General features: G+C 74.5%; 75 protein-coding genes. 48 read left to right on the top strand and 27 right to left on the bottom strand.

The window, feature by feature from the left end; all coding sequences use genetic code 11:
- Positions 1–1,688: 1,688 nt before the first annotated feature.
- The 3 genes from IE170_RS21395 to IE170_RS21385 all read right to left on the bottom strand — a co-directional run bounded on the left by IE170_RS21395 (position 1,689) and on the right by IE170_RS21385 (position 5,924).
- Positions 1,689–2,879: a GDSL-type esterase/lipase family protein gene (locus tag IE170_RS21395; RefSeq protein WP_268255661.1), complete on the bottom strand. Its 1,191-nt coding sequence runs from the start codon at positions 2,877–2,879 to the stop codon at positions 1,689–1,691.
- Positions 2,880–3,271: 392 nt separating this feature from the next.
- Positions 3,272–4,891: a malate synthase A gene (gene aceB / locus IE170_RS21390; RefSeq protein ID WP_189811041.1), complete on the bottom strand. Its 1,620-nt coding sequence runs from the start codon at positions 4,889–4,891 to the stop codon at positions 3,272–3,274.
- A 322-nt stretch (positions 4,892–5,213) separates the two neighbouring features.
- Positions 5,214–5,924 carry a nucleotidyltransferase family protein gene (locus IE170_RS21385; protein WP_189811040.1) on the bottom strand — a complete coding sequence of 237 codons (711 nt, stop codon included), beginning with the start codon at positions 5,922–5,924 and terminating at the stop codon, positions 5,214–5,216.
- A gap of 192 nt (positions 5,925–6,116) precedes the next feature.
- Here IE170_RS21385 and yczR point away from each other — a divergent pair, with 192 nt between their 5' ends.
- Together yczR and IE170_RS33220 are read left to right on the top strand one after the other, a co-directional pair.
- On the top strand, positions 6,117–7,607 hold the full coding sequence (yczR, locus tag IE170_RS21380; RefSeq protein ID WP_189811039.1) for a MocR-like transcription factor YczR: 1,491 nt from the start codon (positions 6,117–6,119) through the stop codon (positions 7,605–7,607).
- Positions 7,608–7,739: 132 nt separating this feature from the next.
- Positions 7,740–7,868 carry a hypothetical protein gene (locus IE170_RS33220; protein WP_263407040.1) on the top strand — a complete coding sequence of 43 codons (129 nt, stop codon included), beginning with the start codon at positions 7,740–7,742 and terminating at the stop codon, positions 7,866–7,868.
- Here the strand turns inward: IE170_RS33220 and IE170_RS21375 are convergent.
- Positions 7,865–8,494 carry a response regulator gene (locus tag IE170_RS21375; protein ID WP_189811038.1) on the bottom strand — a complete coding sequence of 210 codons (630 nt, stop codon included), beginning with the start codon at positions 8,492–8,494 and terminating at the stop codon, positions 7,865–7,867. The two genes, IE170_RS33220 and IE170_RS21375, sit on opposite strands and share 4 nt — an antisense overlap.
- Positions 8,491–9,771 carry a sensor histidine kinase gene (locus IE170_RS21370; protein WP_189811037.1) on the bottom strand — a complete coding sequence of 427 codons (1,281 nt, stop codon included), beginning with the start codon at positions 9,769–9,771 and terminating at the stop codon, positions 8,491–8,493. Before IE170_RS21370 ends, IE170_RS21375 begins: the two co-directional genes overlap by 4 nt.
- 133 nt (positions 9,772–9,904) lie before the next feature.
- On the opposite strand from IE170_RS21370, the gene IE170_RS21365 reads away from it, so the two are divergent.
- Both IE170_RS21365 and IE170_RS21360 read left to right on the top strand, forming a co-directional pair.
- The gene (locus IE170_RS21365) at positions 9,905–11,011 is read left to right on the top strand and encodes an ABC transporter permease (protein WP_189811036.1); all 1,107 of its coding nucleotides are present in this window, start codon (positions 9,905–9,907) and stop codon (positions 11,009–11,011) included.
- Complete coding sequence (locus IE170_RS21360; protein ID WP_189811035.1) at positions 11,008–11,691, top strand: ABC transporter ATP-binding protein; 684 nt, start codon at positions 11,008–11,010, stop codon at positions 11,689–11,691. Before IE170_RS21365 ends, IE170_RS21360 begins: the two co-directional genes overlap by 4 nt.
- Before the next feature lie 56 nt (positions 11,692–11,747).
- On the opposite strand, the gene IE170_RS21355 is transcribed toward IE170_RS21360, so the two are convergent.
- Complete coding sequence (locus IE170_RS21355) at positions 11,748–12,551, bottom strand: IclR family transcriptional regulator (protein ID WP_189811034.1); 804 nt, start codon at positions 12,549–12,551, stop codon at positions 11,748–11,750.
- Positions 12,552–12,937: 386 nt separating this feature from the next.
- Between IE170_RS21355 and allB the strand changes: the two genes are divergently transcribed.
- Positions 12,938–14,221: an allantoinase AllB gene (gene allB, locus IE170_RS21350; protein WP_229885026.1), complete on the top strand. Its 1,284-nt coding sequence runs from the start codon at positions 12,938–12,940 to the stop codon at positions 14,219–14,221.
- Positions 14,222–14,223: 2 nt separating this feature from the next.
- On the top strand, positions 14,224–15,342 hold the full coding sequence (gene alc, locus IE170_RS21345) for an allantoicase (protein WP_189811032.1): 1,119 nt from the start codon (positions 14,224–14,226) through the stop codon (positions 15,340–15,342).
- A gap of 90 nt (positions 15,343–15,432) precedes the next feature.
- Here the strand turns inward: alc and IE170_RS21340 are convergent, their stop codons facing one another.
- Positions 15,433–16,173, bottom strand: coding sequence for an SDR family oxidoreductase (locus IE170_RS21340; RefSeq protein WP_229885019.1), 741 nt, complete (start codon positions 16,171–16,173; stop codon positions 15,433–15,435).
- Between the two features lie 171 nt (positions 16,174–16,344).
- Here IE170_RS21340 and IE170_RS21335 point away from each other — a divergent pair, with 171 nt between their 5' ends.
- The gene (locus tag IE170_RS21335) at positions 16,345–16,962 is read left to right on the top strand and encodes a dihydrofolate reductase family protein (RefSeq protein WP_189811031.1); all 618 of its coding nucleotides are present in this window, start codon (positions 16,345–16,347) and stop codon (positions 16,960–16,962) included.
- Positions 16,963–17,049: 87 nt separating this feature from the next.
- Positions 17,050–18,237 (top strand): cytochrome P450 family protein, encoded by a 1,188-nt coding sequence (locus IE170_RS21330; RefSeq protein WP_189811030.1) that lies wholly within the window; start codon positions 17,050–17,052, stop codon positions 18,235–18,237.
- 84 nt (positions 18,238–18,321) lie between these two features.
- On the opposite strand, the gene IE170_RS21325 is transcribed toward IE170_RS21330, so the two are convergent.
- On the bottom strand, positions 18,322–19,326 hold the full coding sequence (locus tag IE170_RS21325) for a Gfo/Idh/MocA family protein (RefSeq protein WP_189811029.1): 1,005 nt from the start codon (positions 19,324–19,326) through the stop codon (positions 18,322–18,324).
- A 197-nt stretch (positions 19,327–19,523) separates the two neighbouring features.
- On the opposite strand from IE170_RS21325, the gene IE170_RS21320 reads away from it, so the two are divergent.
- From IE170_RS21320 to IE170_RS21285, 8 genes are all read left to right on the top strand, one after another.
- Positions 19,524–20,534, top strand: coding sequence for a sugar ABC transporter substrate-binding protein (locus IE170_RS21320; protein WP_189811028.1), 1,011 nt, complete (start codon positions 19,524–19,526; stop codon positions 20,532–20,534).
- Complete coding sequence (locus IE170_RS21315; RefSeq protein ID WP_189811027.1) at positions 20,531–21,586, top strand: ABC transporter permease; 1,056 nt, start codon at positions 20,531–20,533, stop codon at positions 21,584–21,586. The genes IE170_RS21320 and IE170_RS21315 overlap by 4 nt, the downstream gene beginning before the upstream one ends.
- Positions 21,556–22,434 carry an ATP-binding cassette domain-containing protein gene (locus IE170_RS21310; protein ID WP_223857114.1) on the top strand — a complete coding sequence of 293 codons (879 nt, stop codon included), beginning with the start codon at positions 21,556–21,558 and terminating at the stop codon, positions 22,432–22,434. The genes IE170_RS21315 and IE170_RS21310 overlap by 31 nt, the downstream gene beginning before the upstream one ends.
- A complete protein-coding gene (locus tag IE170_RS21305; protein WP_189811026.1) occupies positions 22,431–23,594 on the top strand; it encodes an ROK family glucokinase in 1,164 nt (387 codons plus the stop codon). Before IE170_RS21310 ends, IE170_RS21305 begins: the two co-directional genes overlap by 4 nt.
- Entirely contained in the window at positions 23,591–24,178 is a 588-nt protein-coding gene (locus tag IE170_RS21300; RefSeq protein WP_189811025.1) for a hypothetical protein, read from the top strand. The genes IE170_RS21305 and IE170_RS21300 overlap by 4 nt, the downstream gene beginning before the upstream one ends.
- Before the next feature lie 39 nt (positions 24,179–24,217).
- Positions 24,218–24,850, top strand: a complete 633-nt coding sequence (locus IE170_RS21295) for an MBL fold metallo-hydrolase (protein WP_189811024.1) — start codon at positions 24,218–24,220, stop codon at positions 24,848–24,850.
- Between the two features lie 41 nt (positions 24,851–24,891).
- Positions 24,892–25,677, top strand: coding sequence for an exodeoxyribonuclease III (locus tag IE170_RS21290; RefSeq protein WP_189811023.1), 786 nt, complete (start codon positions 24,892–24,894; stop codon positions 25,675–25,677).
- Between the two features lie 74 nt (positions 25,678–25,751).
- The gene (locus tag IE170_RS21285; protein WP_189811022.1) at positions 25,752–26,204 is read left to right on the top strand and encodes a DUF6278 family protein; all 453 of its coding nucleotides are present in this window, start codon (positions 25,752–25,754) and stop codon (positions 26,202–26,204) included.
- A 56-nt stretch (positions 26,205–26,260) separates the two neighbouring features.
- Here the strand turns inward: IE170_RS21285 and IE170_RS21280 are convergent, their stop codons facing one another.
- Together IE170_RS21280 and IE170_RS21275 are read right to left on the bottom strand one after the other, a co-directional pair.
- Complete coding sequence (locus IE170_RS21280) at positions 26,261–27,868, bottom strand: CocE/NonD family hydrolase (protein WP_189811056.1); 1,608 nt, start codon at positions 27,866–27,868, stop codon at positions 26,261–26,263.
- A 164-nt stretch (positions 27,869–28,032) separates the two neighbouring features.
- Positions 28,033–29,244: a L,D-transpeptidase gene (locus IE170_RS21275; protein ID WP_373299029.1), complete on the bottom strand. Its 1,212-nt coding sequence runs from the start codon at positions 29,242–29,244 to the stop codon at positions 28,033–28,035.
- Positions 29,245–29,485: 241 nt separating this feature from the next.
- Here IE170_RS21275 and IE170_RS21270 point away from each other — a divergent pair, with 241 nt between their 5' ends.
- From IE170_RS21270 to IE170_RS21245, 6 genes are all read left to right on the top strand, one after another.
- Complete coding sequence (locus IE170_RS21270) at positions 29,486–30,649, top strand: lipid II:glycine glycyltransferase FemX (protein ID WP_189811021.1); 1,164 nt, start codon at positions 29,486–29,488, stop codon at positions 30,647–30,649.
- The gene (murJ, locus tag IE170_RS21265) at positions 30,646–32,325 is read left to right on the top strand and encodes a murein biosynthesis integral membrane protein MurJ (RefSeq protein ID WP_189811020.1); all 1,680 of its coding nucleotides are present in this window, start codon (positions 30,646–30,648) and stop codon (positions 32,323–32,325) included. Before IE170_RS21270 ends, murJ begins: the two co-directional genes overlap by 4 nt.
- Positions 32,326–32,359: 34 nt before the next feature.
- Positions 32,360–33,043, top strand: coding sequence for a response regulator (locus IE170_RS21260; RefSeq protein WP_189811019.1), 684 nt, complete (start codon positions 32,360–32,362; stop codon positions 33,041–33,043).
- 9 nt (positions 33,044–33,052) lie between these two features.
- Positions 33,053–34,588 carry an ATP-binding protein gene (locus IE170_RS21255; RefSeq protein ID WP_189811018.1) on the top strand — a complete coding sequence of 512 codons (1,536 nt, stop codon included), beginning with the start codon at positions 33,053–33,055 and terminating at the stop codon, positions 34,586–34,588.
- The gene (locus IE170_RS21250) at positions 34,585–35,100 is read left to right on the top strand and encodes a hypothetical protein (RefSeq protein ID WP_189811017.1); all 516 of its coding nucleotides are present in this window, start codon (positions 34,585–34,587) and stop codon (positions 35,098–35,100) included. Before IE170_RS21255 ends, IE170_RS21250 begins: the two co-directional genes overlap by 4 nt.
- A 99-nt stretch (positions 35,101–35,199) precedes the next feature.
- Positions 35,200–36,492 carry a cytochrome P450 gene (locus tag IE170_RS21245; protein ID WP_189811016.1) on the top strand — a complete coding sequence of 431 codons (1,293 nt, stop codon included), beginning with the start codon at positions 35,200–35,202 and terminating at the stop codon, positions 36,490–36,492.
- Here the strand turns inward: IE170_RS21245 and IE170_RS21240 are convergent.
- Positions 36,443–37,177, bottom strand: coding sequence for a hypothetical protein (locus IE170_RS21240; protein WP_189811015.1), 735 nt, complete (start codon positions 37,175–37,177; stop codon positions 36,443–36,445). The two genes, IE170_RS21245 and IE170_RS21240, sit on opposite strands and share 50 nt — an antisense overlap.
- Before the next feature lie 164 nt (positions 37,178–37,341).
- Between IE170_RS21240 and ggt the strand changes: the two genes are divergently transcribed.
- The gene (gene ggt, locus IE170_RS21235; RefSeq protein ID WP_189811054.1) at positions 37,342–39,150 is read left to right on the top strand and encodes a gamma-glutamyltransferase; all 1,809 of its coding nucleotides are present in this window, start codon (positions 37,342–37,344) and stop codon (positions 39,148–39,150) included.
- Positions 39,151–39,180: 30 nt separating this feature from the next.
- Here the strand turns inward: ggt and map are convergent, their stop codons facing one another.
- Positions 39,181–39,948, bottom strand: a complete 768-nt coding sequence (gene map, locus IE170_RS21230) for a type I methionyl aminopeptidase (protein WP_189811014.1) — start codon at positions 39,946–39,948, stop codon at positions 39,181–39,183.
- A gap of 65 nt (positions 39,949–40,013) precedes the next feature.
- On the opposite strand from map, the gene IE170_RS21225 reads away from it, so the two are divergent.
- The 8 genes from IE170_RS21225 to IE170_RS21190 all read left to right on the top strand — a co-directional run bounded on the left by IE170_RS21225 (position 40,014) and on the right by IE170_RS21190 (position 47,802).
- Positions 40,014–40,265 carry a helix-turn-helix domain-containing protein gene (locus IE170_RS21225; protein WP_114054902.1) on the top strand — a complete coding sequence of 84 codons (252 nt, stop codon included), beginning with the start codon at positions 40,014–40,016 and terminating at the stop codon, positions 40,263–40,265.
- 76 nt (positions 40,266–40,341) lie between these two features.
- Positions 40,342–40,533, top strand: coding sequence for a hypothetical protein (locus tag IE170_RS21220; RefSeq protein ID WP_189811013.1), 192 nt, complete (start codon positions 40,342–40,344; stop codon positions 40,531–40,533).
- A 9-nt stretch (positions 40,534–40,542) separates the two neighbouring features.
- On the top strand, positions 40,543–40,923 hold the full coding sequence (locus tag IE170_RS21215; RefSeq protein ID WP_189811012.1) for a PPOX class F420-dependent oxidoreductase: 381 nt from the start codon (positions 40,543–40,545) through the stop codon (positions 40,921–40,923).
- Between the two features lie 99 nt (positions 40,924–41,022).
- Positions 41,023–43,056: a hypothetical protein gene (locus IE170_RS21210; protein WP_189811011.1), complete on the top strand. Its 2,034-nt coding sequence runs from the start codon at positions 41,023–41,025 to the stop codon at positions 43,054–43,056.
- A 167-nt stretch (positions 43,057–43,223) separates the two neighbouring features.
- Complete coding sequence (locus IE170_RS21205; protein ID WP_189811010.1) at positions 43,224–44,066, top strand: nitrilase-related carbon-nitrogen hydrolase; 843 nt, start codon at positions 43,224–43,226, stop codon at positions 44,064–44,066.
- 38 nt (positions 44,067–44,104) lie between these two features.
- On the top strand, positions 44,105–45,358 hold the full coding sequence (locus IE170_RS21200; RefSeq protein ID WP_189811053.1) for an aspartate aminotransferase family protein: 1,254 nt from the start codon (positions 44,105–44,107) through the stop codon (positions 45,356–45,358).
- 14 nt (positions 45,359–45,372) lie between these two features.
- Positions 45,373–46,773, top strand: a complete 1,401-nt coding sequence (gene hydA, locus IE170_RS21195) for a dihydropyrimidinase (protein WP_189811009.1) — start codon at positions 45,373–45,375, stop codon at positions 46,771–46,773.
- Between the two features lie 12 nt (positions 46,774–46,785).
- Positions 46,786–47,802 carry a TIGR03842 family LLM class F420-dependent oxidoreductase gene (locus tag IE170_RS21190; RefSeq protein WP_189811008.1) on the top strand — a complete coding sequence of 339 codons (1,017 nt, stop codon included), beginning with the start codon at positions 46,786–46,788 and terminating at the stop codon, positions 47,800–47,802.
- Positions 47,803–47,900: 98 nt separating this feature from the next.
- On the opposite strand, the gene IE170_RS21185 is transcribed toward IE170_RS21190, so the two are convergent.
- Together IE170_RS21185 and IE170_RS21180 are read right to left on the bottom strand one after the other, a co-directional pair.
- Positions 47,901–48,563, bottom strand: coding sequence for a MarR family winged helix-turn-helix transcriptional regulator (locus tag IE170_RS21185; protein ID WP_189811007.1), 663 nt, complete (start codon positions 48,561–48,563; stop codon positions 47,901–47,903).
- A 129-nt stretch (positions 48,564–48,692) separates the two neighbouring features.
- Positions 48,693–49,640: a methionyl-tRNA formyltransferase gene (locus tag IE170_RS21180; protein ID WP_189811006.1), complete on the bottom strand. Its 948-nt coding sequence runs from the start codon at positions 49,638–49,640 to the stop codon at positions 48,693–48,695.
- A 252-nt stretch (positions 49,641–49,892) separates the two neighbouring features.
- On the opposite strand from IE170_RS21180, the gene IE170_RS21175 reads away from it, so the two are divergent.
- The 5 genes from IE170_RS21175 to IE170_RS21155 all read left to right on the top strand — a co-directional run bounded on the left by IE170_RS21175 (position 49,893) and on the right by IE170_RS21155 (position 68,113).
- Positions 49,893–51,248, top strand: a complete 1,356-nt coding sequence (locus IE170_RS21175; RefSeq protein ID WP_189811005.1) for a lysine N(6)-hydroxylase/L-ornithine N(5)-oxygenase family protein — start codon at positions 49,893–49,895, stop codon at positions 51,246–51,248.
- Between the two features lie 130 nt (positions 51,249–51,378).
- Entirely contained in the window at positions 51,379–52,428 is a 1,050-nt protein-coding gene (locus tag IE170_RS21170) for an iron-siderophore ABC transporter substrate-binding protein (protein WP_229885017.1), read from the top strand.
- A 114-nt stretch (positions 52,429–52,542) separates the two neighbouring features.
- Positions 52,543–66,798, top strand: coding sequence for a non-ribosomal peptide synthetase (locus IE170_RS21165; protein ID WP_189811004.1), 14,256 nt, complete (start codon positions 52,543–52,545; stop codon positions 66,796–66,798).
- Positions 66,795–67,004, top strand: coding sequence for an MbtH family protein (locus tag IE170_RS21160; RefSeq protein ID WP_125543485.1), 210 nt, complete (start codon positions 66,795–66,797; stop codon positions 67,002–67,004). The genes IE170_RS21165 and IE170_RS21160 overlap by 4 nt, the downstream gene beginning before the upstream one ends.
- Before the next feature lie 185 nt (positions 67,005–67,189).
- Positions 67,190–68,113: a hypothetical protein gene (locus tag IE170_RS21155; RefSeq protein WP_189811003.1), complete on the top strand. Its 924-nt coding sequence runs from the start codon at positions 67,190–67,192 to the stop codon at positions 68,111–68,113.
- Positions 68,114–68,185: 72 nt separating this feature from the next.
- Here the strand turns inward: IE170_RS21155 and IE170_RS21150 are convergent, their stop codons facing one another.
- Both IE170_RS21150 and IE170_RS21145 read right to left on the bottom strand, forming a co-directional pair.
- Positions 68,186–70,165: an ABC transporter ATP-binding protein gene (locus IE170_RS21150; protein WP_223857070.1), complete on the bottom strand. Its 1,980-nt coding sequence runs from the start codon at positions 70,163–70,165 to the stop codon at positions 68,186–68,188.
- On the bottom strand, positions 70,162–71,868 hold the full coding sequence (locus tag IE170_RS21145) for an ABC transporter transmembrane domain-containing protein (RefSeq protein ID WP_189811001.1): 1,707 nt from the start codon (positions 71,866–71,868) through the stop codon (positions 70,162–70,164). The genes IE170_RS21150 and IE170_RS21145 overlap by 4 nt, the downstream gene beginning before the upstream one ends.
- Positions 71,869–72,117: 249 nt before the next feature.
- Between IE170_RS21145 and IE170_RS21140 the strand changes: the two genes are divergently transcribed.
- The 5 genes from IE170_RS21140 (at position 72,118) to IE170_RS21120 (ending at position 77,678) form a co-directional block, all read left to right on the top strand.
- Positions 72,118–73,191, top strand: coding sequence for a FecCD family ABC transporter permease (locus IE170_RS21140; RefSeq protein WP_189811000.1), 1,074 nt, complete (start codon positions 72,118–72,120; stop codon positions 73,189–73,191).
- Positions 73,192–73,371: 180 nt separating this feature from the next.
- Complete coding sequence (locus tag IE170_RS21135) at positions 73,372–74,496, top strand: FecCD family ABC transporter permease (protein ID WP_189810999.1); 1,125 nt, start codon at positions 73,372–73,374, stop codon at positions 74,494–74,496.
- On the top strand, positions 74,493–75,380 hold the full coding sequence (locus IE170_RS21130; protein WP_189810998.1) for an ABC transporter ATP-binding protein: 888 nt from the start codon (positions 74,493–74,495) through the stop codon (positions 75,378–75,380). The genes IE170_RS21135 and IE170_RS21130 overlap by 4 nt, the downstream gene beginning before the upstream one ends.
- Positions 75,381–75,396: 16 nt before the next feature.
- On the top strand, positions 75,397–76,980 hold the full coding sequence (locus IE170_RS21125; protein WP_189811051.1) for an amidohydrolase: 1,584 nt from the start codon (positions 75,397–75,399) through the stop codon (positions 76,978–76,980).
- Between the two features lie 179 nt (positions 76,981–77,159).
- Positions 77,160–77,678: a GNAT family N-acetyltransferase gene (locus IE170_RS21120; protein ID WP_373299028.1), complete on the top strand. Its 519-nt coding sequence runs from the start codon at positions 77,160–77,162 to the stop codon at positions 77,676–77,678.
- 26 nt (positions 77,679–77,704) lie between these two features.
- Here the strand turns inward: IE170_RS21120 and IE170_RS21115 are convergent, their stop codons facing one another.
- From IE170_RS21115 to argC, 4 genes are read right to left on the bottom strand one after another with little or no spacing between them, the layout of a single operon-like run.
- Positions 77,705–78,901, bottom strand: a complete 1,197-nt coding sequence (locus IE170_RS21115; RefSeq protein ID WP_189810997.1) for an acetylornithine transaminase — start codon at positions 78,899–78,901, stop codon at positions 77,705–77,707.
- A complete protein-coding gene (gene argB, locus IE170_RS21110; protein ID WP_189810996.1) occupies positions 78,898–79,818 on the bottom strand; it encodes an acetylglutamate kinase in 921 nt (306 codons plus the stop codon). Before argB ends, IE170_RS21115 begins: the two co-directional genes overlap by 4 nt.
- A gap of 17 nt (positions 79,819–79,835) precedes the next feature.
- Positions 79,836–80,987 (bottom strand): bifunctional glutamate N-acetyltransferase/amino-acid acetyltransferase ArgJ, encoded by a 1,152-nt coding sequence (gene argJ / locus IE170_RS21105; protein ID WP_189810995.1) that lies wholly within the window; start codon positions 80,985–80,987, stop codon positions 79,836–79,838.
- Entirely contained in the window at positions 80,984–82,021 is a 1,038-nt protein-coding gene (argC, locus tag IE170_RS21100) for an N-acetyl-gamma-glutamyl-phosphate reductase (protein ID WP_189810994.1), read from the bottom strand. The genes argJ and argC overlap by 4 nt, the downstream gene beginning before the upstream one ends.
- Positions 82,022–82,533: 512 nt before the next feature.
- On the opposite strand from argC, the gene IE170_RS21095 reads away from it, so the two are divergent.
- Genes IE170_RS21095 through IE170_RS21085 form a run of 3 tightly spaced genes read left to right on the top strand, consistent with a single transcriptional unit; the run spans position 82,534 to position 86,382 of the window.
- Positions 82,534–82,971, top strand: a complete 438-nt coding sequence (locus IE170_RS21095) for a hypothetical protein (RefSeq protein WP_189810993.1) — start codon at positions 82,534–82,536, stop codon at positions 82,969–82,971.
- Between the two features lie 45 nt (positions 82,972–83,016).
- On the top strand, positions 83,017–85,356 hold the full coding sequence (locus tag IE170_RS21090; protein WP_189810992.1) for a DUF6571 family protein: 2,340 nt from the start codon (positions 83,017–83,019) through the stop codon (positions 85,354–85,356).
- Positions 85,357–85,395: 39 nt separating this feature from the next.
- Positions 85,396–86,382 carry a serine/threonine-protein kinase gene (locus tag IE170_RS21085; protein ID WP_189810991.1) on the top strand — a complete coding sequence of 329 codons (987 nt, stop codon included), beginning with the start codon at positions 85,396–85,398 and terminating at the stop codon, positions 86,380–86,382.
- Between the two features lie 10 nt (positions 86,383–86,392).
- On the opposite strand, the gene IE170_RS21080 is transcribed toward IE170_RS21085, so the two are convergent.
- On the bottom strand, positions 86,393–86,833 hold the full coding sequence (locus IE170_RS21080; RefSeq protein WP_189810990.1) for a hypothetical protein: 441 nt from the start codon (positions 86,831–86,833) through the stop codon (positions 86,393–86,395).
- A 128-nt stretch (positions 86,834–86,961) separates the two neighbouring features.
- Between IE170_RS21080 and IE170_RS21075 the strand changes: the two genes are divergently transcribed.
- The 4 genes from IE170_RS21075 to IE170_RS21060 all read left to right on the top strand — a co-directional run bounded on the left by IE170_RS21075 (position 86,962) and on the right by IE170_RS21060 (position 90,527).
- On the top strand, positions 86,962–87,786 hold the full coding sequence (locus IE170_RS21075) for an inositol monophosphatase family protein (protein ID WP_189810989.1): 825 nt from the start codon (positions 86,962–86,964) through the stop codon (positions 87,784–87,786).
- A gap of 70 nt (positions 87,787–87,856) precedes the next feature.
- On the top strand, positions 87,857–89,275 hold the full coding sequence (locus tag IE170_RS21070; RefSeq protein WP_189811049.1) for a phytoene desaturase family protein: 1,419 nt from the start codon (positions 87,857–87,859) through the stop codon (positions 89,273–89,275).
- Entirely contained in the window at positions 89,276–89,800 is a 525-nt protein-coding gene (locus IE170_RS21065; protein ID WP_189810988.1) for an O-acetyl-ADP-ribose deacetylase, read from the top strand.
- 106 nt (positions 89,801–89,906) lie between these two features.
- Positions 89,907–90,527, top strand: a complete 621-nt coding sequence (locus IE170_RS21060) for a TOPRIM nucleotidyl transferase/hydrolase domain-containing protein (RefSeq protein WP_189810987.1) — start codon at positions 89,907–89,909, stop codon at positions 90,525–90,527.
- 43 nt (positions 90,528–90,570) lie between these two features.
- Here the strand turns inward: IE170_RS21060 and IE170_RS21055 are convergent, their stop codons facing one another.
- The 6 genes from IE170_RS21055 to IE170_RS21030 all read right to left on the bottom strand — a co-directional run bounded on the left by IE170_RS21055 (position 90,571) and on the right by IE170_RS21030 (position 97,153).
- Positions 90,571–91,338 carry a class I SAM-dependent methyltransferase gene (locus tag IE170_RS21055; RefSeq protein ID WP_189810986.1) on the bottom strand — a complete coding sequence of 256 codons (768 nt, stop codon included), beginning with the start codon at positions 91,336–91,338 and terminating at the stop codon, positions 90,571–90,573.
- A gap of 8 nt (positions 91,339–91,346) precedes the next feature.
- A complete protein-coding gene (locus IE170_RS21050) occupies positions 91,347–92,570 on the bottom strand; it encodes an aminotransferase class V-fold PLP-dependent enzyme (RefSeq protein WP_189810985.1) in 1,224 nt (407 codons plus the stop codon).
- Positions 92,570–93,889 carry a pyridoxal-phosphate dependent enzyme gene (locus IE170_RS21045; RefSeq protein WP_189810984.1) on the bottom strand — a complete coding sequence of 440 codons (1,320 nt, stop codon included), beginning with the start codon at positions 93,887–93,889 and terminating at the stop codon, positions 92,570–92,572. The genes IE170_RS21050 and IE170_RS21045 overlap by 1 nt, the downstream gene beginning before the upstream one ends.
- A 5-nt stretch (positions 93,890–93,894) precedes the next feature.
- Entirely contained in the window at positions 93,895–95,358 is a 1,464-nt protein-coding gene (locus tag IE170_RS21040) for a type III PLP-dependent enzyme domain-containing protein (protein ID WP_189810983.1), read from the bottom strand.
- A gap of 674 nt (positions 95,359–96,032) precedes the next feature.
- Positions 96,033–96,620, bottom strand: a complete 588-nt coding sequence (locus tag IE170_RS21035) for a GNAT family N-acetyltransferase (RefSeq protein WP_189810982.1) — start codon at positions 96,618–96,620, stop codon at positions 96,033–96,035.
- A 173-nt stretch (positions 96,621–96,793) separates the two neighbouring features.
- Positions 96,794–97,153, bottom strand: a complete 360-nt coding sequence (locus IE170_RS21030) for an ArsR/SmtB family transcription factor (RefSeq protein ID WP_189810981.1) — start codon at positions 97,151–97,153, stop codon at positions 96,794–96,796.
- Positions 97,154–97,274: the final 121 nt, after the last annotated feature.

Below are 97,274 nucleotides of genomic sequence, written 5' to 3'. Positions count from 1 at the left end.
ATGCCAACAAGCTGCCGGGAAGCCCCCAGGGGAATGGCCTGGAGGTAGCGTGCGGCATGAGGGGGCATCAGAGAGCTTTCTCTCCCGCCCCAGGGGCCCCTCTCGTCCCACCGGCATCAGCCGACCCGTCGGCGGGGAGCCGGGGGCTCTTCCCTGCACGAAACGACGCCCAGAGCATCATCCGGAGACAGAAGCGCCCCAGATCGCTACACAGCCTGGCATTCTCCAGCGTCCGGCGGCCGTCAGGGGCCGGGCGGCGCGACAGATCGCTACACGGGCGCCGACGGCTCGGCGACTGACCGCCGCATGGATGGCAGGGGGTAGGCGGGCAGGGCGGAAGAAGTCGTCCTGCCGCCAGACGCCGGTATATGAGGAGCATGGAGCGGGCAGGGGCGCTACGCACCCCACGACGGCCCTCTGCCGCCGAGAAAGCTCAGCGCGCACCGAGTCGGACCGCTTCGCGGCCCAAGACGGCGGCCGGCCGCCGAACAGGGCAGGGGCGTGTGCCGTGGCCGGGGGCGCTTCGCGGCCCAAGGCGGGCGGCCGGCCGCCGAGGGACAGAGGTCCGCAGGGATTTGGGGCGCTCTGCTGCCCCGGACCGCAGAAGGCGGCCGGCGGCCGGGCGCCGGGCGCCGGCAAGGCAGGGGGGGCGGTGTTGAGAGCCGGGGCGCTTCGCGGCCCGGGGCGGGGAGCAGCCGCGAAAACGGCCCGCCAGCCGCCGAAGGACCGAGGCGCGCAGCGACTTGGGGCGCTCCGCCGCCCCGGACGACGGGGCGGCCGCCGTCAGAAGCCGAGCCGGCCACCGTCTGAGGCGCTGCGCCGCCCCAGACGGCGGCCGGTCGCCGAACAGGCAGGGATCTGTGGCGACCTGGGCGCTTCTCGGCCCCAGACGGCCGATGGCCGCTGAGCCAAGGGCGCCCACGTAGCGATCGGTCGCGCTCCTGTCGCCGGATGATGCTCTGGTCATCGTTTCCCGACGTCACAGCCCTGAGGAGCTTCCGCCGACGGGTCGGCTGATGCCGGTGGGGCTGGATGCGGCGGCCAGGGCGGGAGAGGAAGCTCTCTGATGGCCCTGAATGGTCCAAGTACCTCCAGGCCGTTCCCCTGGGGGCGTCCCGGCAGAAAAAATGCCTCCGGGGCGGGTCGGTCGGTCAAGGGTGGCCCGCAAGGGCCATCGCGCAGCGACGCGACCGAAAGGGAGCGCCCTTGAGGGACCGGCCCGCCCCGGACACCATCAACTGCCCGGGACACCCCCAGTCGCACCTCCGACCCCGACCGGTCGGCTCCGCCGACCCGTGCCCCCCTGCCGCCGACGATCCCGACCGGTCGGGTCCCGCCGACCTGCGTCTCGCCGTGGCGCTTGCGGCGCCGACCGGTCGGCTCCGCCGACCCGTGCCCCCTGCCGCCGACGATCCCGACCGGTCGGCTCCGCCGACCCGTGCCCCCTGCCGCCGACGATCCCGACCGGTCGGCTCCCGCCGACCTGCGTCTCGCCGTGGCGCTTGCGGCGCCGATCGGTCGGCTCCGCCGACCCGTGCCCCCCTGCCGCCGACGACCCCGACCGGTCGGCTCCCGCCGACCTGCGTCCCGCCGTCGCGCTTCCGACCCCGACCGGTCGGCTCCCGCCACCCCCGACCCCGACCGGTTCGGCTCCCGCCACCCCCGACCCCGCCGCGCCCCGCCGCCCGCTACGGAGTCGGCGTGAGGTACATGCCCGTCTGGTCCGAGCCTGCCGTGTTCTTGCACGTGTCCTTTGAGTCCGCCGGGCGGGATGCGGCCAGGGAGAGGCAGCGGCCGAGGGCGAGTTGGCCGAAGTAGTTGGGGTGCATGGACTCCTGGACCAGGCCCTGTGTCTCGCTGCTGTCGATCCAGCGTGCCCACTCGCTCGTCTTCGCCGACGCCGGTGCGGTGGAGGTGACGTGCTTGCTGGCCTTCGCGCACACCTCGCGGCCCTGGAGCATGTCGCGGAGGTCCAGGAACTGGACGTTCTTCTGCGTCGCCACCGCCTTCAGGCGGTTCGCGATCTGCGGGACCAGCGAGTCCCGCGCCCAGTCGGAGTCGCGGTTCCAGAAGGGGCAGCCGCCGGTGTTCAGCCGGCTCCAGTCGCTCTGCGTGTAGCGGTTCTCCGCCCCGCGCGGGATCGGCGACGGGTAGGACTGGAGGACGATGCGGTACGAGGTGTCGGTGTAGCCGGCGCCGCGCATGACGGCGCGGATCTCGTCGACCGCCTTGCCGACGTTCGCCATGACCCCGTCGATCTTCTGGTCGACGCCGTACTGCTGGTCGTCGTGGCAGTAGGAGTTCCAGATGACGAAGTCGTACGCGCACTCCTGGATGATGTCGGCGAAGCCGAGGTCGTTGCCGCCGACGGACAGGGCGATGACCTTGACGTCGTGGCTCGCCGCGACGGCCGCCAGCTGGTCGGCCTGCGGCGCCTCGCCCTTGTAGGGGACGCCGCCGCTCGCCGCGCGGAAGACGTTGGCGGTGGTCGCCCCCGAGCAGGCCAGGTTGATGGCGACGTCGGCGACGGGGCCGGCGCTGCGGCCCTCCGCGGAGTCGGAGCGGTGGCAGCCGCCCGCGGTGGCGCCGTACACCTTCGCGGGGTCGTATACGGAACCGGACACCCAAGCGCGGTCGGTGCCGTTGCGGCTGCCGGTGTTGGTGAGGCTGTTGCCCTTCCAGCGCCCGGCCTCGCCGGAGATGTAGCTGTCGCCCATGGTCACGACGGCGGTGGGGCCGCCCTGCGGGGCGGCGGCCGCGGTGCCGGCGGTGCCGCCGGCCAGGGCGCCTGCGGCGAGCGGCAGGGCCATCCCGGCGACGGCCAGCCGTCGCATCCGGCGGCGGGGCTCGGTGGTGCCGGCGTTGCGGAATCCGATCACGGCGGAACTCCTGCGGTAGGCCATGCCGGGGAGCCGGAGCGAACTCCGGGGCATGGCTGGGGACGTGGGGGAAACCGCCGGCCGGTGGCAGTCGGAAAGGTGACACGGGCCGTGTTGTTACCGCTAGGTAGCCGCAGATTACGATGCCGTAACGACCGACCGGTCGTTCGGTTGTGAGGATTCCGTTTCCATGGCGCGCGTGCTCGGGCGCACTTCGCCGTCGGCCCCGCCGAGTCGTGGGACGCGGTGCGCGGGGAGCGCCCGCCGCCGCTGCGCGTGGTTCCGGCGCGTGTGCGGGCACGGAAAACGCCCCGCCCCCGGGCTCCTTGCGGGCCGGGGGCGGGGCGTCACGGGTGCGGTCGGGCAGCGGGTGCGGGCGGCGCCCGCCCGGGTCAGCCGACCAGGCGGTCGTACGCCGGAAGCGTGAGGAAGTCGGCGTAGTCCGCGTCCAGGGAGACCTGGAGGAACAGGTCGTACGCCTCCTGCCAGCGGCCGGCGGCGAACGCCTCCTCGCCGATCTCCTCGCGGATGGCGGCCAGTTCGCCGTCCGCGACGCGGCGGGCCAGCTCGGCGGTGGCGCGCTCGCCGTTCTCGAAGACGACGCCCGCGTTGATCCACTGCCAGACCTGCGAGCGGGAGATCTCCGCGGTCGCCGCGTCCTCCATCAGGCCGAAGATGCCGACCGCGCCGAGGCCGCGGAGCCAGGCCTCGATGTAGCGGATGCCGACCTGGACGGCGTTGCGCAGGCCCTCGTAGGTGGGCTTGGCGTCCAGCGAGTCGATCGCGATGAGCTCGCCGGGGGCCACCGACACGTCCTCGCGGAGGCGGTCCTTCTGGTTCGGCTTGTCGCCGAGGACCGCGTCGAACGACGCCATGGCGATCGGAACCAGGTCGGGGTGGGCGACCCAGGAGCCGTCGAAGCCGTCGTGCGCCTCGCGGTCCTTGTCGGCCTTGACCTTCTCGAACGCGATCCGGTTCGCGTCGGCGTCCTTGCGGGAGGGGATGAACGCCGCCATGCCGCCGATGGCGTGCGCGCCGCGCTTGTGGCAGGTGCGCACCAGGAGTTCGGTGTACGCACGCATGAACGGGGCGGTCATCGTGACCGCGTTGCGGTCGGGCAGGACGAACTTCTCCCCGCCGTCGCGGAAGTTCTTCACGATGGAGAACAGGTAGTCCCAGCGGCCCGCGTTCAGGCCGGCCGCGTGGTCGCGCAGCTCGTAGAGGATCTCCTCCATCTCGTACGCGGCCGTGATGGTCTCGATGAGGACCGTGGCGCGGACGGTGCCCTGCGGGATGCCGACGTAGTCCTGGGCGAAGACGAAGATGTCGTTCCAGAGGCGCGCCTCCAGGTGGGACTCCGTCTTCGGCAGGTAGAAGTAGGGTCCCTTGCCGAGGTCGATCAGGCGCTGCGCGTTGTGGAAGAAGTACAGGCCGAAGTCCACCAGTGCGCCGGGGACGGCCCGTCCGTCGACGGTGAGGTGGCGCTCCTCCAGGTGCCAGCCGCGGGGCCGCATGACGACGGTCGCGAGCTGCTCGGCCGGCTTCAGCGCGTACGACTTGCCCGTGCGCGGGTCGGTGAAGTCGATGCGGCGCTCGTAGGCGTCGATGAGGTTGAGCTGGCCGAGGACCACGTTCTCCCAGGTCGGCGCCGAGGCGTCCTCGAAGTCGGCGAGCCAGACCCTGGCGCCGGAGTTCAGCGCGTTGACGGTCATCTTGCGGTCGGTGGGGCCGGTGATCTCCACACGGCGGTCGTTCAGGGCGGCCGGGGCCGGTGCGACCTGCCACTCGCCCTCGCGGACCTGTGCGGTGTCCGGGAGGAAGTCGAGGTGGGAGGTGCGGGCGATCTCGGCGCGACGCGCTGCGCGGCGGGCGAGGAGCTCGTCGCGGCGGGGGGTGAACCGCCGGTGGAGCTCGGCCACGAAGGTGAGGGCTGCCTCGGTCAGGACCTCGTCCTGGCGGGGCAGCGGCTCGGCGTCGACAAGGGCCGGCGACGACGGCGCTGGTGCGGACATGTCTGTCACTCCTTCAGCGGCGGTGCCTTGCGGCCGCGGGGGGAATGCTCGCGTGGGGCGGCACGCAGTGCCGCCGGGGGTGGAGAGTTCCTGAATACGGTCGCCGGCGCCGTCTGGGGGTTCAGGGCGCTTCTGACCAGTGGATAGTAATTTCCTTATGGTGGAAGTTCAATGGTTTGTTGATGTCGAGATTCTCCGAGTCGACAGACCGTCCCGGCCAGTGGCCCTCAGTGCCATGCCGGTCACGCACCGCTCGGACCCGCGCGCCGGGCGCGCGCACCGGCGCGCGCACCGCCCCGGTCCTGCCCGGCGCCGCCGCCCCTCACGCGAGGCGCGCCAGGTCGGCTGGCGTGTCGATGTCGTACGCCTCCGCGACGTCCCCGCACTCCACCAGCACCAGCTCGGCGGCGTGCCGCGCCAGGTGCACCCGCGCCCCCCGGTCGCCCTCCGCCGTCGCCGCCACGTCGGCCCACCGGTCCGCGCCGAACAGCACCGGGTGCCCCCGCTCACCGCCGTACGCGGCCGCCACGAGGCTGGCCGGCGACCGGTACGCCCGCCGCACCCGGGCCACCGCCTCCGCCCCGATGCCCGGCTGGTCGACCAGCGACACCAGGGCCGCGCCGGCCCCCGCACCGGCGAGCGAGGCCAGGCCCGCCCGCAGCGAGGAACCCATGCCCTCGGCCCAGTCCGGGTTCTCGACGACGACGCAGCCGGAGAGGTCGGCCCGCTCGCGGACCTCGGCCGCCGACGCGCCGAGCACCACGTGCACCGGGCCGCAGCCCGCCTCGCGCAGCACCCGCACGGCGTTCTCGACGAGCGGCCGCCCCCGGAAGGGCAGCAGCGCCTTGGGGCGGCCGCCGAGCCGCCGCCCGCCGCCGGCGGCGAGCAGCAGCCCCGCGACCGGGGCGGCGGAGGAGTCGGCCCCGGCGGCGGGGTGGACGGCGGGGCCGGTGGCCGGTGCGGGTGCGGCCCCGCGGGCGGACCGGTCGGGCGGGACGGCGGCCGCCGGCGGGCGGCTCGTGCTGGCTGGCATGGCAGCGATTGTCACCCCGCCGCCGGCGTCCGCGCCCTCCCCGTCCGGCATACGGCGCGCCCCGCGCGCTGTCCGCCCCGCCGCCCACCGCCCGCCCCCGCCGCGGCCCTCCTTGCCAACCGCCGCCCCGTCCGGCGACTCTGGACCTTGATCGGCCCGACGGCGGGGCCGCCGGGGGAGGCAGGGGACGGCATGGCGGACGGGCGAGTGGTCCGGACGGCGGACAGGACGATCGGCAGCCGCCGCCTCGCGGCCCTCCTGCCCGCGGACGTCCGCGCCCGCCCCCGCTACCGTGCGCTGGCCGAGGCGGTGCGCAGCCTGGTCCTCGACGGCCGGATCCCCCTCCACGTCCGGCTGCCCGCGGAACGGGAGCTCGCCGAGGCCCTCGGTGCCAGCCGGGCCACCGTCACCGCCGCCTACGACCTGCTGCGCGGCAGCGGCTACGCCCGCAGCCGGCGCGGCTCCGGCACCTGGACCGAGCTGCCCGAGGGCCACGGGCCGGTCGGCGGGGGCCACCTCGCCGCGGCCGCCGCCGGCCGCGACGGCGCGGGAGGGCCGCCCGTCGACCTGGCCGTCGCCGCCATGGGTGCCCCCGCGGGCCTCCTCGCCGACGCCCTCGCGCGCGCCGCGCAGCGGCTCCCCGAGTTCGCGGCCCACCCCGGCTACCACCCCTTCGGCCTGCCCGAGCTGAGGGCCGCGGTCGCCGCCCGCTTCACCCGCCGCGGCCTCCCGACCCGCCCGGGGCAGATCCTCGTCACCTCCGGGGCCCAGCAGGCCCTCAGCCTGGTCACCGCCCTGCTCTGCCGGCCCGGCGACCGGGTCCTCGCCGAGAACCCGACCTACCCGAACGCCCTCGACGCCCTGCGGCAGGCCGGACTGCGCACCGGCCCGGTGCCCGTCTCCGACGACGGCTGGGACCTGGAGGCCGCCGAGTCGGCCCTGCGCGGGACCGCGCCGCGGCTGGCCTACTCGATCCCGGACTTCCACAACCCGACCGGTGCCCTGATGCCGCCCGAGCAGCGGCTGCGGCTGATCGCGGCGACCCGCGCCGCCGGGGCCTGGCTCGTCGTCGACGAGACCGTCGCCGACATCGCCCTCGACGTGCCCGCCCCCGCCCCGACGGCCTCGCTCGCCGTGCGCGGCGCCGCGGACCACGTCGTCACGATCGGCTCGCTCAGCAAGACGCACTGGGGCGGCATACGCGTCGGCTGGGTGCGGGCCGCGGAGAAGGTCGTCAACGAGCTGGCCACGGTGCGGGTCGCCGCGGACATGACCGGCTCCGTCCTCGACCAGCTGGTCGCCCTGGCCTTCCTGGACGGCGTCGGCGACGCCCTGACGGAGCGCCTCGCGCAGCTGCGCTCACGCCGCGCCGCCCTCGTACGCTGCCTGGAGCGGCACGCCCCGCAGTGGTCCTGGCGGATGCCGCCGGGCGGGCTCTCGCTCTGGATCGACCTCGGCGAACCGGTCGCGTCCGCACTCGCCGAGCGGGCCGCCGGGGCGGGGGTGTACGTCAGCCGCGGCGCCCGCTTCGGCGTCGACCCGGGGACCTTCGCACACCGGGTCCGGATTCCGTACACGCTGCCCGAGGACCGGCTGGAGGAGGGGGTCCGCCGCCTCGCGGCGGCGTTCCACGACGGCGTCCCGCTCACCCCGTCGGTCGAGCGTCCCCACTGGGTGGCCTGACCGGCGGCCCGGCGGGTGTCAAGCCCCGGGCTCCCGCGGCATGACGCCGCCCCCGCGGACGGGGTCCCCTGGAGGCACGCCCCTCGCCGCCCGGCGGGGACGCCCCGCCACCGGACCGCCCGAGGAGCCCCCGTGTACCGTCCGCGCCTCCGCACCGCCCTGTCGGCCGCCGCGACCGTCCTGGCCGCCGCCGTCGCCTCGCTGTCGACCGCCCTCTTCGTCGACGTCCCCGCCCTCGCCGCCGCGGCCCCGGTCGGCTAGGGCGTGCGGATCAGGCGGCGGGCTGCCGCCGTTGCCACCGCGGCCGTGCGGGAGTCGACGCCGAGCTTGGCGTACACGTGCACCAGGTGGGACTTGACCGTGGCCTGGCTCAGGAACAGCCGCTTCGAGATCTGCTGGTTCGACAGGCCGTCGGCGACCAGCTGGAGCACCTCCAGCTCGCGCTTCGTCAGCGCCTCCGCGGGCGTCCGCATGCGGTCCATCAGCCGCAGCGCGACCGCCGGGGCGAGGGCCGACTGGCCTGCCGCGGCCGTGCGCACCGCCGCCGCGAGCTCCTCCGGCGGGGCGTCCTTCAGCAGGTAGCCGGAGGCGCCCGCCTCGACCGCCGCGAGGATGTCCGCGTCCGTGTCGTACGTGGTCAGCACCAGCACCCGCGGCGCGCCCGCCCGGGCCGTGATCGCGGCCGTCGCCGCCGAGCCGTGCATGCCCGTCCCGAACTGGAGGTCCATCAGGACGACGTCCACCGGTTCCGACGCCGCCAGCTCCACGGCCCGCTCGGCCGTCGCCGCCTCCGCGACCACCGTGAAGTCCGGTTCGGTGTCCAGTACGGCGCGCAGCCCGGCCCGCACCACCGGGTGGTCGTCGGCCAGCAGCAGCCGGATCGTCATCGGGGGACCTCCCTGTCCGTGTGGCCGGTACGCACTCCGCCGGCCGGCGGCTCCGCCTCCGCGGGCAGCGGCAGCGTGACCGCGACGGCGGTGCCCTGCCCGGGCGCCGACTCCACGGTGAACAGCCCGCCGAGCGACTCGGCGCGCGCCCGCATTGCGGGCAGGCCGAAGCCGCCGTCGCCGCGCGGGGCGCCGGCCGGGTCGAAGCCGGCCCCGTCGTCGACGACGTCCAGCGTCACGGAGGCGTCCATGAAGGTCAGCGTGATCTCGGCGCGGCCGGCCCCGGCGTGCCGGACGACGTTCGCCAGCGCCGACTGCGCGATCCGCAGCAGTGCGACCTCGTACGGGGTGGGCAGCGCCCGCGGGGTACCGCTGAGCGAGAAGCGGGCCTGCGGGGCCGCAGCGCACAGCCGCTCCAGCGCGGCGGCCAGAGAGCCGCGCTCCAGGTCCGGCGGGGTCAGGGCCCGTACGAACCGGCGGGCCTCGGCGAGGTTCTCCTGGGCGGCGGCCCGGGCCCGGCCGATGTGCTCCAGCGCGGGCGCCAGCGCCGGGCTGCCGCCGGGCAGCGCCCGCTCCGCGGCGCGCAGCAGCAGCTGGATGGACGAAAGGCCCTGGGCGAGGGTGTCGTGGATCTCGCGGGCGAGCCGCTCCCGCTCGGCGGTGGTGCCGGCGGCCCGCTCGGCCGCCGCGAGCTCGGCCCGGGTCGCGATGAGCTCCTCGATCAGCCGGCGGCGGCGTTCGCTCTCCCGGTAGAGGGCCTGGTAGCCCAGGACGGTCGCGGCCGCCACGGCGGCGCCCAGCAGCGGACCGAGGAAGGCGCCGGGCCGGAGCGTGCCGCTGTGCGCGGCGAAGGAGCCGATGGCCGCACAGGCCGTCAGCGCGACCGCCGCGACGGCCCAGCGCAGCCGCAGCAGGTGCAGTTCGAGGAAGTACAGCGGGAACGCGATCCACAGCGCGTCGGGCGAGAGCACCAGCAGCACGGCCCACACCGCGCCCAGTGCGCCGAGCCAGACGGCGCCGGCGCGCGCCGAGGCGTGGACCGCGGGGGCCCGGACCCCGGCGCCGTAGACGGCGGCGAGGAGGGCACAGGCGGCGGCGGTCCACGCGGCGTGCGGCGCGGCTTCGGCGTAGGCGCGTCCGGCGGCGAGGACGAGCAGCCCGGCCAGCAGCCCGTGCAGGCACAGCCTCAGCAGCCGGGCGACGGGTGTCAGCGGGCGCCCGGCGAGTGGCGCCGGGGGAGCGGGGGCCGGGGGCGGTGCGGGGCGGGGAGCAGGCATGGCCCGTCCAGCGTATGCGCGGCCGGGCCCGGACCCTTCAACCGAAAGTTTGATGTCGGGGTGCGACCTTCGATACGGGGATCGCTCCCCGGGCACGATGCCCCGCCCCACCGGGGGCGGCGAGGGTGGGGGCATGTTCGTCGCTTGGAGAGATCTGCGGTTCGCCAAGGGCCGCTTCGCGCTCATGGGGTCGGTCGTCGTGCTGGTCACGCTGCTGGTCGGCCTGCTGTCGGGGCTGACGGCCGGCCTGGCCCGGGAGAACGTCTCGGCGGTCACCGGGCTTCCCGCCTCGCACGTGGCCTTCGCCGCCCCGCCGGGGCAGCAGGAGGTGTCGTTCACCCGGTCGCGGGTCACCGAGGAGGCTTGGCGGGTGTGGCGGGACGCGCCCGGGGTGCGGTCCGCCGACCCGCTCGGCATCCGCACCGCCGACGCCGCGGCGGGGGAGCGCACCGCGGCGGTGTCCGTGTTCGGCGTGGAGCCGGGCGGCCCGCTCGCCCCTGCCGCCGGGGGCGGCCCCGGCCCGGGGCGGGTGGTCCTCACCGAGCGGGCAGCGGAGGAGCTGGGCGGGCTCACCGCCGGCTCCCGGCTGGCGATCGGCCCGCTGGAGCTGACCGTCGCCGCCGTCGCCGGCACCGCCGCGTACAGCCACACGCCCGTCGTGTGGGCGGACCTGGACGACTGGCAGCGCCTCGGCTCCCCGGGCAGCGGCTCCGACGCCGCTTCCGGTGCGACGGCCGCCACCGTCATCGCCGTCGACGCCACCGACGGCGCCGACCTCGCCGCCGCCGACCGGGCCGCCGGCACCGAGACGCAGACGGTCGCGGACGCCCTCGGCGCCATCGGCTCCTACCGGTCCGAGAACGGCTCGCTCCAGCTCATGCGCGGCTTCCTCTTCGCCATCTCCGCCCTCGTCACCGGTGCCTTCTTCACGGTGTGGACCATCCAGCGCAGCGGCGACGTCGCCGTCCTGAAGGCGCTCGGCGCCTCCACCCCCTACCTGCTGCGCGACGCCCTCGGGCAGGCCGTGGTGATGCTCGCGCTCGGCACCGGCCTCGGCACCGCCCTGGCCGCCGGCCTCGGCGCGCTGATCAGCGGGGGCGACGTCCCGTTCGTCCTCGACGCCGGCACCGTGCTGGTCCCGGCCGCCGTCATGATCGTGCTCGGTGCGCTCGGCGCCGCGCTGTCCATCCGGCGGATCACCGCCGTCGACCCCCTGACCGCCCTCGGGAGCGCCCGATGACCCTGCTGGTGCACGACGCCACGCTCACCTACCCGGACGGCGAGGGCCGGCTCACCGCCCTGGACGCCGTCGCCCTGGAGGTCCCCGCGGGCACCCTCACCGCCGTCGTCGGGCCCTCCGGCTCCGGGAAGTCCAGCCTGCTGGCGGTCGCCGCCACCCTGGTGACCCCGGACTGCGGGCGGGTCGTGGTCGCCGGGCGGGACACCGCGCGGCTCACCCCGGCCGAGAAGTCGGCGCTGCGCCGCGAGGAGATCGGCATCGTCTTCCAGCAGCCCAACCTGCTGCCGTCGCTGACCGCCGCCGAGCAGCTGCTGGCCATGGCGCACCTCTCCGGGCGCCCGCCGCGGGCGCTGCGCCGCCGGGCCCTGGAGCTGCTGGACGCGGTCGGCCTCGCCGACAAGGCCGACAAGCGCCCCCACGAGCTCTCCGGCGGGCAGCGCCAGCGCGTGAACATCGCCCGCGCGCTGATGAACGAGCCGTCGGTGCTCCTGGTCGACGAGCCCACCAGCGCCCTCGACCACGAGCGCGGCGCGGCCGTCCTCGACCTGCTCGCCGCCCTCACCCGGGAGCGGTCCACGGCCACGGTGCTGGTCACGCACGACCGCACCCACCTGGAGCGCGCGGACCGCACGGCCGTGATGGCGGACGGCAGGCTCACGGAGCCCCTGCCGGCCGCGTGACGAACTCCGGCGCAGGCCCGTGCGGGGAAATCCCCCTGCACGGGCCTCGGCGCGCGCTAGGCGGGGCTCTGGCTCTGCAGGGCCACCGACAGCTCGGCGGCCACGTTCTGCAGGATCGGCACGATGGACGGGGTCAGGTCCTCGGTCACCCGGCCCGCCGGACCCGAGATGGAGATCGCGGCGGCGGTCGGCGAGTTCGGCACCGACACGGCCAGGCAGCGGACCCCTATCTCCTGCTCGTTGTCGTCGACCGCGTAGCCCAGCTTGCGCACCTGCTCCAGGGCGTCCAGGAAGCCGTCGGGCGTGGTGATCGTCTTCTCGGTGGCCGCGGGCATCCCCGTCCGGGCGAGCAGCGCGCGGACCTCGTCCGCCGGGGTGTGGGCCAGCAGGGCCTTGCCGACGCCCGTGGAGTGCGGCAGCACGCGGCGGCCCACCTCGGTGAACATGCGCATGGAGTGCTTGGACGGCACCTGCGCCACGTACACGATCTCGTCGCCGTCGAGCAGCGCCATGTTGGCGGTCTCGCCGGTCTCCTCGACCAGCCGGGCCAGGTACGGGCGGGCCCAGGTGCCCAGCAGGCGAGACGCGGACTCGCCGAGGCGGATCAGGCGGGGCCCGAGGGAGTACCGTCGGTTGGGCTGCTGGCGTACGTAGCCGCAGGCGACGAGGGTGCGCATCAGGCGGTGGATCGTCGGCAGCGGCAGACCGCTGGCGGTGGAGAGCTCGCTCAGGCCGACCTCGCCCCCGGCATCGGCCATGCGCTCGAGCAGGTCGAAGGCGCGCTCGAGGGACTGGACGCCACCGCCGCCGGCGGTGGGCTTGGCGGAAGCGTCGGTGGTGCTGGCGCTGGACGTCGGCACGGCGCGGTCCTTTCGGTGCTGGCAGGCAAGGAAGCAGCCTACCGGTCGGTCGGCGCCGGCCCCAGGGGCGGGTGGGCGCCGTCCTCGCCGGTCAGAGCGGGTTTGTCCGGGTGGCGGAGGTGCTCGGGAAGTTACCCGTCCGCTCCCGGCGGCGATAGCTACATTCTGGATAGCGAAATCCTAATTCCATCTTGTGGAAACATCCAATTGCGGTACCGGTGTGTCGGTGCAGTGCCACGGCGCTCTTGACTGGGCCCCGGATCGGCGTGAAGACTCCGTCAACAGAACGTTGAATTTCACTCTGTGGAAGTAGATGGGGAGGTTCCGGCGTGTCCGACGACGTGGAACTGGTACTGCGCTCGACCCGCGTCATCACGCCCGAAGGGATGCGCGCCGCCTCGGTGGCCGTCGCCGCCGGGAAGATCGCCGCCGTGCTGCCCCACGAGGCGCCCGTGCCCGCCGGCGCCCGCCTGGAGGACTTCGGTGACGACGTCCTCCTCCCCGGCCTGGTGGACACCCACGTCCACGTCAACGACCCCGGCCGCACCGAGTGGGAGGGCTTCTGGACCGCCACCCGCGCCGCCGCGGCCGGAGGCATCACGACGATCCTCGACATGCCGCTGAACTCGCTCCCCCCGACCACCACCACCGCGAACCTCGCGGTCAAGCAGGACGTGGCCCGCGCCAAGGCGCACGTCGACGTCGGCTTCTGGGGCGGCGCCCTGCCCGACAACACCAAGGACCTCCGCCCCCTGCACGACGCCGGCGTCTTCGGCTTCAAGTGCTTCCTGTCGCCCTCCGGCGTCGACGAGTTCCCGCAGCTCGACCAGGAGCAGCTCGCCGTGGCCCTCGCCGAGATCAGCGGCTTCGGCGGCCTGATGATCGTGCACGCCGAGGACCCGCACCACCTGGACTCCGCGCCCGTCGTCCCCGGCCCCAGGTACGCCGACTTCCTCGCCTCCCGGCCGCGCGCCGCCGAGGACACCGCGATCGAGAACCTGATCGCACAGGCCCGCCGCCTCGACGCCCGCGTCCACGTCCTGCACCTCTCCTCCGCCGACGCGCTGCCCGCGATCGCCGCCGCCCGCGCCGAGGGCGTGCGCATCACCGTCGAGTCCTGCCCGCACTACCTCACCCTGACGGCCGAGGAGGTCCCGGACGGCGCCAGCGAGTTCAAGTGCTGCCCGCCCATCCGCGAGGCCGCCAACCAGGACCTGCTGTGGGACGCGCTCGCCGACGGCACCATCGACTGCATCGTCTCGGACCACTCGCCGTCCACCGCCGACCTCAAGACGGCCGACTTCTCCACCGCCTGGGGCGGCATCTCCTCCCTCCAGCTCGGCCTCCCGGCCGTCTGGACCGAGGCCCGCCGCCGCGGCCGCACCCTGGAGGACGTCGCCCGCTGGATGTCCACCGCCCCCGCCCGCCTCGCGGGCCTCGGCCAAAAGGGCGCCATCGAGGCCGGCCGGGACGCCGACTTCGCCGTCCTGGCCCCCGACGAGACCTTCACCGTGGACCCGGCCGAGCTCCACCACCGCAACCAGGTCACGGCGTACGCGGGCAGGACCCTGTACGGCGTCGTGCGGTCCACCTGGCTGCGCGGTGTGCGGATCGCCGACCACGGCACCCCCACCGAGCCCACCGGCCGACTCCTCGAAAGGCAGAACTGACAGTGGCGATCCCTTCCTTCACCGGCAACGCGAACCCGTACGGGGGAGGCGACCCGTACGCCGACTACCGCACGGCCGAGTTCCCGTTCACCCAGTACGCGAACCTCGCCGACCGGCAGCTCGGCGCCGGTGTGATCGCCGCGAACGACGAGTTCTTCGCCCAGCGGGAGAACCTCCTCGTCCCCGAGCCCGCCGAGTTCGACCCCGAGCACTTCGGGCACAAGGGCAAGGTCATGGACGGCTGGGAGACCCGCCGCCGCCGCGGCACCTCCGCCGAGCACCCCTGGCCCACCGCCGACGACCACGACTGGGCGCTCGTACGCCTGGGCGCGCCCGGCGTGATCCGCGGCATCGTCGTCGACACCGCGCACTTCCGCGGCAACATGCCGCAGGCCGTCTCCGTCGAGGGCACCAACTGGACGGGCGCGCAGGCCCCGACCCCGGAGGAGCTCCTCGCCGACGGCGTCAAGTGGACCACCCTCGTGCCCCGCACCCCGGTCGGGGGGCACGCCGCCAACGGCTTCGAGGTCGACGCCGAGCAGCGCTTCACCCACCTGCGCGTCAACCAGCACCCGGACGGCGGCATCGCCCGCCTGCGCGTCTACGGCGAGGTGCTGCCCGACCCGGCGTGGCTGGCGGCCCTCGGCTCCTTCGACGTCGTCGCCCTGGAGAACGGCGGCGCCGTCCAGGACGCCTCCAACCGCTTCTACTCCCCGCCGACCAACACCATCAACCCGGGCCGCTCCCGCAAGATGGACGACGGCTGGGAGACCGCCCGCCGCCGCGACCGGGGCAACGACTGGATCCGCTACCGGCTCGCCGCCGAGTCCGAGATCCGTGCCGTCGAGATCGACACCGCCTACCTCAAGGGCAACTCGGCCGGCTGGGCCTCGCTGTCGGTGTGCACCGGCGAGGACGGCGAGTGGACGGAGTTCCTGCCGCGGACCCGCCTGCAGCCCGACACGAACCACCGCTTCGTGCTGGACGCCCCGGCGGTCGGCACCCACGTCCGGATCGACATCTTCCCCGACGGCGGCTTCTCCCGCCTGCGCCTGTACGGCTCCCTGACGGAGGCGGGCACGGCCGCGCTCACCGCCCGCCACCAGGAACTGGGCGGCTGACGGCCCGTACGGCCCGTACGTCCCGGCCGCCGCGGGGGCCGGCACCCCCGCGGCGGCCGCGCCGCTCACGGCTGCACGGCGTCGCCGCCGTCAGACGGTGTACCCGCCGTCCACCGAGAACTCCGCTCCCGTCACGTAGCCGGCCTCCGGGCCCGCCAGGAACGACACCACGGCCGCCACCTCGTGCGGCGCGCCGAACCGGCCGAGGGCCGTCACCGCGCTCTGCGGGGCGGCGTACGGCCCGTCGGCCGGGTTCATGTCCGTGTCCACGGGGCCGGGGTGGACCAGGTTCGCGGTGATGCCCCGCCCGCCGAGCTCGCGGGCCAGGCCCTTCGTCAGGCCGGTCAGCGCCGCCTTGCTCATCGCGTACAGGGTGCCGCCCGGGGCGGCCACCCGCTGCGCCATGCAGCTGCCGACGGTGATGATGCGGCCCCCGGCCCGCATGCGGCCGGCCGCCGCCTGCGCCGTGACGAACGCGCCGCGCACGTTCACGGCGAGCACGCGGTCCACGTCGGCCGCGGCCAGGTCCTCCAGCGGGCCCAGCACGCCGATCCCGGCGTTGTTGACCAGGACGTCGATACGGCCCAGTCCGTCCACGACCGCCGCCACCGCCCCGGCCGCCTGCTCCGCGTCCCCCGCGTCGGCCCGTACCGCCAGGGCGCGCCGGCCCATGGCCTCGATCTTGGCCGCGAGGTCGGCGGCCGCGTCCGCCGACGCCCCGCTCACGTAGGTGAGGGCCACGTCCGCGCCGTCCTCCGCCAGGCGCAGCGCGGTCGCCGCCCCGATGCCCCGGCTGCCGCCCGTCACGAGGGCCACTGCGTTCGCGTTCACGGTGTTCCTTCCTCCCGCTGACTCGTTGACGCTTCAATGGAACGCCGCGGGGTGGGCGGGCGTCTGGCGGGAATCCGACCTGGCGTCCGTGCGTGCCGCGACGGCCGCGCCCGGGGCGGGCGGGGACCCTGGTGCGGTGCAGGCGACACCGACCCGAAGGAGCGCCCGGCCATGGCCAAGCTGACCCTGACCACCTTCCTCACCCTCGACGGCGTGATGCAGGCCCCGGGCGGGCCCGCCGAAGACCCCAGCGGCGGCTTCGAGTACGGCGGCTGGCTGGTGCCCTTCGCCGACGACGGCATGGCGCAGTTCATGACCGAGGTGTTCGACCGGGTCGGGGCGTTCCTCCTCGGCCGGCGGACCTACGACATCTTCGCCGGGTACTGGCCGCAGGTCACCGACCCGGCGGACCCCATCGCCGGCCGGCTGAACGGCCTGCCCAAGTACGTGGCCTCGACGACCCTGGCCGACCCGCAGTGGGCGGGGACCACCGTCATCGACGGCGAGCACCTGCAGAGCGAGATCGTCCGCGTCAAGGACGCCCTCCCGGCCGACCGCGAACTCCAGGTGCACGGCAGCGGCATGCTCGCCCAGTGGCTGCTGGCCCGCGACCTCGTCGACGAGATGAACCTGCTCGTCTTCCCCGTCTACCTGGGGGCCGGCCGCCGGCTGTTCCCCCGCGGCGGCCTGCCGACCGCCTGCGAGCTCACCGACTCCCGCACCACCGCCGCGGGCACCGCCATCCACACCTACCGCCGCACCGGACGCGCCTCCTTCGGCACCTTCTGACCCGCCACCGCCGCGGCGCCGCAGCGCCCGCACAGTGGCCGGAAACGGGCGGGCCCGCGGATCAACCCCCGCCGTACGCTGGGCCGCATGCCCCAACCGGACATCAGCGGAAACGCCCCGGACTTCCAGGCCGACCCCTACTCCTTCTACGCGGCGCTGCGGGCGCGGGGCCCGGTCCACCGCATCGCCGCCTCCTCCGACGCGTACGAACCGGCCTGGATCGTCGTCGGGCACGAGGAGGCCCGGCAGGCCCTCACCCACCCCGGCCTCGCCAAGGACTGGCGCGAGCGCCTGCCGGACGTCCCGCACACCGCCGCCAACCTCAACATGCTGGAGTCCGACCCGCCGCAGCACACCCGGCTGCGCCGCCTTGTCGCCCGCGAGTTCACCGCCCGCCGCGTCGAGGCGCTCCGCCCCCGCGTCCGTGAGATCACCGACGGGCTGCTCGACGCGATGGCGGCCCGCCCGCAGCGCAGCGCCGACCTCGTGCAGGCGCTCGCCTACCCGCTGCCGATGACCGTCATCTGCGAGCTGCTCGGCGTGCCCGGCCTCGACCGGGAGCGGTTCGGCCACTGGTCCAAGGCCGTCGTCTCCCCGCCCTCCGGCGCCCCCGACACCGCCGCCCACCGGCAGCTCGGCCTCTACCTCGGCGAGCTCGTCGAGGCCAAGGCCAAGGAGCCGGGCGAGGACCTGCTCTCCGCGCTCATCCGGACCCGCGACGAGGACGGCGACTCCCTCTCCCCGGACGAGCTGATCGGCATGGCCTTCCTGCTGCTGGTCGCCGGCCACGAGACCACCGTCAACCTCATCTGCAACGGCGTCCGGGCCCTGCTCGCCCACCCCGCCCAGCTCGCCGCGCTCCGCGCCGACCCGGACGGGCTCCTCGACGGCGCCGTCGAGGAGATGCTCCGCCACGAGGGCCCCGTACAGAACGCCACCTACCGGCACGCCCGCGAGGACGTGGAGATCGGCGCCACCCTCATCCCCGCCGGCTCCACCGTCGTCGTCTCGCTCGCCGCCGCCGACCGCGACCCGGCCCGCTACGCCGACCCCGACACCTTCGACATCCGGCGCGCACCGCAGGGCCACCTGGCCTTCGGCCACGGACTGCACTTCTGTCTCGGCGCCCCGCTCGCCCGGCTGGAGGGCCGCACCGCCCTCCGCGGCCTGCTGGAGCGCTTCCCGGACCTGGCCGAGGACACCGGTGCCGGGCCGCCCGACTGGGTCCGGGGCAGCCTCATGCGGGGAGTGACCCGGCTCCCGGTGCGCTGGTAGCCGCGGACCGTGCCCCGCCACCCGCGGCAGCCCCCGCCCCCACAGCCCGAGCCGGCGGCCGTTCAGCCCGCGCCCGGCCGCGGCTCACAGGCCGGGCAGCTCCGCCAGGTCCACCGGGCGCCGCTCCCGCCGCGACAGCTCGCACGCCTCGGCGACACGGAGCGCGGCCAGCGCCTCCCGCCCGTCGCAGGGGTTGGGCCCCTCGCCGCGCACGAGCCGGACGAACGCGGCCAGCTCCGCCTCGTACGCGGGGGCGAACCGCTCCAGGAAGCCCGTCCACGGCTTCGCCGCCGGCGGCGGGCCGTGCGGCTCCGTCGACGCGATCGGAGTGCGGTCGTCCAGCCCGGACGAGACCTGGTCGAGCTCCCCGGCCAGTTCCATCCGGACGTCGTACCCGGCCCCGTTGCAGCGGGTCCCCGTACAGGTCACGAGCGTGGAGTCGTCCAGGACGAGCAGCGCTGCGGCCGTGTCCACGTCACCCGTCTCGCGGAACACCGGCGGGCCCGCGTCCGAGCCCGCCGCGTACACGTGCGCCACCTCGCGGCCGGTCACCCAGCGCACCATGTCGAAGTCGTGCACGAGGCAGTCCCGGAACAGCCCGCCCGACGTCGCCAGGTACGGCGCGGCCGGCGGCTGCGGATCGGCCGTCATCGTCCGTACGGTGTGCAGCCGGCCCAGCGCGCCCGAGCGGACCAGCTCCCGCGCGGTGCGGTACCCGGCATCGAAGCGGCGCATGAACCCCAGCTGGAGCACCCCGCCCGCGGCCTCCACCTCCCGCAGCACCGACAGCGTCCGGGCCAGGTCCGAGGCCAGCGGCTTCTCGCAGAACACCGGCAGCCCGCCCCGCACGGCCCGCACCACCAGCTCCGCGTGTGCGTCGGTGGCGCAGGAGACGACCACCGCGTCCACGCCCCAGGTGAACACCTGGTCCACGGAGGGGGCGGCCGTCGCACCCAGCCGCTCGGCGAGCCGCGCGGCCCGCCCGGGATCGGCGTCGGCCAGCAGCAGCGAGCCGGCGTCCGGGTGGCGGGCCAGAGCCGCGGCGTGGAAGGACCCGATGCGGCCCGTTCCGATCAGCCCGATGCGCATGCACTCAACCTGGACCGCGGCGGCGGTGCTGTCAATCCGCCTGCGGGCACCCGGGCCTGCCCGGATCGCCGAGACGCCCCCGATGGCCGCACATGGTGCACTGTGGCGGATACTGGGCGGCTGGAACCGGAATGACCGCTTTGACATCAGCGGACCGCGGAAGACGAAGACACCGCACGAGGGAAGGGCACGGCAACGTGGCAAGGGTCGGGACAGGGGTACGCGTCGTCGGCGCCGTGCTCGCGGCGGTACTGGGGGCCTCCCTCGCGGGCTGCAGCAGCACGGGCGGCAAGCGCGCCGAGGATCGCGCCAAGGCCGCGGCGGCGGGCCGGCCCGCCGTTTCCACCCCGCGCTGGACCTTCGCGATGGTCACGCACGCGGGAGACGGCGACACCTTCTGGGACATCGTCCAGAAGGGCGCCAAGGAGGCCGCGGCGAAGGACAACATCAACTTCGTCTACTCGCACGACGACCAGGCGCAGCAGCAGGCCCAGTTCGTGCAGAACGCCATCGACCAGAAGGCCGACGGCATCATCGTCAGCCTCGCCAAGCCGGAGGCCCTGAGGGACGTCGTCGCCAAGGCCGTCAAGGCCGGCATCCCGGTCGTCACCGTCAACTCCGGATCCGCCCAGTCGGCCGAGTACGGCGCGCTCACCCACATCGGCCAGGACGAGCAGGTCGCCGGCGAGGCCGTCGGGGCGGAGCTGACCCGCCGCGGCCGCACGAAGGCGGTCTGCGTCCTGCACGAGCAGGGCAACGTCGGGCACGAGCAGCGCTGCGCCGGGGCGAAGAAGACCTTCGGCGGCACCATGGAGAACCTGTACGTCGAGGGCACCAACATGCCGTCCGTCCAGGCGGCCGTCCAGGCCAAGCTGCAGGCCGACCCGTCGGTCGACGCGGTCCTCACCCTCGGCGCGCCGTTCGCGGCGACCGCCGTGAAGGCGAAGGACGCGGCGGGCAGCAAGGCCGAGGTCGACACCTTCGACCTCAACGCCGCCGTCGCCCGAGACCTCAAGTCCGGCGTCCTCGGCTTCGCCGTCGACCAGCAGCCCTACCTCCAGGGCTACCAGGCCGTCGACCTGCTGTGGCTCTACCGCTACAACGCCGACGTGCTCGGCGGCGGCCGCCCGGTCCTGACCGGCCCGCAGATCGTCACCGCCGCCGAGGCCGCCGCGCTGGAGGAGTACATCAAGCGGGGCACCCGGTGACCGCCTCCGCCCCGGCGCCCGCGCCCGCCGCGCCCGCCGCCGACGAGCGGCTCGCGCCCGTCCCGCTGCTGCGCCGCCTGCTCGGCCGCCCCGAGCTGGGCGCCGTGGTCGGCGCCGCCGCCGTCTTCCTCTTCTTCTCCTTCGCCGCCGACAGCTTCCTGCGGGCGTCCAGCCTGAGCACCGTCCTGTACTCGGCCTCCACTCTCGGCATCATGGCCGTCCCGGTGGCCCTGCTGATGATCGGCGGCGAGTTCGACCTCTCCGCCGGCGTCATGGTCACCACCTCGGCACTGGTCAGCTCGATGTTCAGCTATCAGATGACCGCCAACGTGTGGGTGGGCGTCCTCGTCTCGCTGCTGGTCACCCTCGCGCTCGGCTTCTTCAACGGCTACATGCTGACCCGCACGAAGCTGCCGAGCTTCATCATCACCCTCGGCACGTTCCTGATGCTGACCGGCCTGAACCTCGGCTTCACCAAGCTGATCACCGGCACCGTCTCCACCAAGAGCATCGCCGACATGGAGGGCTTCCCCTCCGCCCGGGCCCTCTTCGCCTCCCAGTGGACCCTCGGCCCCGTCACCCTCAAGGTCACCGTCCTGTGGTGGGCCGCGCTCGTCGCCCTCGCGACCTGGATCCTGCTGCGCACCCGCGCCGGGAACTGGATCTTCGCGGTGGGCGGCGGAGCCGACGCCGCCCGCGCCGTCGGCGTCCCCGTCGTCCGGACCCGCATCGGCCTCTACATGGGCGTCGCCCTCTGCGCCTGGATCTCCGGGCAGCACATCCTCTTCTCGTACGACGTGGTCCAGTCCGGCGAGGGCGTCGGCAACGAGTTCCTGTACATCATCGCGGCCGTCATCGGCGGCTGCCTGATGACCGGCGGCTACGGCTCCGCCATCGGCGCGGCCGTGGGCGCGTTCATCTTCGGCATGACCAGCAACGGCATCGTGTACGCCCAGTGGAACCCCGACTGGTTCAAGTTCTTCCTGGGCGCGATGCTCCTGCTGGCCACGCTGCTCAACGCATGGGTCCGCAAGCGGGCGGAGGCGAAGTGACACCCCTCGTGAAGCTGACCGGCGTCAGCAAGTCCTACGGCAGCATCCGCGCCCTGCGGGACGTCTCCCTGGAGGTCTCCGCCGGCGAGATCACCTGCGTCCTCGGCGACAACGGCGCCGGCAAGTCCACCCTGATCAAGATCATCTCAGGTCTGCACCGGCACGACTCCGGCACCTTCGAGATCGACGGCGAGGAGACCGAGCTCGCCAACCCGCGCGCCGCCCTCGACCGCGGCATCGCCACGGTCTACCAGGACCTGGCCGTCGTCCCCCTCATGCCCGTCTGGCGGAACTTCTTCCTCGGCTCCGAGCCCACCCGGGGCCGCGGCCCGCTGCGCCGCCTCGACGTCGACCTCATGCGCCGCACGACCCGGTCCGAACTGCTGCGCATGGGCATCGACCTGCGCGACGTCGACCAGCCGATCGGCACCCTGTCCGGCGGCGAGCGGCAGTGCGTCGCCATCGCCCGCGCCGTCCACTTCGGCGCCAAGGTCCTCGTCCTGGACGAGCCGACCGCCGCGCTCGGCGTGAAGCAGTCCGGCGTCGTCCTCAAGTACGTCGCCGCCGCCCGGGACGCCGGACTCGGCGTGGTCCTCATCACCCACAACCCGCACCACGCCCACCTCGTCGGCGACCGCTTCGTCCTGCTCAAGCGCGGTGCGATGGCCGGCAGCCACACCCGCGACTCGATCACCCTCGACGAGCTCACCCGGCAGATGGCCGGCGGCTCCGAGCTGGACGAGCTGAGCCACGAACTGGCCCGGGTGGCACAATCGGGACCGCAGCCCCCCGAGCCCGCCGGCCCCGCGGGCACCACCGCACCCCCGAGGGACGACACGACTCGATGAGCACGTACCGGGACTTCACGCTCACCCACCGCGGGTCGGCGCGGGGCACCGTCCTGCGGACCATCGGGTCCCGGGAGCGCCGGTCGCACCTGACCGCCCCCCGCGTCCCCACGGTCGGCATCGACATCGGCGGCACCAAGGTCATGGCGGGCGTCGTCGACGCCGACGGCGTGATCCTGGAGAAGATCCGCACCGAGACCCCCGACAAGTCCAAGAGCCCCAAGGTCGTCGAGGACACCATCGTCGAGCTCGTCCTCGACCTGTCCGACCGCCACGACGTCCACGCCGTCGGCATCGGCGCGGCCGGCTGGGTCGACGCCGACCGCTCCCGCGTCCTCTTCGCCCCCCACCTGGCCTGGCGCGACGAGCCGCTGCGCGACGCCCTCCAGTCGCGCCTCGCCGTCCCCGTCATGGTCGACAACGACGCCAACACCGCGGCCTGGGCCGAGTGGCGCTTCGGGGCCGGCCGCGGCGAGGACCACCTCGTCATGATCACGCTCGGCACCGGCATCGGCGGCGCGATCCTGGAGGGCGGCCAGGTCAAGCGCGGCCGGTACGGGGTCGCCGGCGAGTTCGGCCACATGCAGGTCGTCCCCGGCGGCCACCGCTGCCCCTGCGGCAACCGCGGCTGCTGGGAGCAGTACAGCTCCGGCAACGCCCTGGTCCGCGAGGCCCGCGAGCTCGCCGCCGCCGACTCCCCGGTCGCGTACGGCATCATCGCCCGCGTCGGCGGCAGCGTCCAGGAGATCACCGGCCCGCTGATCACCGAGCTCGCCCGCGAGGGCGACGCCATGTGCATCGAGCTCCTCCAGGACATCGGCCAGTGGCTCGGCGTCGGCATCGCCAACCTCGCCGCCGCCCTCGACCCCTCCTGCTTCGTCATCGGCGGCGGCGTCAGCGCCGCCGACGACCTGCTGATCGGCCCCGCCCGGGACGCCTTCCGCAGGCACCTGACCGGGCGCGGCTACCGGCCCGAGGCCCGCATCGCCAAGGCCCAGCTCGGCCCCGAGGCGGGCATGGTCGGAGCCGCCGACCTCGCCCGGCTCGTCGCCCGCCGCTTCCGCCGCGCCACCCGCAGGCGCGTCGAGCGGTACGAGCGCTACGCGCAGCTGGGCCGCCGCCAGACCCCCGGCCCCGACGACCAGGACGCCACGCAGTGACACCGCCCACCCTGCCCCGCCAAGCGCCCGCCCCCGACGAGGGCGGCGCACCGCCCCCCGCGGAGGACCGGGGGCACGTCGTCCGGCGCCGCTGGATCACCGCGCTCATCATCCTGCTGCTGATCGGCGTCCCCGCCGGCTACCTCGCCGTCTCCGCTCAGCAGAGCCGCGAGAGCGGCCGCGACAAGGCCGCCAAGGTCGGCGCCACCAAGGTCCGGCCCGGCTGGCCCTCGCGGGTGCAGCGCAGCATCTACGACGTGCCCATCCCGCAGAAGGCCTGGAAGGTCGGCTTCCTGGAGACCAACAACTGGCACACCAGCCGGCTGTACGTGCAGTTCGCCGTCACCCCGGCCGACCTGGACGGCTTCCTCGCCGACCTCGGCACCAGCCGCGCCGAGCTGACCCGCGGGGTGGCGATCGACGCGCACGACACCGCCGTCTCGGGCTGGAACTGGAAACCGCAGAGGACCTGGTACGGGACCACCCTGGAGCAGCCCGACCCCCGTCCGACCCGCGACGTGACCGTCGACCTCACCGACCCGTCCAAGCCGAGCGTCTACGTCGTCTCGACCGCCGTCCCGTAGCCGCCCCCCCCGGCAGCCGGGCTGCCCTAGCCTGGGATCATGAAGCTCACCAAGCGGCTGCACTCCTGCGTCCAGCTCGAAAAGGACGGGCGCGTCCTCGTCATCGACCCGGGTGCCTTCAGCGAGCCCGACGCGGGCCTGGGCGCGGACGCCCTGCTCGTCACGCACGAGCACCCCGACCACTTCGACGAGGGCCGGCTGCGGGCCGCCCTCGACGCGAACCCGGCCGCCGCCCTGTGGACGCTGCGCAGCGTCGCCGAGCGGCTCGCCCCCGCCTACCCCGGCCGCGTCCACACCGTCGGGCACGGCGACGCCTTCACCGCGGCCGGGTTCGAGGTCCAGGTGCACGGCGAACTGCACGCCGTGATCCACCCCGACATCCCGCGGATCACGAACGTCGGCTACCTCGTGCAGGGTTCGCTGTTCCACCCCGGTGACGCCCTCACCGTGCCAGGGGTGCCCGTCGAGACGCTGATGGTGCCGGTCCACGCGCCGTGGAACAAGGTGTCCGAGGTGATCGACTACCTGCGCGAGGTGCGGCCGCGCCGGGCCATCGACATCCACGACGTCTACCTCGCCGACATCGCCCGGCCGATCTACGACACGGCCCTCGGGAACCTCGGCGGCACCGACCACGGCCGGCTCGCCGCGGGCGACGCCACCGAGGTGTGACGGCCGGGTGGCTGTCGGCGCCGGGCGGTAGGTTGGGACGCATGCGTATCGCCACGTTCAACGTCAACTCGATCACCGCCCGGCTGCCCCGCCTGCTGGCCTGGCTGGAGAGCTCCGGCACCGATGTCCTGTGCGTGCAGGAGACCAAGTGCTCCGACGCGCAGTTCCCGCACGACGCGCTGCGCGAGCTCGGCTACGAGTCGGCCGTCAACGCCACCGGCAGGTGGAACGGCGTCGCCCTGCTCTCCAAGGTCGGCCTGGAGGACGTGGTCAAGGGCCTGCCCGGCGGCCCCGACTACGAGGGCGTCCAGGAGCCCCGCGCCATCTCCGCGACCTGCGGCGGGGTCCGCCTGTGGTCGGTGTACGTGCCCAACGGCCGCGAGGTCGAGCACGACCACTACGGCTACAAGCTGGAGTGGTTCCGCGCCCTGTCCGAGGCCGTCGCCGAGGACGCCGCCGGCCCGCGCCCCTTCGCCGTGCTCGGCGACTACAACGTGGCCCCCACCGACGAGGACGTCTACGACCCCGCCGTCTTCGCCGGCCTGACCCACGTCACCCCCGCCGAGCGGGCCGCCCTGGAGGCGCTGCGCGCCGCCGGCCTGTCCGACGTGGTGCCGCGCCCGCTGAAGTACGACCGCCCCTACACGTACTGGGACTACCGCCAGCTCGCCTTCCCGAAGAACCGCGGCATGCGCATCGACCTCGTCTACGGCAACGCGCCGTTCGCCAAGGCCGTCACCGACGCGTACGTCGACCGCGAGGAGCGCAAGGGCAAGGGCGCCTCCGACCACGCGCCCGTCGTCGTGGACCTCGACCTGGACGCCTGACGGCCGGTCCGCGGCCGCCGGAATCCAGGCGCGCCCTGTGGCCGGCGGGGCCCCTTGGTGCCACGCTGTTCGGTATGGACATGCCCTTTCTGGCCCACTGGCGCAACCGGAGCGACACGCAGCGGGGCGCGGGTCTCGCCGCCGCGGTCGCCGAGGACCCGGAGGGCGTCGGCGAGCTGTTCGCGGAGTGCGAGGTGCTGCGCGTCCACGCGCGGGCGGCCGGGCTGGAACTCGACGTGAGCCCGGCCTCCTTGGAGGCGCTGGACCAGCTGATGCCGCGCTGGCGCCGGGAGCCCGAGGTGGTCCCCTGGCTCGGCAACGACGCGGGCTTCTACCTCGGGACGGTGATCATCCGGACCTGCCCGGGGGCCCGCTGGCAGGTCTGGCCGAACGGCCAACCCGTGGTCCGGCTCGCCTCGGGCCGCGAGCTGAACGTCGTCGAGTCGGGGCTGTCCTGGGCGATGACGGGCTCGCCGGAGCTGTCCCAGGCGTACGCGGAGGCCTCGGAGGGCTCCGAAGGCCGGTAGTGCCGCCGCCGGCCGGCCGCCGGGGTTTCCCGGCGGCCTTCGTGCACCCGGCGGTGTCAGCGGGCTCCGAGCGGGACCGAGACGTACGAGGGGTCCTGGCGCGGCGAGGTGAAGGTGAGCTGCGCCCCCGCGGGGTTGTACTCCGCGTACAGGGGGTCGACGGTGTCGATGACGAGGGCGAGGCGGTGGCCCGCCGGCACGTCGTACGCCGTGGAGAACAGGTCGAGGTCCACACCGAAGGGGCGGCCCGGCGTCTTGCCGTGGAAGGTGTGCGGGGCGTGGGTGACGAGCTTGCCGATCCCGAGGGGGCCCACGTCGTAGAGGTAGGCGACGAAGGTGCCGTCGGACCGGGTCGGGGTGACGGTGGTGTGCAGGCGGGCGGTGCCGCGCACGCGGCGCTCGGAGCCGAAGCGGTCCGACTGCCAGACCGCGGCGAAGGCGCGGGGGAGCAGCGGCACGGACGCCATCGGCGGGATCTTCGTGAACTGGTCGAGGGTGCTGGACAGGAGCACGATGCCGCCGTCGGCGCCGGTGTTGACGCCGGTGAAGAGGTGCTCGGTGTCGGACAGGGCGAGCTTCTCGGTGCCGGCGGAGCCGACCGACTTCCAGTCGGCGTACCCCTCGTACCCGCTGCTGCTGCGGGACTTGATCTGCACGGGCGGCTCGGTGTCGACGCCGTTGCGCTCGCCCCTGAGGTGGCGGTCGAACCAGCGGCGGGCATTGTCCCAGGTGTCGTTGGGCAGGCCGAACAGGCCGAGGCCCTCGGCGGTGGCATGGTCGCCGGGGCGGAACTCCAGCCGCTTGGGGCCGGTCAGCTTCTCGAAGAAGGAGGCGTACTGGTTGGGCGGGAAGATGGTGTCGCCCCAGGCGTTGCCGAGCATGACGGCGGTGCCGTTGGCGTTCAGCCGGTCGACGTGCTCGGCGGGCGACCGCTTGCGGCCCCAGTCGATCATCTCCTGCTCGCGCTCCAGGTTGGAGGCGAGGAAGTCGCCCAGGATGCGGTTCAGTTCGGGTCCGGGGCGGCCGGTGAGCCGCCCGGTCGCACCGAGCAGGGCGGCGGCCTGGACGTGCTGGGTGCGGCCGGAGTAGATGGACTCGACGAGGTCGGCCCAGCCGCTGAGCGCGACGACGGCCTTGATGCGGGGGTCGTGGGCGGAGGCGAGGAGGCTGATGCCCGCGCCGTAGGAGACACCGCCGACGCCGATCCGGGCGGGGTCGGCGGGGGTGTGGGCGAGCGCCCAGTCGATGACGGCGGAGACGTCGGCGGTGTCGGGCGGCCCCGCGACCTCGATCTGCCCGCCGGAGAGCCAGAACCCGCGCGAGGTGTAGCTGACGACGACGTAGCCGGAGTCGGCGAGCTTCTTCGCCTGCGCCAGGTACTCGACCTGCGGCATGGACCAGCTGCTCGGGAGGACGATCAGCGGGTGGCTGCTGCCGGGCCGGGCGCCGGCGGGGGTGAGGACGTTGCCCTTGAGGGTGATGCCGCCCGATCCGGGGATGTCGTGGAAGGTCAGGCCCGGTACGGCCGCCGCGGCCTCGGCGTACGAGACGGCGGGGTCGGAGGCGGCGGTGGGGGCGGAGCTGGTGGGGGCGGTGGACTGGACGGCCGCCCGGGCCTGATGGGGTGTCAGGCCCAGGGCGGCGACGGCCAGGGCGGCTGCCATGGCCGCCGCGGTGGGGGTGCGGACCACAGGGGGCTCCTCGCGTGCGCCGGTGTCGGAGTGACCGAACGGTAACCGGAGCCGCTTACCGGAGGTAACCCGCCAGTAAGTTACGCACTGGTAACGATTGTTGGGCGATGCACGCTTATGGGCGGCTGGGTGGCGTCTCAGCCGTTCTGCGCAGCCCCGGTGAGGGCGCTCTTGGCCTTCCACTCGTCCCACGACAGGTTCCACTGGCCGTACCCGTTGCCGATGTCCGCCTTGCCCTTGGAGCCGCCGCCCGTGACCTCGACCGGGTCGCCGACCTGGGCCGTGCCGAACAGCCACTTCGCGTCGGAGTCGCTCATGCCGACGCAGCCGGAACTGGCGTTCTCGCGGCCGAACTTGCCGGCGTTCCACGGCGCGGCGTGGATGTACATGCCGGACCAGGTCACGCGCATCGAGTAGTCGACCATCTTGTCGTAGGAGTCGCCCAGGCCCACCGTCTGGGAGTCCATCCGGATGGTGCCCTCCTTGGTCATCAGCACCATCTTCCCGGACCAGGAGGCCTTCTTGCCGCCGGGCGTGCCCGCCGAGACCGGGATGGACTTCACGGTCTGGCCGTCCTCGACCACGTCCATCTTCTTGGAGTCCAGGTCGACCTGGAGCCGGCGGTCCTTGCCGATCGTGAAGTTCGTGTCGTAGTCGCGGACGAAGTAGCCGCCGCCCGGGCCGGAGTCCACGCCGTTCAGGCTCATCTCGACCTTGACCTCGGTCCCGGACTTCCAGTAGTCCTTCGGCCGCCAGTCCACGCGGTCGTTGCCGGTGTAGTCCTTGAACCAGCCCCAGGAGCCCTCGGTGTTGTTCGAGGTGGTCACCTTCAGGCGCTTCTCCACCTCGGCCTTGTTCTTCACCGGGTTGTCGAACACCAGCGAGACCGGCTGGCCCACGCCCATCGTGGAGCCCTTGCCCGGCACGATCGTGACCTTGTTCACCTTGTCGGCGGCCGCCGTCTTGAACTGCGCCGTCGCACTCTGGCTGTCGGTGTTCTGCGCGTCGACCTTGTACTGCGTCCCCGGCGCCGCATTGCGCTCCGAGGTCCAGGTCCGGCCGTCATCGGCTATCTTGCCGGGCAGTTCGCCGCCCTTGCCGTCGGACACCTTCACCAGGGAGAGCTTGCCCTCGGCGAGCGTGACCGTCACCGGCTCCCCGGGCTTGGCCTGGTCGCCCGTGAGGTTCACGGAGATGGCCATCTCCGACTTCTTCTTCTGATCGCCCTTCGCGTCACCGCCCTCCTTCGCGTCGCCGCCGCCGCATGCGGTCAGAGCGGCGGCCATGAGTACGGCGGTGCCCGCCAGAACGGCGTGGCGGCGTCGGGCGAAGCGGCGTGTGCGGCTCAACGAAAGGCCCTCTCGGGTAGCGGCGTCAGGGATCGTCCGCAAAAGGAGATGCGGTCGGGGCGACTCTAGGTTGCGCAATCATCGGAAAACATCCGGCAACCGCTTGTGACGCGGACCGCAGCAGAACGGTCATGGAACGGTCACATTCGTTGCGCAGCGCGGTCATCGACGCCTGTGAGAGTCCTGTGCGCCCCACCACCCACACCCCCTCCCGGACGGGACGTACAGGAAGGCCACCGCCGTGTGCGCACTGCTCGCCACCCCCGCCCGGCGGCACCGGGAGCCGGACCGGACGGTGCGCTCCCTGTCCGTCGCCGAATACGCCTCCTTCCTTTCCCGGCACGGCCGGGCCAGCTTTCTCCAGTACCCCTCCTGGGCCGGCGTAAAGGACCTCTGGCGGTCGGAAAGGGTCGGATGGCACCGCACCGGCGGGGAAATCACCGGCGCCGGACTCGTCCTCTACCGCCAATTCCCCGGCACCCGCAAATACTTCGCCTACCTCCCCGAAGGGCCCGTCGCCGACTGGTCCGACCCCCGCATCGACGACTGGCTCCGCCCCCTCATGCGCCACCTGCGCGCCGCCGGCGCCTTCGCCGTCCGCATCGGCCCCTCGCCCGCGTACCGCCGCTGGGACGCCGCCGTCCTCAAGGCCGCCGCCGGGCCCGACCGCCGCCTCACCGACGTCCTCGCCACCGAGGTCGACCCCGTCGGCGCCGCCCTCGCCGACCGGCTGCGCACCCGCGGCTGGCAGCGGTGCGGCGGCGAGGACGACGGTGACGCCCAGCCCCGCCACGTCTTCCGCGTGCCGCTGGCCGGCCGCTCCCTGGACGACCTGTGGTCCGGCCTCAACCAGGAATGGCGCCGCAACGTCCGCAAGGCCGCCAAATGCGGTGTCGAAACCGTCCTGGGCACCGCCGCCGACCTGCCCGAGTTCCACCGGCTGCTGCGCATCACCGAGGAGCGCGACGGCTTCCGCCTCGGCCGCTCCCTCGCCTACTACCAGCAGCAGTACGCCGTCCTCAACGCCGAGGCCCCCGGCCGGATGCGGCTCTACCTCGCCGTCCACCAGGGCGAGGTGCTCGCCGCCCACACCATGGTGTCCACCGGGCGGCGCGTCTGGTACCAGACCGGCGCCTCCGCCGACCACCGCCGCGAGGTGCGGCCCAGCAACGCCCTGCAGTGGCGCATGATGCGCGACGCCCACGCCCTCGGCGCGGACGAGTACGACATGCGCGGGGTACCCTCCACACTCGACCCCGACGAACGTTCTTTCGGACTGCTGCGCTGGAAGCTCGGAACCGGCGGACAGGTCGTCGAAACGCTCGGAGAGTGGGAGACAGCGATGGACGGGTACGCGAACGCGGCCCTGCACAAGGCCTTCCAGGCCTACCTGGCCCGCCGGTGACCGCCGCCGCACCCGCAGCGGGCACCACCGAAGCACCCGACGGCGCCCCACCCGCCGCCGACCCGCCCCGCGGCTCCGTGCTGCGCAGCGGGGCCCTCATGGCCGCCGGCTCCGTCGTCTCCCGCGCCACCGGCTTCGTCCGCTCCGCCGTCGTCGTCGCCGCCCTCGGCACCGGGCTGCTCGGGGACGCGTACACCGTCGCCAACACCGTCCCGAACATCCTCTACATGCTGCTCATAGGCGGCGCCCTGAACGCCGTCTTCGTCCCCGAGCTCGTCCGGGCGGCCCGGCAGCACCCCGACGGCGGGGCCGCCTACACCGACCGGCTGCTGACCGCCTGCACGGCGGCCCTCCTGCTGCTGACCGCCGCCGCCGTGCTCGCCGCCCCCGCGCTCGTGGCGGCATACACCCCCTACACGGGCGCGCAGGCCGGCACCACCACCGCCCTCGCCCGCTACTGCCTCCCGCAGATCCTCTTCTACGGCCTCTTCACCCTCCTCGGGCAGGTGCTGAACGCCCGCGGCCGGTTCGGCGCCATGATGTGGACGCCCGTCCTCAACAACCTCGTCGTCACCGCCGTCTTCGGGTACTTCCTGTACGCCGCCCACGGCGGCGGCGACGGCCTCACCGCCGCCGAGACCCGCCTCCTCGGCCTCGGCACCACCGCCGGCATCGTCGTCCAGGCCGCCGCGCTCGCCCCCTCGCTGCGCGCCGCCGGCTTCCGCTGGCGCCCCCGCTTCGACTGGCGCGGCAAGGGCCTCGCCCGGCCGCTGCGCAACGCCGGCTGGACGGTCCTCCTCGTCCTCACCAACCAGATCGGGTACTGGGTCGTCACCCGGCTGTCCACCACCGCCGGCGGGCAGGCCGTGGAGGCGGGCCTCGCCGGAGGCGCCGGCTACACCGCCTACAGCAACGCCCACCAGCTGTGGATCGTCCCCCAGGGCATCATCACCGTCTCCCTCGTCACCGCCCTGATGCCCCGCATGAGCGCCTCCGCAGCCGACGGCGACCTCGCCGCCGTCCGCCGGGACGTCTCCTCCGCGCTGCGCTCCAGCGCCGCCCTCATCGTCCCGGCCGCCGCGCTGCTCGCCGCGCTCGCCCCCTGGGTCATCGGCAGCGTCTTCGGGTACGGCCGCACCGGCGCCGCCGACGTCGCGGTCATGGCCGGCATGCTCGCCGCCTTCGCCCCCGGCCTCGTCGCCCTCTCGGGCCAGTACGTCCTCACACGCGGCTTCTACGCCCTCTCCGACACCCGCACCCCCTTCCTGCTGAACCTCGTCATCGCCGGACTCAACGCCGGCCTGTCCGCCGCCGCCTTCCTGCTGCTGCCGCCGCGCTGGGCCGTCACCGGCATGGCCGCCGCCTACTCCGCCGCCCTCTGCGCCGGACTCGCCGCGACCGCCTGGACCCTCGCCCGGCGGCTCGGCCCGCGCCCCGGCCCGCCCGGCGGGCACACCGACACCGCCCTGCGCACCCACCTGCGGCTCCTCGCCGCGTCCCTGCCGGCGGCCGCCGCCGGCCACGCCGCCGCCCGGGCCGCCGCCCCGGCCGGGGACGTCGCGGCCGCCGCCGCGGGAACCGCCGTGACCGCCCTCGTCGTCGTCCTGCTCGCCCGGCCGCTGCGCCTGACCGCCCTCACCGACCTGCTGGACTCCCTGCGGCGCACACGCCGCTGACCCGGGAGCAGCCCGACCGCTTGGACACCGCCCGATGCCCCGCGTACTGCTGATCGAGGACGACCCCTCCGTCCGGGCCGGAGTCGGCCTCGGCCTGCGCCGCCGCGGCCACGAGGTGGCCGCCGCCGAGACCGGAGAGGCCGGCCTCGCCCTGATGGGCGGCTTCCACCCGGAACTCGTCCTGCTCGACCTGATGCTGCCCGGCATCAACGGCGTACAGGTCTGCCGCCGCATCCGCGAGACCAGCCAGGTCCCGATCATCATGCTCACTGCGCGCGGCGACGACTTCGACATCGTCGTCGGCCTGGAGGCAGGCGCCGACGACTACATCGTCAAGCCCGCCCGCACCGAGGTCATCGAGGCCCGCATCAAGGCCGTCCTGCGCCGCCTCGGCGCCCCCGCCGGCGGCCGGCCCCAGGTGGAGTTCCACGGCGACCTCGTCGTCGACCGGGCCGGGCTGACCGTTGCCCGGGGCGGCGAGCGCATCGCCCTGGCCCCCAGCGAACTCAAGCTGCTGCTGCACCTGTCGGCCTCGCCCGAGCAGGTCTTCTCCCGCCAGCAGCTCCTGGAGTACGTGTGGGAGCACAGCTACCACGCGGACGCCCGGCTCGTGGACGCCTGCGTGCGCCGCCTGCGCCACAAGATCGAGGACCCGGACGGCACGCCCCGCTACATCCAGACCGTGCGGGGCTTCGGCTACCGCTTCGGCCCCCTGTAGGCGGGCCCGGTGGCACGCACCGCACACCGCGACCGCACCCCGCGCGCCGGCCGCACCGGGCGCCCGGCGTGGTTCGCCCGGCGCCGCCGCGGCACCCCGCGCGAGCGGCGCATCGCCCCGCTCGGCCTGCGCACCCGCCTGATCGCGGCGTTCCTGCTGGTCGCGGCGGTCAGCGCGGTCTCCACCGCCGCCCTGACCTACCAGCAGGCCCGCAACGCCGTCCTCAAACAGAGCCAGGACACCGCCGTCAGCACCCTGCGCGACCTGATGGAGGCCCAGCCCGTCAGCCTGCCCATGGAGCAGGAGCAGCTCGACCGCCTCGTCTCCGAACTCGCCAAGCGCGGCAAACCGCACCCCTGGAACGTCTTCGCCGAGTACGGCCGGCTGCGCGCCTCCAGCAACGGCTCGCCCACCTCCACCGTCGTCACCGACCGGCTCCGCCGCCAGGTCACCGCCCACCCGCACGGGGCGTTCCAGCGCGTCACCGACGCCGACGGCGACCCCTACCTCGCCGTCGGGATGCCCGCGGTGTTCCGCGCGAACGGCGCCCGCCCGCCCACCGGACTCGTCGTCTTCGCCACCATGCCGCTCTCCGGCGAGCGGACCACCGTGCAGGCCATGGTCGAGGCCGCGCAGCGCGGCGCCGTTCCGGGCCTCGCCGCCGCCGTCATACCCGCCCTGCTCGCCGCGCGCAGCGTGCTGCGCCCCGTACGGGACATGCGGCGCGCCGCCCAGAAGATGGGCCGCGGCCGCCTCGACACCCGGATCGAGGTCCGCGGCGCCGACGAACTCGCCGGACTGGCCCGCACCTTCAACGACACCGCCCGCGCCCTGGAGGCGTCGGTGGCCGAGCTGCGGGACGCCGAGACCCGGGCCCGCCGCTTCGCCTCCGACGTCTCCCACGAGCTGCGCACCCCGCTCGCCGGGATGCTCGCCGTCACCGAGGTCCTCGACGAGGAGGCCGCAGGCCTCGACGCCGACACGGCCGCGGCCCTGCGGCTGATCAGCGCCGAGACCGGCAAGCTCGCCGTCCTCGTCGAGGACCTGATGGAGATCTCCCGCTTCGACGCGCGCGCCGCCGAGCTCAACCTGGACGAGGTCGACGTCGCCGAGGCCGTCCGCAAGACGCTGGAGCGCCGCCACTGGGACGACGCCCGGGTCGTCACCGACCTGCCCCGGGACGCCCGCGCCCGCCTCGACCCGCGCCGTTTCGACGTCGTCCTCGCCAACCTCGTCGGCAACGCCCTGCGGCACGGCGGCGCGCCCGTCCGCGTCACCGTGCGGACCCGACCGCAGCCCGGCGGGCCGCGGCTGGTCGTCGAGGTCGCCGACAGCGGGCCCGGCATCGCCCCGGAGGTGCTGCCGCACATCTTCGACCGCTTCTTCAAGGCCGACGCCGCCCGCACCCGCTCCGCCGGCAGCGGCCTGGGCCTCGCCATCACCCTGGAGAACGTACGGCTGCACGGCGGAACCCTGGAGGCCCGCAACGGACCCGCCGGGGGCGCCGTGTTCACCCTCGACATGCCCCTGGAGGCCGACGCATGAGCAGGATCCGCGACGCCGCCCGTGCGGCTTCCGCCGCGGCCGCGGCCGGGCTGCTGCTCGCCGGCTGCGGCATCAAGACGACGGGGGTCGTGGAGAGCGGCGCCCCCGCCGAAGTGGAGGTGCGGCCCGAGGAAGGCAGTGCGGATTCGCTGGTGTACTTCCTGACGCCCGACTCGCGCCTCGTCGCCACGCATTCCGGCTATTCCGCGCCGGGGGTCCAGGTCGCGCTGTTCCGGCTGCTCGTCGGACCGGGTGAGCGGGAGCGGGCCTCCGGGCTGCGGACCGCGCTGCCCCCGGTCGACCTCGCCCTCGCCGGGACGACCACCGTGGAGGGCCCCGCCGACGACGTCATCGAGGTCCGCCTGCCGATCGACGTGGCCAAACTTCCGGACCTCGCCCGCCGCCAGGTGGTGTGCACCGCGGTGGCCAACGCCGCCTCGCACGTCGAGGCGAGGCTGCGCGGCCCGGACACCGTGCTGGCCCCCGAGCCCTGCCGCACCGGTCCGCTCTGAGGTGCGCCGCGCCGCGCGGGCGAGGGCGCCCACGACGGGGAGCGGGCAGGCCGTGCGGGCCCTCTTGCGGCGCCGGGGCCGCCCCGCCACCGTGGGCCCATGCCTCCCGCATCCCCGGACCGGACCGGAGACCCCGCCCCCGCAGGCTCCGTCCCCGACGTGTTCGACCCGCGCCTGTACGCCGCGGGCATCCCGCACGAGCGCTACCGGCTGCTGCGCGACCACCACCCCGTCGCCTGGCAGGAGGAGCCCGAGGTTTCGGGCTGGCCGGCCGGCCCCGGCTTCTGGGCCGTCACCCGGCACGCCGACGTCGTCCGCGTCCTGCGCGACCACTCCGCGTACTCCTCCTGGGCCGGCGCCACCCAGATCCGCGACCCCGACCCCGCCGACCTGCCGTTCCTGCGCAGCACCATGCTCAACCAGGACCCGCCCGCCCACGGCAGGCTGCGCCGCACCGTCTCCCGCGCCTTCACGCCCGCCCGGGTCGACGCGTTCGCGGACCGCGTCCGCGACCGGGCCCGTACCCTCCTCGCCGCCGCCCGCGCGAAGGCCGCGGACGGCGCCTGCGACGTGGTGCCCGCCGTCACCGACGAGTACGCGCTGCTCAACCTGACCGACCTGCTCGGCATCCCGGCCGCCGACCGCGGCCTGCTCCTCGACTGGACCGTGCGCGTCATCGGCTACCAGGATCCGGAGGACGCCCCTGAGCCGCTGCGCGGGCCGGACGGCACCCCGCTCAACCCGCGCTCCCCGGCCCTGCTCGGCGAGATGTTCGCGTACGCCCGGGAACTCGCCGAGCACAAGCGGCGCCGGCCCGGCGACGACGTCATGACCTCCCTCGCGGAGGCCGGGCTGGAACCGGCCGAGCTGGAGATGTTCTTCTTCCTGCTGACCGTCGCCGGCAACGACACCGTCCGCTCGGCCGCCCCCGGCGCGCTGCTCGCCCTCGCCGGCGCCCCGGACGCCTACCGGAGGCTGGCCTCCGGGGAGGTGCCCGCGGACCGCGCCGTCGAGGAGCTGCTGCGCGTGCATCCGCCGGTGCTCAGCTTCCGCCGTACGGCCGCGACCGACACCGAGCTGGCCGGCCGGACGATCCGCGCGGGCGACAAGGTCGTCGTATTCCACGCCTCCGCCAACCACGACGAGAGGGTCTTCTCCGACCCCGGGCGCCTCGTCCTGGACCGGGCCCCCAATCCGCACGTCTCCTTCGGCGACGGCCCGCACGTCTGTCTCGGAGCCCACTTCGCCCGGCTCCAGCTGCGGGTGCTGCTGGAGGAGTGGCGGGCCGCCATGCCGGCCCCCGAACTCGCCGGTCCACCGCGCCGCCTGGTGTCGAACTTCATCAACGGGATGACGCGGCTGCCGCTGCGGGTGTCCGGGCCGCAGCGGTGACGTCCTCCAGCAGCTCGACCACGTCGGGCCCGTAGGCCGCCGAGTTCACCACCTTCAGCATCAGGCAGAACGGGTTGCCGCGGTGGCGGCGGGCCAGCTCTTGGTGGTGGCGGGCGAGGTAGCGGGCGCCGGCCTGGTTGCTGACCGCCGTCTGACCGGATATCAGGAACACCGGCCGGGTGCCCGGACCGCTCGTCAGCCGGGCCAGGACGACGTGGTCGGCCCGGCCCTTGGACCACCGGTACGTCTGCCCGCCCACCCGGATCGCCCCCCGGTCCGGGCCCTGCTCCGTCGACACGTCGACGGAGATCCCCGGCAGCATCGACTCCAGGTGGGCGGCGGTACGGGCGTTCGAGGCGGGCCCGCCGACGCAGAACTCGGCCCGCTCGCCGAACCCCTGGCGGACCGTGTCGTGCGCGACGATCTGCACGTTCGCCCCGCAGTCCTTGATCAGGGAGGATATCTCCAGCAGCGCGAACGCGTCGTTGCGGTGCACCGACCCCTCCGTGCCGCCCATCTGCCGGTTCACCACGAACAGGCAGTCCGAGCCCGTCGGCAGCCCGAAGAACGCCTGCTTGCGGCGCAGCGCCCGCCGCCACACGTACGTACGGGTCACCCACCCGAAGCCGCCGCTGATCGCGGTCGCCGCCAGCCCGAGCACGATGTTCCGCAGGTCTTCGTCCATGCGCCGGATGCTAATGCCGCGGCCGCGGAGAATCACCGGGTGGAGGCAGCCGAAGTGCCGCCACCGCCGGGCCTTCCTGACGCGGGGGCGGCCGTGAAGTTACAGTGCCGACCGCAGCCCTGTCCCAGGGGGCCCGACAGGCCGTCGCCGACCGGAGGTACGCCATGCGCCGCCCCGCCCCACGTCTGTTAGCGCTCGCCGCCGCCCTCGCCGGGACCCTGGTGTCCACCGGCGCCGCGGCCCCGCCCTCCCCCGCCGGGGAGGAAACCCCCGCCAAGACGCCGGTGGCGGTCGGCTGGGGCGGCGTCGTCGCCAGCGTCGACCCCGACGCCACCGCCGCCGGCATCGGCGTGCTCCGCTCCGGCGGCAACGCCGTCGACGCCGCCGTCGCGACCGCTGCCGCTCTCGGCGTCACCGAGCCGTACTCCGCCGGCATCGGCGGCGGGGGGTACTTCGTCCACTACGACGCCCGCACCCGCCGCGTGCACACCATCGACGGCCGGGAGACCGCGCCGGCCTCGGCGACCGCCGGACTCTTCCAGGAGAACGGCCTCCCCATCCCGTTCGCGGAGGGCCAGACCAGTGGCCTCGGCGTCGGCGTCCCCGGCACCCCCGCCACCTGGAAGAGCGCCCTCGACGCATGGGGCACCCGCCCGCTGAAGCAGCTGCTGAAACCGGCGGAGAGACTCGCGCGCAGCGGCTTCACCGTGGACGCGACCTTCCGCGCCCAGACCGAGGCCAACGAGGCCCGCTTCAGGGACTTTCCCGACACCAGGGCGCTGTTCCTGCCCGGTGGCGCCCTCCCCGTCGTCGGCTCCACCTTCAAGAACCCGGACCTCGCGGACACGTACGCGGAGATCGCCCGCAAGGGCACCGGCGCCATGTACCGGGGTCCGATCGCCGACGACATCGTCGACACCGTCCGCCGTCCGCCCGTCGACCCGGCCGCCACCCGCAACGTCCGCCCCGGCGACCTGACCGCCGCGGACCTGCGCGCGTACACCACCAAGCGGCAGGATCCGACGCGCATCTCCTACCGCGGCCTCGACGTGTACAGCATGGCGCCGTCGTCCTCCGGCGGCACCACCGTCGGCGAGGCGCTGAACATCCTGGAGCGCACCGACCTGGGCCGGCTGTCGCAGGCCCAGTACCTGCACCGCTTCATCGAGGCCTCCCGGATCTCCTTCGCCGACCGGGGCCGCTGGGTCGGCGACCCGGCCTTCGAGCGGGTCCCGACGCGGGAGCTGCTCTCGCAGCGGTTCGCGGACGCGCGCGGCTGCCTGATCAGGCCCGACCGGGCGCTGACCAGCCCGCTCGCGCCGGGCGACCCGCGCGATCCGCAGCCGTGCGCCGCGGCAGGGAAGGCCGTACCGACCACGTACGAGGGGGAGAACACCACGCACCTGACGGTCGCCGACCGGTGGGGCAACGTCGTCTCGTACACGCTGACCATCGAGTCCACCGGAGGCAGCGGGATCACCGTCCCCGGGCGGGGCTTCCTGCTGAACAACGAGCTGACGGACTTCTCCTTCGCCCCGGCCGTCCCCGGGGTGCCGGACCCGAACCTGCCGGGGCCCGGCAAGCGGCCGCGGTCGTCGATGTCGCCGACCATCGTGCTCGAGCACGGGCGGCCGGTCCTCGCGGTGGGCTCCCCGGGCGGGGCCACCATCATCACCACCGTGCTGCAGACCCTGACCGGGCACCTGGACCGCGGGCTGCCGCTGGTCGACGCCATCGCCGCGCCGCGCGCCAGCCAGCGCAACCAGGCCACCACCGAACTGGAGCCGGGCCTGTGGGACGGCCCGCTGCGCGCCGAACTGGAGGCACTGGGGCACGCCTTCCGGCCGAACCCGGAGATCGGCGCCGCGACCGGCGTGCAGCGGCTCCCGGACGGGCGCTGGCTGGCGGCCGCGGAGCGCACCCGGCGCGGCGGGGGCTCGGCGATGGCGGTCCACCCGCACGGGAAGCCGTGACGCCGGCCCGGATCCGTGCGGTGCCGGCGGTCACGGTGCCGTGAGGATCCGGGGGCCGGCGGCGGTGACGGCGACCGTGTGCTCCGCGTGGGCGGCGCGGCTGCCGTCGGCGGTGCGCAGGGTCCAGCCGTCCCCGTCGCAGGTGTAGTCGTCCGTCCCGCCCGCGATCAGCATCGGCTCGATCGCCAGGACCATGCCGGGGCGCAGCACCACGCCGCGCCCCGGCCGCCCCTCGTTGGGCACGCCCGGGTCCTCGTGCATGCCGCGGCCCACACCGTGCCCGCCGAAGCCGTCGGGAATGCCGTATCCGGCGGAGCGGCAGACCGTGCCGACGGCGTGGGCGATGTCCCCGATCCGGTTGCCGGGGACGGCCGCGGCGATGCCGGCGGCGAGGGCGGCCTCCGCCGTCTCGACGAGCCGCAGGTCGGCGGGGCGGGGGCGGCCGACCGCGAAGGTGACGGCGGCGTCCCCGACCCAGCCGCGCAGGCGGGCGCCGAAGTCGACGCTGACGAGGTCGCCGTCGGCGAGGGGGCGGTCGTCCGGGATGCCGTGCACGATCGCGTCGTTGACCGAGACGCAGGCCGTCGCGGGGAAGGGCACCGGGGCGAACCGCGGCCGGTAGCCGAGGAACGGCGAGGACGCCCCCGCCTCCGCGAGCACCCCGCGCGCCACCCGGTCCAGGGACCGGGGCGTGACCCCGACGCGCGCGGTCGCCCGCACCGCGGCGAGGGCGCGGCCCACGACACGGCCCGCGGCGCGCATCTCGTCGATCTGCTTGTCCGTCTTCAACTGCACCATGCCAATAACTATACCGGTATAACTTTACCGGGATTGTTGTTGGGGGCCGGCGGTACGATGGGGCCATGGTCCGAACCCCCCTCACCCCCGAAGAGCGCGAGCGCGGCGAACGCCTCGGCGGCCTGCTCCGCGAGGCCCGCGGCGGGCGCAGCATGGTCGAGGTCGCGGCAGCCGCCGGGCTGTCCGCCGAGACCCTCCGCAAGATCGAGACCGGGCGGGCGCCGACCCCGGCCTTCTTCACCGTCGCCGCGCTGGCGCAGGCGCTCGGCCTCTCCCTGGACGACGTCGTCCGCCGCTGCGCCCTCGTCCCGGCCTGACGGGCGGGGGAGGGGCGGCGGGCCGAACGGACCAATCCGGGGTGGGAGCAGCGGGGCACGGGGCAAGCCTGAGGGCGTGCCAGAGAGCAACGCGCCCCAGCGCCTCGGAATCGGACTCCTCGGCGCCGTCCTCGCCGCCGGCCTGCTCGTCGCCGCCTGCGCGGCCCCCGAAGAGGCCCCGCGTCGTACGGGCCCGGCGGGCGGCGCCGCGACCCGCGGCCCCGCACCCTCACCACCGGACGGCCCCGGGCGGCCGGGGGTGCCGTAGCCTCGCGGGATGACCCTCGAAGAGCTCGGCCGCGGCAAATACGTCAGCCTGACCACGTACCGGAAGAACGGCACGGCCGTCGCCACGCCCGTGTGGGCGGTCGCGGACGGCGGCGAGCTGTTCGTCTGGACGCGCAGCGACTCCTGGAAGGTCAAGCGGATCCGGAACGACGGCCGGGTCTCCCTCGCCCCGTGCGACGTCCGCGGGAACGTCGAGCCGGGGGCCGGAGTCCTGGAGGGCACGGCGCGGATCCTCGACGCGGACGGGCTGAAGCGGGTGCGGCGGCTGATGTCGCGGAAGTACACGTGGCAGTTCTGGGCGGTGGACCTGCCCGCCGCGGCCGCCCGCCTCGGCAAGCGCCCGCACGTGGGCATCGCCATCCGCGTGTGAGGCGCCCGTAGCCCGCCCGTAACACGGGTGGTGTCCAATGCCGGGATGGAGACCGCGACCTCGCCGGCGACCGCACGACTCTCCGGCTACTTACAGGGCTTGACGCAGCGCCTGGACCCGGGAGCAGGCTGGTACGGGGAGTTCCTGCGCCGGGACCCCGAGGGGCTGCGGGCCTGCCTGGAGGGCGCGGCGCTGGCGCCGTGGGACGTGGTCGAGTCGCTGCTCGCCGACCTGGAAGCGGCCCGCGGCGCCGAGGCCGCGGCCCGCGAGGTCCGGTACGCGGCCCGGCTGCGCGCCGAGGCGGCCGCGGAGCTGGACCGCCTGCCGGGAGGCGCGGAGGAACTCCGCGCCCAGCTCGCGGCCGCCGCCGCCCAGCGCACCGCCTGCGAAGCCGCCCTGCACGCGCTGACGACCCGCCTCGCGGGGGCGGCCGACCGCACGGAGGCGGCGGCCCTGGCATCCGAACGGGCCTGGCTCCGCGACGACACGGCCCGCGCGACATCCCGCCACAGGGACCTCACCACCCGCCTGACCACCCTCACGGCGCGTGCGCCCCTCACGGCCATCCCCGCCCAGCCCGGGCCGCCCACCTCCGCAGCCGGATGCGGCCCGTGGGATGGCACGGCCGAGCAGGGCCGCCCCCCGCATGGTGACGCGCCGCCGATGGGAGCCCCGGTGCACCCGGCCGGTGCCGGACTGCCGCAGGCGCGGCTGCCGAGGCGGGACCTGCGGACGGCGGGAGGGGCGCCGTCCGCGGGCGGGGGCGACGCCGATCGTTCCGCGCGGGACGGCATGGGCGGTGGTGTGCCGTTCGCCGGCCCTCCGAAGCCGGTGGGCGGTGCGGGTCCCGAGGAACTGCCGGACACGGGGCTGCCGGTGCGGGACGTCGCAGACGCCGGCGGCGGGTCGCCTGCCGGTGCCCCGGGGCCGGAGGAAGGCTCCGTTCCCGCCGGCGCGCCGCAGGCGCGGCTCCCGCGGGGGGAGGTGCGTCATGGGGGCGGCGCACTTCATGCGGGGGCGGCTGACGCGGACCACTCCGCGGATGGCCGCTCCGATTGCGGTGTCCCGACGGGTGGCGGTCCGGAGCCGGAGGGTGCCGGCTCCGCCGGCGCGCAGAAGCGGTCGCCGCGCCGGCGGGTGCGGAAGGCGGGTGGGGCGCGGTATGCGGGTGCGGCCCCCGCGGAGGATGCGGCGGCGACCGGCACCCCGTACGCCGGGCCACCGGCACCGGCACCGGCACCGGCGCCGCGGGGCGCGCGGTTCGCGGGGGCGGCGGGAGCGGCCGCCCCCGCGGGCAGGACCGCCGCCCCTGCCGCCCACGGGGACGCGGCCCCGGCTACCGCTGCCGACGCGCCTGCTGTGGGACCGGCCGCAGTCACCGCTCCAGCGGGCGCCGCTCCCGCGGGCGCCGCCACCGCCGACGGCCCGGCTCCCGACGGCCGGGCCGCGGGCACGGGGGCCGCCGACCGCCGGGCCGCCCGCCCTGGCGTCGCCGACCCCGGTGCCGCCCACGGCGGGGCCGCCGACGCCGGTGCCGCGGGCGCCGGGGCGGCCCACGGCTGGGCCTCCGACCCCGGTGACGCCGTCGGCGAGGGCGCGGCCGGGCGGGACGACGACATCGGCCGGTTCGTGCGGGAGCTGGCTCGGCTGCGGATGTCCGGGCGGGGCGGTGAGGCGTACGCCCTGCTCTGTGCGGCGGCCGGCTGGCCGCCCGGGCGGCTGGCTGCGCTCGCCGACGGGCTGGGCCGCGCCGGGCTCGGTGCCGACTGGGCGACGCTGCTGTGGGAGGCGGCCTCGCTCCCGCCCGACCGGCTCGCGGCGGTCGCGGCGGCGCTCGGGGCGGCCGGGCGGCACGCCGACTGCGCGGCGCTGCTGCGGCAGGGCGTTGCCCGCCCCGCCGCCGACATCGCCGAGGCCGCCGCCGCGCTCCTCGACGCCGGCCGGGAGCGTGAGGCGGACGCCGTCCTTGGGGCGTTCGTACGGGCCCGGAGCGCGGAGGACGCCGCCCGCGTCGCCCGCAGCGACCCCGGCCGGCTCGTCCCCCGCCTGCTGCGCGCCGCCGAGGCCGTCTCCGCAGGACACCGCCGCGACCTCGCCCACGCCCTGCGCGTCGCGAAACTCCCCGACTCCTGAACCGACCGCCTATTGAGCGAGTTTGACCGAACTCTGCTCGATTGCGACCGACTGCTCCAACCGTGCAAGGCGGTCTTGCCCCGCAGTGTGACGGGGCCTACGTTCTACTCCCTACGCACACCGTCTACGTGCGTAGAAGTCGGCGTTCCCGTCGCGAGGAGCAGCTCATGGCCCAAGTCGTCCGCGCCGCACTCGTCCAGGCCACCTGGACCGGAGACACCGAGTCGATGATCGCCAAACACGAGGCGCACGCCCGCGCGGCCGCAGCCCAGGGCGCGCGGATCATCGGGTTCCAGGAGGTCTTCAACGCCCCCTACTTCTGCCAGGTGCAGGAGCCCGAGCACTACCGCTGGGCCGAGCCCGTCCCCGACGGCCCGACCGTCCGCCGCATGCAGGACCTCGCCCGCGAGACCGGCATGGTCATCGTCGTCCCCGTCTTCGAGATCGAGGACTCCGGCTTCTACTACAACACCGCCGCCGTCATCGACGCCGACGGCAGCTACCTCGGCAAGTACCGCAAGCACCACATCCCGCAGGTCAAGGGCTTCTGGGAGAAGTACTACTTCCGCCCCGGCAACCTCGGCTGGCCGGTCTTCGACACCGCCGTCGGCAAGGTCGGCGTCTACATCTGCTACGACCGGCACTTCCCGGAGGGCTGGCGCGCCCTCGGCCTCGCCGGCGCCCAGCTCGTCTACAACCCCTCCGCCACCCACCGCGGCCTGTCCGCGCACCTGTGGCAGCTGGAGCAGCCCGCCTCCGCCGTCGCGAACGAGTACTTCATCGCCGCGATCAACCGCGTCGGCCGCGAGGAGTACGGCGACAACGACTTCTACGGCACCAGCTACTTCGTCGACCCCCGCGGGCAGTTCGTCGGGGACGTCGCCAGCGACAAGGAGGAGGAACTCCTCGTCCGCGACCTGGACTTCGACCTCATCCACCAGGTCCGCACCCAGTGGGCCTTCTACCGCGACCGCCGCCCCGACGCCTACGAAGGACTCGTCCAGCCGTGACCGACCCGACCCCCCTGCTCAGCCGCCACCGCTCCGTCATGCCCGACTGGCTGGCGCTGTACTACGAGAGCCCCCTGGAGCTCACGCACGGCGAGGGCCGCCACGTGTGGGACGCCGACGGCAACCGCTACCTCGACTTCTTCGGCGGCATCCTCACCACGATGACCGCGCACGCACTGCCCGAGGTCACCAAGGCCGTCTCCGAACAGGCCGGCCGCCTCATCCACTCCTCCACCTTGTACCTCAACCGCCCCATGGTGGAGCTCGCCGAGCGCATCGCCGCGCTCTCCGGCATCCCCGACGCCCGGGTCTTCTTCACCACCTCCGGCACCGAGGCCAACGACGCCGCCCTGCTGCTCGCGACCGCGTACCGCCGCTCCAACCAGATCCTGGCGATGCGCAACAGCTACCACGGCCGGTCCTTCAGCACCGTCTCCGTCACCGGCAACCGAGGCTGGTCCCCGACGAGCCTGTCGCCGCTGCAGACGTACTACGTCCACGGCGCGGTCCGCTCCCGAGGCCCCTTCGCCGCACTGTCGGACACGGAGTTCACCGCGGCGGCCGTCGCCGACCTGGAGGACGTCCTCGGCCAGGCCCGCGGCTCCGTCGCGGCGCTGATCGCCGAGCCGATCCAGGGCGTCGGCGGGTTCACCTCCCCGCCCGACGGCCTGTACGCCGCCTTCCGGGAGGTCCTCGACCGGCACGGCATCCTGTGGATCAGCGACGAGGTGCAGACCGGCTGGGGCCGTACCGGCGACCACTTCTGGGGCTGGCAGGCCCACGACCGCAGCGGCCCCCCCGACATGCTCACCTTCGCCAAGGGCATCGGCAACGGCATGTCCATCGGCGGCGTCGTCGCCCGCGCCGAGGTCATGAACTGCCTCGACACCAACTCCATCTCCACGTTCGGCGGCTCCCCGGTCACCATGGCCGCCGGCCTCGCCAACCTCGGCTACCTGCTGGAACACGACCTCCAGGGCAACGCCCGCCGCGTCGGCGGCATGCTCCTCGAACGGCTCCGCGCCGCCGCGGCCGCCGTGCCCGCCGTCCGCGAGGTCCGCGGCCGCGGCCTGATGGCCGCCGTGGAGCTGACCCGCCCCGGCACCGACCAGGCCGACCCGGACGCCGCGTCGGCCGTACTGGAAGCCGCCCGCCGCGGCGGCCTGCTCCTCGGCAAGGGCGGCGGGCACAACACCAGCGTGCTGCGCATCGCGCCCCCGCTGTCCCTCACCGTGGCCGAGGCGGAAGAGGGCGCCGACACCATCGAACAGGCCCTGCGCAGCATCGTGTAGCCGGGAGGCGCCGCATGTCCCACCGCACCCTGATCCGCGGCGGCCTCGTCGTCACCGCCGCCGACGAACTCCACGCCGACGTCCTGGTCGAGGACGGCAAGGTCGCCGCCCTCGCCGCCCACGGCTCGGCGGCCGCCCAAGCCTGGACGGCCGACCGCGTCCTCGACGCGACCGGGAAGTACGTCATCCCGGGCGGCGTCGACGCGCACACCCACATGGAGCTGCCCTTCGGCGGGACGTCCGCCTCCGACACCTTCGAGACGGGCACCCGGGCCGCCGCCTGGGGCGGCACCACCACCATCGTCGACTTCGCCGTCCAGAGCGTCGGCCGCGGGCTGCGGGAGGGACTCGACGCCTGGTACGCGAAGGCGGACGGCAACTGCGCCGTCGACTACGCCTTCCACATGATCCTCTCGGACGTCAACGAGGCCACCCTGAAGGAGATGGACCTCCTCGTCGGCGAGGGCATCACCTCCTTCAAGCTGTTCATGGCCTACCCGGGTGTCTTCTACAGCGACGACGGGCAGATCCTGCGCGCCATGCAGCGGGCCTCCGGCAACGGCGGGCTGATCATGATGCACGCCGAGAACGGCATCGCGATCGACGTCCTCGTCGAGCAGGCCCTGGCCCGCGGCGAGACCGACCCCCGCCACCACGGCGAGGTCCGCAAGGTGCTGCTGGAGGCCGAGGCCACCCACCGGGCGATCCAGCTGGCCCGGGTCGCCGGCTCACCGCTGTACGTGGTGCACGTCTCGGCGGAGGAGGCGGTGGCGGAGCTGGCGGCGGCCCGCGACAAGGGGCTGCCGGTCTTCGGGGAGACCTGTCCGCAGTACCTCTTCCTCTCCACCGACAACCTCGCCGAGCCGGACTTCCAGGGCGCCAAGTACGTGTGCAGCACGCCCCTGCGGCCGAAGGAGCACCAGGCGGCGCTGTGGCGGGGCCTGCGGACCAACGACCTCCAGGTCGTCTCCACCGACCACTGCCCGTTCTGCTTCCGAGGCCAGAAGGAGCTGGGCCGGGGCGACTTCTCGAAGATCCCGAACGGCCTGCCGGGCGTCGAGAACCGCATGGACCTCCTCCACCAGGCGGTCGTGGACGGGCACATCTCGCGCCGCCGCTGGATCGAGATCGCCTGCGCGACACCGGCCCGCATGTTCGGCCTCTACCCCCAGAAGGGCACCATCGCGCCGGGCTCGGACGCCGACATCGTCCTGTACGACCCGCACGCCGAACAGGTCCTCTCCGCCGAGACCCACCACATGAACGTGGACTACTCGGCGTACGAGGGCAGGCGGGTCACCGGGCGCGTCGAGACGGTCCTCTCCCGGGGCGAACTCGTCATCGACCGCCGCCAGTACACCGGCCGGGCCGGCCACGGGGCGTTCATCCACCGCTCCACCTGCCAGTACCTGTAAGGAGATCCCCGCATGGACTTCGGCCTCGTCCTGCAGACCGACCCGCCGGCCTCCCAGGTCGTCAGCCTCATGAAGCGGGCCGAGCGCAACGGCTTCCGCTACGGCTGGACCTTCGACTCCGCGGTCCTCTGGCAGGAACCGTTCGTCATCTACAGCCAGATCCTCGCGAACACGCAGAAGCTCCACATCGGCCCGATGGTCACCAACCCGGGCACCCGCACCTGGGAGGTGACCGCCTCCACCTTCGCCACCCTCAACGACATGTACGGCAACCGCACCGTCTGCGGCATCGGCCGCGGCGACTCCGCGATGCGCGTCGCCGGCCGCAAGCCCAACACCCTCGCACGCCTCGGCGAGGCCATCGACGTCATCCGCGACCTGGCGGAGGGCCGCGAGGCGAGCGTGGACGGCAACCCGGTCCGCATCCCGTGGATCAGGAACGGCAGACTGCCGGTCTGGATGGCGGCGTACGGCCCGAAGGCCCTCGCCCTGGCCGGGCAGAAGGCCGACGGCTTCATCCTCCAACTCGCGGACCCGTACCTGACGGAGTGGATGGTGAAGGCCGTCCGGGAAGCCGCGAGCGAGGCCGGCCGCGACCCCGACGCCCTCACCATCTGCGTGGCGGCACCCGCCTACGTCACGGCCGACGACTCCCCGGAGGCCCTGGCCCACGCCCGCGACCAGTGCCGCTGGTTCGGCGGCATGGTCGGCAACCACGTCGCCGACCTGGTGGCCCGCTACGGTGAGCACTCGGGCATGGTCCCCGACGAACTCACCGCGTACATCAAGGACCGCCACGGCTACGACTACAGCCACCACGGCCGCGCCGGAAACCCGGACACGGCGTTCGTCCCCGACGAGATCGTCGACCGCTTCTGCCTCCTGGGCCCGGCAGAGTCACACGTCGCGAAACTGCGCCACCTCCGAGGCCTGGGCGTAGACCAGTTCGCCGTCTACGACATGCACGACAACCGCGAGGCCACGATCGACGCGTACGGCTCCGAGGTCATCCCCATGGTCAACGCCTGACCCCTGGCAGAGGCGCCGCCGGGCCCCCGCCCGTCTCCGCGGCCGGGGGCCCGGCGGGGTGCCGTCCGGATGTCCGCCGTGCACCCGCCCCGCGCGACCTACGTCGAGGGCGCCTGCCGCTGACCTAACGCGGCGGCGCCCGCATCGGACGGGTTCGGCTCCAGGTGCTGGTGGACCCGGCGGAGCAGGGACGCGAGCACCTGGCGCTCGTCCCTGCTCAGCGGGGCCAGTACGTCGTCGTCGGTGGCGGCGATGTCCGCGTTCAGCCGGTCCAGGAAGGCGCGGCCTTCCGGCGTCAGCCGGACGAGGACCTTCCGCCGGTCGTCGCGGTCCCGGGTGCAGACGACGTGGCCGGCCTTCACCAGGTCGTTGACGACCTTCACCAGGTCGCTGGTGTTCATGTCGAGCCGGGCGGCCAGGAGCGTCTTCATCTGCGGGCCCATGTCGGCCACCAGCGCCATGACGGTCAGGTGCCACAGCCGCAGGCCGTGGGCGGCCAGCCGCTCGGTGAGCCGGCGGCGCGCGGCCTTCCCGACCGCGTACATGAGGTACGCGTTGAGGTCGAGGACGCCCGGGGGCGTCATGCCGGCGCCCTGGCCCACCGCCCGGGCCGCCGCGCCGCCCGCGAGCGTCAGGTCGGTCTGCGCGAGGGCCCGGAACACCTGGGCCCAGTCGGTCGCGGGCATGTTCGAGATGCCGACGACGGCGAACTCCGCTCCCGACGCGTCGCGTGCGGTGCCGGTGACGACAGGCTGTTCCATTCGCTCCCCCGTGCTGGCCCTGCGGGTCGGTGGTCCGGCGACCCGGTGGTGTCGTGCAGTGCCGGCGCCCCTCGGGACCGTCCGAGGGGCGCCGGAGTGTTCGAGGCCGGGGCTGCGCTGCCCCGGCGCTCACGGGCGGCCGGTGAGGTAGCCGCCCATGGAGGTGAAGTACTCGGTGGCGGGCAGCTCGCGGCCGTCCTCCGTCCGTACGCGGGTGACGGCGAGGCCGTGGTTGCGGCCGGTGCGGGCGTCGGCGCCGGCGACGATCACGACGCCCTCGCCCTCGCGGTAGAAGATGCGGCCGGGCGTGCCGCCGTAGCGGCCCTGCGACACGACGGCGGAGAGGATCTCCAGGCGCTTGCCCCTGTGGAAGGTGAAGGCGCTCGGGTACGGCGCGGACTGCGCCCGGACCAGGCGCTCCAGGACGTCGGCCGGCCAGTTCCAGTCGATGCGGATGTCCTCCTCGGACCGCTTGTGGAAGAAGCTGGCCTGCGAGCGGTCCTGCTTGGTGAACGCGGTCTCCCCGGCGGCGATCCGGGCGAGGGCGCCGATGGTGACCGGGGCGATGAGGTCGACCGTCTTGTGGAAGAGGTCGGTGGCCGTGTCGGCGGGCCCCACCGGGACGGCGCGCTGCTCGACGATGTCGCCGGCGTCGAGGACCTCGTCCATCATGTGGGCCGTGACGCCCACCTCCCGCTCGCCGTTGATGAGGGCCCAGATCAGCGGGGAGAAGCCGGCGTACTTCGGCAGGAGCGAGTCGTGGACGTTCAGCGTGCCGTGGCGGGGGAGCGAGTAGATGCGCGGCGGGATCCACGTACGCCAGTTGTTGGCCACGATGATGTCCGGATCGGCCTGCTTGAGGAGGTCGAACAGCTCCTCGTCGTCGGGCCGGTTGCGGATGGCGACGGGCACGCCGTGCTCCTCGGCCAGGTCGGCGACCGAGTCGCTCCAGATCTTCTCGTAGGCGTGCTCGCTCTTGGGGTGTGTCACGACCATCACGACGTCGTGCTCGGACTCCAGGAGTGCTTTCAGGGTGCGGTGACCCCACGTCTGGTAACCGAACATGACGACCCGCATGGGGGTTCCTCCTCGGAAGAGCGAATGAACGCGGCAAGTAAAGCAAGGCTTACCTAACATTGCAATACGCGTCTGTTTCAAGCCAGTTGAAGGCTGAACAGTCGTCAGCTGTCCGGTTTGTCGGGTCGACAGCTCGGCGCAGGTGAGGTTAGCTTTACCTAAGTTTCCGCCGGCTTACGGTGACCCCGGGCCGGTGTCGCGTTCTTTTCGCCCCACGCCTCACAGGCGGCAGTTCCGCACGATGGGAGTGACATGTCTCAGGGTCTTCCTGGCGACGCCCCTCTGGTCCACGACCTCATTGGCATCGGCTTCGGGCCGTCCAATGTGGCCATGGCGATAGCTCTGAGCGAGCACAACGCCCGCGTCGGAAGGCAGGAGGCCGTCACCGCTCACTTCTTCGAGCGGCAGCCCGGCTTCGGCTGGCACCGCGGCATGCTGATCGACGACGCGACCATGCAGGTGTCCTTCCTCAAGGACCTCGTGACGCTGCGGAACCCGACCAGCGAATACAGCTTCCTGTGCTACCTGCAGAGCAGGGGCCGGCTCGTCGACTTCGTCAACCACAAGAACCTCTTCCCGCTCCGCGTCGAGTTCCACGACTACTTCGAGTGGGCGGCCGCCAAGGTCGACGACATGGTGTCCTACGGGCACGAGGTCGTCGCCATCGAGCCGGTCGTCCGGGACGGCGCCATCGAGTACCTCGACGTCACGGCCCGCTCCGGCACCGACACCGTGGTCCACCGCGCCCGCAACCTCGTCATCGGCACCGGCCTGCGCCCGCTGATGCCCGAGGGCGTGGAGCGTACCGACCGCGTGTGGCACAACTCCGAGCTGCTCACGAAGGTGGAGGCCCTGGGCGGCGCGAACCCCGGCCGCTTCGTCGTCGTGGGCGCCGGGCAGAGCGCCGCCGAGAATGTCGCCTACCTGCACCGCCGCTTCCCCGAGGCCGAGATCTGCGCCGTCTTCTCCCGCTACGGCTACAGCCCCGCCGACGACAGCAGCTTCGCCAACCGCATCTTCGACCCGGCCGCCGTCGACGAGTACTTCGCCGCCCCCGGGGACGTCAAGCGCAAGCTGATGGACTACCACGGCAACACCAACTACTCGGTCGTCGACATCGACCTCATCGACGACCTGTACCGGCAGGCGTACCAGGAGAAGGTCCTCGGCACCGAACGCCTCCGCTTCATCAACGTCTCCCGCCTCACCGGCGTCGAGGAGGCCGACGGCAGGGTCCGTGCCCGCATCACCTCCCTGGTCACCGGGGGGGAGACGGTCCTCGACGCCGACGTCGTCGTCTACGCCACCGGCTACAGCCCCGCCGACCCCACCGGCCTCCTCGGCCCCGTCGCCGAGCACTGCCTGCGCGACGAGGAGGGCCGCGTCCGCGTCGAACGGGACTACCGGCTCACCACCGACCCGGAACTGCGCTGCAGCATCTACCTCCAGGGCGGCACCGAGCACACCCACGGCATCACGTCGTCCCTGCTCTCCAACACGGCCGTCAGGGTCGGCGAGATCCTCGACTCCATCCTCGACCGGGGTCCCGCGGCGCCCGCGCAGAACAGGCCCCGCCCGGTCGCCGACGGGATCGGCCTGGCCAGCTGACGGCCCCGCCGTCCCCCGCAACCCCGGGGCCCCGTCCTGGCCGAGCCCCCCACACGCCTCGCCCGCCGGGCAGCGCAGCCGCGCCCCGGTGGTCGGGGCACGCACTGTGAGATCCCCGAAAGGAACATCTGTGTCCAACGGTTCGCGCCCCGCTCTGCAGCGGTTCGTCACCCACCTGCCACGCCTGGCCGTCGCAACGGCCGCCGCCCTCGCCCTGTCCGCCTGTGGGGGCGGCTCCGAGAAGGCGGAGTCCAAGCCCGAGGCCCCCGCCGACGCCGGCACCACGTCCGCCGCCTTCCCGGTGACGGTCGAGCACAAGTACGGCAGCACCACGATCGACAAGGAGCCCAAGCGGGTCGTCACCCTGGGCCTCTCCGACCAGGACGCCGTCCTCGCGCTCGGCGTCAAGCCGGTCGGCGCGGTGGACTGGTTCAAGGAGCAGCCGTACGGCAAGTGGCCGTGGACGAAGGACAAGTGGGGGTCCGCGAAGCCGGAGATCGTCGGTGAGCGCGACGAGTACAACATCGAGAAGATCGCGGCACTCAAGCCGGACCTCGTCATCGCCCAGTACTCGGGCATGAAGAAGGAGCAGTACGACACGCTCTCGAAGTTCACCAAGGTCGTCGCCCAGCCCAAGGACCTGCCCGACTACGGCGCCTCCTGGCAGGTGATGACCCGGCAGATCGGCAAGTCCCTCGGGAAGGCCGCAGAGACCGACAAGCTGATCGCCGACGTCGACGCCCGCTTCAAGGCCGTCCGCGAGAAGCACCCCGAGTTCGCGCAGAAGACCCTCGTCGTCGCCGACAGCTTCGAGGCCGGCAAGTACTCGGCCTTCACGAAGACCGACCCCAAGTCGATCTTCTTCCAGGAGCTCGGCTTCAAGCTCAAGCCCGAGATCGACACCCTCGCCAAGCCCGGCTTCAACGTCGCCGAGCTCAGCGCCGAGAAGCTGAACGTCCTCGACGTCGACCGCGTCGTCTGGGTCACCTCCAGCAGCAGCGCCAACGACCGCATCAAGGCCGAGCCGCTCTACAAGAACCTGAAGGTCCACCAGGAGAAGCGCGACCTCTTCGTGCCCTACCAGGACCCGGACGTCGGCGCCGCGTTCTCCTTCAACACGGTCCTGTCGATCCCCTACGCCATCACCGAGATCGAGCCGCTCCTCACAGCCGTGAAGTAGCACCACACCGCAGAGGCGGGGCGGGGGAGGACGACGCGGCCTCCCCCGCGGCCCGACCCGCACCCGCCTCCAGCCCCTCACCGCCGCACCACCAGGGAAAGGCCACAACGTACGATGTTTGACGTCGAGTCGGACCGGACACCCGCACCCGGGATGCCCGTGACGGGTGGGCAAACCGGCATCTGGCTGGCCCAGCAGATCGAGCCCGACAGCTCCGCCTACAACATCGTCTTCGCCCTGGAACTGCGCGGCGGCACCGACCTCGACCGCCTCGCCGCCGCGGTGGGGCGGGCCGTCCGGGAAGCCGAGTGCCTCCACGTGCGCCTCGCGCCGGGGGAGGACGGCGAACCCCGCCAGACGCCCGTCGCCCCCGCCGCCGACGTCCCGGTCGTCGACCTGCGCGGCGCCGGCGACCCCGAGCGGGCGGCCGGCGAGTGGATCGCCGCCGACCGGGACCGGCCCGCCGACCTCGCCGCGGGGCCGCTCTTCGCCCAGGCCCTGCTCCGGCTCGCCGACGACCGCGTCTGGTGGTACCAGCGCTACCACCACATCCTCGTGGACGGCATGGGCGTCGCCCTGATCTCCCGGCGCGCCGGCGAGCTCTACACCCTGGGGGAGCGGGCGGCCGCCGATCCCGACTGGTCCCTGGCCCGCCTCGTGGAAGCCGACCGCGCCCACCGCGCCTCCGACCGGTACGCGGCCGAGCGCGCCTGGTGGCAGGAGCGCATGGCCGGCCGCGCCGAGCCCGCGCGCCTCGCCGAGCGGGCCCCCGCCCTCACCGCCCGCCGCCTCAGGCGGTCGGTGGAGCTGTCCGGTGAGGAGGTCGGCCGCCTCCACGCGGCCGCCGACCGCGCCGGCACCCGCGCCTCGCGCGTGCTGATCGCCGCAGTGGCCGCGTACCTGCACCGGGTGACCGGGGAGCAGGACCTCGTCCTCGGCCTGCCGGTCGCGGCACGGCAGGACGAGGCGTCCGCGGACACCCCCGGCATGCTCTCCAACATCGTCCCGCTGCGGCTGGCAGTCGGGCCCGCCACCACCGCCGCAGCCCTCGTGAACGATGTCCGCGACGCGGTCGCCGAGGCGGTCGAGCACGGCCGCTACCGCGCCGAGGACCTGGCCAAGGACCTCGGACTCGTCGACGGCGTCGCCGAACTCGTCGGCCCCACCGTCAACATCCTGCCCCGCCCCGACGACCTGCGGTTCGCGGGCTGCACCGCCCACCTGAGGCCGGAATGGCTGGGCCCCGTCAGCGACCTCGCCTTCGGCTTCGGCGAGCTGCCCGGCGGCGGCGCGGTCGCCGTGCACCTCGACGCCGACGCCGCCGTCTGCGACGAGGAGGCCCTGGCCGGGCACGAGCGGCGCTTCCTCGCCCTGCTCCACGCCTTCACCGAGGACCCCGACCGCCCCGTCGGCCACCTCGACCTCACCTCCGACGCCGAACGCGACACCCTGCTCCGGGAGTTCGGCACCGCCCCGCGCGAGACCGCCGAGCTGTCCTGGCCCGCCGCTTTCGAAGCGCAGGTGCGCCGCGCGCCCGACGCCGTCGCGCTCGTCTTCGAGGAGCGCGAGCTGACGTACGCGGAGCTCGACGCCGCCGCGAACCGGCTCGCCCGCCACCTCCTCGGCGAGGGCGTCCGCCCCGAGGACGTCGTCGCCGTGGCCCTGCCGCGCTCCCCGGAACTCGTCGCCGCCCTGCTCGCGGTGATGAAGGCCGGCGCCGCCTACCTGCCGCTGGACGCCGACCACCCCCGGGACCGCATCGCCTACATGCTCCGCGACGCCGGCGCCCGCACCGTCGTCACCGTACGGGAGCTCACCGGGGAGCTGCCCGAGCTGCCGGACGTCGCCCGCGTGGTGCTCGACGACCCCGCCACGGCGGACGCCGTCGCCGCCTGCGAGGACACCGCCCCCGGCGTGCCCGTCGCCCTCGACCAGGCGGCGTACGTCATCTACACCTCCGGCTCCACGGGCCGCCCCAAGGGCGTCGTCGTCCCGCACGACGGCGTCGGCAGCCTCATCGCCACCGCCACCGACCGCATCGGCATCAGCGCCGAAAGCCGCGTCGTCCAGTTCGCGTCGGTCGGCTTCGACGTGACCGTCTGGGACCTGGTCATGTCGCTGTGCGTCGGCGGCCGGATCATCGTCGTCCCCGCCGAGCGCCGCGTCGCCGGCCCCGCCCTGACCGACTACATCGCCCGGCACCGGGCCACGCACATGATCCTGCCGCCGTCCCTGGTGTCGGCGCTGCCCCCGGAGTGCGAGCTGCCGGACGGCTCCGTCCTGATCGTCGGGACCGAGGCCGTGCCGGGTGAGCTCATCGCCCGCTGGGCCGGCCGGGTCCGGGTCGTCGTCGCGTACGGGCTCACCGAGGCCAGCGTCAACTCGACGCTGTGGCCCGCCGACCCCGGGCGGCCCGGCCCGGCCCCGATCGGCCGCCCCGACCCCAACACCCGCGCCTACGTCCTCGACACGGCTCTGCGCCCGGTTCCGGCGGGCGCCGAGGGCGAGCTGTACGTCGCCGGACGCGGCCTCGCCCGCGGCTACCTCGGCCGGCCGGGGCTGACGGCGGAACGATTCGTCGCCGACCCGTACGGTGAGCCCGGCACCCGCATGTACCGCACCGGCGACCGCGTCCGCTGGGCCGCCGACGGGAACCTGGAGTTCCTCGGCCGCGCCGACGGCCAGATCAAGATCCGCGGCCACCGCATCGAGCCGGGCGAGGTCGAGAGCGCCTTCATGGCCTGCCCCGGCATCGCGCAGGCCGCCGTCCTCGCCCGCGAGGACCACCGGGGCGTCAAGCGCCTCGTCGCCTACCTGGTCGGCGAGGAGGGCACGGACGCCGAGGCCGCCGTCCCGGCCGCTCGCGCGCGCGTCGCGGACGCCCTGCCCGACCACATGGCGCCGTCCGCGGTCGTCGCCCTCGACGGGCCGCTGCCGCTGACCCCCAACGGCAAGCTCGACAAGCGGGCCCTGCCCGAGCCCCGCTGGACCGCCCTGAGTGGCGCAGACGCCCCCGAGGGGCCGGTCGAGACGGTGCTCGCCGCACTGTTCGCGGAGGTCCTCGGCCTGCCCTCGGTAGGCGTCCACGACAGCTTCTTCGAGCTCGGCGGCGACAGCATCGTCGCCATCCGGCTCGTGGGCCGGGCCCGCGAGGCCGGGCTCGCCCTCACCCCGCGCGAGGTGTTCCGCCTCCGCACGGTCGCCGCGCTCGCCCGCGCCGCCGCCGAGGCCGCCCCCGCCGCCCCGGCCGCCACCGCCCCGGTCCCGCTGGACGAGGACGCCCTTCCGGTCTCCCCGCTCCAGGAGGGCTTCTACTTCCACGCCGCCTTCGACCAGGACGCCGCCGACCTGTACCTCGTCCAGGAACTCCTCGACCTCGGCGACGGCCCCGTCGACCCCGGCCGGCTGCGCGGCGCCCTCCAGCTGGTGCTCGACCGGCACCCCCTGCTGCGCGCCTCCTACCGCCAGCTCCACGGCGGCGAGGTCGTCCAGCGGCTCGCCGACCGCAGCACCCTGCCGTGGCGGGAGGCCGACACCGCCGACACCCCGCTCGACGACCTCCTCGCCGCCGACCGGGCCGAGCGCTTCGACCTGGCCCGGCCGCCGCTCCTGCGGGCCACCCTCATCCGCGACGGCGTACGCCACCGCCTGCTGCTGACCCTGCACCACATAGTCGCCGACGGCTGGTCCGTCACCGTCCTGCTGCGCGAACTCACCGCCGCCTACCGGGGCGAGACCCTCCCCGAGCCCGCCGATCCCCGCCCCTACCTGGCGTGGCTGGCCTCCCGCGACCGGGACGCCGCCCGCGACGCCTGGCGCACCGCCCTCGCCCGACTGGACGGTCCCACCCGGCTCGCCCCGAGCACCGGAGCCGGGGAAGGCGAACAGGCCCCCGCCCGGCCCGGGCACGTCGACACCCGCCTGCCCGCGGACGCCACCGCCGCCCTGCACGCCTTCGCCCGAAGTCGCGGCCTCACCCTCAGCACCGTCGTCCACGGCGCGTGGGCGGTGCTGCTGGGCGCGCTCACCGGCAGCCGGGACGTCGTCTTCGGCACCACCGTCTCCGGCCGGACCACCGAGGTCCCCGGCCTGGAATCCGCCGTCGGCCTGTTCATCAACACGATTCCGGCCCGCGTGGCCCTGCGCCCCGAGGAGACGCTCGCCGGCCTGCTGGCCCGCGTCCAGGACGAGCACGCCGCCCTCCTCGACCACCAGCACCTCGGACTCGCCGACATCCAGCGCCTCGCAGGCGGCGGGGAGCTCTTCGACACGCTCGTCGTCTTCGAGAACTTCCCCGCCGGCGACCCCTCGCACGGCACCGACCCCGGCGACCTGCGGATCACCGGAGCCGAGGTGTTCGACGCCGTGCACTACCCGCTCGCGCTCGTCGTCGAGCCGGGCGAGAGCCTGCTGCTGCGGTTCAAGCACGACGCGGCACGCCTCGACGGGCCGGCCGTCGCCGTCCTCGCCCGCCGCTTCACCGCCCTCCTGCGCACCCTGGTGGAGGAGCCCGACCGCACGGCCGCCCGTACGGGCGTGCTCTCCGACCGGGAGCGCGCCGCCCTCGCCGCGGCGAACGCCACCGCCCGCGACGTCCCCGCGGCCACCCTGGTCTCGCTGATCGCCGAGCAGACGGCCCGCACCCCGGGCGCCCCGGCCGTCGTCTTCGAGGACACCACCCTCACGTACGCCGAACTGGACCGCCGCGCCGAGGCCCTCGCCGCGCGGCTGCGCGCCCGCGGCGCCGGACCGGAGGAGTACGTCGCGGTCGCGGTGCCCCGGTCGGCCGAACTGATGGTCGCCCTGCTGGGCGTCCTCAAGGCCGGCGCCGCCTACCTGCCCCTCGACCCGGACTACCCGGCCGACCGCGTCGCGTACATGCTCGCCGACTCCGGCGCGCGGACCGTCGTCACGACCCCGGAGGCCGCCCGCCGGCTGCCCGACGCGGAGGGCCTCGACCGCCTCGTCCTCGGCCGGGACGACCACGAGGCGCCCGCCGGCGGCACCCCCGCCGGGCCCGCCGCCGGACCGGACCACCCCGCCTACCTCATCTACACCTCCGGCTCCACCGGCCGCCCCAAGGGCGTCGCCGTCACCCACCGCGCCATCGTCAACCGGCTCGCCTGGATGCAGGACGCGTACGGGCTCACCCCCGACGACCGGGTACTCCAGAAGACCCCGTCCGGCTTCGACGTCTCCGTGTGGGAGTTCTTCTGGGCGCTCACCGCGGGCGCGGCCGTCGTCCTCGCCCGCCCCGACGGCCACCGCGACCCCGCCTACCTCGCCGACCTGATCCGCGCCCGCCGGATCACGACGCTGCACTTCGTCCCGTCGATGCTGGCCGCCTTCACCCAGGTCATGGAAGGCGCCGGCGGCCCGCCCGACTGGGCGGCAAGCCTGCGCCGGGTGTTCTGCAGCGGCGAGGCGCTCACCGGAGCCGAGGCCCGCCGCTGGTGGGAGCTCACCTCCGGCTCCGCGCACGGCCCCGTCCCGCTGCACAACCTGTACGGGCCCACCGAGGCGGCCGTCGACGTCACGTACTTCCCGTACGAGGGCGGCACCGGGCTCGCCGTCCCCATCGGGCGGCCCGTCTGGAACACCCGCCTGCACGTCCTCGACCCGTTCCTGCGCCCCGTGCCCGACGGGGTGCCCGGCGAGCTGTACCTCGCGGGCGTCCAGCTGGCCCGCGGCTACCACGGCCGGCCCGCCCTGACCGCCGAGCGCTTCACCGCCGACCCGTTCGGCGGGTCCGGCGAGCGCATGTACCGCACCGGCGACCTCGTACGCCGCCGCCCCGACGGCGCCCTCGAGTACCTCGGCCGCACCGACCGCCAGGTCAAGATCCGCGGCAACCGCATCGAACTCGGCGAGGTCGAGGCCGCACTGGCCGCCCTGCCGGGGGTCGCCCGCGCCGCCGTGATCGTCCGCGACGGCGCCCTCCTCGGGTACGCCGTCCCCGCGCCCGGCACCACCCCGGACGGGGCGGCCCTGCTCGCCGCGCTCGCCGCGGCCCTGCCCCCGGCGATGGTGCCCGCCGCCGTGGCCACCCTGGACGAGCTGCCGCTGACGCCCAGCGGAAAGCTCGACCAGAACGCCCTGCCTTCGCCGGACCTCGCGCCCCGCGCCGGCGGGCGCGCCCCCTCCACCGAGGGGGAGACCTCCTTCTGCCGGATCTTCACCGAGGTCCTCGGCGTCGAGGGCATCGGCGCCGACGACGACTTCTTCATGCTCGGCGGCGACAGCCTCACCTCGATCGCCGTCGCCACCCGGGCCCGTGAAAGGGGACTGACCATCAGCCCGCGCGATGTGTTCGAGCACCGTACGCCCGCCGCGCTCGCCGCGGCGGCCGCCACCGCGCCGGACGAGCCCGCCGCCACGCCCCCGGGGACCGCTGCCCCGGCCGCCGCCGTGACCGTGTCCGCCACGGACGCCGGGCAGGCCGCCGCCGCCCTCCAGGCGGTCCTCGCCGCGCAGACCGCCTCCGGCGCGGCCGTCGACCCGGCCCTCAAGGCCCTCCTCGACCAGCTCACCGCCGCCTCCCCGGCCGCCGAGCCGCCCGCCCCCGCCCCGCTGGGGGGCCTCGTCCTGACGCCGGAGGAGACGGCCCGCGTCGAGGCCGCCGCCGGGCTGCCCGTCGCCGACGTCTGGCCGCTCTCCCCGCTCCAGGAGGGCATGTACTTCCACGCCACGTACGACACCGGCGACGCCCTCGACGTCTACCTCTCGCAGGAGACCCTGGACCTCGACCACCGCCTGGACGCCGACCGGCTGCGCGCCGCCTGCCGGGCCCTCCTCGACCGCAACGCGAGCCTGCGCGCCGGCTTCACCAGCGACGGCCTGCCCAGGCCCGTGCAGTTCATCGCCGACGGCGCCGAGGTCCCGCTCACCGTGACCGACCTGGCCGGCCTGCCGGCCGGCGAGCAGGACCGCCGGGTCGGGGAGGTCCTCGCCGCCGACCGCCGACAGCGCTTCGACCTGTCCGCGCCCCCGCTGTGCCGGCTCCGCCTGATCCGGCTCGGCGACGGCCGCGACCGGCTCGTCGTCACCCACCACCTCATCCTGTGGGACGGCTGGTCCGCCTGGCTGTTCCTGGAGGAGCTGTTCACCCTGTACGAGCGGTCCGGCGACACCGCCGGCCTGCCCGCCCCCGGCTCGTACCGCGACTACCTGGCCTGGCTGGACCGCCAGGACACCACCCGCGCCCTCGGCGCCTGGCGCGAGGCCCTCGCCGGCTTCGACGAGCCGACGCTCGTCGCCCCCGCGGGCCGCGACGCGGGCCCCGTCATCCCCGCCGACCACCACGCCGAGCTCTCCCGCGAGGCCGGCGACCGGCTGCGCGCCCTCGCCCGCCGGCACGGCCTCACCCTCAACACCGTCCTCAACGCCGCCTGGGCGCTCGTCCTCTCCTCGATGACCGGGCGCGGCGACGTCGCCTTCGGCACCGCCGTCGCCGGACGCCCCGCGGACGTCCCGAACGCGGCCGGCATCATCGGCATGTTCCTCAACACCATTCCCGCCCGGGTCGCCTTCTCCCCGGACGAGCCGCTGCTCGACCTGCTGCGGCGCATCCAGTCCGAGCGGGCCGCCGTCATGCCGTACGAGTACGTGGGCCTCGGCACGCTCCAGCAGGAGACCGGCCACCGCCGCCTGTTCGACACCCTGTTCGTACTGCGCTCCGCCGACGGCGAGGAGCGGGCCGCGGAACTGCGGCGAAGGCACGGCATCACCGGCGTGTCGAACGTGGACGGCACCCACTTCCCGCTCACCCTGATCGTCACGCCCGGGACCCGGCTGCGCGTCACCCTCGCGGCCCGCCCGGACCTCTTCGACGCGGAGGCCGCCGCCGCCGTCCTCGGCCGGTTCACCACCGTCCTGGAGCGGCTCGGCAACCTCCTCGACGGGCCGGACGCAACCTCCGCGCGCACCGCCGGCATGGACCTGCTGCTGCCCGCCGAGCGCGCCGCCCTGACCGCCGGATGGGCGGGAAGCCGCGAGCCCGTGCCGGACGAGACCGTCGCCGACATGCTGGCCGCGCAGGTGGCCCGCACCCCGGACGCCGTCGCGCTCGTCTTCGGCGAGCGGGCCCTCACGTACGCCGAACTCGACGCGCACATCAACCGCATCGCCCGGTTCCTGCTCGCCCGCGGCGCCGGGCCCGAGAAGGCGGTGGCGCTCGCGCTGCCCCGCTCCATCGACATGGTCGCCGCCCTGTTCGCCGTCCTGCGGACCGGCGCCGCGTACCTGCCGCTCGACCTGGACCACCCGGCGGACCGGCTGCGGCTGATGGTCGAGGACACCGGGCCGCTGTGCCTGGTCTCCACCGCGGCCGTCGCCCCGGCCCTGCGCGGACCCGACGGGCCCGCCGCCCCCGAACTCCTGCTGGACGACGAGGCGGTGGCCGCCGAACTGGCCGCCCTGTCCGGTGCGGAGATCTCCGACGCCGAACGGCCCGGGTTCGCCCGCGGCGTCCCCGGCCGCCTGGAGTATCCGGCGTACGTCATCTACACCTCCGGCTCCACCGGCCGCCCCAAGGGCGTCGTCACCCCCTACCGGGGCCTGACGAACATGCAGCTCAACCACCAGAAGGAGATCTTCGACCCGGCCATCGCCTCCGCGGGCGGGCGGCGGCTGCGCATCGCGCACACCGTCTCCTTCGCCTTCGACATGTCCTGGGAGGAGCTGCTCTGGCTCGTCGAGGGCCACGAGGTCCACGTCTGCGACGAGGAGCTCCGCCGCGACGCCGAGGCGCTCGTCGCGTACTGCGACGCCCACCGAGTCGACGTGGTCAACGTGACGCCCACCTACGCCCAGCTCCTCATCGAGCAGGGCCTGCTCGACCACGACGAGGCGGCGGGCAGGCACCGGCCCGCGCTGGTCCTGCTGGGCGGCGAGGCCGTCCCCGACACCGTCTGGGACCGGCTGCGCCGCACCGACGGCACCTACGGCTACAACCTGTACGGGCCGACCGAGTACACGATCAACACCCTCGGCGGCTCGACCGAGGACAGCGCCACCTCCACCGTCGGCGTCCCCATCCGCAACACCCGCGCCTACGTCCTCGACGCCATGCTCCGGCCCGTCCCGCCGGGCTGCCCCGGCGAGCTGTACATCGCCGGCACCGGCCTGGCCCGCGGCTACCACGACCGGCCCGGCCTGACCGCCGAGCGGTTCACCGCCGACCCGTTCGGCGAGCCCGGCGAGCGCATGTACCGCACGGGCGACCTCGTCCGGCAGCGGCCCGACGGCCTGCTCGACTTCCTCGGCCGCACCGACGACCAGGTCAAGATCCGCGGCTACCGCATCGAACTCGGCGAGATCGCCGGCGCCCTGTCCGCACACCCGGCCGTCGCCCACGCCGCCGTCGTCGTCCACGAGTCCGCCGGCACCAAGCGCCTCGTCGGCTACGTCGTCCCCGAGGACGGCACCGACGCGGGCGAGGAGCTGGTGCAGCTCCTGCGCGACCACCTGAAGGCCGGCCTGCCCGACTACATGGTCCCGTCCGCGCTCGTCACCGTCGCCACCCTGCCCCTGACCGTCAACGGCAAGCTCGACGTCCGGGCCCTGCCCGCACCCGACTTCGCCGGGGCCGCCGCCGGCCGCAGCCCGCGCACCCCGCGCGAGGAGACGCTGTGCGCCCTCTTCGCGGAGGTCCTCGGCCTGCCCGAGGGCAGCGTCGGCATCGACAGCGACTTCTTCGAGCTCGGCGGGCACTCGCTGCTCGCCACCCGCCTCGTCAGCCGCGCCCGGACCGCCCTCGACACCGAGCTCGCGATCCGCGACCTCTTCGAGGCGCCCACCGTCGGCGAGCTCGTGGAGCGCGCCGACCGCGGCGCCGGAGCGGCCCGCCCCGCACTGACCGCCGGGGAGCGCCCCGACGAGCTGCCGCTCTCCCACGCCCAGCAGCGGCTGTGGATGATCCAGCAGATCGAGTGCACCTCCGCCGCCTACAACTTCCCGCTGGTCATGCGGATGCGCGGCGCCCTCGACACCGACGCCTGGCGCGCCGCCCTCGCCGACGTGACCGACCGCCACGAGGCACTGCGCACCGTCTTCTCCACCACGCCCGACGGCCGGGCCCTCCAGCGGGTGCTGCCCGCAGGCGAGGCCCGCCCGGTCGTCGAGCTGGTCCGCGCCACGGAGGAGGAGCTGCCCGGCATCGTCGACGAGGCCGTCGCCCGCCCCTTCGACCTGGCCGCCGAACCGCCCCTGCGCGCCACCCTCGTGGAGCTCGCCCCCGAGGACCACGTCGTCGTCCTGCTGCTGCACCACATCACCACCGACGAGTGGTCGGACCGCCCCTTCCTGCGCGACCTGACCACCGCCTACACGGCCCGCACCCGCGGCGAGGCCCCCGGGTGGGAGCCGCTGCCGGTGCAGTACGCCGACTACGCGCTCTGGCAGCAGCGCCTCCTCGGCGACCCGGCCGATCCCGACAGCCTGGCCGCCCGGCAGCTCGACCACTGGCGCACGGCCCTGGCGGGCGCCCCTGAGGAGCTGGACCTGCCCACGGACCGGCCCCGGCCCGCCCGCCCGGCGTTCACCGGCGCCGAACTCGACCTCACCTTCGACCCGCGCACCCACGAGGCGCTCAGGCGGCTCGCCCGCGACACCGGCGCCAGCATGTTCATGGTCGTCCACGCGGCCGTCGCCGCCCTGCTGCACCGCATGGGCGCCGGCACCGACATCCCGCTCGGCTCGCCCATCGCCGGCCGCGGCGACGAGGCGCTGGACGAGCTGGTCGGCTTCTTCGTCAACACCCTCGTCCTGCGCACCGACCTCGGCGGCGACCCCTCCTTCACAGAGCTGCTCGCCCGGGTCCGCGAGACCGACCTGGCCGCGTTCTCCCACGCGGACGTGCCCTTCGAGGCCGTCGTCGAGGCGCTCAACCCGACGCGCTCGCTCTCCCGCAACCCGCTCTTCCAGGTCATGGTCGGCTACCACGCCCGCACCGGCGGGGAACTGGCCCTGCCCGGCCTCGACGTCGCGTACGTGCCGTACCGCATCCGCTCCGCCAAGTTCGACCTGGTGTTCAGCTTCACCGAGCACACCCCGGCCGACGGCGGCACCGGCTCCCTCGGCTGCCGCCTGGAGTACGCCACCGAGCTGTTCGACCCGGAGAGCGCCGAGGAGCTCGGCGACCGGCTCCGCCGGCTCGTCACCGCCCTCGCCGCCGCACCCGAACGGCCGCTCTCCCAGGCCGAGATCCTCCACGATGCCGAGCGCCGACTCGTCCTGGAGGGCTTCAACGGCTCGCCCCGCGAGGTCGAGGAGGCGTCCTTCCCCGACCTGTTCGCCCGGCGGCTCGCCGAGCGGCCCGACGCCGTCGCCGTCGTCGACCGGGCCCGCTCGGCCACGTACGCGCAGCTCGACGCCCGCGCCAACCGCCTCGCCCGGCTCCTCGCCGCGCACGGCGTCGGCGCCGAGAGCACCGTGGCCGTGGCCGTGCCCCGCTCCGTGGACATGGTCGCCGCCGTGCTCGCCGCCATGAAGCTCGGCGCGGCGTTCCTGCCGCTCGACCTCGCCCACCCCGCCGACCGCCTCGCGTACATGATCGAGGACTCCGGGGCCGCCCTCGTCGTCGGCACGGAACCGGTCGCCGGGAAGATCCCCGACGTCCCGGGCGTCCCCGTCGTCCTCCTCGACGACCCCGACACGGCCGCCGCCCTCGACGCGCTCCCCGACGGGCCGGTGCAGCACGGCCCGATCGCCCTCGACCAGGCCGCGTACGTGATCTACACCTCCGGCTCCACCGGCCGCCCCAAGGGCGTCGTCGTCCCCCACGAGGGCATCTCCAGCCTCGTCGCGACCGCCGTCGACCGCATGGGCCTGCACCCCGACAGCCGGGTCCTGCAGTTCGCCTCGATCGGCTTCGACGTCTTCGCGTTCGAGCTGGCAATGGCCCTGTGCCACGGCGGCCGGCTCGTCCTCATCACCGACGAGGCGCGAGTCGCCGGACCGGCCCTCACCGACTTCCTCGCGGACCAGCGGATCACCCACATGATCCTGCCGCCGTCGCTGGTGTCTGCGCTCCCGCCCGGCTGCGCGCTCCCCGAGGGGTCGACCGTGCTCGTCGGCACGGAGACCGTGCCGCCGGACCTGTTCGAGCGGTTCGGCGCCACCGCGCACCTGATCTGCGCGTACGGCCTCACCGAGGCGACCGTCAACTCCACCCTGTGGCCCGCCCGCGAACACGGCGGCACCCCGCCCGGCCGCGTCCCGATCGGCCGCCCCGACCCCAACACCCGCGCCTACGTCCTCGACGAGCACCTGCGGCCCGTCCCGCCCGGCGTGGTGGGCGAGCTGTACGTCGCCGGACGCGGCCTCGCCCGCGGCTACCTCGGCAAGCCCGCCCTGACCGCGGAACGCTTCACCGCCGACCCGTACGGCGCCCCGGGCAGCCGCATGTACCGCACCGGCGACCGGGCCCGCTGGCGCCGCGACGGCAACCTGGACTTCCTCGGCCGGGTCGACACGCAGGTCAAGGTGCGCGGCTTCCGCATCGAGCTGGGCGAGATCGAGGCGGCCCTCGCCGCGCACCCCGCGGTCGCCCAGGCCGCGGTCCTGCCCGACCGCGACGGCGACATCGTCCGACTCATCGGCTACGCCGTCCCCGAGCCGGGCGCCGACCCCGACCCGCAGGAGCTGCGCGCCCACGTCGCCGCCCTGCTGCCCGAGTACATGGTGCCCGCGCTCGTCGTCCCGCTCGACGGCCCGCTGCCGCTGACCCCCAACGGCAAGCTGGACCGCAAGGCGCTGCCCGCGCCCGACTGGTCGGCGATGACCGGCGGCGCCCGCCCGGCCGACGAGACCCAGGCGCGCCTCGCCGCACTGTTCTGCGAGATCCTCAAGCTCGACACCGTCGGCGTCCACGACAACTTCTTCGCGCTCGGCGGCCACTCGATGGCCTCCATGCGGCTCCTCGGCCGCATCCGCACCGAGTTCGGCGTCGAACTCGGCATCCGCGACGTCTTCGACGCCCTGACCGTCGCCGGCCTCGCCGGCAAGCTCGCAGGCGCCGCTGCCGCCCGCCCGGCACTGCACCCCGCCGCGCCCGCCGACGGGCCGCTGCCCCTCGCACCCGGCCAGCGCACGCAGTGGCAGGCGTACCGCCGCAGCCCCGGCTTCGACCACGCCCTGGCCCTGCGCTCCGCCGACGGCTTCGACACGGACGCGCTCGCCGCGGCCCTCGCCGACGTCACGGCCCGCCACGCACCGCTGCGCACGGCCTTCGCCGAACACGACGGCTTCGTCCACCAGCGGCCCGTCGACGCACCGGCCCTGGTCGCGGAGGAATGCGCGGACCCGGACGCCCGCCTGCGCGAACTCGCCTCCGCAGCACCCGACCTGGAGCGGGAGGCACCTCTGAGGGCCCACCTGCTGACCGGACCCGACGGCCACCAGGCCCTGCTGCTCGCCCTGCACTACCTCGCCGCCGACGAGTGGTCCGTCGTCCCGCTGTTCCGCGACCTCACCACCGCCTACGCGGCACGCAGGGAGGGCCGCGCCCCCGACTGGCAGCCGCTGCCCGTCTCGTACGCGGACTACACGCGCTGGGCCCACGAGGTCCTGGGCGACCCCGCCGATCCCGACAGCCGCGGCGGCCGGCAGCTCGCCTACTGGCGGGAGACCCTCGCCGGCGCCCCGCAGCGGCTGGCGCTCCCGGCGGACGGGCCGCGGCCGGCCGCCGCGGACCCGGCGGGACGGCCCGCGGGACACGTCCCCTTCGTCCTCGACGAGCAGCTCCACACGGCCGTGGACGAGCTGGCCCGCGCCACCGGCACCAGCATGTTCATGGTGCTGCACGCCGCGCTCGCGGCCCTGCTGACCGGCCACGGCGCCGGCACCGACCTGCCCATCGGCACGATGGTCGCCGGCCGCACCGACGACCGGCTCGCCGACCTCGTCGGCAGCTTCCTCGGCACGGTCGTGCTGCGCACCGACACGGCGGGCGACCCGACCTTCCTCGAACTGCTCGGCCGCGTACGGGAGACCGTGCTCAGCGCCCTCGACCGGCAGGAGGTCCCGTACGAGGAGGTCGCCCGCGCCACCGGCCTGCCCGCCGAGGGGCCGCAGGTCATGGTGGTCCACCACGAGCAGGCCGACCTCGCCTCACTCGAAGGCGGCGCGGGCACCCTGGAGGCCGTGCCGACCGGCCGGACCAGGGCCGACCTGACCCTCGGCTTCCACGAGCCGCGCGGCGGCGGCCCCGTCCACTGCGCCCTGGTCCACGCCACCGACCTGCTCGGCACCGCCAAGGCCCGCAGGCTCGCCGACGAACTTCTCCAGCTGCTGCACACCGTGGCAGCCCGTCCCGAACAGCCGCTGTCCGGGCTGTTCACCGCACCGTCCCAGAGGAGTGACACCGCATGAGCACCAACCCGTTCGAGGACCCGCAGGGCACCTTCCTGGTCCTGGTGAACGACGAGAACCAGCACTCGCTGTGGCCGTCCTTCGCCGAGGTCCCGGCCGGCTGGCGCACCGCCGCCGGCCCCGACACCCGCGAGGCCTGCCTGGCGTATGTGGAGGAGCACTGGACGGACCTGAGGCCGGCGAGCCTCGCCGCCGTCCAGCCCTGACCCACCCGCCCGCACCGAAACCGCTGCCCGCGGAGGACCTTCCTCCGCGGGCGGCGGCGCGCGCTGCGGATCAGCAGGCCCTACGGACGGCCGGTGCCCGGCGTGAGCCGAAGACATCGAGCCGCCGTCCGGTAAGGTGCGTCTCTTCGGGCGCCGTCGGGGCCCGGAGTCCCAAGGGTGTGTCGATGACGCCTGGTGACCTGCGCTTCGTGTGGAGCCTGCCCTCCGGGGACGCCCTGGCCGGATGGCGAGCCCTGTGGTGGACCGTCGGGCCGAACCGCGAACTCGCGGTCGTGCTGGTCCACGAACGGAGCCTGACCCGCTCCCCGTACACCAGGGGATGGGTCGGCTGGCACGTGACCGCTCCGTGCGACGGCGTACTGGTCGTGATTTCGGACGGGGTGGAGCACCGCACTCCGGTGACCGGCCTCACGGCGCACACCGGCCACCTGGCCCTGCTCTCGTGGTCGCGGTTCCTGCTGGCCTCATCCCGTGCACACCGCGACAGGACGGGGAGGTGGGAGAGCAACGCGACGGTGTACTCCCGCGGGGGCTACCCGGTGGATCACCTCTGCATCGGCGACGACATCGACTACGTCCTCACCGACCGCGACGGCGGCATCTGGACTTCACACGGTGACGAGGGCATTTACGGAAGCCACCCCGCGTCCAGCGAGGGACTGGCCCGCTGGGACACCGACGGCACCCGGACCTGGGGCCCTCTGGGCCGACAACGGCTCCCTGTGCTGCCCCTCGGAGGGATCGCGGGCGCCACCGAGGGCGACGTGGCCTGGCTGGGCTGGTACGGCCACGAAGGTTCCTTCCTGTCCCGCGTCGACCCCTCCGCCGGCGGCACCACCAGCTACCGCCACCCCCTGAGGGAATCCGACGGCATCGCCGTACGCGGCACCCGGATGGTCCTCAGCCACGAGTTCCGCAACAGGCCCGGCATCGAGCTGAACCGCGCCGAACTCGTCGACGGAGCCTGGGTGATCACCTCCCGTGAGCGACTCCTGCTACCGGAGCCGGTGACCAGGCGCTGCGTTCAGGGACGCGATGGTGTTCTCTGGATCCGCGGCGGCGACACCTGGATGCAGTGCGAGGCCTGAGCCGCCGGGTACCGACGCCACGGCAGTGCTGGTCGCGGCCATTCGTCGACGGCTGCGACCAGCACTGTCGCTTCAACGGCGGCCGGGTCCGCCGGCCGCCGGCCGGATCACCGCGTCCGCCGACAGGTGGTCATCGGCCGCGCCGGCCTGCGTACGGTCCGCGGGAGGGACCGGGGTCGGCTCCGCCGAGGCGGGCGCGGGGGCGTCCGCGCTCCGGCGGCTGTTCGACCAGGCCGACCACAGCGCCGCGTAGCGGCCGCCCGCCGCGACGAGTTCGTCGTGCGTGCCCGTTTCGACGACCCGGCCGCCGTCCAGGACGACCACGCGGTCCGCCGCCGCGGCCTGCGGCAGGCGGTGGGCGACCAGGAGGCCCGTACGGCCCACCAGGGCGCGCGCGGCCGCCTCCTCCAGCACCCGGGCGCCCGCGCTGCCCGCGTCGGCGGTCGCCTCGTCCAGGATCGCGACGGGCGGGTCGGCGAGCACGAGCCGGGCGAGCGCCAGGTGCTGGGCCTGGGCGACGGTCAGCCGGTGCCCGCCCTCGCCGACCACGGTCGCGAGACCGTCGGGCAGGGCCTCCGCCCACTCCAGCGCACCCACCGCGTCGAGCGCGCCGCGCAGCTCCGCGTCCGAGGCCTCCGGCCGGGCCAGCCGCAGGTCCTCGGCCAACGGGCCTGCGAAGACGTGCACTTCCTGGCTGATCAGGGTCACGGCGCGGCGTACCCCCTCCGGACCCAGCTCGCGGACGTCGACCCCGCCGAGGGAGATCGTCCCGCTCGCGGGCGTGTGCACGCCGGCGACGACCTTCGCCAGGGTGGTCTTGCCGGCGCCGCTCGCGCCGACCAGCGCCACCCGCTCGCCGCTGTGCACGTCGAGGTCGACGCCGCTCAGGACGGGCGGCCCGTCGGCGTACGCGTGGCCGAGCCCGGTCACCTTCACCGAGCCGTCGGCCGGGACGCTCCCGCTCCGCGGCGCCGGCTCGGCGGGCAGGTTCGCGACGCCGATGAGGCGGGCGAAGCTCGCGCCCGCGGACTGGGCGTCGTCGAGGAGGAACAGCGCGGCGTTGACCGGGTTGAAGAGGCTGTGGAAGTACAGGGCGGCCGCGGTGGCCGTGCCGATGCTCACCGAGCCGTTCCGGACGAGCAGGAAACCGGTTCCGAGCATGGCGGCGAGCCCGATGTACTCGGCCAGGTTCAGCCGGGAGAAGAAGCCGGTGACGATGTGCAGCCCGCGCAGCGCCACGTCGCGGGCGGCGCCCGACCGGTCGGCGAGCAGGCCGGTGTGCCGCTCGTTCAGCCGGAAGGCGCGCACGGTGCGCACCCCGCCGATGCTGTCGAGCAGCTGGTGCTGGAGGGCGCCGGTGGCGACGCGGTGTTCGGCGTACACGGGTGCCGCGCGGCGCAGGTACCAGCGGACGGACAGCACCTGGACGGGCACGGCCAGCAGGGCGGCGAGGAGGAACCGCCAGTCGAGGACGGCGAGTCCGACGAGCGTGAGGAGGATGGTGAGCGCGGAGCGGGTGAACTCGGGCAGGGCCTGCCGCACCGACTTGGCGATCACGGCGACGTCGCTGGTGACGCGGGAGACGAGGTCTCCGGAGCCGGCTGCTTCGACCCGTTCGAGGGGCAGCCGCAGCGCCCGTTCGATGAACCGCTCGCGCACGGCGGCGAGGACGGTCTCGCCGAGCCGGGCCACGAGGGCGCTGCCGGCCGCGCCGGCGGCGCCGCGGGCCAGCGCGACCGCGACGAGCAGCACCAGCGGGAGGGTCAGGGCCCGCGGCCCCTCCTGGTCGACGACCAGGTCGACGACGTGGCCGAGCAGCGGGGCGGTCAGCAGGCCGATCCCGGTCCCGACGACCAGGACGAGGACGGCGCCGGCAGCGAGGAGCCGGTGGCCGTGGAGGATGGTGCGGAGCGCGGCCCGGCTCTCCGCGCCGCCGGCGGTGGGCAGGAGCGCGCGGTCCGTGCCGTCGTGCGTGCTGGTCCCGCTCATGTCCCTGTCCCTCTCCGTCCCCGGTTCGGCGGGGCCCGTGCGGTCCTCGTGTGCGGCGGTCATGCGAGCACCGCCGTGCGGTAGGCCTCGTCGGTGGTGACGAGTTCGGTGTGCGCGCCGGCGGCGGCGACGGTTCCCCCGTCGAGGACGACGACCCGGTCGGTCTCCGCGAGGAGGGCCGGGCTGGTCGTGATCAGGACGGTGGTGCGGCCCCGGCGGACCTCCCGCAGGCGGGCGGCGATCCGGGACTCGGTGACGGTGTCCACGGCGGTGGTCGGGTCGTGCAGGACGAGGACGGCGCGGTCGGCGGCGAGGGCCCGGGCGAGGGCGACGCGCTGGCGCTGGCCGCCGGAGAGGGACCGGCCGCGTTCGGCGAGGACGGTGTCCGCCCCGTCGGGGAGCAGCGCGGCGACCTCGTCTGCGGTGGAGGCGGCCAGGGCGGCGTCGACGGCGTCCGCGGCGGAATCGGCGGCACCCGCCCGTACGTTGTCCAGGAGGCTGGCCTCGAAGAGGTCGGCGTCGTGGTGGGCGACGAGGACGGTGCGGCGCAGCCGGTCGGGGTCGAGCTCGGTCAGGGGCACGCCGTCGAGTTCGACGCGTCCGCCGGCCGGGTCGGTCTCCCGGGCGAGGGCGAGGAGCAGGTCGTGGGCGGCGGCCGGGTCCCGGGTGACGACGCCGGTGAGGCTGCCGGCGGGGAAGTCGAGGTCGACCCCGCGCAGGGCGCCGAGGCGGACGTCCCGCAGCCGGAGGTGCCCGGCGCCGGTGTCCGGGCCGTCGGGCTGCCGTTCCCCGCCGTCGACGGCGGCGGGGGAGGCGAGGACCTCGGCGATCCGCCGGGCGGAGGCGCGCGCCTGGGCGAACTCGGCGTTGGAGTAGGCCAGCAGCTGGAAGGGGCCGAGGAGGAACTGGGCGAGGCCGACGGCGGCGACCAGGTCGCCGACGCTGATGCTGCCGTCCATCGCGAGGTAGGCGCCGGCGATGCCGATGGCCGCGATGAACACCCCGGTCAGGGCGAGCAGTGCGCCCTCGTGCCCGGCGCGGCTGCGGGCCGCGCGCAGTGCCGCGGCGAGGGAGTCCTGGCTGGTGGTGCGGTAGCGGGCCACGGCGGCCGCCTCGGCGCCCATGCCCTTGAGGACGCGCAGCCCGGAGACCAGGTCGGCGGCGACGCCGGAGGCGTGCGCGGCGCTCTCCTGCTCGGCCTCGCTGCGCCGCTCCAGGGGCCGGCTGATGCGGTGGCCGAGCCACAGCAGCGGCGGGATGCCGAGCAGTACGAGCAGGCCGAGCGGCACGGAGATCCGCAGCAGGGCCACGGCGCTGACGGTGAGGGCGGCGATCGCCGCACAGCCGTAGGGGAGGACGGTGGCGACCGAGCCGACGCGGCGGGCGTCGTTGGTGGCGATGCTGGTGAGCGCGCCCGGCAGCCGGTTCGCGTCGGCGCCGCCGCGCGGGTCGAGCACGCGGGCGCCGAGTTCGAGGCGGAGCCGGTGCGCGGCGTGCTCGCCGGCCCCCTCGGCGATCCTCGCGCTGGTCCGGTAGCAGGTGGACAGCACGAGGAAGAGGACGCCGAGCACCAGGAGCCAGCGCAGGAGCGACTGCGCGGACCCGGTGGCGACCGCGGTGTCGATGGCGGCGCCGATCACCACGGGCACCAGCGCCTCGCACCCCTGGTGGGTCATGCCGAGCAGGGAGGCAGAGACGACTCTGCGGCGCTGTCCCCTGATCGCCCGGCGGAGGACGAGCCCCCCGGTCGGTCCTCCAACTGGCATGTGACCCTCCATCCGGAGCTGCGGGAAGTTAGGTAAGGCTACTCTAAGAAATCGGTCGTCCATGCCGTGCTCGAACGTCTCCGCGGGTGTGGGTCGCGAGTCCATCTCGCCCTGCTTTCCCGCACGTTGACCCGCCCCCCACGTTCGGTTAGCCTCGCCTAAGTTGCAAGGCTCTTGTGCGCCGAGTCGCCGCCCCATCCCTACAGCAGACGAACGATCGCGGTACGCGTGCACCGCCGTCAGGGGGAAATGTCGTTGCCGGTCGAAACGCAGGCGGTGTCCCGGGAGGAGGCCGCCCCCGCCGTCGTGCCCCCGGCACGCGGCACCGCCACCGCCCTGCGGGGCGCGGGACTCCTCGCCGTACTCGCCGCACTGGTCCTGGTGTCGCTCCTCGGCGTGTGGACGGGGACGCGGGGCCTGCCGCTCAGCGAGGTCTGGAGCGTGCTCTGGCACCCGGACGGATCCGAGACCTCGATCATCATCCACGACTACCGCATCCCCAGAACCCTTCTCGGCCTGCTCGTCGGCGCAGCCCTCGGCCTGTCCGGGGCGCTGATGCAGGCGCTGACCCGCAACCCGCTCGCCGAGCCGGGCCTCCTCGGCATCAGCCTCGGATCGTCCGCCGGGGTCGTCGTCGCCCTCGCCTTCCTCGGCATCGGCTCCGTCCTCGGCTACGTCTGGTTCGCGTTCCTCGGCGCCGCCCTCGCCTCGGCCGTCGTCTACCTGCTGGGCTCCTCGGGGCGCAAGGTCGCCACACCGGACCGCCTGGTCGTCGCCGGCGCGGCCGTGACCGCCGTGCTGTACGCCTTCAACTCGGCCGTCCTGCTGCTGAACCCGAGCGCCTTCGACCAGTTCCGCTTCTGGACGGTCGGCTCACTCGCCGGCCGCTACCTCGACGTCGTCTACGTGATCCTCCCGTTCATCGCCGCAGGCCTGTTCATCGCCCTGCTGCTCGGCCCCTCGCTCAACGCCCTCGCCCTCGGCGACCAGATGGGCCGCGCCCTCGGCGTCAACGTCCACCGCACGCGGATCCTCGGCGCCGTCGGCGTCATGCTGCTGTGCGGCGCCGCCACGGCCGCCGCGGGGCCGATCGCCTTCGTCGGGCTCGTCGTCCCGCACATCGCCCGGTTCGTCGTCGGCCCCGACCAGCGCTGGGTCCTCGCGTACTCCATGCTCCTCGCACCCGTCCTGCTCATCGGCGCGGACATCGCGGGCCGAGTGATCGGCGCCCCCGGCGAAATCCAGGTCGGCATCGTCACCGCCTTCATCGGCGCCCCCGTGTTCCTGGCGCTGTGCCGTCGCCGAAAGCTGGTCATGCTGTGAGCGGCGCACGCGAGGCCGCCGGGCCGCAGACGAGTGTCAAGGCCGCACCTCTGCGCCTCGCGGGCGGAGAAGCGAACGAGGAGGCGCTGTGAGCGGCGCACGCGAGGCCGCCGGGCCGCAGACGAGTGTCAAGGCCGCACCTCTGCGCCTCGCGGGCGGAGAAGCGAACGAGGAGGCGCTGTGAGTCCTGTACGCCAGGCGGGGTCGGCCCCCGCCGCGAAGCCCCCTGCCGCGACCGGCCGGTTCGTTTACCGGCCCGGCGTGATCACCGGAACGGTGCTGCGCATCCCGGGAGCTCGCGGGGCGTCGGTACGGGTCCAGGGCAGGGCGCTGGCCGTGACCGCGGCGATCCTCCTCGCCCTGCTCGCCGTCATGGTCGTCTCGCTCACCACCGGCGACTACGAGCTCACCGTCGCCGAGGTCCTCCGGGCCCTGACCGGCGGCGACTCCGGTGGCGCCGACTTCGTCGTCAACACCCTCCGCCTGCCCCGCCTGCTGACCGCGGTCGCCGTGGGTGCCGCCCTCGCCGTCAGCGGCGCCCTCCTGACCAGCCTCACCGGCAATGCCCTCGGCAGCCCGGACATCATCGGCTTCACCAACGGCTCCGCTGTCGGCGCGCTCACCGTCATCATCGTCGTGCACGGCAGCATGGCCCAGATCGCGTTCGGCGCCCTGATCGGCGGCCTCGCCACCGCCGCCGCCGTCCACCTCCTCATGCTGGGCCGCGGCCTCCACGGCTTCCGGCTCGTCGTCATCGGCATCGGCGTCAGCGCGCTGCTCCTCGCCGTGAACTCGTACCTGATCACCAGGGCCACCTTCCAGGAGGCCCTGGAAGCCCAGGCCTGGCTGATCGGCAGCCTCGGCAACCGGGGCTGGACGCACGCCAACGCCATCCTCATCGCGGCCGCCGTCCTCCTCCCGCCCGCCTTCCTCCTCTCCCGCCGCCTCTCCATGGTGGAGATGGGCGACCTCACCGCCACGGCCCTCGGCGTGAACGTCACGCGGACCCGCGCCGTGCTGCTCCTCGTCAGCGTCGCCCTGGCCGCCTTCGCCACCGCGGTGACCGGCCCCATCTGGTTCATCGCCCTCGCCGCGCCCCAGCTCGCCCGCCGCCTGACCCGCACCGCCGGCCCGGCCCTGCTCCCGGCCGCGCTGATGGGCGCGCTGCTGCTCGCCGCGAGCGACGTCGCCGCGCAGCGCCTGTTCGCCCCGGCCCTCCTCCCCGTCGGCACGGCCACCGGCACCATCGGCGGGCTGTACCTCATCTGGCTGCTGATCACCGAGTCGCGAAAGAGCCGCGCATGACTGGAACGAACCTCCCGACGCCCCGGCTGCGCGCCGAGGACCTGACGCTCTGCTACGACCAGCGGACGGTGGCCACCCACCTCGGCGTCGACATCCCCGACCACTCCTTCACCGTGATCATCGGACCGAACGCCTGCGGCAAGTCCACGCTCCTCAAAGCCCTCGCGCGGATGCTCCGGCCCCGCCACGGCCGGGTCCTCCTCGACGGCGCGGCCATCGCCTCGTACCGCTCGCGCGAGGTCGCCCGCCGCATCGGTCTGCTCCCGCAGACCTCCACCGCCCCCGGCGGCATCACCGTCGGCGACCTCGTCGCCCGCGGCCGCTACCCGCACCAGGGGATGCTCAGGCAGTGGTCCGCCGAGGACGAGGCGGCCGTCGTCGAGGCGATGCGGCAGACCGGAGTCCTGGAGCTCGCGGACAGGCCCGTCGACGACCTCTCCGGCGGCCAGCGCCAGCGCGTCTGGCTGTCCATGGTGCTCGCCCAGCAGACGTCGCTGCTCCTGCTGGACGAGCCCACCACCTTCCTCGACATCGCCCACCAGGTCGACGTCCTCGACCTGTGCGCCGAACTCCACGCCCGCAAGGGCCACACCGTCGTGGCCGTGCTGCACGACCTCAACCAGGCGTGCCGCTACGCCACCCACCTGATCGTGATGCGCCCCGGCGGCACGATCGCCGCGCAGGGCGCCCCCGCCGACGTCATGACCGCCGAACTCGTCGAGGACGTATTCGGACTGCCCTGCCGCATCATCGACGACCCCGAGACCGGCACGCCCCTGATGGTGCCGGCCGCACCCAGGCGGTTCGCACCGGAGGACCCCGAAGACACCGCGGACGGCGCCCCGGCTGCCGCCACCGACGCCGTGATGGCCGAACCCCGTTGAGGACGGACAGCGCATGATGTTGTGCACGAGGCTGACGAACGCGAACATCCTCACCATGGACCCCGGCCACCCGGTCGCCCGCGACCTGGGCATCTGGCGGGGCCGCATCGTCGGCCTCGACGGGGCCGTCACCTCCCTGCCCGCCCGGGAGGTCGTCGACCTGCAAGGGGCCACCGTGCTCCCCGGGTTCATCGACAGCCACGTGCACCTGTCGTGGACGGGCCTGAAGGCCCGCACCCCGAGCATCGCCGGCCTCACCCGCATCGACGACGTCCTCGCCGCCATCGACGGCGCCGTCTCCCGCTCGCGCGGGGCCGGCGCCTGGGTCAGCATCGGCGGCTACGACCAGCGGGCCCTCGGCCGGCACCTCACCGCCGCCGAACTCGACACCGTCAGCCGCGGCCGCCGCCTCTTCCTCATGCACGACTCCGGGCACGCCTGTGTCGTCAACAGCGCCGTCCTCGCCATGCTCCCGGCCGACGTCCCGCACCAGGACGGCCTCCTCGTCGAGAGCGCCATGGGCGCCGTACGCCGCCTGCGGCTGCCGTACTCCCAGGCCGACCTCGCCGACGCCATCGAGCACGCCGGCCGCGGCTGCCTCGCCGAGGGCATCACCGCCTGCGCCGAGGCCGGCATCGGCGGCGGCCTCCTCGGCCACAGCCCCGTCGAACTCGGCGCCTACCAACTCCTGCGCGACGAGGGCCGCCTCCCGCTGCGGGTCCAGCTCATGCCGGGCGGCGACACCCTGAAGCCGGCCGCGGCCCACGAGCACGACGGCATCCCCCGCGCGCTCGACCTCGGCCTGCGAACCGGCTTCGGCGACGACTGGCTCTCCGTCGGCGCACTGAAGATCTACACCGACGGCGGCATGATGGCGCGGACGGCCGCGCTCACCGAGCCGTACGAGGGAATGGACGGCCACACCGGGCAGCTCCAGGACGACCCGGAGCGCCTCACCGGCCTCATCGTGGACGGGCACCTCGGCGGCTGGCAGCTCGCCGTCCACGCCATCGGCGACCGGGCCGCCGACCTCGCCCTCGACGCCCTGGAGCGGGCGCAGCGGCTGCGGCCGCGGCCCGGCGCACGCCACCGCATCGAGCACGCCGGGCTGATCCGCCCCGACCAGCTCCCGCGCTTCGCCCACCTCGGCGTCAGCGCCGTCGTCCAGCCCAACTTCCTGCGCTGGTTCGGCGACGACTACGCCGCGGTCATGGGGGAGCGCCGCGCGCCGTGGATGTACCGGGGCCGCGGCTTCCTCGACCACGGGGTGACCCTCGTCGGCAGCTCCGACCGGCCGGTGACGGACGGATCGCCGCTGCGGGCGGTCCAGTTCATGGTCGAGCGCGCGTCCGCCTCGGGCGCCCTCATCGGCCCCGACGAGGCCGTCACGGTCGAGGAGGCCCTGTACGCGTACACGGTCGCGGGCGCGTACGCCTGCCACTGGGACGACAGCGCCGGCAGCCTCACCGCGGGCAAGCGGGCCGACCTGGTCGTCCTCGGCGACGACCCGCGCCGGGTCGAGGCCTCCCGGATCGGGGACATCGAGGTCGTGACGACCCTCGTGGACGGCCGGGACACGAGGGAGGCCTGGGCCAAGTAGCCGGGTCGGGGTGCTCGGGGGGCGCGGCGCGCCTCCGGTTTGGCCCCGCGGGCGAGGTAAGGCTAACCTAACTTCCGTCTCCGCCACCGGAGTCGCGCGGCGACCCGGTCTCTCCGGGCGCTCCCCGGCTCCCTCCGGGAGCCCTGCCCGCGCACGGTGGAACCCGAGGAAGGAACGCCTTGACCACGGCCCCGCCGCCTCCCGTCGCGCTGCCCCGCACCCGCCTCCGCATCCCCCACCCCTCCACCGCCCCCGCGTTCACCGTGCGGCCGGCCCGCCGGGACGACGCACCGGCGCTCGCCGCGCTCTCCCGGCCGTTCGTCCGCACCGGAGCCCTGCGCGAGCGCCCGCTCTCCCTCTACCTCGCGCACGCGGCCGACTTCCTCGTCGCGCAGGCCCCGGACGGCGCCCTCGAAGGCTGCCTCGGGCTGCGCGTCCACCCCGCCGCAGGCGTGCTGTACAACTTCTGCGTCGCCCCGCACCGGCAGGGCTCGGGTGTGGGTGCCCTGCTCCTCCAGGCGGCGTTCTCCCGGGCCCGCCACCGCTCCCTGACGGCCCTGTTCACCGCCACCACCGGCAGCGGCCGCCTCTTCCTCCGTCACGGCTTCGCCCCGGTCGGCCCGGCCCTGGCCCCGGCCGCCTGGGCGCGCTCCCTGGATCCGGCCCGCGGCGCCCGCGTCCTGGCCTGCCCGCTGTAGGGCCTGGCGGCTGCCGTCACCCGCCGTCACCCGCCGGCGCCGGCCGCGGCGTCGAGGATCGCGGGCAGGGCCGCCAGGAGCGCGTCCGCCTCGGCCTTCGGCAGGGTCAGGGCCGGGGCCAGGCGTACGGTGTCCGGGCCCGCCGCGTTGACGAGGAACCCGGCATCCTGCGCCGCCGCCTGCACCCGTACGGCGGCCGGCTCGGCGAGCGCGACGCCCAGGAGCAGCCCTGCCCCGCGCACCTCGCGGACCAGGGGGTGTCCCAGCGCCCCGATACCGCGCTTCAGCCGCTCGCCCAGCCAGGCGGCGTGGGGGAGGAGCCCCTCCTTCCCGACGGTCTCCAGCACGGCCAGCCCGGCCGCGCACGCGACGGGGTTCCCGCCGAAGGTGGAGCCGTGCTGCCCGGGAGTCAGCAGCCCCGCGGCCGGACCGAGCGCGACGGTCGCGCCGATCGGCAGTCCGCCGCCCAGGCCCTTGGCAAGGGTGACCACGTCCGGGTCGACGCCCGGCACCGCCTGGTGCGCGAACCAGTGCCCGGTGCGCCCGATCCCCGTCTGCACCTCGTCCAGGACCAGGAGGCTGCCCGCGGCCCGGGTGATCTCGCGCGCCGCGCGCAGGTAGCCCTCCGGAGCGGGGACCACTCCGCCCTCGCCCTGCACCGGCTCCAGGAACACCGCGGCCGTCCGCTCCGTCACGGCCGCGCGGAGCGCCGCCGCGTCGCCGTACGGGACGTGCGTCACCTCCCCCGGCAGCGGCAGGAACGGGGCCCGCTTGGCCGGCTGGCCGGTGAGGGCCAGCGCACCCATGGTGCGCCCGTGGAACCCGCCCTCGGCGGCGACCACGTGCGGGCGACCCGTCCGGCGGGCGATCTTGAACGCGGCTTCGACGGCCCCGGCGCCCGAGTTCGCGAAGAACACCCGGCCCGGTGCGCCCAACAGGTCCAGGAGCCGCTCCGCCAGGGCGACAGGCGGCTCCGAGACGAACAGGTTCGACACGTGCCCGAGCCGCGCGGCCTGCGCCGCGACCGCCGCGACGACGGCCGGGTGGGCGTGCCCGAGGGTGTTGACGGCGATCCCGCCGGTGAAGTCCGTGTAGGCGCGCCCCGCCTCGTCCCACACGGTGCTGCCCTCGCCCCGGACCAGGGCCAGCGGGGGAGTTCCGTAGGTGTCCATCATGACCGCCCGCCACCGTCCGGTGAGCGGGGTATCGGCGGCAGGGCTCATGGCCGGGCCTCCTCGGGTGCGGGCCGGCCGGGGCGTTCGTCCGGCACGATCGTGGTGCCGGAGCTCTTCCCGGCGGTGAAGCCGTGCAGCACGGCGTGCGGTACGCGGCCGTCGAGGACCTGGGCCCGGCCCACGCCCGCCCGTACGGCCTGCAGGCAGCCCTCCATCTTCGGCAGCATGCCGCTCGCGAGGCCCGGCAGCAGCCCGCCCAGCTCGGAGGCCGTCAGCCGCTCGATCACCTCGGTGCCGTGCGGCCAGTCCGCGTACAGCCCCGCGACGTCGGTGAGGACGACGAGCCGGGCCGCGCCGAGCGCGACCGCCAGCGCCGACGCGGCGAGATCGGCGTTGACGTTGTAGACCTGCCCGTCCGTGCCGCGCGCGACGGGGGAGACGACCGGGATGCGGCCCTCGTCGAGTAAGGCCCGCAGGGTGTCGGGGGCGACGGCCACGACCTCGCCGACCTGCCCGAGGTCCACGGGCCGCCCGTCCACCTCGGCCCTGCGCCGCACGGCGGTCAGCGTGTGCGCGTCCTCGCCGGACAGGCCCACGGCGTACGGGCCGTGGGCGTTGATCGCTCCGACGAGCTCCCGCTGGATACGGCCCGTCAGCACCATCCGCACGACGTCCATGGCCTCGGGGGTCGTCACCCGCAGGCCCGCCTCGAAGCGGGACTCCAGGCCCAGCCGGTCGAGCATGGCGCTGATCTGCGGGCCGCCCCCGTGGACGACGACCGGCAGCAGTCCGGCCCGCCGCAACTCCACGACGTCGTCGGCGAAGGCGCCGAGGAGCGCCCCGTCCACCATGGCGTTGCCGCCGAACTTGACGACGACGGTCCGGCCCCGGAGCCCCTCGGCCCAGGACGGGGCCCCGGACGGTGCTCCGGCCTCCGGGGCCGGCCGTGCGACTGCGGTAAGCATCTGTGTCCCCACCCCGTTCATGAGCTGTAGGCGCTGTTCTCGTGGACGTACTCGGCCGTGAGGTCGTTGGTCCACAGGACCGCCGACGCGTCGCCGGAGCGCAGGTCCACCGTGAGGCTGATCCGGCGGCCCGACAGGTCCGCCTCCTCCCGGGGCTCGCCGGGGGCTCCGTCGCGGCAGACCCACACGCCGTTGATGGCCACGTCCAGCCGGTCCGGGTCGAAGACGGCGTCGGTCGTGCCGATCGCGGAGAGGACCCGGCCCCAGTTGGGGTCCTCGCCGTGCAGAGCGCACTTGAGGAGGTTGTTCCGGGCGACGGAGCGGCCCACGGTGACGGCGTCCTCCTCCGTGGCCGCGCCGACGACCGCCACCTCGATCTCCTTCGACGCCCCTTCGGCGTCCGCGACCAGCTGCCGGGCCAGGTCCAGGCAGACGGCGTGCACGGCGTCGGCGAACTCCGCCGGGTCCGGGGCCGTGCCGGAGGCGCCCGAGGCGAGCAGCAGCACGGTGTCGTTGGTGGACATGCAGCCGTCGGAGTCCACCCGGTCGAAGGTGGTGCGGACGGCGGCGCGCAGCGCGGAGTCCAGCAGCCGGGCGTCGGCGTCGGCGTCCGTGGTGAGGACCACCAGCATGGTGGCGAGGCCCGGGGCGAGCATCCCCGCGCCCTTCGCCATGCCGCCGACCGTCCACCCGGACCGGGAGACGGCGGCCGTCTTGTGCACCGAGTCCGTCGTCTTGACGGCCACGGCCGCGTCGTCGCCGCCGTCGGGAGACAGGGCGCCCGCGGCGGTGTCGATGCCGGGCAGGAGGCGGTCCATCGGCAGGCGCACGCCGATCAGGCCGGTGGAGCAGACGGCCACCTCGTCCGGGTCGGCGCCGACGGCCCGCGCCGTGCGCTCCGCCGCCGCCCGGGTGTCGGCGGCGCCGTCCGGCCCCGTACAGGCGTTGGCGCCGCCGGAGTTGAGGACGACGGCGGCGACCCGCCGGCCCGCGACCACGCGCCGGGACCAGCGGACGGGCGCGGCCTGCACCCGGTTGGAGGTGAAGACGCCGGCGGCGGCCCGGGACGGCCCCCGGTTCACCACCAGCGCCACGTCGGGATGCCCGGACTCCTTGATCCCGGCGGCGACGCCGCTCGCGAGGAATCCCTGGGCAGCGGTCACGCTCACGGAGCGACTCCATTCGTGGGCAGGCCCAGCCACTCCGGCAGGCCGAGGGCTGCGTTCATGCTCTGCACCGCGCCGCCGGCGGTGCCCTTGGTCAGGTTGTCGATCGCGCTCACGCAGATCAGGCGGCGCGCGTCGGAGTCCACGGCCACCTGCACCTGGACCGTGTTGGAGCCGAGCACCGCACCGGTGGACGGCCACCGGCCGGGCGGCAGCAGCCGCACGAACGGCTCGTCCGCGTACGCCGCTTCGAAGACCGCGCGCACCGCCTGCTCGCCGCCGGCCGCCGCACCGGGCCGGAGCCGGGCGGAACAGGTGGCGAGGATGCCGCGGGGCATGGGCGCGAGCGTCGGAGTGAAGGAGACCGTCACGCGCTCGCCGGCCACCCGCGACAGGTTCTGGACGAGCTCGGGGGTGTGCCGATGGCCGCCGCCGACCCCGTACGGGGTCATCGACCCCATTGCCTCGGCGCCGAGGAGGTGCGGCTTGAGCGCCCGTCCCGCCCCCGAGGTGCCGCTCGCGGCGACGACCACCGCCTCCGGCTCCACCAGCCCGGCCGCGTAGGCGGGGAACAGCGCCAGCGTGACCGCCGTCGGATAGCAGCCGGGCACGGCGATCCGCGAGGCACCCCTCAACTCCGGCCGCGCGCCCGGTAGTTCGGGGAGGCCGTACGGCCAGGTTCCGGCGTGCTCCGTTCCGTAGAACCGCTTCCAGTCGGCCGGATCGCGCAGCCGGAAGTCGGCGCCGCAGTCCACGACCAGGACCTCCGGATCCAGTTCGCGGGCGAGGGGCGCCGACTGCCCGTGCGGGAGGGCGAGGAACACCACGTCGTGCCCGCGCAGCGTGCGCGCCGACGTCTCCTCCAGCACCCGGTCGGCAGGGCCGGCCAACTGGGGCTGTACGTCGCCGAGACGGCGGCCGGCGCTGCTGTGGCCGGTGACGGCGCCGATCTCCGTCCCGGGATGCGAGGTGAGCAGACGCAGGATCTCTCCGCCGGCGTAGCCGCTGGCTCCGGCCACCGCGACCCGTAGGGTCATGTTCTTCCGTCTCCTGGTGTGGGGGTGCGCGGGACGCGCCGAAGGGCAACTCCGCACTTCAATTCAGGTAAGGCTAACCTTACTTACCCCTTCCGACCCACTCCCGGGCAGCAACTCGGAGGCGTGACGCACGTCACGCCCCGGACCTCGATCCCGCCACTCAGGGAGACCTGGGTCACACTCCGGTGCGGAAGCCGCACGTATGATCGACTTCTGTGGCCGGTTACCGGTCACGCGCAGGGGGCCTGAGGCGCGAAAGCAGCCTCCACATCACGGACACGGGGGTGCCGAGGATGCCGTTCGCACGCGACACGTACCACCCGGAGTCCGGCACCACGCAGCACGGCCCCCGCGGGGAGAGGTTCTGGATCGCAATGCCCGCGGACGTGAACACCTCCTCGCCTGGCGACTTTCCGGGAGCAGATCGAGACGGGCTGAACCGCGCGGGCGTTCCGACGCGCCGGTTACGGCAGGTGTGGTCCGTGGCGGGCCACTGAACGGGGGAAATCAACATGGGCTTCGACAGTGAATGGGAGGCGCTGCGCGGGCAGGCCTCCGACCGGCAGACGGGCATGCGGTTGAACCAGGTCGCCCCGGAGCGCTCGGGACCCACGCCGGGCGGCGGGCCCGCGGACTTCGGCTCGACGCCGGCGGAGAAGAAGGCCGCGGCCAACACGATCGAGACCGAGCTGGAGCCGAACACGAAGAAGGCGACGGACTGGGCCGACGAGGCGTCCGAAACCGCGGTCAAGACGTTCGACGGCTGGCAGACGGCGACCGGTCTGAAGAAGGTCCAGTCGACCTGGGACCAGCAGGTGAAGACGCTCATGGGCCGGCTGTCGCACGAGAAGAACGCCCTGCGCGGCGCAACCGGGCTCTTCACCCAGAACGACCTGGGCATCCGCGGGCAGTTCGCGCCGATCTCGAAGTCGCGGCTCGGCGGCATATAGGCGCGGCACCATGACGATCCGACGCATCACACGGGGGACGGCGACATGCTGACGTACGCAGAGATCATGACCACGGACTTCTCGGCACTGACGACGGCCGCAGGCAAGTGGGAGTCGATGGCCGGAGAGATCAAGAAGGTGGAGGACCGCTACAAGGACACCGTCCAGAAGGTCACCATGGGACCCAACTGGGTCGGCGTCAGCGCAGGCGTGGCCCAGACCAACTTCGCGGGCACGCGCTACGAGTACGGCGCCGCGCAGATCCAGGCAAAGGCCGTCGGGTCCCTCCTGCGCGACGCCCACACCCAGTTCGTGGACTTGAAGAAGAAGCTCGAATCCGCGCGGGCGGAGGCCGTCGAGGCCGGTATGAGCGTCTCGGAAGAGGGACGGGTCTCCTTCGACTACGCCCGGCTCACGGATTCCGAGCGGCGCGCCTATCGGAACGACCCGGACGGCCAGCGGACGGTCAGCGAAGCCGTGACCAAGTGGCAGAAGCACATCGACGACCGTGTGAAGGCCGTCTCCGACGCCGACGAAGGCGTCAAGATCGCCCTCGATGCCGTCGTCCTCGACAGCAACAAGGACGTCGGCGGCAAGGGCGACGACCAGCTCAACGGCTTCAACGCCGGAGCCAAGGGCGACATCGAGCTCTACGAGGCCGAGCACGCCAAGGACATCGCCACCCGTCTCAACGGAGGGGAGAAGGTCTCCGCTGCGGAGGTCGCGGAACTGGGCCGCTCCTTCCGGGACAATGCGGACAACAAGGCGTTCAGCCAGACCTTCGTCGGCGGCATGGGCGCCGGCGGCACCATCAGGCTGGCCAACACCCTGAACAACCGGGCGCACGGCGGCGACGAGTCCCAGCGCGGCCTGTACCGCGACCTGAACAAGGGGCTCGCCGGCACCCTGGCGGGAGCCACGGCGGTACCCGAGTTCAAGGGTTCGGACGGCAAGAAGCTGGTGTACGGGACGAAGGCCTACCAGGACGCCTTCACCGAATGGTCCAAGGGATCGGACGCGAAGTTCTACAACGACTTCATGGGCGACCTGAGGAAGGCCGGCGTCGAGAAGTACGAGCTGGACGTCGTCGGCGACAAGATCGCCGTCGGCACCGGGCACGGCCAGGATGTGCGCGGCTACCAGGCCCTTGCCACACTCATGCAGCAGGGCAGCGGGTACTCGCCGCAGTTCCTCGGCGACCTGACGGACGACATGATCGCCGCGGAGAAGAAGGACAGGGACATCTGGGACCTCCACGGGTCCTTCGACGACAAGAAGGACGGCTGGTTCAAGAACGACCCGGTCGACGGCGTCCTCAGCATCATGAGCCGCGACCCGGAGGCGGCCACCGGCTACCTCGACCCGAAGGCCGACGGTGACAAGGACCGCCTGAAGTACCTGCTGAAGGACCGCGACTGGGACTTCGGCAACACGATGGACTGGCGGGGCAACATCGAGACGACCGGCAAGGACACCTCCGACGGCGACGTCCGCAACGGCCTCGGCCTCGCCCTGGAGGCGGCGACCACCGGCCACACGCCCCTGGGGCCCGGCCAGGACCCCTGGCCGCAGACACCGCACACCGAGGCGCAGTCCCGGATCATGCACGACGTCATCGGCACGCTCGGCCCGGACCAGAAGGTCCACGAGAACCTGCGCGAGCCGCTGGCCCGCTCCCTGGCCTCGTACTCCGCGGACACGCACGAAATCCTGGCCGGACTGGACGGCAGGTACATCCGGGCCTCGGGCGACGGCCACTTCACCGAGGGCGGAACCACCCACATGTCCGCCTCGCAGAAGGACCTCGTCCAGTTCATCCGGGGACTCTCGGACGACCCGGAGGCATACGCCACCCTCTACAAGGCGGAGTCCCGCTACTCCAACCTCGTCATGGAGGGCATTCCCCAGGGCGCGACGGGCGACAACCTGCGCAACCCCCTGGACAAGTCCGGGACCGTCCTCGGCGTGTACAGCTCGGTCATGGAAGACGTCGTCAACGACGACCGCATGGGCAAGTACAGCGAAGCCGACTGGAAGGCGAAGGTCGCCTACCACGTCATCGGCGGCGCGGTGACACCGCTCTACTTCACGACGGCCGGCGGGGTCTCCGTCGCCTTCGGCGACTCGCTCCAGCGAGGCGTGGACACCTGGGCCTGGCAGTGGGGCAACGAGATGAAGGCCGAAGCGGACACCGAGGCCAACGCGAAGATCGCGGACAAGTACCTCACCGTCAACAACCAGGTCCCCATCATGGTCGAGGACTGGGCCAAGGACCGCCCGGACCTCAGCGGCCAGACGGTGCAGTCGCTGAGCAGCCAGATCCTCAACGGCCACGACCGCGGCGTCAACACCGCTCAGAAGTACCTGACCGACACGACCAACTGAGCCATCGCGGCCCGAGCGAGGAACACCATGCCCGAAACGATGTCAGCACGCCGATCACTCCGCCCCCGGGTCGCCGTGCTGTTGGCCCTCTGCCTGGCGATCGCCGGCGGGATCGGCGGCTGGCTCGTGTTCGGCCGGGAGTCCGGTGAACGCTGCAACGGACTGCTGCAGAACGAGCGGGCGCTCGATGCGGTGACGGCGGCCGGCGCGGACCGGCCCGCCACCTGTGCCGAACTCGGCGACGCGATCACCGCGGCGACCAAGGGGGACGAGCGGGGCCGGCACACCGTGGCCCAGGCCCAGGCGATGAAGACGGTCCTCTACGCCCTCGCCCCGGCGAAGGGGCACCGCGTCCGACTCGACCCGGAGCTGCGGCGCCCGCTGGCGTCGGCCCTGGCGGACTACGGCGCCGACGTCTACGCCCGACTGCACTCCCTGGATCCCGAGTACACCGCCAAGGCCGGGGCCGATGCCCCGCCCTGGCAGGACGCCCGAGGCGTGCACATGGCTGTCGAATACCTCCACCTGCTGAACGTCCTCGTGGCAGTCGCGGAGGAGCCCGAGGCCTACGCCGGCATCCGGCAGTCCGCCGCCCGGCACGCCGCGCAGGACCTCGCGTCGGTCCCGGCCGGCGCTTCCGGAGACGCCGTCGACGCCCCCGCCGCGCGCAGCGCACGGGCCCTCGGCGCCCTGAACGGCGTCGCGGCCGCGGCGGCCGGACGACTGGACGGTGAAAAGTCCCGCACCTGGCGGACGCAGGCCGCCGAAGGGCTCCTGGCGTCCCCCGCAGGAGCTCCCCCCGGGGACGCAGGCGCCGCCCGCATCATGTCGGCGTGGACGAACGGCCTCCGGGACGCCGCCCCGGACGCGCGGGCGGACCGCGTCCGCGCCCAGCCCGTGGAGATGATCCGCATCTGGGGCACGGAACGCGGACTGGCAGAGGCGGCGTTGCAGGGCATGCGGTCGGCGGCCGAGAACTCCTCGACCGCCGCCGAGCACGAGGCGGCGCGCGCCCTGGACAAGTGACCCCGCTGCGTCATCCCGGCGGCACCGGATTCACCGCCGGGACGACGGCGTCCGGGATGACGGGGTCCAGGACCACGGCGTCCGGGGTGAACGCCACCTGCTGCGGGGTGCCGCAGTCGGCGGTTTCCACCGCGACCTCCCGCCCGCACCCCGCGCACGCCAGGTTCGGGCCCTGCGAGCCGCTCGGCCCGCAGCAGCCCTGCCGGCGCCGCGGCACCTCCGCCACCCCGCGGACGTCCCCCCGGCCCAGCACCGCGTACGGTGCCCCCGGCTGCGCGGCCGGCGCGCCGGCGGGCGGGTGCGTCCACGACAGGTGGTACGGGTCGGGGTCGTGGGCGAAGGTGCCCGGCGCCAGCCGAGGCGGGCACTCCCCGCCGTCGGGGAGCTCGTACGGCAGCGGCGCCCCGTCCAGGGGCGGCAGCGGGACCTCGCGCACCGGGGCGCTCAGCACGGCCCGGCACCCCGCACAGCGGAACACGATCACCACCCCATCCTGCCCGGCCCCACCGGGGCACGTACACCGACTCTCGCGTCCGATTCCCGGTGGGGTTCGACGGCCCGGCGTGGTGTGATGGAGACATGATCGAACAGTTCCTGGCCCGAGACCTGTCCGCCGTCGAGGAAGCCGTCCGCAAGGCGGCCGCCGCCGAGATCATGCCGAGGTTCCGGCAGCTCGCCGACCACGAGGTCGACGAGAAGAGCGGGCCGCACGACCTCGTCACCGTCGCCGACCGCAAGGCCGAGGAGCACCTGACCGCCTCCCTCACCCGCCTCCTGCCCGGCTCGGCCGTCGTCGGCGAGGAAGCCGTCCACGCCGACCCGACCGTGTACGGGGCACTGCGCGGCGACGCCCCCGTCTGGATCGTCGACCCCGTCGACGGCACCCGCCAGTTCGTCTCCGGCGACCCCGCCTTCTGCACCCTCGTCGCCCTCGCCCACCGCGGCGAGATCCTCGCCTCCTGGACGTTCGCCCCCGCACTCGACGAGATGGCCACCGCCGTCCGCGGGCAGGGCGCACACCTCGGCGGTGAACGCCTCTCCTGCGGGTCCCCCGAACCCGGCACCGACCTGCGGGTCGCCGTCGCCCACCCGCTGTACACCACCGACCGGGACAAGCGGATCCTCTCCCGCCTCGACGTGCCCGGCGTCGCCGCCCGGCCCTGCGGCTCGGCCGGCCTCGAGTACCTGAAGGTGGCCCGCGGCGAGGTCGACGCGCTCGCCTTCACCTGGCCCTCCGCCTGGGACCACGCCGCCGGGCTGCTCCTCGTCGACGAGGCCGGCGGCGCCCAGTGCACCGTCGCCGGGGTCCCCTTCCGGGTCGACCGGGACAACGAGCTGCCGTTCGCCGTCGGCCGGGACGAGGCCACCGCCGTCCGCGTCCGGGACCTGCTGCGCGAGGTGTGAGACGCCAGGGGCGCACAGGGTGTCGGAATATCCTGGGGGCGCAGCCGCCGCCGGACGAAAGGGTCACATGGTGCCGTCGATTCTCGATGCGGTCGTGGTGGGGGCGGGGCCCAACGGGCTCACGGCCGCGGTCGAACTGGCCCGCCGCGGCCACTCGGTGGCCGTCTTCGAAGCCGCCGGCACGGTCGGCGGCGGAGCCCGCACGGAGGAGCTCACCCTCCCGGGGTTCCGGCACGACCCCTGCTCGGCCGTCCACCCGCTGGGCGCCGGCTCCCCGGCGTTCGGCGCGATGCCGCTGGGGCGTTACGGGCTGGAGTGGCTGCACGCGCCGCTGCCGATGGCGCACCCCTTCGACGACGGCACGGCCGCGGTGCTGTCCCGCTCCGTCGCCGAGACCGCGGCCTCCTTCGGGGCCCGTGACGCCGGCGCGTACCGGCGGCTCGTCCAGCCGTTCCTCGGCAAGTGGGACACCCTCGTCCGCGACTTCATGTCCCTCCCCGGGACCGCCCTGCCCCGCGACCCCGTGACCCTCGCCCGGTTCGGGCTCGCCGGGCTGCCGCCCGCCACCTGGCTGATGCGCCGCTTCCACGAGGAGCGGGCCCGCGCCCTGTTCTCCGGGCTCGTCGCCCACGTCATCGCCCCGCTGAACGGCCTCGCCACCGGCGCCGTCGGCCTCGTCTTCGCACTCGCCGCGCACACCGTCGGCTGGCCCATGCCGCGCGGCGGCTCCCAAGCCCTCTCGGACGCCCTCACCGCCTACCTGGCCGACCTGGGCGGGACCGTCCACACCGGGTTCGAGGTCAAACGCCTCGACGACCTGCCGCCGGCCCGCGCGTACGTCTTCGACACCTCCCCGACGGCCCTGGCCCGCATCGCCGGCCTCGGCCGCTTCTACGACGGCTACCGCTACGGCGCCTCCGTCTTCAAAATCGACTACGCGCTGTCCGGACCCGTCCCGTGGACCGCCGAAGCACCGCGGCGCGCCGGCACCGTCCAGATCGGGCCCCGCACGCGTGACATCGACGCCGCCCTGCAACTCGCCGGCAGCGGCCGCGCCCCCCGCAACCCGTTCCTGATCACCGCACAGCCCAGCCTCGTCGACCCCGGCCGCGCGCCCGAGGGCAAGCACGTCTTCTGGGCGTACGGGCACGTCCCCGCAGGCTGGGACGGCGACCTCACCGACGCCGTCGAACGCCGACTGGAGCGCTTCGCACCGGGCTTCCGCGACCTCGTCCTCGCCCGCGCGACCGCCGGCCCGCCCCAGCTCGCCGCCCGCAACCCCAACTACGTCGGGGGGGACATCGCCTGCGGCGCCGCCTCCGGACTCCAACTCCTCCTCCGGCCCCGCCTGTCGCTGTCCCCGTACACGACACCCCACCCGGCCGTCTTCCTCTGCTCCTCCGCCACCCCGCCCGGCCCCGGCGTCCACGGCATGTCCGGCCACAACGCGGCCAAAGCGGTGTGGCGGCACCTGCGAAAGGCCCCGTGAATGGTCCGCATCACCCTCGTCCGGGGGGACATCACCACCGAACACGCCGACGCCGTCGTCAACGCCGCGAACTCCTCCCTGCTCGGCGGCGGCGGAGTCGACGGCGCGATCCACCGCCGCGGCGGCCCGGAGATCCTGGAGGCCTGCCGCGCCCTGCGCGCCTCCCACTACGGCAAGGGCCTGCCGACGGGCAAGGCGGTCGCCACGACCGCCGGCCGCCTCCCGGCCCGCTGGGTGATCCACACCGTGGGCCCGGTCTGGTCCCGCGACGAGGACCGCTCCGCCCTCCTCGCCTCCTGCTACCGCGAATCCCTGCGCGTGGCGGACGAACTGGGCGCCCGCACCGTCGCCTTCCCCGCCATCAGCACGGGCATCTACGGCTGGCCGATGGACGACGGCGCCCGCATCGCCCTCACGACGGTCCGCGAGACGCCGTCATCGGTGGAGGAAGCCCGCTTCGTCCTCTTCGACGAGCGGGCGTACCGGGCGTTCGCAGAGCAGGCCGGCCCCTCGGAGACCGGGTGACGGGATCCCGCCGCGCCTGAGCCCCGTGAGCCCGCCTGCCCGCGCGCCCGGGGGCGGGCGGAAAATGCCTGCCGCGGTCGACGGGCGCTGCCGCAGAATCGGCCGCATGACTGACACGGGGATCATCCGCGACGCGGTCACCGGCTGGGCGGAGGGCCACGGCTCCGACGGGGCGGTGCGGGGGCTCGTCGAGGAGGGCGGCGTACGGACCGCGGTGCTGGTGGAAGGGCCCAGTGACCTCGCCGCGCTCGAAGCCTTGGCCGCGCGCTTCGGCCGCACCCTGGACGCCGAGGGGGTCTGCGTCGTCCCGATGGGCGGTGCGATGAACGTCGGGCGCTATGCCGGCCTCCTGGGCCCGCAGGGCCTGGGACTGCGCCTCACCGGGCTGTGCGACGCGCGCGAGCGGCCCTACTACGACCGCGCGTTCGCGCGCGCCGGCGCACCCGCCGACGGGATTTTCGTCTGTGTGGCGGACCTGGAAGAGGAGCTGATCCGGGTGCTGGGCGTACCGAAGACGGAGGAGATCATCGAGGCCGAGGGCGACCTCACGCCGTGGCGGACGTTCACGCGCCAGCCCGCGCAGTCGGGCAGGAGCCGGCAGGACCAGATGCGGCGCTTCCTCGGCACCAGGAAGGGCCGCAAGATCCGTTACGGCCACCTCCTGGCCGGAGCCCTCGAACCCGGCGGGACCCCGGCTCCGCTGGAAGCCCTGTTCAGCCGGCTGTGAGGCGGCCACCCCTCCGGCTTGGGTGGAAGGGCGGCGCCCCGGGTCAGCGCACGGCAGCCAGGACGCGGCTGTCGCCGTACTGCCAGACCGTGCCCGCCTCGCGGAAGCCCGCCTCGTGGAGGAGCGCGACGTGCGCCGACACCGGCAGGTCCGCGTCCGCGCACGGCGGGTGGCAGGCGGTGTCGTGGAGGGTGAGGTAGGGGGCCAGTTCGGGGTCGGCGGCCGCGCCCTTCCACCACGACTGCCAGTCCTCGTGCGTGAAGGCCAGGTTCCGTTCGGCGTGGCGGCGGCCCAGGTCGACCGCGAGGTCGCGGATGGCGGGGGAGTCGGGGCGGATGTGGTCGCCGTTGACGAACACCCCGCCCGGCGACAGGCGTTCGGCCAGGTCGCGGTAGACGCCGCCCAGGGTCTCCCGGTCGAGATAGTGCAGGGCGGTCGTCGAGACGGCCGCGTCGACGGGGCGGTCCAAGCCGAGCGCGTCGAGCCAGCCCGGCTCGCCGATCAGGGAGCGGACGTGCCGCAGCCGCGCCCGGGCACCGGCCCCGTAGTGGGCGCGGCCCAGCTCCAGCAGCAGCGGATCGGCGTCGACGGCGACCACCTCGGCGCCGGGCAGCCGCTCGGCCAGCCGCGCGGCCAGCGCGCCCGGCCCGCTGCCCAGGTCCAGCAGCAGCAGGTTACGTCTGCCGCGGGCGGCCTGTTCGACGACATCGGCGATGACCGTGAACCGCTCCTCGCGGTCCACCGCGTACCGCTGCTGCTGGCACTCCCAGCGCTCCACCCAGCGCGCCGCCGTCACCGCACTCAAATCCATAGTGAAAATCATTGCAGCTTGGCGAGGGCGGTGAGTAACTTCTCCATCTCTTCGAGTGTGTTGTGGACGTGCAGGCTGACGCGCACCGACCCGTCCCGCGGGTCACGCCCCGCCTGGCAGTGGTCGTCCGAGCGCACCATGAAACCGTGGCTGAACAGGATGAACCCCAGGTCCTGCGAGCCGATCCCGTGATGCCGGAACGTCACGATGGAGCCCCGCCGCTGTACCTCCGTGTCGGCGGCCAGGCTGCTGCGGCAGCCCAGCACCTCGTAGGCCGGCATCCGCGAAAGCCCGTCGGTCAGCACGGACGCGAGCGCCGCCGTCCACCGGGCGATCCGCTCCACCCCGGCCGCCTCCAGCCAGTCCAGGGCCGCCGCCAGACTCGCTATCCCCGCGGTGTTCGGCGTACCGGCCCAGCCGCCGGGACGGAACGCCGGCCCCCGCTCGCCGCGGGCCCACACCGCGCCCGTCCCCGGCAGGGCCAGCGCCTTGTGCCCGGAGAAGACGAGGAAGTCGACGTCCAGGTCGGCGACCGACAGCGGCTGGTGGCCGACGCTCTGCGCCGCGTCCAGGCAGATCGGCACGTCCGGGCCGACCGCCTCGCGGATGCGGTGCACGTTCATGTCGGCCCCGTACACGTGGTGGACGTGTGTCACGGCCACGAAGCGGGTGCGCGGGCCGACCAGTCCGGCCAGCGCCCGAGCGTCGTAGTCGCCGGTCCCGGCCTGGCAGGGCAGCTCCCGCACCGTGATCCGCACTCCCTGCGCGGCCAGCAGGTCCCGCGCCTCCAGCCACGGGTCGAGGTTGGCCCGGTGGTCGCCGTACGGGACGACGATCTCGTCCCCGTCGCTCAGCAGCAGCGGCAGCCAGTCGCGGGCGACCGTCCGCAGGCCCTCCGTGGTGCCGCTGGTGAAGTGCACCGACGACGGCCCCCCACCCCCTTCCGCCTTCGCCGACCGGTCGTCCAGGAACTCCCGGACCCGCTCCGCCGCCCCCGCGACCATCGCCGTCGTCGCGTTCGCCCACGGGTACGAGCCGCGGCCCGCGTTGGCGTTCGAGGTCGTCAGGTAGGTGTGCACGGCGTCCAGGACCCGCCGAGGCTTCTGCGAGGTCGCCGCACTGTCCAGGTACGCCTGCTCCGGGTTCGCCGCCACGATCGGGAAGTCGGCGCGCAGCGGCCGCTGCCACGCCGCCAACTCCCGCAGCTCCGCGCGGGGATCCGGCCCCGCCATCAGTCGCGCACCAGGGGCGCGCCCGCGTCCCGCCACGCCACGATCCCGCCGGCGAGGCTGCGTACGTCCGGGTGCCCCATGCGGGTCAGCAGGGCCGCGTACCGCAGGGACTGCTCGCCGACCGGGCAGGCCAGCAGCACCGGCCGGCTCGTGCTGAACGGCAGTCCACCGCGCACGAGCTCCGCGAACAGCTCGTCCACGATGTTGACCGAGCCGTCGATGTGCAGCGCCCCGTACGCGAACGGCCCGCGCAGGTCGACGACCAGCGGCCGCCCCGACTCCACCCAGGCCCGCGCCTCGGCCACCTCCACCGAGCGCGCGGCCGCCAGCTCGGCGTCCGTGACGGCGTCCACCGAGTTCCGCACGGGGGGCCGGCCCAGCAGCTCCGGGCGGCGCCGGCGGACGTACCCGAGGTAGCCCTCCGTGCGGTCGCACACCACGAAGACAGCGGTCCGCCGCTCCGTCAGCTCCGGGTCCAGCGACCGCAGATGGCGCACCGCGCCGTAATACGCGGCCCCGCCGGTCGGCCCGGAGAGCATCCCGCAGCGGCGCAGCAGCACCAGCATGCCGTCGAGGGCCTCGTCTGAGGTCACCGCCTCGATCGCGTCGTAGACCGCCGGGTCGAACAGGCCCACCTCCTGTGCCTCGTCGGCGGTGCGGATGCCCGGAATGAAGTCCGACTTCGCGCCGACGAGCCCCACCACACGGACCGCCGGATCGTGGGCGCGCAGGGCCCGGGCGATGCCCGTCGAGGAGCCGGCCGTGCCGACGCAGGCGATGAACCAGTCCGGCGCGCGGCCGTCCAGATCGGCGATGATCTCCGGGCCGGTGCCGTCTGCGTGCGCCTGCGCGTTCAGCGGGTTGAAGTACTGGTCGGTGTGGAGGTGCGCGCCCCCGGGGACGCTGAGCTGCTGGTGGAAGAGGGTCAGCGGATCGGCGGTGTCGGTCGGGTCCAGGCACTCGCTCTGCCCGGGCAGCTCCTCGATCCGCGCCCCGAGCAGCAGCAGCAGGTCCTTGACCTCGGGCACCCGCATGCGGTTGGTGACGCTCTTGAACGGCAGCCCGTGCATCCCCGCGATCAGCGCGAGCGCCTTGGCGGTGTTGCCGCTGGACAGCTCGACGACCGTCTCGCCCCGGGCTGCCGCGCCGGCCAGCCGGTCCCGCACCATGTTCCACGCCGGCCGGTCCTTCAGGGAGCCGAACGGGTTGAGCATCTCCAGCTTCGCGTACAGGTCGATGTTCCGAAGCCCGTGCACGTCCGGGTCGATCCGCACCAGCGGCGTGTTGCCGATGGCCTCCGTGATGCTGTCGTACCTCATGTGCCTCATCCCCCCGCTTCCGTGACCGGCCAGTACTGCTCGTCGAGGCACCAGCGCCAGACGCCCTCCTCCTCCCTGACGGCGACCTTCCGGGCCGAGGGCTGCCGCTGCGCCCGGGTGGCCGTGAAGTCCATGCAGTATCCGGCGGTGTTGGGGAACGCCAGCAGGTCGCCGGGGTCCGGCAGGCGCGGCAGGAAGACGGTGCGGCGGGTGATCAGGTCGGCCTCCAGGCACAGGTTGCCCATCAGGTGCACCCCGACCGGGTCGGGCCCGTCGGGGCGTGGCGGCTCGCTCTTCCTCGGGACGAGGACGGGGTCCACCAGCACCCCGTGGTCCTCCAGGCCGACGTCGCCGGCGTTGAGCGCGAGCCGCACCCACGGCGGCCCGCCGGTGTCCGTGCGGACCTCCAGCACCCGGCCGAGGGTCAGCCCGCACTGGTCGGCGAGGGCGCGGCCCGGTTCGGCGTACACGTCGCACAGGCTCTCCAGCAGCAGCGTGCCCAGCGGCCTGCCCAGGGTGGGGGCCGGCCGGGACAGCAGCTCGTCCAGGTAGGCGGGCCCGGCCGCCGGACGGTGGGCCGGATAGAGGGCCAGCGCGCCCTTCAGCGTGCCGTTCTCCGCGCGCAGGCCGTAGCCGTACCCGCCCCAGGCCAGCGGGCCGCGGCGGCCCAGCGCCGCCTCGGTGAGGGCCGTGGTGTACCGCTCCCACTGGGCCGCGTGCGCCAGGTAGCTGACGCCGTACCCGCCGCCCACGTCGATCGCGCGGGGCCGGAACCCGCGCGAGCGCAGCTCGTCGACCGCCCGGATGCAGCCCTCCAGGGCGGTGGCCTTCTCGTCGGTGCTCGTGGTGTCCAGGTGGTAGCCGACGCCGACGGGCTCCAGCGCGTCGCGGTGCTTCTCCAGCAGGTCCAGCAGCGGGCCCAGCGACCCGGCCGGGGTGCCGAAGCGGCTGCGCCTCGACAGGGTCCGCGCCCCGGCCGACTCGAACCCGGACAGCCGCAGCACGACGTCCAGCCGGGGCAGCCCCTGCGCACGGACGAGCCGGGCGGCCTGCTCCAACTCGCCGGGCCCGTCGGCGTTCAGGGTGGCGCCGGTGCGCGCCGCCAGCCAGAGGAAGGCGGGGTCCTTGGGGCCGGTCGCCATCAGCCGGCCTCCCGCGAAGCCGGCGCCGAGCGCGTGCTGCAACTCCTCGAGCGAGGCGGCGTCCAGGCAGGCGGAGGTGGCGGCGAGGTGCCGGACGAGCGCACTGGAGCCGGTGGCCTTGTGCGCGAAGTAGATGCGGCCGCCCAGCCGGTGCCGACGCAGCACGGCGGCGAACTGCGCGGCGTTGCGCCCGATCTCCTCGGGCAGGACGACGGCGAGCGGCGAGCCCAGCCCGTCGACGAGCCCGTGCAGGAACGGTCCGGCGCGCAGCAGCGAGGCCGGGCCCGCGGTGAGCCTCGGTTGCAGGTACAAGGGGGCGTCGCTCATTCCGGCCGTCCCTCCCAGACGATCGACTGCGGGCCCGCTCCGTGATCGATTCGCACGGCTGTGCACATCATCGCTCCACAACTGCCGCAGCTAAAGGGGGCGTGGGGAAGCACGGGGGGCGTGCGGCCGGAACGAACCCGACGCGGGCGGGCCCCGACGGCCCGCGGTGCCGGCCGCGATGCGGGCGCCGGGGACGCCGTACGAGGGCCCGCGCGCGGACCCCGCCGCCCTGCCGCGCCCCGTGCCGCCCGCCGGGCCCGCCGGTCTGGCGACCGCGGTCCGGGCCCTGGCCGCCCGGGCCCGGCGGGCCGAGGCTTCTTCGGCCGCGGTGCGGGGGCGGGGGGCGGCTTGCGAAGGCCCCGGCGCCCCCTTGCCCGAGCGGCGACCGGATGCCGGCCGGCCATGCCGGCGCGGTTTCGGCCGCGATGCAGAATCACGGGCGGCGTGCGCAGCCCGCACGCGGCGATCCGCTGCCCGGCTCAGCGGCTCGGGTCGGCCGCGGCGCCGGGGCCCGGGCGTACGGAAGCCCCGCGCCCGACGCCGGAACGCGGGGGCGTGCCGCCGTCCACCGGGAATCCGGCAGGGCATGTCGCCCCACACGTGACCCGGTGAGCCTTCCCGGTCACAGCACCGGCCCGGCGCCCGGGGCCCGGCGCCCAGGGCCCGGCGGGCGGTCACAGGGTGAGGCTCATCAGGACGTCGTCCCGGTCGTCGCCCGGGGCCACGCGCAGCGCCCCCGGCCAGCGGCCGACCTCCTCCCAGCCCAGCCGCAGGTAGAAGCCCTCCAGGTCGCAGCCGGACCGCACGCTGAGCTGCAGCCGCTCCACCCCCATCGCGCCGCGCGCCACGGCGGCCGCGGCCGCCATGAGGGCGGTCCCCGTGCCGAGTCGCCGCAACCGCGGGTGGGTCTGGACGTGGTTGACCACCGCGCAGTGGGCGACCAGCGGGTGAGGGTCGCGGCGCAGGACGAGCCATCCCGCGAGCGTCCCGTCGCGTACGGCGGCGAGCAGCCGGCACCGCGCCGGGTGCAGCCCGCCGAGGAGGCGCTCCACCTCGGGCGCGACGGCGGAGGCCGCCACCGGCGGCATGGGCATGCCCGGCGCGATCACCGCGCCTCCGGCGTTGGCCACGGCGGCCCAGCAGTCCGCCAGTTCGCGGGCGAGGCCGGGCGGGACGCCGTCCGGGCTGGTCAGGTGCACGATCTGGAACAGCCGGTCCGGGCGGTCCCCGCCCCCGGCGTCGCGGGTCTGCCGATCGGCCATGTGCGCTCCCCGCCGGCGGTGCGGGCGCCGCGGCCGCAGGCGTGCCGGCCCGTCCGCGGCCGTCCCGCCGGCAGGCCCGGCGCGGACCCCGGAGGACTACCCGCAGCGGGGTGGCCCCGACACGTCGGGGGCCGCCGGTGGGGGCACGGGCCACGGTGCGGCCGCGGCACGTGTCAGTCGTGCGGGGCCTCTCCGCTCACCCGGTGGTCGGCGTGGCTGAGCGCCTCCAGTACCAGCCGCCGCAGGTGGCCGTCGGTCAGCCGGTAGTGGACGTACCGCCCCTCCTTGCGGGCCTCCACCAGCCGCGCGAGCCGCAGCTTCGCCAGGTGCTGGCTGACGGCCGTACGGGACGCGGCGCACTGCTCGGCCAGCGAGCCGACGTCGGACTCGCCCTGGGCGAGCAGCCACAGCAGGTGCAGGCGCGTGGCGTCGGACAGCAGGGCGAACACGGCCGCCGCCTCGGCCAGCCGCGCACCGTCCGGCGCCCGCAGGTGCGCGGTGCCGGCAGGTGGCAGGGGATTGCTCGGAGGCATGGGGACAGCCTAGGGGCCCGTGCCGGAGAGGTGCCGCCCGGCCCGCGGCGACGCCCGGCCGGGGCGCCGGATCCGCCGTGCCCGGCCGCCGCACGCGGTCCGCGGTCCGGAGTGTGACGTC

It is taken from the genome of Streptomyces toxytricini, from assembly GCF_014649915.1.
GTDB lineage: Bacteria > Actinomycetota > Actinomycetes > Streptomycetales > Streptomycetaceae > Streptomyces > Streptomyces toxytricini.
This window is presented reverse-complemented; position numbering and strand designations above follow the sequence as displayed.

What these genes read in the sequence shown, in the direction of transcription:
- IE170_RS21060 (WP_189810987.1), top strand. Translation starts at nt 89,907, where the DNA reads ATGACTGACACGGGGATCATCCGCGACGCGGTCACCGGCTGGGCGGAG.
- hydA (WP_189811009.1), top strand. Translation starts at nt 45,373, where the DNA reads ATGTCCCACCGCACCCTGATCCGCGGCGGCCTCGTCGTCACCGCCGCC.
- IE170_RS21040 (WP_189810983.1), bottom strand. Translation starts at nt 95,358, where the DNA reads ATGAGCGACGCCCCCTTGTACCTGCAACCGAGGCTCACCGCGGGCCCG.
- IE170_RS21130 (WP_189810998.1), top strand. Translation starts at nt 74,493, where the DNA reads ATGACTGGAACGAACCTCCCGACGCCCCGGCTGCGCGCCGAGGACCTG.
- IE170_RS21030 (WP_189810981.1), bottom strand. Translation starts at nt 97,153, where the DNA reads ATGCCTCCGAGCAATCCCCTGCCACCTGCCGGCACCGCGCACCTGCGG.
- IE170_RS21055 (WP_189810986.1), bottom strand. Translation starts at nt 91,338, where the DNA reads ATGGATTTGAGTGCGGTGACGGCGGCGCGCTGGGTGGAGCGCTGGGAG.
- IE170_RS21180 (WP_189811006.1), bottom strand. Translation starts at nt 49,640, where the DNA reads ATGCGGGTCGTCATGTTCGGTTACCAGACGTGGGGTCACCGCACCCTG.
- IE170_RS21240 (WP_189811015.1), bottom strand. Translation starts at nt 37,177, where the DNA reads ATGGACGAAGACCTGCGGAACATCGTGCTCGGGCTGGCGGCGACCGCG.
- IE170_RS21370 (WP_189811037.1), bottom strand. Translation starts at nt 9,771, where the DNA reads ATGCCTGCTCCCCGCCCCGCACCGCCCCCGGCCCCCGCTCCCCCGGCG.
- IE170_RS21335 (WP_189811031.1), top strand. Translation starts at nt 16,345, where the DNA reads ATGGCCAAGCTGACCCTGACCACCTTCCTCACCCTCGACGGCGTGATG.
- IE170_RS21330 (WP_189811030.1), top strand. Translation starts at nt 17,050, where the DNA reads ATGCCCCAACCGGACATCAGCGGAAACGCCCCGGACTTCCAGGCCGAC.
- IE170_RS21095 (WP_189810993.1), top strand. Translation starts at nt 82,534, where the DNA reads ATGGGCTTCGACAGTGAATGGGAGGCGCTGCGCGGGCAGGCCTCCGAC.
- IE170_RS21215 (WP_189811012.1), top strand. Translation starts at nt 40,543, where the DNA reads ATGACCCTCGAAGAGCTCGGCCGCGGCAAATACGTCAGCCTGACCACG.
- IE170_RS21205 (WP_189811010.1), top strand. Translation starts at nt 43,224, where the DNA reads ATGGCCCAAGTCGTCCGCGCCGCACTCGTCCAGGCCACCTGGACCGGA.
- IE170_RS21360 (WP_189811035.1), top strand. Translation starts at nt 11,008, where the DNA reads ATGACCCTGCTGGTGCACGACGCCACGCTCACCTACCCGGACGGCGAG.
- ggt (WP_189811054.1), top strand. Translation starts at nt 37,342, where the DNA reads ATGCGCCGCCCCGCCCCACGTCTGTTAGCGCTCGCCGCCGCCCTCGCC.
- yczR (WP_189811039.1), top strand. Translation starts at nt 6,117, where the DNA reads ATGGCGGACGGGCGAGTGGTCCGGACGGCGGACAGGACGATCGGCAGC.
- IE170_RS21260 (WP_189811019.1), top strand. Translation starts at nt 32,360, where the DNA reads ATGCCCCGCGTACTGCTGATCGAGGACGACCCCTCCGTCCGGGCCGGA.
- IE170_RS21175 (WP_189811005.1), top strand. Translation starts at nt 49,893, where the DNA reads ATGTCTCAGGGTCTTCCTGGCGACGCCCCTCTGGTCCACGACCTCATT.
- IE170_RS21160 (WP_125543485.1), top strand. Translation starts at nt 66,795, where the DNA reads ATGAGCACCAACCCGTTCGAGGACCCGCAGGGCACCTTCCTGGTCCTG.
- IE170_RS21245 (WP_189811016.1), top strand. Translation starts at nt 35,200, where the DNA reads ATGCCTCCCGCATCCCCGGACCGGACCGGAGACCCCGCCCCCGCAGGC.
- IE170_RS21225 (WP_114054902.1), top strand. Translation starts at nt 40,014, where the DNA reads ATGGTCCGAACCCCCCTCACCCCCGAAGAGCGCGAGCGCGGCGAACGC.
- IE170_RS21045 (WP_189810984.1), bottom strand. Translation starts at nt 93,889, where the DNA reads ATGAGGTACGACAGCATCACGGAGGCCATCGGCAACACGCCGCTGGTG.
- IE170_RS21325 (WP_189811029.1), bottom strand. Translation starts at nt 19,326, where the DNA reads ATGCGCATCGGGCTGATCGGAACGGGCCGCATCGGGTCCTTCCACGCC.
- IE170_RS21050 (WP_189810985.1), bottom strand. Translation starts at nt 92,570, where the DNA reads ATGGCGGGGCCGGATCCCCGCGCGGAGCTGCGGGAGTTGGCGGCGTGG.
- IE170_RS21125 (WP_189811051.1), top strand. Translation starts at nt 75,397, where the DNA reads ATGTTGTGCACGAGGCTGACGAACGCGAACATCCTCACCATGGACCCC.
- IE170_RS21115 (WP_189810997.1), bottom strand. Translation starts at nt 78,901, where the DNA reads ATGAGCCCTGCCGCCGATACCCCGCTCACCGGACGGTGGCGGGCGGTC.
- IE170_RS21250 (WP_189811017.1), top strand. Translation starts at nt 34,585, where the DNA reads ATGAGCAGGATCCGCGACGCCGCCCGTGCGGCTTCCGCCGCGGCCGCG.
- IE170_RS21085 (WP_189810991.1), top strand. Translation starts at nt 85,396, where the DNA reads ATGTCAGCACGCCGATCACTCCGCCCCCGGGTCGCCGTGCTGTTGGCC.
- aceB (WP_189811041.1), bottom strand. Translation starts at nt 4,891, where the DNA reads ATGTCCGCACCAGCGCCGTCGTCGCCGGCCCTTGTCGACGCCGAGCCG.
- IE170_RS21290 (WP_189811023.1), top strand. Translation starts at nt 24,892, where the DNA reads ATGCGTATCGCCACGTTCAACGTCAACTCGATCACCGCCCGGCTGCCC.
- IE170_RS21305 (WP_189811026.1), top strand. Translation starts at nt 22,431, where the DNA reads ATGAGCACGTACCGGGACTTCACGCTCACCCACCGCGGGTCGGCGCGG.
- IE170_RS21365 (WP_189811036.1), top strand. Translation starts at nt 9,905, where the DNA reads ATGTTCGTCGCTTGGAGAGATCTGCGGTTCGCCAAGGGCCGCTTCGCG.
- IE170_RS21145 (WP_189811001.1), bottom strand. Translation starts at nt 71,868, where the DNA reads ATGCCAGTTGGAGGACCGACCGGGGGGCTCGTCCTCCGCCGGGCGATC.
- IE170_RS21310 (WP_223857114.1), top strand. Translation starts at nt 21,556, where the DNA reads ATGGGTCCGCAAGCGGGCGGAGGCGAAGTGACACCCCTCGTGAAGCTG.
- IE170_RS21155 (WP_189811003.1), top strand. Translation starts at nt 67,190, where the DNA reads ATGACGCCTGGTGACCTGCGCTTCGTGTGGAGCCTGCCCTCCGGGGAC.
- IE170_RS21295 (WP_189811024.1), top strand. Translation starts at nt 24,218, where the DNA reads ATGAAGCTCACCAAGCGGCTGCACTCCTGCGTCCAGCTCGAAAAGGAC.
- map (WP_189811014.1), bottom strand. Translation starts at nt 39,948, where the DNA reads ATGGTGCAGTTGAAGACGGACAAGCAGATCGACGAGATGCGCGCCGCG.
- IE170_RS21065 (WP_189810988.1), top strand. Translation starts at nt 89,276, where the DNA reads ATGGTCCGCATCACCCTCGTCCGGGGGGACATCACCACCGAACACGCC.
- argC (WP_189810994.1), bottom strand. Translation starts at nt 82,021, where the DNA reads ATGACCCTACGGGTCGCGGTGGCCGGAGCCAGCGGCTACGCCGGCGGA.
- IE170_RS21190 (WP_189811008.1), top strand. Translation starts at nt 46,786, where the DNA reads ATGGACTTCGGCCTCGTCCTGCAGACCGACCCGCCGGCCTCCCAGGTC.
- IE170_RS21140 (WP_189811000.1), top strand. Translation starts at nt 72,118, where the DNA reads ATGTCGTTGCCGGTCGAAACGCAGGCGGTGTCCCGGGAGGAGGCCGCC.
- allB (WP_229885026.1), top strand. Translation starts at nt 12,938, where the DNA reads ATGCGCGCCGCCTCGGTGGCCGTCGCCGCCGGGAAGATCGCCGCCGTG.
- IE170_RS21165 (WP_189811004.1), top strand. Translation starts at nt 52,543, where the DNA reads ATGTTTGACGTCGAGTCGGACCGGACACCCGCACCCGGGATGCCCGTG.
- IE170_RS21075 (WP_189810989.1), top strand. Translation starts at nt 86,962, where the DNA reads ATGATCGAACAGTTCCTGGCCCGAGACCTGTCCGCCGTCGAGGAAGCC.
- IE170_RS21375 (WP_189811038.1), bottom strand. Translation starts at nt 8,494, where the DNA reads ATGACGATCCGGCTGCTGCTGGCCGACGACCACCCGGTGGTGCGGGCC.
- argB (WP_189810996.1), bottom strand. Translation starts at nt 79,818, where the DNA reads ATGCTTACCGCAGTCGCACGGCCGGCCCCGGAGGCCGGAGCACCGTCC.
- IE170_RS21150 (WP_223857070.1), bottom strand. Translation starts at nt 70,165, where the DNA reads ATGACCGCCGCACACGAGGACCGCACGGGCCCCGCCGAACCGGGGACG.
- IE170_RS21285 (WP_189811022.1), top strand. Translation starts at nt 25,752, where the DNA reads ATGGACATGCCCTTTCTGGCCCACTGGCGCAACCGGAGCGACACGCAG.
- IE170_RS21385 (WP_189811040.1), bottom strand. Translation starts at nt 5,924, where the DNA reads ATGCCAGCCAGCACGAGCCGCCCGCCGGCGGCCGCCGTCCCGCCCGAC.
- IE170_RS21200 (WP_189811053.1), top strand. Translation starts at nt 44,105, where the DNA reads ATGCCCGACTGGCTGGCGCTGTACTACGAGAGCCCCCTGGAGCTCACG.
- IE170_RS21280 (WP_189811056.1), bottom strand. Translation starts at nt 27,868, where the DNA reads ATGGCAGCCGCCCTGGCCGTCGCCGCCCTGGGCCTGACACCCCATCAG.
- IE170_RS21185 (WP_189811007.1), bottom strand. Translation starts at nt 48,563, where the DNA reads ATGGAACAGCCTGTCGTCACCGGCACCGCACGCGACGCGTCGGGAGCG.
- IE170_RS21090 (WP_189810992.1), top strand. Translation starts at nt 83,017, where the DNA reads ATGCTGACGTACGCAGAGATCATGACCACGGACTTCTCGGCACTGACG.
- IE170_RS21035 (WP_189810982.1), bottom strand. Translation starts at nt 96,620, where the DNA reads ATGGCCGATCGGCAGACCCGCGACGCCGGGGGCGGGGACCGCCCGGAC.